The sequence below is a fragment of the Streptomyces sp. NPDC018610 genome, assembly GCF_044391765.1.
Classification (GTDB): Bacteria; Actinomycetota; Actinomycetes; order Streptomycetales; family Streptomycetaceae; genus Streptomyces.
The window spans coordinates 78,773-170,997 of sequence record NZ_JBISAL010000015.1 but is presented as its reverse complement, the minus strand read 5'-3'; the positions used below and the strand labels follow the sequence as shown (position 1 = coordinate 170,997).

Annotated in this window: 74 protein-coding genes and 5 pseudogenes; 40 read left to right on the top strand and 39 right to left on the bottom strand. The window is 73.5% G+C overall.

Annotation, left to right across the window (positions count from 1 at the left end; all coding sequences use genetic code 11):
* The 5 genes from ACH5A8_RS32240 to ACH5A8_RS32220 form a co-directional block, all read right to left on the bottom strand.
* Positions 1 to 1,796: MDR family MFS transporter (locus ACH5A8_RS32240; RefSeq protein WP_399007540.1), on the bottom strand; the 1,796-nt coding region annotated here is incomplete at its 3' end.
* A 73-nt stretch (positions 1,797 to 1,869) separates the two neighbouring features.
* On the bottom strand, positions 1,870 to 2,379 hold the full coding sequence (locus ACH5A8_RS32235; RefSeq protein ID WP_399007539.1) for a MarR family winged helix-turn-helix transcriptional regulator: 510 nt from the start codon (positions 2,377 to 2,379) through the stop codon (positions 1,870 to 1,872).
* 403 nt (positions 2,380 to 2,782) lie between these two features.
* A complete protein-coding gene (locus ACH5A8_RS32230; RefSeq protein WP_399007538.1) occupies positions 2,783 to 3,019 on the bottom strand; it encodes a non-oxidative hydroxyarylic acid decarboxylases subunit D in 237 nt (78 codons plus the stop codon).
* Positions 3,020 to 3,123: 104 nt separating this feature from the next.
* Positions 3,124 to 4,554, bottom strand: coding sequence for a non-oxidative hydroxyarylic acid decarboxylases subunit C (locus tag ACH5A8_RS32225; RefSeq protein WP_399007537.1), 1,431 nt, complete (start codon positions 4,552 to 4,554; stop codon positions 3,124 to 3,126).
* Positions 4,555 to 4,680: 126 nt separating this feature from the next.
* The gene (locus ACH5A8_RS32220) at positions 4,681 to 5,271 is read right to left on the bottom strand and encodes a non-oxidative hydroxyarylic acid decarboxylases subunit B (RefSeq protein ID WP_399007536.1); all 591 of its coding nucleotides are present in this window, start codon (positions 5,269 to 5,271) and stop codon (positions 4,681 to 4,683) included.
* 98 nt (positions 5,272 to 5,369) lie between these two features.
* Between ACH5A8_RS32220 and ACH5A8_RS32215 the strand changes: the two genes are divergently transcribed.
* The 5 genes from ACH5A8_RS32215 (at position 5,370) to ACH5A8_RS32195 (ending at position 10,220) form a co-directional block, all read left to right on the top strand.
* Positions 5,370 to 6,269 carry a helix-turn-helix domain-containing protein gene (locus ACH5A8_RS32215; RefSeq protein ID WP_399007535.1) on the top strand — a complete coding sequence of 300 codons (900 nt, stop codon included), beginning with the start codon at positions 5,370 to 5,372 and terminating at the stop codon, positions 6,267 to 6,269.
* Between the two features lie 537 nt (positions 6,270 to 6,806).
* Positions 6,807 to 7,325 (top strand): hypothetical protein, encoded by a 519-nt coding sequence (locus tag ACH5A8_RS32210; RefSeq protein WP_399007534.1) that lies wholly within the window; start codon positions 6,807 to 6,809, stop codon positions 7,323 to 7,325.
* 201 nt (positions 7,326 to 7,526) lie between these two features.
* Positions 7,527 to 8,369 (top strand): DUF4097 family beta strand repeat-containing protein, encoded by an 843-nt coding sequence (locus ACH5A8_RS32205; protein WP_399007533.1) that lies wholly within the window; start codon positions 7,527 to 7,529, stop codon positions 8,367 to 8,369.
* Between the two features lie 64 nt (positions 8,370 to 8,433).
* The gene (locus ACH5A8_RS32200) at positions 8,434 to 9,432 is read left to right on the top strand and encodes an ATP-binding cassette domain-containing protein (RefSeq protein WP_399007532.1); all 999 of its coding nucleotides are present in this window, start codon (positions 8,434 to 8,436) and stop codon (positions 9,430 to 9,432) included.
* On the top strand, positions 9,429 to 10,220 hold the full coding sequence (locus ACH5A8_RS32195; protein ID WP_399007531.1) for an ABC transporter permease: 792 nt from the start codon (positions 9,429 to 9,431) through the stop codon (positions 10,218 to 10,220). Before ACH5A8_RS32200 ends, ACH5A8_RS32195 begins: the two co-directional genes overlap by 4 nt.
* Positions 10,221 to 10,373: 153 nt before the next feature.
* Here ACH5A8_RS32195 and ACH5A8_RS32190 read toward each other — a convergent pair whose 3' ends face one another.
* Positions 10,374 to 11,111, bottom strand: coding sequence for a polyprenol monophosphomannose synthase (locus tag ACH5A8_RS32190; RefSeq protein WP_399007530.1), 738 nt, complete (start codon positions 11,109 to 11,111; stop codon positions 10,374 to 10,376).
* 442 nt (positions 11,112 to 11,553) lie between these two features.
* On the opposite strand from ACH5A8_RS32190, the gene ACH5A8_RS32185 reads away from it, so the two are divergent.
* Together ACH5A8_RS32185 and ACH5A8_RS32180 are read left to right on the top strand one after the other, a co-directional pair.
* Entirely contained in the window at positions 11,554 to 12,615 is a 1,062-nt protein-coding gene (locus ACH5A8_RS32185) for a PP2C family protein-serine/threonine phosphatase (RefSeq protein ID WP_399007529.1), read from the top strand.
* A gap of 52 nt (positions 12,616 to 12,667) precedes the next feature.
* Positions 12,668 to 12,929, top strand: a pseudogene (locus ACH5A8_RS32180) (hydrolase); the annotation flags it as partial.
* A 133-nt stretch (positions 12,930 to 13,062) separates the two neighbouring features.
* Here ACH5A8_RS32180 and ACH5A8_RS32175 read toward each other — a convergent pair.
* Both ACH5A8_RS32175 and ACH5A8_RS32170 read right to left on the bottom strand, forming a co-directional pair.
* Positions 13,063 to 13,845: pseudogene (locus ACH5A8_RS32175) on the bottom strand (NmrA/HSCARG family protein).
* A 382-nt stretch (positions 13,846 to 14,227) separates the two neighbouring features.
* The gene (locus ACH5A8_RS32170) at positions 14,228 to 15,217 is read right to left on the bottom strand and encodes an Ig-like domain-containing protein (protein WP_399007528.1); all 990 of its coding nucleotides are present in this window, start codon (positions 15,215 to 15,217) and stop codon (positions 14,228 to 14,230) included.
* A gap of 293 nt (positions 15,218 to 15,510) precedes the next feature.
* Here ACH5A8_RS32170 and ACH5A8_RS32165 point away from each other — a divergent pair, with 293 nt between their 5' ends.
* From ACH5A8_RS32165 to ACH5A8_RS32150, 4 genes are all read left to right on the top strand, one after another.
* A complete protein-coding gene (locus tag ACH5A8_RS32165; RefSeq protein WP_399007527.1) occupies positions 15,511 to 18,792 on the top strand; it encodes a TIM-barrel domain-containing protein in 3,282 nt (1,093 codons plus the stop codon).
* Between the two features lie 183 nt (positions 18,793 to 18,975).
* Positions 18,976 to 20,316: an MFS transporter gene (locus ACH5A8_RS32160; RefSeq protein ID WP_399007526.1), complete on the top strand. Its 1,341-nt coding sequence runs from the start codon at positions 18,976 to 18,978 to the stop codon at positions 20,314 to 20,316.
* Between the two features lie 52 nt (positions 20,317 to 20,368).
* A complete protein-coding gene (locus ACH5A8_RS32155) occupies positions 20,369 to 21,166 on the top strand; it encodes a MerR family transcriptional regulator (protein WP_399007525.1) in 798 nt (265 codons plus the stop codon).
* The gene (locus ACH5A8_RS32150; protein WP_399007524.1) at positions 21,166 to 22,383 is read left to right on the top strand and encodes a glycosyltransferase; all 1,218 of its coding nucleotides are present in this window, start codon (positions 21,166 to 21,168) and stop codon (positions 22,381 to 22,383) included. The genes ACH5A8_RS32155 and ACH5A8_RS32150 overlap by 1 nt, the downstream gene beginning before the upstream one ends.
* A gap of 124 nt (positions 22,384 to 22,507) precedes the next feature.
* Here the strand turns inward: ACH5A8_RS32150 and ACH5A8_RS32145 are convergent, their stop codons facing one another.
* Positions 22,508 to 23,644 carry an FAD-dependent oxidoreductase gene (locus ACH5A8_RS32145; protein ID WP_399007523.1) on the bottom strand — a complete coding sequence of 379 codons (1,137 nt, stop codon included), beginning with the start codon at positions 23,642 to 23,644 and terminating at the stop codon, positions 22,508 to 22,510.
* A gap of 140 nt (positions 23,645 to 23,784) precedes the next feature.
* Here ACH5A8_RS32145 and ACH5A8_RS32140 point away from each other — a divergent pair, with 140 nt between their 5' ends.
* Positions 23,785 to 24,456 (top strand): TetR/AcrR family transcriptional regulator, encoded by a 672-nt coding sequence (locus ACH5A8_RS32140; RefSeq protein WP_399007522.1) that lies wholly within the window; start codon positions 23,785 to 23,787, stop codon positions 24,454 to 24,456.
* A gap of 144 nt (positions 24,457 to 24,600) precedes the next feature.
* On the opposite strand, the gene ACH5A8_RS32135 is transcribed toward ACH5A8_RS32140, so the two are convergent.
* Positions 24,601 to 25,449: a LysR family transcriptional regulator gene (locus ACH5A8_RS32135; protein WP_399007521.1), complete on the bottom strand. Its 849-nt coding sequence runs from the start codon at positions 25,447 to 25,449 to the stop codon at positions 24,601 to 24,603.
* Between the two features lie 104 nt (positions 25,450 to 25,553).
* On the opposite strand from ACH5A8_RS32135, the gene ACH5A8_RS32130 reads away from it, so the two are divergent.
* Positions 25,554 to 26,297: an SDR family oxidoreductase gene (locus tag ACH5A8_RS32130; protein ID WP_399007520.1), complete on the top strand. Its 744-nt coding sequence runs from the start codon at positions 25,554 to 25,556 to the stop codon at positions 26,295 to 26,297.
* A gap of 168 nt (positions 26,298 to 26,465) precedes the next feature.
* On the opposite strand, the gene ACH5A8_RS32125 is transcribed toward ACH5A8_RS32130, so the two are convergent.
* A complete protein-coding gene (locus ACH5A8_RS32125) occupies positions 26,466 to 26,858 on the bottom strand; it encodes a VOC family protein (protein WP_399007519.1) in 393 nt (130 codons plus the stop codon).
* A gap of 268 nt (positions 26,859 to 27,126) precedes the next feature.
* On the opposite strand from ACH5A8_RS32125, the gene ACH5A8_RS32120 reads away from it, so the two are divergent.
* A complete protein-coding gene (locus tag ACH5A8_RS32120) occupies positions 27,127 to 27,624 on the top strand; it encodes a hypothetical protein (protein WP_399007518.1) in 498 nt (165 codons plus the stop codon).
* A 40-nt stretch (positions 27,625 to 27,664) separates the two neighbouring features.
* On the opposite strand, the gene ACH5A8_RS32115 is transcribed toward ACH5A8_RS32120, so the two are convergent.
* From ACH5A8_RS32115 to ACH5A8_RS32105, 3 genes are all read right to left on the bottom strand, one after another.
* Positions 27,665 to 28,849 carry an MFS transporter gene (locus ACH5A8_RS32115; protein WP_399007517.1) on the bottom strand — a complete coding sequence of 395 codons (1,185 nt, stop codon included), beginning with the start codon at positions 28,847 to 28,849 and terminating at the stop codon, positions 27,665 to 27,667.
* 51 nt (positions 28,850 to 28,900) lie between these two features.
* A complete protein-coding gene (locus tag ACH5A8_RS32110; protein WP_399007516.1) occupies positions 28,901 to 29,431 on the bottom strand; it encodes a hypothetical protein in 531 nt (176 codons plus the stop codon).
* A gap of 718 nt (positions 29,432 to 30,149) precedes the next feature.
* On the bottom strand, positions 30,150 to 31,190 hold the full coding sequence (locus tag ACH5A8_RS32105; protein ID WP_399007515.1) for a vWA domain-containing protein: 1,041 nt from the start codon (positions 31,188 to 31,190) through the stop codon (positions 30,150 to 30,152).
* Between the two features lie 465 nt (positions 31,191 to 31,655).
* On the opposite strand from ACH5A8_RS32105, the gene ACH5A8_RS32100 reads away from it, so the two are divergent.
* Positions 31,656 to 32,195 (top strand): flavin reductase family protein, encoded by a 540-nt coding sequence (locus ACH5A8_RS32100; protein WP_399007514.1) that lies wholly within the window; start codon positions 31,656 to 31,658, stop codon positions 32,193 to 32,195.
* Between the two features lie 283 nt (positions 32,196 to 32,478).
* Here ACH5A8_RS32100 and infA read toward each other — a convergent pair whose 3' ends face one another.
* The 3 genes from infA to ACH5A8_RS32085 form a co-directional block, all read right to left on the bottom strand.
* On the bottom strand, positions 32,479 to 32,712 hold the full coding sequence (infA, locus tag ACH5A8_RS32095; protein WP_399007513.1) for a translation initiation factor IF-1: 234 nt from the start codon (positions 32,710 to 32,712) through the stop codon (positions 32,479 to 32,481).
* 53 nt (positions 32,713 to 32,765) lie between these two features.
* A complete protein-coding gene (locus ACH5A8_RS32090; protein WP_399007512.1) occupies positions 32,766 to 33,563 on the bottom strand; it encodes a GNAT family N-acetyltransferase in 798 nt (265 codons plus the stop codon).
* A 227-nt stretch (positions 33,564 to 33,790) separates the two neighbouring features.
* The gene (locus tag ACH5A8_RS32085) at positions 33,791 to 34,657 is read right to left on the bottom strand and encodes an alpha/beta fold hydrolase (protein WP_399007511.1); all 867 of its coding nucleotides are present in this window, start codon (positions 34,655 to 34,657) and stop codon (positions 33,791 to 33,793) included.
* A gap of 98 nt (positions 34,658 to 34,755) precedes the next feature.
* Between ACH5A8_RS32085 and ACH5A8_RS32080 the strand changes: the two genes are divergently transcribed.
* Both ACH5A8_RS32080 and ACH5A8_RS32075 read left to right on the top strand, forming a co-directional pair.
* On the top strand, positions 34,756 to 35,628 hold the full coding sequence (locus ACH5A8_RS32080; RefSeq protein WP_399007510.1) for a helix-turn-helix domain-containing protein: 873 nt from the start codon (positions 34,756 to 34,758) through the stop codon (positions 35,626 to 35,628).
* 319 nt (positions 35,629 to 35,947) lie between these two features.
* Positions 35,948 to 37,162 carry a cation:proton antiporter gene (locus ACH5A8_RS32075; RefSeq protein ID WP_399007509.1) on the top strand — a complete coding sequence of 405 codons (1,215 nt, stop codon included), beginning with the start codon at positions 35,948 to 35,950 and terminating at the stop codon, positions 37,160 to 37,162.
* A 141-nt stretch (positions 37,163 to 37,303) separates the two neighbouring features.
* Here the strand turns inward: ACH5A8_RS32075 and ACH5A8_RS32070 are convergent, their stop codons facing one another.
* The 4 genes from ACH5A8_RS32070 to ACH5A8_RS32055 all read right to left on the bottom strand — a co-directional run bounded on the left by ACH5A8_RS32070 (position 37,304) and on the right by ACH5A8_RS32055 (position 42,250).
* Complete coding sequence (locus ACH5A8_RS32070; RefSeq protein WP_399007508.1) at positions 37,304 to 37,498, bottom strand: hypothetical protein; 195 nt, start codon at positions 37,496 to 37,498, stop codon at positions 37,304 to 37,306.
* A 918-nt stretch (positions 37,499 to 38,416) separates the two neighbouring features.
* The gene (locus ACH5A8_RS32065) at positions 38,417 to 38,968 is read right to left on the bottom strand and encodes a GNAT family N-acetyltransferase (RefSeq protein WP_399007507.1); all 552 of its coding nucleotides are present in this window, start codon (positions 38,966 to 38,968) and stop codon (positions 38,417 to 38,419) included.
* Positions 38,969 to 39,150: 182 nt separating this feature from the next.
* Positions 39,151 to 40,659: a hypothetical protein gene (locus tag ACH5A8_RS32060; protein WP_399007506.1), complete on the bottom strand. Its 1,509-nt coding sequence runs from the start codon at positions 40,657 to 40,659 to the stop codon at positions 39,151 to 39,153.
* A gap of 124 nt (positions 40,660 to 40,783) precedes the next feature.
* Positions 40,784 to 42,250: a cellulase family glycosylhydrolase gene (locus ACH5A8_RS32055; protein ID WP_399007505.1), complete on the bottom strand. Its 1,467-nt coding sequence runs from the start codon at positions 42,248 to 42,250 to the stop codon at positions 40,784 to 40,786.
* A 171-nt stretch (positions 42,251 to 42,421) separates the two neighbouring features.
* Here ACH5A8_RS32055 and ACH5A8_RS32050 point away from each other — a divergent pair, with 171 nt between their 5' ends.
* The gene (locus tag ACH5A8_RS32050; RefSeq protein WP_399007504.1) at positions 42,422 to 43,957 is read left to right on the top strand and encodes a ricin-type beta-trefoil lectin domain protein; all 1,536 of its coding nucleotides are present in this window, start codon (positions 42,422 to 42,424) and stop codon (positions 43,955 to 43,957) included.
* A 148-nt stretch (positions 43,958 to 44,105) separates the two neighbouring features.
* On the opposite strand, the gene ACH5A8_RS32045 is transcribed toward ACH5A8_RS32050, so the two are convergent.
* Positions 44,106 to 46,505, bottom strand: coding sequence for an SCO7613 C-terminal domain-containing membrane protein (locus tag ACH5A8_RS32045; RefSeq protein ID WP_399007503.1), 2,400 nt, complete (start codon positions 46,503 to 46,505; stop codon positions 44,106 to 44,108).
* A gap of 389 nt (positions 46,506 to 46,894) precedes the next feature.
* Here ACH5A8_RS32045 and ACH5A8_RS32040 point away from each other — a divergent pair, with 389 nt between their 5' ends.
* Entirely contained in the window at positions 46,895 to 47,299 is a 405-nt protein-coding gene (locus ACH5A8_RS32040) for a hypothetical protein (protein ID WP_399007502.1), read from the top strand.
* A 124-nt stretch (positions 47,300 to 47,423) separates the two neighbouring features.
* Here the strand turns inward: ACH5A8_RS32040 and ACH5A8_RS32035 are convergent, their stop codons facing one another.
* The gene (locus tag ACH5A8_RS32035) at positions 47,424 to 48,683 is read right to left on the bottom strand and encodes an MFS transporter (RefSeq protein WP_399007501.1); all 1,260 of its coding nucleotides are present in this window, start codon (positions 48,681 to 48,683) and stop codon (positions 47,424 to 47,426) included.
* Positions 48,684 to 48,745: 62 nt separating this feature from the next.
* On the opposite strand from ACH5A8_RS32035, the gene ACH5A8_RS32030 reads away from it, so the two are divergent.
* From ACH5A8_RS32030 to ACH5A8_RS32020, 3 genes are all read left to right on the top strand, one after another.
* Positions 48,746 to 49,645: a winged helix-turn-helix transcriptional regulator gene (locus ACH5A8_RS32030; protein WP_399007500.1), complete on the top strand. Its 900-nt coding sequence runs from the start codon at positions 48,746 to 48,748 to the stop codon at positions 49,643 to 49,645.
* A gap of 396 nt (positions 49,646 to 50,041) precedes the next feature.
* On the top strand, positions 50,042 to 50,692 hold the full coding sequence (locus ACH5A8_RS32025; RefSeq protein WP_399007499.1) for a class I SAM-dependent methyltransferase: 651 nt from the start codon (positions 50,042 to 50,044) through the stop codon (positions 50,690 to 50,692).
* Positions 50,693 to 50,851: 159 nt separating this feature from the next.
* On the top strand, positions 50,852 to 51,370 hold the full coding sequence (locus ACH5A8_RS32020) for a DUF1203 domain-containing protein (RefSeq protein WP_399007498.1): 519 nt from the start codon (positions 50,852 to 50,854) through the stop codon (positions 51,368 to 51,370).
* A gap of 5 nt (positions 51,371 to 51,375) precedes the next feature.
* Here ACH5A8_RS32020 and ACH5A8_RS32015 read toward each other — a convergent pair.
* The 4 genes and pseudogenes from ACH5A8_RS32015 to ACH5A8_RS32000 form a co-directional block, all read right to left on the bottom strand.
* Positions 51,376 to 51,735 (bottom strand): annotated as a pseudogene (locus tag ACH5A8_RS32015) (NUDIX domain-containing protein); the annotation flags it as partial.
* Between the two features lie 202 nt (positions 51,736 to 51,937).
* Positions 51,938 to 52,402 carry a hypothetical protein gene (locus tag ACH5A8_RS32010; protein WP_399007497.1) on the bottom strand — a complete coding sequence of 155 codons (465 nt, stop codon included), beginning with the start codon at positions 52,400 to 52,402 and terminating at the stop codon, positions 51,938 to 51,940.
* 207 nt (positions 52,403 to 52,609) lie between these two features.
* A complete protein-coding gene (locus tag ACH5A8_RS32005) occupies positions 52,610 to 53,350 on the bottom strand; it encodes a class I SAM-dependent methyltransferase (protein ID WP_399007496.1) in 741 nt (246 codons plus the stop codon).
* 406 nt (positions 53,351 to 53,756) lie between these two features.
* Positions 53,757 to 54,692, bottom strand: a complete 936-nt coding sequence (locus ACH5A8_RS32000) for a LysR family transcriptional regulator (RefSeq protein ID WP_399007495.1) — start codon at positions 54,690 to 54,692, stop codon at positions 53,757 to 53,759.
* Between the two features lie 176 nt (positions 54,693 to 54,868).
* On the opposite strand from ACH5A8_RS32000, the gene ACH5A8_RS31995 reads away from it, so the two are divergent.
* Positions 54,869 to 56,155, top strand: coding sequence for an MFS transporter (locus ACH5A8_RS31995; protein WP_399007546.1), 1,287 nt, complete (start codon positions 54,869 to 54,871; stop codon positions 56,153 to 56,155).
* A gap of 79 nt (positions 56,156 to 56,234) precedes the next feature.
* On the opposite strand, the pseudogene ACH5A8_RS31990 reads toward ACH5A8_RS31995, so the two are convergent.
* The 3 genes and pseudogenes from ACH5A8_RS31990 to ACH5A8_RS31980 form a co-directional block, all read right to left on the bottom strand.
* Positions 56,235 to 56,476, bottom strand: a pseudogene (locus ACH5A8_RS31990) (flavodoxin family protein); the annotation flags it as partial.
* Positions 56,477 to 56,607: 131 nt separating this feature from the next.
* Positions 56,608 to 57,624: a HEAT repeat domain-containing protein gene (locus ACH5A8_RS31985; RefSeq protein ID WP_399007494.1), complete on the bottom strand. Its 1,017-nt coding sequence runs from the start codon at positions 57,622 to 57,624 to the stop codon at positions 56,608 to 56,610.
* Positions 57,625 to 57,627: 3 nt separating this feature from the next.
* Positions 57,628 to 58,299 carry a HEAT repeat domain-containing protein gene (locus tag ACH5A8_RS31980; RefSeq protein WP_399007493.1) on the bottom strand — a complete coding sequence of 224 codons (672 nt, stop codon included), beginning with the start codon at positions 58,297 to 58,299 and terminating at the stop codon, positions 57,628 to 57,630.
* 265 nt (positions 58,300 to 58,564) lie between these two features.
* On the opposite strand from ACH5A8_RS31980, the gene ACH5A8_RS31975 reads away from it, so the two are divergent.
* A complete protein-coding gene (locus ACH5A8_RS31975) occupies positions 58,565 to 59,599 on the top strand; it encodes a hypothetical protein (protein ID WP_399007492.1) in 1,035 nt (344 codons plus the stop codon).
* A 180-nt stretch (positions 59,600 to 59,779) separates the two neighbouring features.
* Here ACH5A8_RS31975 and ACH5A8_RS31970 read toward each other — a convergent pair whose 3' ends face one another.
* Positions 59,780 to 60,739, bottom strand: coding sequence for an NADP-dependent oxidoreductase (locus ACH5A8_RS31970; RefSeq protein WP_399007491.1), 960 nt, complete (start codon positions 60,737 to 60,739; stop codon positions 59,780 to 59,782).
* 95 nt (positions 60,740 to 60,834) lie between these two features.
* On the opposite strand from ACH5A8_RS31970, the gene ACH5A8_RS31965 reads away from it, so the two are divergent.
* The 5 genes from ACH5A8_RS31965 (at position 60,835) to ACH5A8_RS31945 (ending at position 66,797) form a co-directional block, all read left to right on the top strand.
* Positions 60,835 to 61,149: a GyrI-like domain-containing protein gene (locus ACH5A8_RS31965; protein WP_399007490.1), complete on the top strand. Its 315-nt coding sequence runs from the start codon at positions 60,835 to 60,837 to the stop codon at positions 61,147 to 61,149.
* Positions 61,150 to 61,597: 448 nt separating this feature from the next.
* On the top strand, positions 61,598 to 62,899 hold the full coding sequence (locus ACH5A8_RS31960) for a glycoside hydrolase family 6 protein (RefSeq protein WP_399007489.1): 1,302 nt from the start codon (positions 61,598 to 61,600) through the stop codon (positions 62,897 to 62,899).
* A gap of 786 nt (positions 62,900 to 63,685) precedes the next feature.
* The gene (locus ACH5A8_RS31955) at positions 63,686 to 64,996 is read left to right on the top strand and encodes an extracellular solute-binding protein (protein WP_399007488.1); all 1,311 of its coding nucleotides are present in this window, start codon (positions 63,686 to 63,688) and stop codon (positions 64,994 to 64,996) included.
* Positions 64,993 to 65,955, top strand: coding sequence for a carbohydrate ABC transporter permease (locus ACH5A8_RS31950; RefSeq protein ID WP_399007487.1), 963 nt, complete (start codon positions 64,993 to 64,995; stop codon positions 65,953 to 65,955). Before ACH5A8_RS31955 ends, ACH5A8_RS31950 begins: the two co-directional genes overlap by 4 nt.
* Complete coding sequence (locus ACH5A8_RS31945; RefSeq protein WP_399007486.1) at positions 65,952 to 66,797, top strand: carbohydrate ABC transporter permease; 846 nt, start codon at positions 65,952 to 65,954, stop codon at positions 66,795 to 66,797. The genes ACH5A8_RS31950 and ACH5A8_RS31945 overlap by 4 nt, the downstream gene beginning before the upstream one ends.
* Before the next feature lie 383 nt (positions 66,798 to 67,180).
* Here ACH5A8_RS31945 and ACH5A8_RS31940 read toward each other — a convergent pair whose 3' ends face one another.
* The 4 genes and pseudogenes from ACH5A8_RS31940 to ACH5A8_RS31925 all read right to left on the bottom strand — a co-directional run bounded on the left by ACH5A8_RS31940 (position 67,181) and on the right by ACH5A8_RS31925 (position 71,178).
* Positions 67,181 to 67,708, bottom strand: coding sequence for a hypothetical protein (locus tag ACH5A8_RS31940; RefSeq protein WP_399007485.1), 528 nt, complete (start codon positions 67,706 to 67,708; stop codon positions 67,181 to 67,183).
* Between the two features lie 130 nt (positions 67,709 to 67,838).
* Complete coding sequence (locus ACH5A8_RS31935) at positions 67,839 to 68,600, bottom strand: hypothetical protein (protein ID WP_399007484.1); 762 nt, start codon at positions 68,598 to 68,600, stop codon at positions 67,839 to 67,841.
* A 136-nt stretch (positions 68,601 to 68,736) separates the two neighbouring features.
* Positions 68,737 to 69,203 (bottom strand): annotated as a pseudogene (locus tag ACH5A8_RS31930) (aminoglycoside phosphotransferase family protein); the annotation flags it as partial.
* A 142-nt stretch (positions 69,204 to 69,345) separates the two neighbouring features.
* Positions 69,346 to 71,178 carry a cholesterol oxidase substrate-binding domain-containing protein gene (locus ACH5A8_RS31925; protein ID WP_399007483.1) on the bottom strand — a complete coding sequence of 611 codons (1,833 nt, stop codon included), beginning with the start codon at positions 71,176 to 71,178 and terminating at the stop codon, positions 69,346 to 69,348.
* Between the two features lie 430 nt (positions 71,179 to 71,608).
* On the opposite strand from ACH5A8_RS31925, the gene ACH5A8_RS31920 reads away from it, so the two are divergent.
* Positions 71,609 to 73,333 (top strand): DUF4157 domain-containing protein, encoded by a 1,725-nt coding sequence (locus tag ACH5A8_RS31920; RefSeq protein ID WP_399007482.1) that lies wholly within the window; start codon positions 71,609 to 71,611, stop codon positions 73,331 to 73,333.
* Positions 73,334 to 73,523: 190 nt separating this feature from the next.
* On the opposite strand, the gene ACH5A8_RS31915 is transcribed toward ACH5A8_RS31920, so the two are convergent.
* Complete coding sequence (locus tag ACH5A8_RS31915) at positions 73,524 to 74,885, bottom strand: hypothetical protein (RefSeq protein WP_399007481.1); 1,362 nt, start codon at positions 74,883 to 74,885, stop codon at positions 73,524 to 73,526.
* 276 nt (positions 74,886 to 75,161) lie between these two features.
* Between ACH5A8_RS31915 and ACH5A8_RS31910 the strand changes: the two genes are divergently transcribed.
* From ACH5A8_RS31910 to ACH5A8_RS31885, 6 genes are all read left to right on the top strand, one after another.
* Complete coding sequence (locus ACH5A8_RS31910) at positions 75,162 to 76,265, top strand: FHA domain-containing protein (RefSeq protein WP_399007545.1); 1,104 nt, start codon at positions 75,162 to 75,164, stop codon at positions 76,263 to 76,265.
* 310 nt (positions 76,266 to 76,575) lie between these two features.
* Positions 76,576 to 78,024, top strand: a complete 1,449-nt coding sequence (locus ACH5A8_RS31905; RefSeq protein WP_399007480.1) for a hypothetical protein — start codon at positions 76,576 to 76,578, stop codon at positions 78,022 to 78,024.
* Positions 78,021 to 79,322, top strand: a complete 1,302-nt coding sequence (locus ACH5A8_RS31900; RefSeq protein ID WP_399007479.1) for a hypothetical protein — start codon at positions 78,021 to 78,023, stop codon at positions 79,320 to 79,322. Before ACH5A8_RS31905 ends, ACH5A8_RS31900 begins: the two co-directional genes overlap by 4 nt.
* Positions 79,319 to 81,676, top strand: coding sequence for a hypothetical protein (locus ACH5A8_RS31895; protein WP_399007478.1), 2,358 nt, complete (start codon positions 79,319 to 79,321; stop codon positions 81,674 to 81,676). The genes ACH5A8_RS31900 and ACH5A8_RS31895 overlap by 4 nt, the downstream gene beginning before the upstream one ends.
* 2 nt (positions 81,677 to 81,678) lie before the next feature.
* Positions 81,679 to 83,529, top strand: a complete 1,851-nt coding sequence (locus ACH5A8_RS31890; protein WP_399007477.1) for a hypothetical protein — start codon at positions 81,679 to 81,681, stop codon at positions 83,527 to 83,529.
* 73 nt (positions 83,530 to 83,602) lie between these two features.
* On the top strand, positions 83,603 to 84,088 hold the full coding sequence (locus ACH5A8_RS31885) for an SMI1/KNR4 family protein (protein WP_399007476.1): 486 nt from the start codon (positions 83,603 to 83,605) through the stop codon (positions 84,086 to 84,088).
* Positions 84,089 to 84,270: 182 nt separating this feature from the next.
* Here the strand turns inward: ACH5A8_RS31885 and ACH5A8_RS31880 are convergent, their stop codons facing one another.
* Positions 84,271 to 84,750, bottom strand: coding sequence for a carboxymuconolactone decarboxylase family protein (locus ACH5A8_RS31880; RefSeq protein WP_399007475.1), 480 nt, complete (start codon positions 84,748 to 84,750; stop codon positions 84,271 to 84,273).
* A 181-nt stretch (positions 84,751 to 84,931) separates the two neighbouring features.
* Between ACH5A8_RS31880 and ACH5A8_RS31875 the strand changes: the two genes are divergently transcribed.
* Positions 84,932 to 85,864, top strand: coding sequence for an RNA polymerase sigma-70 factor (locus ACH5A8_RS31875; RefSeq protein ID WP_399007474.1), 933 nt, complete (start codon positions 84,932 to 84,934; stop codon positions 85,862 to 85,864).
* Between the two features lie 183 nt (positions 85,865 to 86,047).
* Here the strand turns inward: ACH5A8_RS31875 and ACH5A8_RS31870 are convergent, their stop codons facing one another.
* On the bottom strand, positions 86,048 to 86,998 hold the full coding sequence (locus ACH5A8_RS31870) for a LysR family transcriptional regulator (RefSeq protein WP_399007473.1): 951 nt from the start codon (positions 86,996 to 86,998) through the stop codon (positions 86,048 to 86,050).
* A gap of 98 nt (positions 86,999 to 87,096) precedes the next feature.
* On the opposite strand from ACH5A8_RS31870, the gene ACH5A8_RS31865 reads away from it, so the two are divergent.
* On the top strand, positions 87,097 to 88,014 hold the full coding sequence (locus ACH5A8_RS31865; protein ID WP_399007472.1) for an EamA family transporter: 918 nt from the start codon (positions 87,097 to 87,099) through the stop codon (positions 88,012 to 88,014).
* A gap of 286 nt (positions 88,015 to 88,300) precedes the next feature.
* On the opposite strand, the gene ACH5A8_RS31860 is transcribed toward ACH5A8_RS31865, so the two are convergent.
* Positions 88,301 to 89,860, bottom strand: coding sequence for a hypothetical protein (locus ACH5A8_RS31860; protein ID WP_399007471.1), 1,560 nt, complete (start codon positions 89,858 to 89,860; stop codon positions 88,301 to 88,303).
* A 175-nt stretch (positions 89,861 to 90,035) separates the two neighbouring features.
* Between ACH5A8_RS31860 and ACH5A8_RS31855 the strand changes: the two genes are divergently transcribed.
* Positions 90,036 to 90,866, top strand: a complete 831-nt coding sequence (locus ACH5A8_RS31855) for a DUF4097 family beta strand repeat-containing protein (RefSeq protein ID WP_399007470.1) — start codon at positions 90,036 to 90,038, stop codon at positions 90,864 to 90,866.
* Between the two features lie 210 nt (positions 90,867 to 91,076).
* Entirely contained in the window at positions 91,077 to 92,015 is a 939-nt protein-coding gene (locus ACH5A8_RS31850; protein WP_399007469.1) for a virginiamycin B lyase, read from the top strand.
* Positions 92,016 to 92,225 lie beyond the last annotated feature (210 nt).

Genomic DNA, 92,225 nt, shown 5'->3' with positions numbered 1-92,225 from the left:
ACCGGGATCCCGCCACCCGAGCCGGCCACCGGAGCGTCGGACGCGACGGTCGCCACCGCGGCGAGCCGCTGCGTGCCCTCCGGACCCGCCTCGGCGTCGGAGGCGGCCCAGCTGGGCGTCCGCTTCTGGTCCGGGGTGAACGTGTCGGGCGCGGTCTCGGCGACCGGGGCCTGCGCCTCGGCGGTCGTGGGACTCTGCTGCTGGGCCGCCTGGGCCAGAGCGCCGGTGGTACGCAACGGAACCTCCTTGATGAACAGCACGACGAGGAAGGCGACGAACGCGCACGGCGCGGCGTAGAGGAAGGCGTCGGCGATGCCGTGGCCGTAGGCGCCCTCCAGCCAGGTGCGCACCGCGCGGGGGAGCGCGTCCATGTCGGGCAGCTCGCCGCCGGCGCCCATCGCCTTGGCGGCCGCGGCCCGCGCGTGCGGCGACAGGGAGGTGATGGTGTCCTTGGCGTGGTCGCTGATCCGGGTCGACATCACCGAGCCGAGCACGCCGACGCCGACCGCGCCGCCGAGGGTCCGGAAGAAGCTGACCGTCGAGGACGCCGCACCGAGGTCCTGCGGGGCGACCTGGTTCTGGGTGGACAGCACCAGGTTCTGCATCGTCATGCCGACGCCGACGCCGAGCAGCGCCATGTACAGCGACAGATGCCAGTACGGGGTGTCGTAGCGCATGCTGCCGAGCAGGCCCAGGCCCGCGGTCAGGCACGCGCCGCCCGCCACCAGCCACGCCTTCCAGCGGCCGGTGCGGGTGATGATCTGGCCGGAGACCATGGAGGCGACGAACAGGCCGCCGATCATCGGGATGGTCATGACGCCCGACATCGTCGGGGACTTGTCGCGGGCCAGCTGGAAGTACTGCGAGAAGAACACGGTGCCCGAGTACATGCCGACACCGACGAAGAGCGAGGCGAGGGACGCCAGCGCGATGGTGCGGTTGCGGAACAGCCGCAGCGGGATGATCGGCGCGCTCGCCTTCGTCTCCATGAGCACGAACAGCAGCGCCAGCACGATCACGCCGCCGACCATCGTGAACGTCTGCCACGACACCCAGTCGTACTTGTCGTTCGCGAAGGTGACCCAGAGCAGCAGCAGGGACGCCGCGGCGGTGATGAGGAAGGCGCCCGCCCAGTCGACCTTGACCTGCCGCTTGGCGACGGGCAGGTGCAGGGTCTTCTGCAGCACCAGCAGGGCGATCAGCGCGAAGGGGATGCCGACGAACAGGCAGTAGCGCCAGCCCAGCCAGGAGGTGTCGGTGATGACACCGCCGAGCAGCGGGCCGCCGACGGTGGCGACGGCGAACGTGGCGCCGGTGTAGCCGGAGTAGCGTCCGCGCTCACGCGGGGAGATCATCGCGGCCATGATGACCTGCACCAGCGCGGACAGACCGCCCGCGCCGAGGCCCTGGACCACGCGTGCGGTGATCAGCATGGCGGGGTTCTGCGCCAGACCCGCTATGACCGAGCCCGCGACGTAGATGATCAGGGCTATCTGGACGAGCGCCTTCTTGCTGAGCAGGTCGGCGAGCTTGCCCCACAGGGGCACCGAGGCCGTCATGGCGAGCAGCGCCGCGGTGACGACCCAGGTGTAGGCGGACTGGCCGCCGCCGAGATCCTTGATGATCGTCGGCAGGGCGTTGGTGACGATCGTGGACGACAGGATGGCGGCGAACAGGCCGAGCAGCAGCCCGGAGAGCGCCTCCATGATCTGGCGATGCGTCATCGGCGCGTCGCCCGGGGTCTCTCCCCCTCGCTTGGCGTGAGCCCGCACACCGGCTGGTGTGGTCGTTGCCATGGGCTTCCTTTGCATACGTGCTTATGTACTTGCGGGTGTACGGGTGTACAGGTGGTCTCTTCGACTACGGGGCCTACGCCGGCAGTCGGGCCGCCATGGGCGCCGCGGTCGCGGGCTGCTCGGCCAGGGGGGCGGGGAGCCGGACCGGGGTGGACCGGCAGTCGCCGAAGCTGTCGCGCAGCCGGCCCATCAGCCGGATGAGCTGGCCGACCTCGTCGTCGGTCCAGTCGCTCAGCCGCTCCGTCAGCAGGTGCGTGGTGCGCCGGGACAGCTCGTCGATCTGCTCCAGCCCGGCGGGCGTCAGGCGCAGGATGCGCGAGCGCTTGTCCGCGGGGTCCGGCAGCCGTTCGATCCAGCCGCGCGCGGCGACGTGCGCGACATGCCGGCTGGTGACCGACATGTCCACGGCGAGGAGCTCGCCGAGCTTGCTCATGCGCATGTCGCCATGGCGGCCGAGCAGGGTCAGCACGGCGGCGGAGCCGGCCGGGCAGTCGGGCGGCAGGATCCGCCCCATGTCCCGTTTCACGGCGCCGACGGCACTGAGCTGACGCGCCAGTTCTTCGTACTGCGCCCGCTCGGCCATCACACCTCCCAGTAATCGTTGCTTGTAGCAACCATAAAGGTGGTTGGTTGCCCCGGGCGTCCAAATCAGGGGGAGGTGCCGCAAAACCTTGGCAAAGGCAAGCATTGCGAACGTAAACTCTGCTCGGGGTGAGTGCTCGCGCGGGGTGCCGTATCGGGACTGCCGCACGACGGTGAGGGGCACCCCTGCCGCGACCACCCGCGCCGAGACGCGCGTCGGCCCGCAACCAGCCGGACCCCATGACGGCCCGCACCACCCGGCATGCGAGCCGGGCGGTGCGGAGGGAAGGGCGGTCCGGGGGGTAGGACGGCCGGTCGCCGCACCGGCGCGGAGAGTGCGGTCGGGCGGAGGCGCCGAGGAGCGCGGCCGGTGCGGCGGCGCCGAGGACGAGTGCCGGGGCCGTTCAGTGCGACGCGCGCAGCGGCGGGACCGCCGGGACCTCCAGGGCGTTCTCGATGTCCTGCGGGGTCATCCGGAACTGCTCCGGGTACGCCTCGCGCAGGGTGCGGCGGGCCGGTTCGGTGGTGCGCCAGGTGTACAGGCAGCGGCGGCACTGCAGCACGTCCCAGACGCCGGGGACGGGTGAGGTGTGCAGGGTCTCGACGGTCTCGAAGGCGCAGCGGGGGCAGCAGTCGTTCATGGGGTCTCCATTTCGGGCGCGTGGGTCGAGGTCGGTCCGGTCACCGGGGCCGGTCCGGTCGCGTGGGCCGGGGGCGGCCGGCGTGCGGAGGATGTCCGGGGAGTTCAGCGGCGGCCGTCGGCGATCATGCGCTGGAGCCTCGCCGCCCACTCCTTCGCCTCGGGGAGGTCCTTGGTGGGCGTGGAGAAGTTGCCGCGCTCGTCGGGGTGCACGGGCGTGGTGGCGTCGATGATCATCTTGCTGGTGACGCCGGCGGGCTGGGCCGCGGGAGCCAGTTCGACGACCGAGAGGTTGGGCAGGATCATGACGTCGCCGGACGGATTGACCTTCGACGACATCGCCCACATGACCTGCGGGAGGTCGAACGGGTCCACGTCCTCGTCGACCATGACGACCGTGGTGATGTACCCGAGTCCGTGCGGTGTCGTCATGGCGCGCATGGCCACCGCCTTGGCGAAGCCGCCGTAGCGCTTCTTCGTGGAGATCACCGCCAGCAGCCCGTGTGTGTACATGGCGTTGACGGCCTGGACCTCGGGGAACTCGGCGCGCAGCTGCTTGAGCAGCGGGACACACGTGTTGGGTCCGACGAGGTAGTCGCACTCGGTCCAGGGCATGCCGAGGTAGAGGGACTCGAAGACGGGCCTCGTGCGGTGGGAGACGCGCTCGACGCGGATCACGGGCATCCGCCGGCCGCCGGAGTAGTGCCCGGTGAACTCGCCGAAGGGCCCCTCGATCTGCCGCTTGCGGCTCTCGATGACGCCCTCGATGACGACCTCCGAGCCCCACGGCACGTCGAAGCCGGTGAAGGGCGCGGTGGCGATCGGGGCGGGTGCGCCGCGCAGCGCACCCGCCATCTCGTACTCGCTCTGGTCGTAGCCCATCGGCATGCCGGCCACGATCGCCATCACCGGGTCGTTGCCCAGGGTGATGGCGATGGGCAGGTCCTCGCCCCTCTCCTCGGCCTTGCGCAGGTGGAGCGCGACGTCGTGCACGGGGACGGGCTGCATCGCCAGCCGGTCGCGGCCGATGACCTGGAGGCGGTAGGTGCCGACGTTCTGCTTGCCGAAGTGGCCGGGGTCCTCGGGGTCGCGGGAGACCACGGCGGCCTTGTCGAGGTAGAAGCCGCCGTCGCCGTCGTTGAGGCGGAACAGCGGCAGCACCGAGAAGAGGTCGACGTCCTCGCCCTCCTGGGTGTTCTCCCGCCACGGGGCGTCCTCGCGCCGCTCGGGGGCGATGGGGAAGGCGTCCCAGCGCCGGGCGAACTCCTCCACCTGCTCCTTGACCGGGGTGTGCTTGGGCAGGCCGAGGGCGAGCGCGTGGTTGGCCCAGGATCCGTGCACGTTCAGGGCGACGCGGGCGTCGGTGAATCCCTTGACGTTGTCGAACCACAGCGCCGGGGCGCCCTCGCCGATCCGGCCGGCCGCGTTGGCCGCCGCCGCGAGGTCGGGCTCGGGCAGGACCTCCTCGTGCACACGCAGCAGCTGGCCCTCCTCTTCGAGCTTGTCGAGGAAACCGCGCAGGTCGTCGTAAGGCATGGGTGGGTGCTCCATGGGTGTGAAAGGGGCGGAGAGAGGGGCAGGGGGAGGGGGCGACGGAGGGGTGTCCCCGGGCCGGGCCGGGCGGCGCAGGGCGGGCCGGACCGGCCCGGGCGCCGCGGGTCCTCAGGAGGCGGGGCGCAGGGAACGGGCGGCGCGCATGCCCTCCCACCTCTTGGCGGCGGGGGCGGGCAGGTCGAACTGGTCGAGGAGGCGGGCCACGATGTGGTCGACGATGTCGTCCACCGACCGAGGGTGGTTGTAGAAGGCCGGCATGGGCGGCACCATCCGCACGCCCAGCCGGGACAGCGCGAGCATGTTCTCCAGGTGGATCTCGCTCAGCGGGGTCTCGCGGGGCACGAGGACCAGCGGACGGCGCTCCTTGAGGATCACGTCCGCCGCCCTCCCGACGAGGCCGTCGGCGTAGCCGGCGCGGATCCCGGCGAGGGTCTTCATCGAGCAGGGGACGATCACCATGCCGTCGGTGCGGAAGGACCCGGAGGCGATGGTGGCGCCCTGGTCCTCTGGCCGGTGCACCGTGTGGGCCAGGGCGCCGACCTCGTCGACGGACAGGCCCGTCTCCAGCTCGATCGTCGTACGCGCCCACCGGCTGAGGACCAGGTGCGTCTCGACGTCCGGCAGTTCGGCCAGCGTCTGGAGGAAGCGGACACCGAGGACGGCGCCGGTGGCTCCCGTCATTCCCACGACCAGTCTCATGCAGAGGGTTCCTTCCCGCGTCCACCGCGCTGACCTGCGCCTACGCCTTCACGCTAGGAGCCGGATGACGGCGTGCGGCGGTACACTCGGGACTTGTCATGGGGAAAAACGGACAGGCTTCGCCACGGTCGGCCATCCGCGAGCTGACCTTGCGCCGCACGGCCGGCTCCCCGCCGGGGCTGGAGCTGATGGACCTGGCGGGCCTGGCCGACCGAGCCCGCCGGCACGGCAACGACCCGTACGCCTCCCTGCGCCCAGCCTTCCACCAGCTCGTCACCGTGCACCCCGGCAGCCGCCTGTCCGTCTCGGTCGACTTCGCCGCGTACGAGCTGACCGGTGGCGACTGGCTGTGGATCCGCCCCGGGCAGGTGCAGCGCTGGGGCCGGGACCTGCCGACGGCCGAGGGACTGGTGATGGCCTTCCCCGCGGGCTTCCCGGACACGGAGCCCGCGGCCGCCTCGGTCGCCGACGCGCCGTTCGCGCGGGCCGCGCTCAGCCCCGGCGGCCAGGACGCGGAGGGACTGCGCCGGGCACTGGACCATCTGCGCTACGAGTACGACGCGATGGCCGAGCTGCCCCTGGAGTCCCATGTCCGGGTGCTGCGGCATCTGTTGGCCGTACTCACGGTCCGCCTGGCGAAGGCCTACCGCGCCGAGCCCGGCAGCCCGGTCCCCAACGAGGCGTTCCGCCGGTTCCACGCCGCCGTCGAACGCGACTTCACGGTCACCCGCCGGGTGGAGGATTATGCGGTGGCCCTGGGCTACAGCCGCCGCACCCTCACCCGCGCCACCCAGGCGGCCAGCGGTATGTCGGCGAAGCGCTACATCGACGAACGCGTGGTGCTGGAGGCCAAGCGCGAACTCGCCCACGGCACGTCGAGCGCGGGGGCCGTCGCCGCACGGCTCGGCTTCGCCGACTCCAGCGACTTCACCAAGTTCTTCAGACAGCGCACGGGTACGACCCCGACCGCCTTCCGCGCAACGGCCCGGGGCACCTGACCCGACCCCGGCCGAGCGGCGAGGACGGCACTCCGCTGCCGGGGGCCGGGGGCCGGGGGCCGGGGGCCGGGGGCCGGGGGCCGGGAGCCGGGGGCTGGGGGCCGGGGGCCGGGAGCCGGGAGCCGGGGGCTGGCAGCTGGGAGCCGGGAGCCGGGGGCCGGCAGCTGGGAGGCGGCTTCGGGAGCTCGCGCGCGGCGGCACTTGTCGTCAGACGTCCGGAAGCGTGTGCGTGGGGCCCACCCCGTCTCCCCGCATCGGCGCTCTCGCAGAGCGATGCGTTGGAGCGCCGCGTTATCGCATGCCAAGGCGAAAGGATGTGCGGACGTCTCCGCACCGAGTTGGCGCTAGGTGGTGCCAGCCGAGGCGCCAGGTGGTGCCATCGCGTGCGTGTGGGTGTGGGTGAGTCCTCCCGTCCGTGCGATCTTCCGTTCGGATCCCCGTGTGTTTCCCCAGCTCAGAGGCGTATCGGTCGGATCGGTCCCGTCAGCGGCGCCATACAGGGTTGCGTTGGCACTCTTTTGGCACCATGATGGCGTCATGGATCTCACCCCGTACGTCGAAACCCTCCGCCGCGAACTCGCGGTGGCCGCCGAGGCCGGCGGCGACGAAGCCCGCGAGCTGGCCGAGAGGCTCACCGCCCCCCTGGAGTCGGCGACCCGGCTGACGATGCTCCATGTGCTCTCCGCCGCGATGGACGAGATCACCCGTGAACTCGCCCCGGGCTCGGTCGACGTGCGGCTGCGCGGGCTCGACCCCGACTTCGTGGTGACACCGCCGCCCGCCGACCGCGGCCCCGTGGACGCTGCCGCCGCGCCCGCGGAGCCGCTCAGGGCCCCGGCGCCCGCAGAAGGCGACGAGGGCGGCACCGCCCGCGTCAACCTGCGTCTGCCGGCCCACCTCAAGGCCCGCGCGGAGGAGGCCGCGAGCCGCGAGGGCCTGTCGGTCAACGCGTGGCTGGTGCGGGCCGTGTCGGCCGCGGTCGAGGGCGGCGCCCGGCCGCGTGCGGCCGAGAGGACCACGACCATCGGACAGAGCTTCACGGGCTGGGTGCGCTAGTCCACTCGCTCCGCACATCTCCGCACCTCAGCCCCACCGGCACCACGTCCCACAGGCACCGAGCCCCAGCACGACGCCCACCCGCACGACGCCCCACCCGCACCACGTCCCACCCGCACCACGTCCCACCGGCACCACTTCCCACCCACACCACGTCCCACCAGCGGGGACGCTCCCAGGACTCACGAGGACGGTACAGCCATGCCTTCTTTCGACACTCCCGGACCGATCGCGGTGACCGCCCATGTGGGCGCGGGCTCCGTCCGGTTCACCGCCGGCGACCGCTCCGACACGGTCGTCGAGGTGCGGCCCGGCGACCCGGAGCGCGACAAGGACGTGCGGGCCGCCGAACAGACGGAGGTCACGTACGCGAACGGGGTCCTGACCCTCAGGACGAAGGAGCGCCTCTTCATCGGCCCCACCGGCGTCGTCGCCGTGACGGTGGACCTGCCCGCGGGCTCGCAGGTGGACATGACCGGCTCCTGGACCCAGGTGCTCGGCGAGGGCCGGCTCGGCGAGGTGCGGGTGAAGACCTCGGGCGGCGACGTCCGCCTCGACACGACCGGGCCGCTCCAGCTGACCGCCTCCCACGGCTCGATCACCGTCGACCGCGTCGAGGGCTCGGCCGAGATCACCACCAGCTCGGGCAGCGTGCGCGTCGGCGCCGTCGACGGGCCCGCCGTCCTGAAGAACTCGCACGGCACCACCGTCGTCGGCGCGGCCACCGGCGAGCTGAGGGTGAGCGGTGCCAACGGTGACATCGACATCCGGCGCGCCGAGGACTCGGTCACCGCCACCACCGCCAACGGCACCCTGCGGGTGGGCGAAGTGGTCCGTGGCAGCGTCCAGTTGAAGACCTCCTACGGCGCCATCGAGGTCGGCATCCGGGAGGGCACGGCCGCCTGGCTCGACGCCCACTCGGACTCCGGGCAGGTGCGCAACACCCTCACCGCCTCCAAGGCCCCGGTGGAGACCGAGGAGACCGTCAAGATCCACGCCCGCACCCGCTACGGCACCATCGACGTGCGCCGCGCCCGGCCCTGAGCGACCGCTCCGCGAACTCGTCCAGCCACCCAGTCACTTCAGCTTCCCGAGGGGGGAGGGCGCCATGCCTTCATCTGTCATGCCCACGTCCATGCAGAGCGGTCCGCGGCCGCCCGCCGCGATCCACGCCGCCGGCCTGCGCAAGTCCTACGGCGGCAGGACCGTGCTCGACGGCGTCGATCTGGACATCCCGGCCGGATCCGTGTTCGCTCTGCTCGGGCCCAACGGCGCCGGCAAGACCACCACCGTCAAGATCCTCTCCACGCTCATCGCCGCCGACGGCGGGCAGGCCCGGGTCGCGGGCCACGACCTCGTCGGCGACCCGCGGGCCGTGCGCTCCGCGATCGGTGTCACCGGGCAGTTCTCCGCCGTGGACGGCCTGATCACCGGCGAGGAGAACATGCTCCTCATGGCGGACCTGCACCACCTTCCCAAGCGCGAGGGACGGCGGGTCACCGCCGGACTGCTGGAGCGCTTCGGCCTGACCGAGGCCGCGAAGAAACCCGCCTCCACCTATTCCGGCGGCATGAAGCGCCGCCTCGACATCGCCATGACCCTGGTCGGCGACCCGCGGATCATCTTCCTCGACGAGCCGACCACCGGGCTCGACCCGCGCTCCCGGCACACCATGTGGCAGATCGTCCGCGAACTCGTCACCGGCGGCGTCACCGTCTTCCTCACCACCCAGTACCTGGAGGAGGCCGACGAACTCGCCGACCGCATCGCGGTCCTGCACGACGGCAGGATCGCCGCCCAGGGCACCGCCGGAGAGCTCAAGCGGCTCGTCTCCGGCGGACACGTCCGCCTCCGCTTCACCGACCCGGCCGCCTACCGCGAGGCCGCCTCCGAGCTGCGCGAGGCCGTCCGCGACGACGAGGCCCTCGCGCTGCGGATCCCCGGCGACGGCAGCCAGCGCGCGCTGCGCGCCCTCCTCGGCCGGCTGGACTCGGCCGGCGTGGAGGCCGACGAACTGACCGTGCACACCCCCGACCTCGACGACGTGTTCTTCGCCCTGACCGGCGGCGCGGACGTCCCCCACCAGCCCGAGGAGACCGTCCGATGAGCTCCCTCTCCCTCGCCGTCCGCGACGCCTCCACGATGCTGCGCCGCAACCTCCTGCACGCCCGGCGCTATCCCTCCCTCACCCTCAACCTGCTGCTCACACCGGTCATGCTGCTGCTCCTCTTCGTCTACGTCTTCGGCGACGTGATGAGCGCCGGCATCGCGGGCGGCGGGGCGGACCGGTCCCGGTACCTCGCCTACCTCGTCCCGGGCATCCTGATGCTGACCATCGGCGGCACCACGATCGGCAGCGCGGTGTCCGTCTCCACGGACATGAACGAGGGCATCGTCGCCCGCTTCCGGACCATGGCGATCCACCGCGGGTCGGTGCTCATCGGGCACGTGGTCGGCAGCGTGCTGCAGTGCGTGATGAGCGTGGTCCTCGTCGGGGCGGTCGCGGTGGCCATCGGGTTCCGCTCCGTGGACGCCACCGCCCTCGACTGGGTCCTGGCACTGGGACTGCTGACACTCGTCTCCCTGGCCCTCACCTGGATCGCGGTCGGCATGGGCCTGTCCAGCCCGAACGCGGAGGCGGCGAGCAACAGCGCCATGCCGTTGATGATCCTGCCGCTCCTGTCCAGCGCCTTCGTGCCCGTCGACGCGATGCCGGGCTGGTTCCGGCCGGTGGCCCAGTACCAGCCGTTCACCCCGGCCATCGAGACGCTGCGCGGGCTGCTGCTCGGCACCCGGATCGGCGACAACGCGTGGGTGGCCGTCATCTGGTGCCTGGCACTGGCCGTGCTCGGCTACTTCTGGTCCAGATCGCTCTTCGACCGCGAGCCGAAGTAACGCCCGCGAGGGCCGCGGCCCGAGGACCGCGGCCCGATGACCGCGCCGTACGGGCACGGGACGCCGTACGGCCCGGGCCGGCCGCCGAAGCGGACGGGTCCGGGGTGTGCACCGCCGGCAGCGCGGCACACCCCGGGCCCGTCCGCTTCCGGCTCACTCCACCCGTCGGCCCATGAGCAGCTTCCACGGCGTCAGCGCCGACTCCGTCTGCACGGCGAAGCTCATCTTGGAAGCGCCCTTCACCCGGTCCTCGAACCGGATGGGCACCTCGACGATCCTCATCCCGGCCTTGACGGCGCGGAAGTTCATCTCCACCTGGAAGGAGTATCCGTTGCTGTGGACGGAGCCCGGGTCGATCGCGCGCAGCGCCTCGGCGCGCCACGCCTTGAAACCGGCGGTGGCGTCCTTGACGCCCAGCCGCAGCAGCGTGTTCACGTAGACGTTCGCCCACAGGGACAGGGCCTTGCGGTGCCACGGCCAGTCCGCCGCCGTCGCACCGCCCGCGACATAACGGGAGCCGAGCACCACGGCGGCGTCGGTGTTCAGCAGCGTGTCCACCATCGTGGGAATGACCGAAGCGGGGTGCGACAGATCGGCGTCCATCTGGATCACCACATCCGCGCCCTCGGCCAGCGCCCGTGTCATCCCGGCGACATAGGCGCGCCCCAGCCCGTCCTTCTCGGCGCGGTGCAGCACGCCGACGCGGCCCGGGTTCTCCGCCGCCAGCTTGTCCGCGACGTCACCCGTGCCGTCCGGTGAGTCGTCGTCCACGACCAGCAGGTGCAGGTCGGGAAGCCGCAGTTCCGCCAGCAGTCCGGCCAGGACGGGCAGGTTCTCCCGTTCGTCGTAGGTGGGGACGACGACCACGATCTTGGGGTTCAGGTCGGCCATGACGGACACCTCGGGTCTCCGGGGAGGCGGCGGACGGACGGCACGCTCACGTGACACCGCGCAGGCGTTCTGGGCATAGCGGCACTGTAGTTGACCGAAAGGACCCGTTCCTCCCGTCGCTTCGCCCCAGGGACGTGGAGGCCGGAGCCTCGGCGGGCCGCGCGGGCGTCTTCGAAGCCGTCCCCCGAAAGACACCGGCCGACGGGCCGACGGCCGTCCTCCCCCGGATGGCGCGGGTCAGCTCGTAGCCTGGCGAGATGCCCGCTCCAGCACCGGTCACCCTCATGTCCCGCCGTATCCCGTCGCGTGGCCCTGCCGCGGGCGCCGACGACGTGCCCACGGTCGGCCGAGGCGCCGTGACGGGCGGCGGCCGCCCCCGGCCCGCACCGCCCGGGCAGCCGCACCTGTCCGCTTGGGGGGAACGACGACCAGGGGGCCCCGCGTGAAGTCCACCGGCTTTCCCGGTCTCGCCGCCGCCCTGCTCCTCCTCGGCGGCGCGGCGGCCGACCTCTTCGGGCCCCAGCCGTACATGGGACTGCCGCTGCTGACCGCGGCCCCGCTGGTCGCCTGCGCCCTGATGTCCTTCCGCGCGGGACTGCTCGTCGCGGTGCTGGCGTGTCTGCTCTCGGTCGCGCTGGACCTGCACGTCGGCCGTCCCATGACCGCGCTCTCCGTCGACCTGGCCGACGTCGTCTTCACCGGGGTGCTGGCCCTGGCCGTCAACAGGGTCCTGGCCCGCCAGGAACACCGCCTGGCGCAGGCCCGTGACGTGGCCGAGGTCGCCCAGCGCGCGGTACTGCCCGACCCGCCGCGCCGCGCGGGGCCGGTGACGGTGGCCGCCCGGTACGTGGCCGCGCACGCCGAGGCCCGCATCGGCGGCGACCTGTTCGCGGTGCGCCCCACTCCGTTCGGGGTGCGCGCCATCATCGGCGACGTCCGGGGCAAGGGCCTGGGGGCCGTCTCCACCGTGTCCCTGCTGGTCGGCGCCTTCTGCCACGACGCCGAGCACGCCACGACCCTGGGCGAGCTCGCGGACCGGCTGGACGACGCCCTGGCCCGGCGCGACGCGGGCGACACGCTCGAGGACTTCACCACCGGCCTGCTGCTCCAGATCCCCCCGGACGGCAGGACGGCCCATGTGCTCAACCGCGGGCACCCGCCGCCGTACCTGGTCGACGAGCGGGCCGTGTCCGTACTGGAGCCCACGACGCACGCCCTGCCGCTGGGGCTACGGCTCCCGGGGGACGCGGCCGGCGGCCGGCCGGCGGAGGACGTCTTCCCGCTGCGCCCCGGGGCCTCGCTGCTCCTGGTGACCGACGGGGTGACCGAGGCGCGTGACGCCCACGGGACGTTCTACGACCCGTGCGTCCGCCTGGCCCCGGGCCCGTACGCGAGCCCGCAGCGGCTCGTGGACACGCTCGTGCGCGACGTGTTCCGCTGGACCGGGGGCCGCAACCAGGACGACATGGCGGTCCTCGCCCTGACCCGGTCACCCGGCTCCTGACCGGGACCGGTACCGGGGCGGGGCCGATGACGGCGGCGGCCGGGCGCCGTCGCTCTCCGGGCAGCTGTTCGGCACCCACGACGCCGCCTACCTGCCCGAACGCCCGATGTCGGTCGACTTCAACCAGTGGCTGATCGACCTGGACGGCCAGACCTCCACCACACCGCGCGCCTACCGGGAGCAGGTCGACTACTTCCTGCACGTACTTCCTGCACGTCAAGGACCAGGTGCTCACCCCCGCGCAGGTCGGGGCCAAGGTCGCCGCGTACCGGTCGGCCGGCACCGCCTTCGAGGACACGGTGCCCGCGAGCTGAGCGGACCGCGGCGCGCGACGAACGGGTTCAGACGGACGGAGCCGGCCGGTCGAGGACCGGCCGGCTCCCCGGACCGCCCCCGACCGGCCGTGCGACGTCCCTCGCGCACACCCGCGCGCTCCCGGGGAGAGGTTCAGCCGGCGGTCGGCCAGGTGTGGTGTGCCGCCCAGTCGGCGAAGCGGGTCCAGCCGATCTCCGGGTGCGCGGCGATGTCGGGGTTGCCGATCGAGGCGAGCGGAACTTGCTCGTGGCGGACCTCCCGGCCCAGGACCGAGCCGAGCGCCGCCGCCATCCCGGCGGGAGTGGGCGCGTCACTGGCCAGCTCGATACGCTGCCCGACGTAGGGCGCGGGGTCGAGCAGCACCTGCGCCGCGAACGCGCCGAGATCGGCGCGGGCGAGCTGCTGCAGCGGCCGGTCGGGTGGCAGCGGCAGATCGAGAACGCCGCCGAGGACGCGCTCCGTTCCGCCCAGCGCGTTGTCGAAGAAGTAGGTCGGTCCCAGGATCGTGTACGGCACGTCGCCGTCGGCCAGTTCCGTCTCGATGCGTGCCTTGCTCTCGAAGTGCGGCACCCCGCTGTCCTGGTCGGCACCGGCCACGGAACTGAAGACCAGGTGTGCGACGCGCTCCCCGGCCGCGGCGGACAGGATCGCCCGTCCTTGGCCCACTTCGGCCTACACACCGGCCTCGAACGGAGTGGTGAACGCGAAGACACCCGCCACCCCGCGCATCGCCGCGGCGAGCGAGTCGGCGTCGCCGAGGGAGCCCGCCACCACCTCGACGCCCCGGTCGGCCAGTTCCCGGGCGGCGCCGCGCCCGGGGTCGCGGACCCGGGCCCCGCGGTCCAGCAGGGCGGCGGTCACGGCCCCGCCCTGACCGCCGGTCGCGGCGAGCACCAGGATCGGCTCATCGGCCATGCGCGGAACTCCTCCTCCAGCAGGCGGGGGCGGGCCGTCGTGGCCGCCCCCGGGACCGGCCGCCGGGCGCGACGGGCGGGCCGTGCGGCGCGCCGTTCGTCCGGTGACGATCCCTCGTCCGGTGAGACGATCCAAGGAGCCGGGCGGCGGCTTGTCCAGCACCGCCGCGCGGCACACCCCGGCGTGTCCGCCGGCGTCGCCCGAGGCGCGGCCGACTAAGGCTCCGCACGCGATCGAGCGCCGGACCGGACGCATGGCCCCGGCAGCCCGTGGGGATCCCCAGGCCCCTCGCCCGCCGGTCCTGAGGTCGTCTCCCGGGAGGAGGGGAGTGGCGGCAGGGCCGCGGCCGGCGCGGGGTCGGCCGCGAGCCTGCCGCGGCGCGTCACAGCGTGGCGGTCGTCCCCTCCCCGGAGGCGCTGCCCGCGAGCCACTCGCTCCAGCTCAGGTTGAAGGCGGCGTAGCCGTTGTCGGCCGGGGCCTTGGCGCGGGGCGAGCCGGTGATGGTGACGGGGTCGCCCTGCTTGACCTGGTCGTAGAACCACTTGGCGTCCGACAGGGACAGGTGGACGCAGCCGTGCGAGCCGCGGGCGCTGCCGGAGCCGGGGGAGGGGTCGCCGGTCGAGTAGTGCACGTAGGTGCCGGACCACGTGAGGTGGACGTCCCAGGGCAGCGTCAGGTCGTAGTAGTTGGGGCTGCCCTTGTCGCAGCTGATGCCGACGCTGCAGGAGGTCATGTGGACCTTGTCCTGCTTGTCGATGACGGCCATCGTGCCGTTCCACGTCGGGAACTGGTCGCTGCCCGCGTTGATGGACAGGGTGCGCAGCATCCGGCCGTTCCGGGTCACCTTCATGGTGTGACCGCCCACCGAGACGTCCGCGCGCACATCGTCGCCGATCTTGAACGTGTGCGTGTAGTCGTGCACGCCGTAGCGCCCGTTGCCGTTGTCGACGCCCTTCACATCGACATCGATCTTCACCCGCGTGCCGGAGGGCCAGTACGTCTTGGGCCGCCAGTCGGCGCGCTTGTCGCCGAACCAGTGCCAGGCGCCGGCCACCGGCTGGGAGGCGCTCACCTTCATGTGCTTCTCCACCGTGGCCCGCGCCTTCGCCGCCACCGGGTCGCTGAACACCACCGAGATCGGCATCGCCACGCCGACGGTGGTTCCCGTCTGCGGGGTGATCGTGTCCAGCAGCATCGGTGGGCCCAGGGGCTTCGTCGGTGACGGAGAGGCACTCGCACTCGGCTTGCCCGGCGCCTTGGGGGAGTCGTCCCCGCCCGCCTTGTCGTTCCCGCCCCCGCCACAGGCACTCGCGCCCACCAGCACCACACCCGTGACGAGTGCGATCCCTATACCGCTCCTGCGCCGTCCCACGACCTGACCCCGCTCTCTCGCTCCTCGGCCCTGACCGGACCCGACTCCCTGTGAGACGACCGGTGGGCGCACCGGAGTTGCGGGTGCCACGTAAAACGTGTCTCAAGACTCGGCGGAGCCGGCGAGCCGCCCCGGGCGGTGTTTTCCGGCCGCCGCGGCCAACTCGTCGCGCTCTCCTCATGTACATGGCGCTGTGGGCGTGCTGTGATGCCTGGTGCGCGATTTACAACGCTGGAAAGCCGTCAGGAGGAGTGCCCCGCATCCGTGCGGTCGACCTGAGAACGGAGTTGTCCATGAGACCCCTTCACCCGAGACGACGGCCGGGCCGCCCGCGGTGGTGGTCGTGCACCGCCGCACTGGCCACCGCCGCTGCCGCCACACTGTCCGGCGCGGCGCCCGCGTCGGCGCACGGGACGCACACCGCCCGCATACCGGTCGTGTCGTCCGGGAACGCCCGCTTCGAAGTCCTCTCACCGACGCTCGTCCGCACCGAGTACGCGGGCGACCACGCGTTCGTCGACGCGCCCACCTTCAACGCGATCGGCCGTGACGGCTTCGCCCCGACCGCCTACACGGCCCGGACCTCGGGCGGTTGGCTGACCATCACGACGAGCGCCATGACCCTGCGCTACCGGGTCGGCTCCGGGCCGTTCGACGCCCGGAACCTCTCGGTGCGTCTGACCGCGGGCGACGCGCCGGTGACCGCCGCCCCCTGGCAGCGGCTGACCTGCTCGCCGGGCGAGCTGTGCGAGGCGGAGAACCTCCGGCTCGACGGGGTGTCCGTGGCCTCCGACCACGCCGGTCGCACGGGCGCCGGCTTCGCCGCGGGATTCACCGGCACCGGCGGCTCGGCGTCCGCTGACATCGATGTCACCAGCGCCGGCACGTACCGGTTCGAGCTGCGCTACGCCAACTCCACCGGCGGCGACGGCAAAAACGAGACCCGGACGCTGACCCTGTCCGTCGACGGCGGCGCACCGCGGACGGTGAGCCTGCCGACCACGGCGGACTGGGACACCTGGAAGCTCGCCTTCGCCGACGTCACGCTCGGCGCGGGCCACCACACGATCGCGCTGACCCGCACCGCCTCGGACAGCGGCAACGTCAACGTCGACAGCGTCGCGTTGGTGCGCCCCGGCGACCCGTACCCGCCGGTCTCCACCACGGCGATCACCGACTGCGCGCTCGGCACGAGCTGCGAGGCGGAGGCGGGGCGGACGGCCGGCACCGCGACCGTCGCCACCGACCACCCGGGCTCCGCGGGAGGCGGCTTCGTCGCCGAGCTGAACCAGGGATCGAGCCTGACCACCCACCTGGTGGGAGTGCCCGCCGACGGCGCCTACACCCTGCGGGTGCGCTACGCCAACGGCACCGGCGGCGACGGACACCACGAGACCCGCACCGCGTCGGTGACCGCGGGCGGCACGGCTCAGACGCTGACGCTGCCCGCGACGGACGGATGGGACGACTGGCGGACCGCATCGGTGCCGGTGACCCTCGGGGCGGGCGAGACCGACCTCACCCTCGGCTGCCCGGACCCGGCGAGCTGCCACGTCAACGTGGACACCGTCTCCGTCACCGCGACCGGCGCCGCCGCCCCGCAGCCGCACATCGCCCTCGGCGGCTACCGCCGCGGCCTGGACGGCGTGACCGGCCAGGGAGCCGCCCCGGCGACCACCCCCGGCCTGCTCGACAAGGACGGCTGGTACCTGCTGGACGACACCCCGTCGGCCCTCTACGACACCGCGGCGCGGAAGGTCACGCCCCGCCCCTCGCACGGCGGCGCGCCCTACCAGGACGGCTACGTCTTCGGATACGGGCACGACTACAAGCAGGCCCTCACCGACCTCGCCACCCTCACCGGCCCGCCCGCGCTCCTGCCGCGGTGGGCCTACGGCGTCTGGTACTCGGAGTACATCGACCGCACCGCGGCCGACTACGAGAACACCGTCCTGCCCGCCTTCCGGTCCGAAGGCGTCCCGCTGGACGTGCTGGTGACCGACACCGACTACAAGGCCGTGAACGACTGGAGCGGCTGGGAGATCGACCCGGGCAGATTCCCGGACCCGAAGGGGTTCTTCGACTGGTCGGCCGCGCAGGGACTGCACAACACGCTCAACGTGCACCCGAGCATCCTCGCCTCCGACCCGCAGTTCGCCCGGGCACAGGCCACCGCCAAGGGCAAGCTGACGAAGGGCGGTTGCGCCTCGGCGGCCTCGGTCGAGAACAACTGCTACACCTTCGACTTCGGCGACCCCGACCAGCTCGCGGCCTATCTCGACCTGCACCGGACCATGGACGAGCAGGGCAACGACTTCTGGTGGCTGGACTGGTGCTGCGACTCCTCGCAGTCCTCGCTGCCGGGTGTGACGCCGGACGCGTGGATCAACCAGCAGTACGCCGCCCTGACCGGCGAGACCCTCGGCCGCGGCTTCGTCCTGTCCCGCGCCTACGGCTCCCTCCAGGCCGGCGGCTACAGCGGCCAGCAGGCGCTGCCGACCGGACCGTGGGCGGACAAGCGCACCACCGTGCACTTCACCGGCGACACCTCCTCCACCTGGGGCACCCTGAAGCTCGAGGTCGGCTACACCCCGGGCGAGTCCGCGGCGACCGGGATGGCCGCCGTCACCCACGACATCGGCGGCCACAACGACACGACGGGGCTGACCGGCTCGGAGACCTACACCGACGGCGGGCAGACCCGCACCACCCATAAGCTGCCCGACGACCTCTACGCCCGCTGGGTGCAGTTCGGCGCCTTCCAGCCGATCGACCGCCTGCACAGCAACCACAGCGACCGGCTGCCCTGGCAGTACGGCGCCCAGGCGCGGAAGTCCGCCGACACGTTCCTCAACCTCCGCGAGAACCTGGTGCCCTACACGTACTCGCTGGCCGAGGAGGCGAACCGCACCGGCGTGCCGATCGTGCGCCCCGCCTACCTGGAGTACCCGGACGAACCGCAGGCATACGCCACCGCGGGCAGCGAGTACTTCTACGGCTCCGACGTCCTGGTCGCCCCGGTGACGACGCCGGGGACGACCGCCACCACCTCGGTGTGGTTCCCGCCGGGCCGGTGGACCGACTACTTCACCGGCAAGACCTACCAGGGCGGCACCACCCAGGACATCACCACCGGCCTGGACACGATGCCGGTGTTCCTGAGGGCCGGAGGCATCCTGCCCACCCGCACCCATGACGTCGCCGCCGACGACAAGGCCCCGCTGACCGACGTCACCCTGACCGTCGCCGCCGGCGCCTCCGGGACCACCAGCCTCTACGAGGACGACGGGACCACGGCCGGCAAGGCGCGGAGCGCCACCACACGGATCCGGTACAAGGAGGCCGGCGGACGTCACACCGTGTCGATCAGCCCGGCGAAGGGCTCCTTCGCAGGCCAGGTCGAGGACCGCCGCTGGACCCTGGACATCGTCGGAGCCAAGGCGCCGACCCGCGTCACGGCCGCAGGCGTGCGTCTGCCGTCCCACGCCTACCACTTCGACGGCGCCACCGGAGTCCTGACCGTCACCCTCCCCCGGCACCCCGTCGACGCCCCGCTCACCGTCACCTTCCAGTAGGAGGACCTGCCAGTAGAAGGACCCTGCAGTAGGAGGGGGGGACACACGGCCGGGGCCGGTCGGCAGGTTCGACAGCCCCGGCCCGTCCGTACGGCCGGTCATCCCGGGTGTGTCGATTGGGCCAGTGAAACTGGTGACGAGTGGACCTGATCACCGGCCCACCGGCCCCCTACCGTCGTCGGTATGACCCCTCGACCGGGACGCCTCCTGGCCCTCGCCCAGCTCGCCAACTCCATCGGCGACGGCGCCTATTACGTGACCTCGGCGCTGTACTTCACCCGCGTCGCCGGAATCGCTCCCGCGCGCGTGGGGCTCGGACTGACCCTGGCCTGGGGAGTCGGCTCGCTGGTCGGGGTGCCGTTCGGGCGGCTCGCGGACCGGCGGGGGCCACGCGGCACCTCCGTACTGCTGGCCCTGGGGACCTCCGCGGCCGTCGCCTCGTTCCTCCTGGTCCGCGGATTCGTGCCGTTCGTCCTCACGGCCTGTTGCTACGCCGCCGCCCAGTCGGGACTCGCCGCGACCCGCCAGGCCCTGCTGGCCCGACTGGTGCCGCCCGAGGAACGGACGGGACTGCTGGCGCGCCTGCAGTCGACGCTGAACGGCGGACTGGGGGTGGGCGCGGCGCTCGGCGGACTCGCCCTGAGCGCGGGGACGCCGACGGCGTACCGGGGTGTCCTGGTACTGGACGCGCTCTGCTTCCTGGCCTCGGCGCTGGTCCTGCTGCGACTGCCGAGGGGGAAGGCCGTGACCGCCCCCGCCGAGGACACCGACGGGAGGGGCGGGGCCCGCGAGGACGGCACGGTCGGCGGCGGGCGGCTCACGGTGCTCCGCGACCGGCCCTACGCCCTGCTCGCGCTCCTCAACGCCGTACTGCTGCTGCGGCTGCCCCTGCTCAGCGTCGCGCTGCCGCTGTGGATCACCGAGCGGACCGGTGCTCCGGCCTGGCTGGCGGCCGGGCTGTTCGTGCTCAACACCCTCGCGGTGACGCTGTTCCAGGTGCGCACGGCCCGGTCCGTGACCGGACTCGACAGCGCCCTGCGGGCGTTGCGCGGGTCCGGACTGGTGATGTCCGCCTCCTGCGTGGTGTTCGCGGTGTCGGCGGGGCGGCCGGCCTGGCCCGCGACCGTGATCATGGTGGCCGGTGCGGGGCTCCAGGTCGTGGCCGAGATGCAGCACTCGGCGGGATCGTGGCAGCTCTCCTTCGATCTGGCGCCGGCCGACCGGATCGGCGAGTACCAGGGCTTCTTCGGCACCGGTGCGACCGTCGCCCGCACCGCGGGCCCGCTGGCGGTGACCTGGCTGCTGCTGGACTGGGGGAGCCCCGGCTGGCTGTTGCTGGGCGCGCTGATGCCGGCGGCGGCCCACGCGATGGGCCCGGTCGCCCGCCGCGCCGCCGGCCGCACACCCCGGCGGGCCGCGCACCCGGCTCCGGAACGGGCCGCGTACATGACCCCGGAACCGGCCGCGCAACCGGGCCCGGAACCAGCCGCGCAACCGGCCCCGGAACGGGCGAGCGTGATTTGACCCTCCCCCTACGTCAGGCTTGAAGCTGTGGGCCGGACGAAAGGGCAGGTGGATGAGCTACTCCGTGGGGCAGGTCTCGGCCTTCGCCGGGGTGACGGTGCGTACGCTGCACCACTACGACAAGGCGGGGCTGCTCTCGCCCAGTGACCGCAGCCACGCCGGCTACCGGGTCTACAGCGACGCCGACCTGATCCGGCTCCAGCAGATCCTCTTCTACCGCGAACTCGGCTTCCCCCTCGACGAGATCGCCTCGATCCTCGAGGACCCCCAGGCCAACGCCCTGGAACATCTCCGTGCCCGGCAGAGGCAGTTGGGCGAGGAGATCAGCCGGCTGCAACGGCTCGCCGAGGTGGCGGAACGAGCGATCGAGGTCCAGCAGACCGGGGTCGCCCTGACCCCTCAGGAACGCTTCGAGGTCTTCGGCGAGATCACCTTCGACCTGAGCTACGCCACCGAGGCCGAGCTGAAGTGGACGCACTCGCCGGGACAGCGCGAGGCGATGGCGCGCGCCGCCGCCCACACCAAGGAGGACTGGCGGCGGCTCATGCGCGAGGCGGGCGCCTGGCGTGCGGAGCTGCTCGCGGCGTTCGACGAGGGGGAGCCGAGCGACGGCGAGCGCGCCATGGACCTCGCCGAGGAACACCGCCTGCACATCTCGCGCTGGTTCACCTCCTGCCCGCCCGCCATGCACCGGCGCATCGCGGACGACTTCGCCGCCGACCCGCGCGCCTTCGCCCTGGTCGTGCCGCCGTCGCAGCAACGCCCGGGCCTGGCCGCCTATCTGTGCAAGGCGGTCCACGCCAACGCCGCCCGCCGCGCGAGCGGCCGTACCGACTTCGAGGAGGAGTGATGAGGATCCTGATCGCCGCGGCCGGATCGCGCGGCGACGTCGCGCCCTACACCGGCCTGGGCGCCGCACTGCGCCGGGCCGGACACGAGGTCGCCCTCGCCACCACGGACCCCTTCGCCCCTCTCGTTCGCGAGGCGGGACTGGAGTTCCGCGGCCTGCCGGCCGACCCGCTGGGGCCCGGCGGCGTCACGGACCGGCGTGAACTGATGCGCACCGCCGCCGCGTTCGTCACCGACCTGGGTCAGGGCTTCGCCGACGCGATGGCCGACGGCACGGAGCTGCTCCTGCTGTCGACGACCACGGCCCCGCTCGGCTGGCACCTCATCGAGGCCACGGGCACACCCGGTCTCGGCGTGTATCTCCAGCCCACCGCGCCGACCGGGGACTTCCCGCCCGTCGTCACGGGCTCCCGCTCCCTGGGCCGCGCCGCCAACCGCATGGCGGGCCGCTTCGCCCTCCGCATGGCCGACCGCGTCTACACACGGGCGGTGGCAGAGCTGCGCCACCGCCTCCAGTTGCCCCCGGCCTCCCCGTCCGGGACGAGACGACGGCAGGAACGGGCGAACTGGCCCGTCCTGCACGGTTTCAGCACCGCCCTGGTGCCACGCCCCGCCGACTGGCGGCCGGGCCTGGACGTGGTGGGCAACTGGTGGCCCCATCACGACGTGGCGGGCCGACTGCCCACGGATGTGGAGGACTTCCTCCGCGCCGGCCCCCGGCCGGTGCTGATCACCTTCGGGAGCATGGCCGCGGGAGACGGCGAACGGCTCGGCGGGATCGCCGTACGGGCCCTGCGCCGCGCCGGACTGCGCGGCATCCTCCAAGCCGGCAGCGCCGGTCTCGCGGCCGACGGCGGCGACGACGTGCTCACCGTGGGGGACATGCCGCACGCCCTGCTGTTCCCCCGGCTGGCGGCGGTGGTCCACCACGCCGGAGCCGGCACCTCGGCCGCGGCGCTGCGGGCCGCGGTGCCCGCGGTCACCGTGCCGGTGAGCGCCGACCAGCCGTTCTGGGCGCGGCGACTGGCCGCCGTCGGCGCCGCCACCGACCCGATCCCGTTCGGCTCCCTTACCGCCGAACGACTCGCCGACGCACTCGACCGAGTGGTGAGGCAGCAGACGTACGCACGGGCCGCCGCGGGGTGTGCCCGGCACATGGGGACCGAGGACGCGACGGGCCGGACCCTCGAGGCCGTCCGGCGACTGGCGGGCGGCTGACGCCGATCCCTTGCGGGAGCCTCGCGCTCCTCGCCGCCGGCGCGCATCGTGACCGGGCGGTCAGCCGGGCCGGGTGTCTGCCGGTCCGGGTGTCCGCCGGTCCGGGTGTCCGCCGACCCGGTCGTCAGTCGGTCAGGTCGTGGTCGGTGAAGAAGCTGACGAGGCTGTGCGGGGCGCCGTCGCCGAGGCAGGCGTCGAGGACGTGGGCGGCGTCTATGGCCTCGGCGGCGCTGCGGGGGAAGAGCGCCTCCTCGTACGCGGTGAGCGCGGCCTCGAGGTCGTCGGGGTGTGCGGCGATGGCCTTGCCGAGCTCGGCGCCGTCGTACATGGCGAGATTGGCGCCTTCGCCGGACGGGGGCATGAGGTGGGCGGCGTCGCCGACGAGGGTGGCGCCGGGGACGCGGTCCCAGCGGTGGTCGGCGGGCAGGGTGTGGAGGGGCCGGAGGACCGGCGCGGTCTCGCCGTCGGTGATGAGCGCGGTGAGCGCCGGGTTCCAGCCCGGGAACTCGGCGGCCACCCGGGACCTGGCCGCGCCGGCGTCGGCGAAGTCGATGCCGGCGATCCATTCCTTGGGCCTGACGAGCTGGACGTAGGTGTGGAGGACCCCGCCCGGCTCCCGGTGGACGGCGATGCCCTTGCCGGGCGAGAGCGCGAACATGGCTCCGTCGCCGACCAGTCGGGCGCTCGCGGGGTGGCGCTCGTCGCTGTCGAGCAGATACGTCTCGACGAACACGGTGCCGACGTACTCGGGCTTCGCCCCGGACAGCAGCGGACGCACACGTGACCACGCTCCGTCCGCGCCGACCAGCAGACCGGTCGTCGTGGTCGTGCCGTCGGCGAACGTCACCTCGTGCCGGCCGTCCCCGAGGGCGCGCACCCCGGTGCTCTTGTGTCCCCACCGCACCGTGCCGGCGGGCAGCGAGTCGAGCAGGATCTGCCGGAGGGCGCCGCGGGGCACCTCCGGGCGCCTGCCGGTGCCGTCGTCAGGCACGTCCAGCAGGACCTCGCCGTCCTGGTCGAGGATCCGCGAGGCCTCCGCGCCCTCGTGGATGATGCCGAGGAACTCCTCGTACAGCCCGGCGGCCCTGAGGGCGGGCTGCCCGTTGTGCTCGTGGATGTCGAGCATGCCGCCCTGGGAGCGGGCGGTCGGCGAGGACTCGGCCTCGTAGACCGTGGCCGGGATGCCGTGGACGTGGAGGACGCGGGCGAGCGTCAGCCCGCCGAGCCCCGCGCCGATGATCGTGACCGAAGTGGTGGTCATGGTGGTTCTCTCCTGGTCGCGGACCGCCGGGCGGACACCCGGCGAGGACTGGAACGCCGTTCCAGCGCGGTTCAGAGTGGAACGACGTTCCATAGGCTGTCAAGGTGGAACGTTGTTCCATGGCGCTCTAGGATGGGAGCATGGGAACCAAGGCGCGGGGCACGGAGCGACGGCAGGAACCGCTCTCCAGGGAGCGCATCGTCGGCGCCGCCGTCGACCTCCTCGACACGGTGGGCGAGAGCGGTCTCACGTTCCGTGCGCTGGCCGAGCGCCTCTCGACCGGGCCCGGGGCGATCTACTGGCACCTCAAGGGCAAGGCGGAGCTGCTGGCCGCCGCCACCGACGCGGTCGTCACCGCCGCGATCGCCGTCGAGGACTCGGGCGCGACACCGCCGGAGGCGCTCCGCGCCCTCGCGCTCGGCGTGTTCGACGCGATCGACTTCCACCCATGGGTGGGCGCGTATCTCGCCCGCACCCCCGGCGAGTCGTCGATGCTGCGGGTCTTCGAGCGCATCGGACGCCAGGTCCAGGCGCTCGGTGTGCCCGAGGCCGCCCGGTTCACCGCGGCCTCCGCGCTGATGAACTACATCCTCGGAGTGGCGGGCCAGAACGCCGCCAACACCCGGGCGGTCGCGCCGGGCACGGACCGCGCCGAGTACCTCGACGCCGTGGCCCGCGAGTGGTCGCGGCTCGACCCCGAGGCGTACGCGTTCACCCGGAGCGTCGCCGGCCGACTGCGCGAGCACGACGACCGGGCGGAGTTCGTCGCAGGCATCGACCTCATCCTCGCCGGAATCACCGCCCGCCCGTGACCGGCCGGCCCCGTACGGGACGGATTCCGCGCGCCCGCCCGTGGCCGCCCGGATGCGTCCCGGCCGACGGCCCGGCGCGCCGGACCCGAGGGAGCCGGCCCGCTCCCGGCCGGGTGACGGAACCCGGCCCCGCACGGCCGTCGGTCACAGCGCGGTGGCGGCGCGGACCAGTCCCGCGACCGCCGTCGAGCGGCTGTGCGGGGGCCAGGCGATGACCGTGGTCACCTGGGGGGCGTCGAGGACCGGTACGGCGGTGAGGTCTTCGCGCAAGCCCGTGCGGCTCGACTCCGGGGCGACCACGCAGGCCCGGCCGAGGGCGATGAGCTGGGTGAGCTGGGTGTGGTCGCGCACCTGCGGGCCGGGGCCGTCCGGGAAGGTGCCGTCGGCACACGGCCAGCGGGGCAGGGGCAGGCCGGGAAGGCCGGTGACCTCGGCCAGCCGCAGATGGGGGCGGGCGCCGAGGGGGTGGCCCGCCGGAAGGATCGCGACCTGCCCCTCGGTGTGCAGGTCCTCGGTGTCGAAACCGGCCGTGTCGTCGAACGGCCGGTGCAGCAGGGCCACATCGGCCCGGCCGTCCCGCAGCACCCGCGCCTGTTCGCCCGGCCCGCACAGCAGGACGTCCACGAGGACCGCGCCCGGCTCGGCGGCGTAGGCGTCGAGGAGCTTCGCCAGCAGTTCGCCGGAGGCGCCCGCCTTCGCGGCGAGGACCACGGTGGGGCTGCTGGTCGCGGCGAGGGCGGCCCGGCGGGTGCGCCGCTCGGCCGCCTCCACGGCGTCCAGCACCGCCCGCGCCTCCCGCAGCAGCACCGCCCCCGCCTCGGTCAGAACGGTGCCCCGCTTGCCGCGCTCCAGGAGGGCGGCGCCCAGTCGCCGCTCGAGCCCGGCGATCGCCCGCGACAGCGGGGGCTGGGCGATCCCGAGCCGCCGCGCGGCCCGGCCGAAGTGCAACTCCTCGGCCACCGCGACGAAGTACCGCAGCTCACGCGTCTCCATGGCGCCAGCGTAACCCGCCCGGCCAGGAACGATACCCGAGCGGTATCACAGGCCACCCGATCGGTCTTGGACGCCCCACGGGGCGGGGGAGAAGCATCGGTGCCATGAGCGAGACGAACAACGTGAACCGACAGAAGATCGCCCTGGTGACCGGTGCCAACAAGGGCATCGGATACGAGATCGCCGCCGGGCTCGGCGCACTCGGCTGGTCCGTCGGAGTCGGCGCCCGGGACGAGGAGCGGCGGAAGGCCGCGGTGGAGAAGCTGCGCGCGGCGGGGGCCGACGCGTTCGGCGTGCCGCTGGACGTGACCGACGACGCGAGCGTGACGGCGGCGGCCCGGCTGATCGAGGAGCGGGCGGGGCGGCTCGACGCGCTCGTCAACAACGCCGGCATCACCGGCGGCGGACCGCAGGAGCCCACCACGGTCGACCTGGACCGGGTGCGGGCGGCCGTGGAGACCAACGTGATCGGCGTCATCCGCGTCACCAACGCCCTGCTGCCCCTGCTGCGCCGCTCGCCCTCGCCCCGGATCGTGAACGTCTCCAGCGGCGTCGGCTCCCTCACGCTGCAGACCACGCCCGGCGCGGAGACCGGCCCGATCTCCGTCGCCTACGCGCCGTCGAAGACGTTCCTCAACGCCGTCACCGTGCAGTACGCCAAGGAACTGGCCGGCACCGACATCCTGATCAACGCCGTCTGCCCCGGCTTCACGGCGACCGACCTCAACGAATTCCGCGGGGTGCGCACCCCGCAGCAGGGCGCCGTCTCCGCGATCCGGCTGGCGACCGTACCGGACGACGGACCGACGGGCCGCTTCTTCAACGACGAGGGCGAGCTGCCCTGGTGACGGGCACGAGGTCGCCGAGCGCCCGCCCCGGCGTCCGCCCCGACGCACCCCCGAGGCGGCGGGCGTCAGGGCGGCGCGCCACGGCACCCTCGGCGACCTCGAGCCCCGCACCCGACAGTGCCGGGAGCCGTCGGCTTCACCGCCTCGCGCACGCGGGTGACGGCGGGCTCACCGGCCATCGCCGGCCGAGGCGCCCCGGATGACGCAGAAGGGATGACCGACCGGATCGAGGAGAACCCGCGCCTTGTCCCCGTGTGGCTGGTGCTCGGGCGTGCTCGCGCCGAGAGCCGACAGCCGGGCCTCGGCGTCGTCCAGGTCCTCGTCGACCTCGAAGCAGATGTGCAGTTGCTGCGGAACGACCTGGCCGGGCCAGCTCGGCGCCCGGTAGTCGTCGACCCGCTGAAAGCCGATCAGGAGCCCGTGCTCACCGTTGAGGCCCGCGAACTCGGCGTTCGACTTCGGATGCGGCGCGAGTCCGGTGGCCTGCTGGTAGAACGCCGCCAGAGCCGGCGGATCGGGGCAGTCGAGCGTGATCGCGACCAACTTCATCTGCGGGGACATGGCATCTCCGGTCCGTTCGGGGGTCTTCGGCCGTGAGCAGCCTAAGAGCTGCGAACAGAAGTGGGCCCCGGCGGGCGGCGCCCGCTGATCGGAACCCACTTCTGTCCGCAGCTCTGATGGCGGGCCGGGAACCGTCCCCCGCTCGGCCGGTGCGGCGACGGCCCCGTCCCGCCGCCGACGCGGCCCCCAAAGTCGCCGTACGACGGCCGTCGCGGGCAGGACGTCCCCCGTGGCGGGCGCCGCCGGCGCACCAGGGAGACTGACTCGTATGGCTGACTGCTATCCGTACCGCGTAACGGCCGGCGGAGGGGACCTGACGCTGGTCTGGCGGTCCGGAGAGGGCGACGCACCCGACGAGTTCGCCGTCGACGAACACGGCGGACTCCTCGCCTTCCCCGACCTCAGGACGCTGCGCGACCACTGTGGCTGGGACCTCGTCGAGGAGGGCGGAGCCGCTCTCGATCTCGACGCCGTACGGCGGTGGGTCGAGCGTCCCGGCCTCGGGTCCGTCCCGGCGGGACTCCTGCTGGACGCCTGGAACTTCTTCGAGGATCTCTGCCACAGTCTCGGCCCGAGCGGGCCGTCCCTCCCCGCCCAGGGGCCCGTCCACGACAGCGCCTACGAGAAGATCTTCGGTGGCGCGGCTCTCGGACCGGCGGCCGGCGAGGGAGCCTGGACGGACGACGAGACCACCGCCGTGCGCGAACTGCTCCGCGCCGGGCTGAGCCTGTGGGAGCGGGCCGTCCCCGCGCCCGGCGCCGACTGAACACGCCAGGCGGGGGCGGCCGTCGGGGTCGCGGCGGCAGTCACTGTCGGCCCTCCTCCGCCGCCACCGCCCGATCCGCCTGGCCCCCCGTGCCTTCGCTGCGTGCCGCCGTCCGGTCCCACCAGGCCGGGACAAGGGCCGTCAGCGTCAGGAGCGCGGTCAGGACGAACGCCCAGGGGTAGCCGGTCAGGCCGGCCACCGCGCCGAAGCCGACCGCGCCGATCCCCATGCCCGCGTCGTAGGCGACGTTCCACAGGGCGCTCACCGTCCCGTACCCGGAGGCCGGGACGCGGGAGTACATCAGCGTGATGGTCGCGCTCTGGACGACGCCGAAACCGGCCCCGAACACGGCCGAACCCGCGACGACCGCGACGGGGACGTCCGTGAGGGCGACGGCGAGGATGCCGGCGGCCGAGGCGGCCAGCCCCGGCACGATCAGCCCGGAGGCCCCGGTCCGGTCGGCGCGCCGGCCGGCGAACCAGCGGGACGCGGTCGCGGCGGCGGGTTGCACGAACAGAGCCGCGGCGACCGCGCCGGAACGCGCCGGGGTCACGGCCAGCGGCAGGAAGGTGACGACGACCCCCGCGCCCACCGCCGTCACCGCGAACACGGCCGTGGGGCGGCCGAGCCCGCCGGAACGGGCCCCGGCGAAGATCCCCAGGTGCGGCCCCGGCGCCGCCTCCCGGCCGGGCAGGCCCGGAACGGCGGCGACGGAGACCAGGGCGATCAGCGCCGCCGCCGTGCAGACGGGCGGGTACCCGGCGTGCGACGCCAGCCAGGCTCCGAGCGGCAGACCCACCAGCGACGGCACACCGGCCATGACGCCGATCAGCGCCAGCCCCTCGCCGCGGCGCTCGGGAGGGATCAACGACGCCGTCAGCGCCCCGCCCGCCACCAGGGTGAACGCGAAGCCGAGCCCCCGGACGAGACACACCGTCAGGATGGACGCCATGCTCCGCGACAGGGTCAGGGCCAGTGCCGGAGCGCCCAGCAACAACAGTCCCGCCCCCAGCAGCACGCGATAGCCGCAGCGCGCGGCCAGCCACGGCGCGACCAGCTCACCAGCCACCGTGGCCAGCATCAGCGTCCCGGTGACCAGGCCCGCGTTGCCGCTGCCTCCGCCCGGCGCCCCCTGCGCGTACGCCGGGACGACCGACAGCAGCAGGTAGAAGCTCGCCGACGAGCCGACGACCGTCACGAAACGCAGCAGGAGCGGGCGGGTCACCAGGCGCGGTCGTTCCTCGGCGCCTGCCGACTGCACGGATCAGAAAACCCGTCAGTGGTAGACGTCGATCACAACGCGGCTCGGCGAGGTCAGCGTGGAGATCTTGACACTGCTGAAGGTGCCGAGAGCCAGGCCGAAAGTGATCTCGTTCTCGAAATTGCCCATAAAGGCGCAGCCCTTCACCGAGGGAAGGCCGACGGCGTTGTCCAGGGTGGGCGAGACGTAGGTCCCCGCGCCCTTGGTGTCCACGATACTGACGCCCGGAATGGTGACGCTCATGTAGGAGGATCCGGTGATGTGCACTTCATTGCCGGAGGCCGGATAGGTCAGCGGCGAGGAATCGGGTCCGTTCTGCACGATGGTGTTCAACGGCGGAACCGGGCCGCTGAAGTCGAGGACGACCCGGTCGTAGTCGGTGTGCGCACCGGTGCGGTAGTCCAGCAGACAGGTCGGGTCGCAGACGGGGGTGGTCGTGGCGGCCTGGGCCGCCGGGGCCAGACCGGCGGACACGGAGGTCAGCGCGGCCGTCGCGGCCAGCAGAAGGGCGGCGGACCGTCCACCGACGCGGGCTGTCAGTTTCAACGAAGTCTCCTGTGGGCTCGGCGCCGAGGGCGGCGACCGTGAGTCGCCCGCACCATACGCATCGGCAGTTACGGAATATCCTGATCCGGAAAATCCACCGCTCCCACCGCATTGCTCGAGAGCGGAGTCTGATGATCGACACTAACGAGGAGGAGATCCGCGCGGCAATGCAATTTCGGCCAGCCCCGGGCCGTGAAACGCCGCGACAAAACCACCCATGGGCATCTTCATGCCGCCGAACGCGTCGGGAACGTCGCGTCAGGTCGCCGGGTGGGCGAGAGCGGCCGGCCCGAGAGCCTCGCCTCGCCCGGACTCGCGCCGTCCCCGAGACCGACACCGACACCGACACGATGTGCCCGGTGCCCGGTGCCCGGTGCCCGGTGCCCGGTGCCCGGTGCCCGGTGCCCGGTGCCCGGTGCCCGGTGGCGAGTGGCGAGGACGGCCGGCGCGGCGCCGGGCCGGCATCGGAGCGAGCGCCCTGGCCGCGGCCTCACCCGCCTCGGTCAACGGAACGTCGGTGCGGCCCGCGTGCTGACCCGAGAGGCTTCACGCGGTCTGGCCGTGGCGGATCGATATCGGCTCCCCCATGGGGGCACGCCGGCCGGCCGAGCGACGGCAGCGGACCGGATTCCGAACCCGCTTCCGCGTCTTCCGCTCCCGCTGCGGAACCGGCCACAGGAGCACGGGACCGGCGCCTGCCGCGCGGCCCTTCGGGGCGTCAGACCATCAACAGCAGACGCGTGTTCGACACGAGCTTCCGATTCACGCTGGTGCTCTGCACGAAGATCGTGAAGTCGTCGTTGTGGTCCGGCTTGACGCGGACCTCCACGTCCGGCAGGCCGAGCAGGGCCCGTGCCTCGGGCCCGGTGTACACCCGGTCCGTCTTCTTCTCCAGCACCGCGATCTGCTTCCGCGCCTGGATCTTCTCGGTCTTGCTCAGCTGGTAGAACGCACCGCCGGTGCGGTAGGTGTGACCGCTCTCGACGACCCAGTCCCGGATCGCCGCGTCACGGCTGACCGGGAGCAGCTTGTACTGCGACGGCTTCACCGGCGTGAGGCCGGCCGCCTTGATGGTGTCCTTGTTGACCGTCTCCGCACCCATGGAGAACACCGCCCGCGACCCCCGGATGCCCCGGGTGCGGCCCACCATGAACTTCTCGGTGGCCTGCTGGATGACCTGCCCGGCCTCCTCCAGCCCCTGGGTGCTGGTGGCGTCCCAGATGGCTATGTTGTCCTTCGGGAAACCGCACTGCATGGCCTCGCGCTTGCCCATCTGGTCCGGCACGAGGACGGCCAGCGTCCAGTTGCCCTCCTGGGTCTCGATCATGTCGGCCACGGCCTCGACCAGGGCGCGCGGGTCCCTGGCGGGGGCGTCCGGGCAGCGGTGGCTCGCGTTCTCCTGCCCGTCGGTGAGCACGAACGTCAGGAAGCTGTGGTCGCCGTACAGTTGAGCCGTCTGCGCCAGCTCGCGCTGTGACTTCAGCGTGGCGGCCAGCAGAGCCGTCATGCCGCCGACCCGGTACATCTGCTTCAGCGACGGCATCCGCAGCACGTCCTTGTCGTAGATGACGCACTTCACCTCGTCCGCGAAGACGTACACCGTGACGCGGGTCTCCTGGTCAAGCTCCCTCGACCGGCGGGCGAGATAGGCGATCTGCTCGTCGGCGACCTGGACGACCTTGCCGCTCAGGTGGGACATGGACGTACTGGCGTCCAGCACGAGAGCGACGTGATTGATGTAGTTCTGGTTCCCGGACATGGGACCGCCCCCTCTTTCCGTTCGACGTCCGTACTGTCTCACCCACCACTGACAATCGACCTCGGCTCCGGCGCCGGCCGAAGAGGATGCCCCGGCGGGGAGTCGCAGGGTGCCGTCGGCGAGGAGAGAGACCCGCTGCCGCCGCCGTGCGATCGTCCGACCGGCCGTTCCGGCCGGCCGTGATGCGCGAGTATCAGGTGTCACCCGCAGACATCAGCCCCTTCCCGAGGGAGAGAGTGCGGTCACACGCCGCCCGCGTCGTCGTCATCGGCGACGGCATCTCAGGAATGCCGGCCGCGGCCGCCGTCAGGCCCCTTCACGAGGGGTCGCGCGGGCCCGCGGGGCAGGTCACCGGCCACCCGGCCACCGGCCGGAGTCCGGCGGCCGAGGCAGCTTCCGTACGGCCGACGGCCCTGGTCGGCGACGGCGGTACGTGCACCGGATCGAACGCGCGGAGCGTACGGCGTGAGTGCGGCGGTCACCGATCAGCTCACCGACCAGGTCACCGACCAGGTCCGCGGCGACGGCGCGGCCCGCGTGGTGACACCCGACGCCTCCCGGGCGGTGATGCGCCACCACGCCAAGGGCGTCGCCGTCATCACCGCTCACCCGGACCCGCCCGTCGGCTTCTGCGCCACCTCCGTCACCTCTCTCTCGACGGACCCGCCCCTCGTCTCCTTCGCGGCCGGGCTGCACTCGTCCTCCTGGTCTGCCATGCGGAACTCGCCATATTTTCTCGTGCAGTTGCTCGCCGACGGACAGGAGGAACTGGCACGGGGATTCGCCCGCTCGGGCGGGGACAAGTGCGCGCCGCCGCTGGCCTGGAGCCGCGGCCCGTTCGGTCTGCCGCTGCTCGACGGCGTACTGGCCTGGCTGGTCCTCGCGCCCCTCACCACCCAGCCCGTCGCGGACCATGCGCTGGTCATCGGCCGGGTGGTCGACGCCGGTCAGACCGGCGGGGCACCGCTGGTCCACCACGACGGCCGGTACCGCCGGCTCCCGTGAGCCGGCCCGCACCGCGTCCGGCCCGCCCGGCCACGCGACCCGCGGGAGGCAGGAGCAACCTCGCCCCCCGCGGGGCCCGGGCGGGCCGGCCCGCTCCGAACGGGGCCGTGGCGGGCCGCCCGCCGCGGCCCGCCGCGGCGAACCGCGCGCGGCCGAAAAGTCACACCGGACGCCGATCCGTCGCTACTCTGGCTCCAGGGTGCGGCGCTCCCCCCGTGGCGCCGCACCCGCACGCCCCCGCGCGCTCCTCCGCCTCACCCGGCCGGGGCGCGCGAGAGCGCGATCATGCGCGGTACCGGTAGAGGATCCGGCCCCGGGTGAGGTCGTAGGGACTCAGCTCCACGAGCACCCGGTCGTAGGGGAGGATCCTGATGTAGTTCTTCCGGATCTTCCCGCTGATGTGCGCGAGCACCTTGTGCCCGTTGCGCAGTTCCACCGTGAAGGTGGCGTTGCGCAGGCATTCGACGACGGTCCCCTCCATTTCGAGGCCGCCCGATGTCTTCGGCAATTCACTCATTCCCATGGTCGACGACGGTGAGAGACGTGGGGCGCGCCGAGACGGGGTGGCGCTCAAAGGCGTGTCAGTTCCAGGTTCGCGCCCGTGCGCCGTGCGCCGACGCCCTCGAAGAGCGCCGTGGCCGCGGTGTTCGTCTCGTCCACCTCGGCCCACGCCGATCCGGCCCCGGAGCGGTGCAGCGCACCCAGCGAGTGGGCCAGCAGCGCCCGCGCGACGCCCCGGCGCCGCTCCTCGGCCAGGACCGCGATCAGCCCGATCCGCGGCCTGCGGGGGACCAGCGCCATCCGGACCAGCCCCACGTACCGGCCGGACCGTTCCGCGACCGCGTACTTCGACGGGTCCACGACCGTCACGCCCGCGGGGCGGGGCAGCACCTCGGCCGGCATCGTCCGCCAGCCGACCGTCGCCTCGACCTCGTCGCGGACCGCCCGGTCCAGCACGCGCAGCAGATCGTCCCGGGCCTCGCCCGCGGGCACGATGGTCACGGCCGACGGCGGCCGCACCGCGTGGAGCCCGGTGACCGACGGGTCGGTGGGCACGGCGTACTCCCGCTCACGGCGTCCGGTCGTGAAACCGGCCCGCTCCCAGGCGGCCGCCACCGCGCGGTCGCTCTCGCCGACCACCACGTGCAGCGGCGTCGGCAGGTCCGCCACCATCGCGGCGGCGAGCCGGTCGAAGACCGGGCCCCGCCACGCGTCGACGCTGACGAACATCCGGCCGTCGGGCCTGCGCACAGCGTCGCCGCGCCCGACCTCCCGGTCGTCCTCGACGGCGAGCCACCGCGTCTCGGCGACCCGTGTGATCGTCACCGGGCGCTCCTCGGCGCCCGGAGAGGAATGCGATGTGTTCATGGAGATGTCCTTGAAGGAGTGCCTTGTCGGTCGAGGCACTCCCGAGGACACCTACGTCACTCGCGCACCGTGCGGGAAAGAGGGAGCACCCACTGGAGAACTGCGTTCACGGGTCTCACCTCCTGGCGGTCTGTCACGGCGTTCCGCACGCTACCAAGCGGTCCGCGCCCCGGCCAACCGGTTTTTCCCCCACGTCTCCCGCAGTCGGTCCGCGCCGGGTGCGATCGTCAACGGGCCTGGGGCGGCCGGGCGTCGTGGATCTGGGCGAACGACAGGACGAGCGCGGCGGTGCGCGGCGGATCCTCCAGGATGGGCGTGTGTCCGGCACCGGGCAGCATCTCGACCTCCGCTCCCGGGACGACGCGGTAGTCGGCCGCGGACGAGGGACGCCATCTGCGGTCCTCCGCACCGAAGATCACGCGCAGGGGCTTGCGGACGTCCACCAGCCGGTCCGGCAGCGCACGCAGACCCAGGTACTCCGTGGACGCCCGCATCGCCTCGGTGACCGCGCGGTGGCTCATGCCGCGCAGGTCGTCGACGAGCGCCTGGGGGACCGGGAAGCCCTCGTGGAAGGCGGTGCTCGCGAACCGGCGGATCTGCTCGTCGGCCGGCGGCCAGCGCGCGGGGTCGAACGCGGCGGCGGACGGCGGCGCGAGGAAGGCGTCGAGGCTGGGACCCGTGTTGACCAGCGTGAGCGCCGTCACGAGGTCGGGCCGTTCCTCGGCGAGGGCGGTGGCCGCGTAGCCGCCGCTGGAGTGGCCGACGGCGACGGCGTGTTCGACGCCGAGGCGGTCCAGTGCCGTGCCGAGCCTGCGCCCCAGCTCGGGGAGCGCGTAGTCGCCGTCGGCGGGTTCGGCCGAGCGGCCGTGCCCGGGCAGGTCGACCCGGATGACGCGATGGCGGGAGGCCAGCAGCGGGACCAGCGCGTCCCACGAACGGCTCGTGGCGGCGGAGCCGTGGACGAGCAGGAGCGCCGGGGCGTCGCGCGGGCCGTCCTGGGGGACGTGGAGGTCGCCGTGCTCCAGGTGGAGGACCGAGTCCTCGGTGGCGCCGGCGCCGTCGTCCCCATGAGTGTGCCTGTCGGGAGAAGTCATGGGCCCACCGTCGCCGCCGGTCCGCACCGGTGGCTTGGACGAATGTTCCCTTCACCGCCGTCCCACGGTCCGCGTAGCATGCGTGGAGGGGGTTCACCATGAGTGAACGTGACGGTTCCGCCGTGTGGGACGTCGCACGTCCGCGGCGGCCCAGCACGGTGGCGGGCGTCGACATGGCGGGGTTCCGGGTCCCTGGTTCGCTCGTCGGCGGGCTGCGGGTGGTTCCGCACCCCGCCGTGACGCTGGTCCTGGACTTCGGGGCGAACCGGGCCACCGTGGAGGACGCCGCCGGGCGGCGGCATCGGGGAAGCCTGGTCGCCGGGCCCGGGTTCGGTTCCGGCGGCGGGGTCCGGGCGTGGGGCGAACACGTCGCGTGCGTCCAGGTGCGGCTGTCCCCGCTGGTCGCCGGCCCGGTCCTGGGCGCGAGCCCCGCCGATCTGGCCGGCTGCCCGGTGTCGCTCGACGACCTGTGGGGCGGCCGGGCGGCCCGGATCCGCGAGCGGCTGGGCGAACTCCCCACCTGGGAGCAGCGCTTCGCGTTCACGGACGCGTTGCTCGCCCGGCGGTGCGCGGCGCGGGCGCCGGCGGATCCGGCGGTGGCCTGGGCCTGGGACCGGATCGTCGCCGGCCGGGGCCTCGTCCGCGTCGACCGCCTCGCGGCCGAGCTCGGCTGGAGCCGCAAACGTCTGTGGTCCCGGTTCCACGCGCACATCGGCATCCCGCCGAAGAGCGCCGCCAAGCTGGTGCGCTTCGACCACGCCGTGCACCGGCTGGTCGCGGGTGTGGGCGCGGCACGGGTCGCGGCGGACGGCGGCTACTGCGACCAGTCCCATCTGCACCGGGACGTCATGGAGTTCACCGGAACCACCCCGGTCGCCGTGCAGGGCGAGCCGTTCCTGACGGTGGACGACCGCGCGTGGCCCGTCCAACTGCCGCCGACAGCAGATGTGTTGACGACCGACCGGCCATGACGCCACGGTCGCCGCGCAGCGGTGTCCTCGCCGTCACCGGCGCCGGGCCGCCGCGGGAGGTCCGGAGGCGCAACCCTCCTCGCCGGGGCGGCCCACGGGTGATCCCGCCCCGGACACCGTGCGCCCTGCCGCCCTGCCGCCCTGCCGCCCTGCCGCCCTGCCGCCCGGCTGACCTCCGGGTCCGCCGGCCCGTGAGGCCGTCGAGGTCACCGGTGACCCCGGCGCCGCCACCCGACGGCTGGGCCGGCTGGGCGACCCCGGACCCGACTCCGCGACCGTCACCCCGTGACCACCCGGCCCGGTCCTTGTTGAGCAGTTCATGTCCTCCCCCGGAACCCTCGTCCTCATCATGGCGGCGGCCGTCCTCGCACCGGTTCTCGCGGAGGCGGCCGCGCGCCGGATCCGCGTTCCGCTGGTCATCTTCGAGATCGGCCTCGGCATCGCCATCGGGCCCGTGGCCCTCGGCTGGGCTCACTCCGACCGGGTCATCGACACACTGTCCGACCTCGGACTCGCCATGCTGATCTTCATGGCCGGCTACGAGATCGACTTCGGGTCGGTCCGCGGTGCCACCCTGCGCCGCTCGGCGTCGGCCTGGCTGATCTCGCTCGTCGTCGGCATCGGGCTGGGCTTCCTGGTCGGCGGCGGCGAGACCTACCGGGCGTTCGTCATCGGCACCGCGCTGACCAGCACGGCACTGGGCACGGTGCTGCCGATCCTGCGGGACGGCGGTGAGCTGCACAGCCGCTTCGGCACGGTGATGGCCGCCTTCGGCGCGGTCGGAGAGTTCGGGCCGGTCGTGGCGACGGCGCTCCTGCTCAGCGGACGCGGACCGGGCCTGTCGACGATCCTGCTCGTCGTCTTCGCGGCGATCACCGCGGGCGCCGTGCTGTGGGCGCTGCGGCCGCGCCGCCCCTGGTTCTCCCGGCTCATCGACAAGACCCTGCACAGCAGCGGACAGTTCGCGGTCCGCTTCGTCGTGCTGCTCCTGGCGGCCATGCTGGCCCTCGCGCAGGCGTTCGGCCTGGACATCCTGCTCGGCGCGTTCGCCGCCGGCGTCCTGACCCGGCTGGTGCTGCGCGGGGCGTCGCCCGCGCACGGCGACGAGGTCTTCGGCAAGGTCGAGGCGCTGGGCTTCGGCTTCCTCGTACCGCTGTTCTACGTGGTCACCGGCATCGAGTTCGACCTGCGCGCGCTGCTGCACGACTGGCGAGCACTCATCCTGGTACCGGTGTTCCTGCTGCTGTTCCTGCTGGTCAGGGGCGGTCCGGTGTACCTGCTCGCGCCGCGCGGACTCGGGCCCGGCGACCGCACGGCGCTCACCCTCTTCGCGTCGACCTGTCTGCCGCTCGTCGTGGCGATCACGACCATCGGCGTGGACCAGAAGGTCCTCGGCCGCGATCAGGCCGCCGCACTGGTCGGCGCCGCGATGATCTCCGTCCTCGTCCTGCCGCTCACGGCGACGCGACTGCGGGCGGGCGGCGGGCACGGGAAGCGGGCGGCACTGTCCTCGGCGGAGTCGGAGGCCTGGTGAGCGGCGGAGCGAGCGCCGGAGGACGGCCGGCCCCTGTCCGGCCCGTGGCGGGTGGGAGGAGACCGTACGCCGGTCCCGGGAAGACCTCGCGCGGATGCGCCGACCAACGCGGTCTTCGCCGGGCCGCCGGCCGGTGAGCGGTCAGCGGGTGGAGTTGCGCAGCCGCTCGATCGCCCGTCGGAGTTCGTCGAATACGCGCTCCTCCTCCCGGGGGGAGACCCGGCCGGCCGGCAGCAGGCTGTCGCGCGCCCTTCGGGCACGGGCATAGGCGTCGAAGCAGGCGAGGACCTGCTGAATCGATTCCTGAGGACTGGGCGAGGGCTTCTGCGGAGGCACGGTTGGACTCTCGTCTGGTCGGGAACTGCTGGTCGGGAGGGGGAGGGGAGCGGCGAGGCGCGAGGGCGCACCGCACACCCGGTGAGGCGGGCGCGGCGGTCGGCGGCACGACAGGCGGGGGCGGTCGCAGCACGGCACCGGGGTCCGGCCGGGGGCGAGCCGGGGGAGCACCCCGCTCAGGTCGCCTCCCGCGCGTCCGGGCCGCGAGCGAGCGTTCGCGAGAGCCTGTTCCTGGGGACGCCGGCCCCGCGGTGAACCGGCTCGCCACCCGCCCGTACGACGGCACGGGCACACGGACGAGGACGGGACGAGAAAGACACGGCAAGCCTTCCGGGCACGACGACAACACCGCCGACCAGACTTCCCGGCACACCACCCGCCCCGACGAGCGCCGGGCGGGCCGACGCCCATGCTAGTGCCGCAACAGGCGACGTTCGCCCCGTCGCGACGCCCGGCACGCCTCCCCCAAGCTCTTCGAGCAGGGGGGACCCCCACTCGCCGCACCGGCCGAAAGCCCGAGTACGTCCAGTACCAGGGCTTCCGGCCGGCACGGCGAGAGCACGCACCGGACGCCGCTCCTCGACCGGCAAACGTCACCTGCCGCGCCACTAGGGCCTGTCGGGCGGAGCGTGCCGCAGCCGGGGGCCCCGGCCCGCCTTCTCCACCGCCCCAGGCTCCACGTCGGCGACTGCCCGAAGCTCCGTGTCGGCGACTGCCCGAAGCTCCACGTCCGCGACCGCGTGAAGCTCCGCGTCGGCGGCCGGCAACGCCGGGCCGCACCAAGGGCCGCAGCCGGGCCGCACCAAGGGCCGCAGCACGGCGGCGGCCGAGATCGCCGCCCAGTAGCCGTGCGCGAGTCCCGGCGAACCACCTCCCGTCCGCCCCGCCCGACCGTCCGCCTCGCTCGACCGGGCATCTTCAGCGCGGGGACGACACCAGCACGTCATAAGCGGGGGAGCCGTCCCCGTACCGGGCCCGGCCGACCTTTCGGTAGCCCCAGGCGGCGTACGCCGCCCGTGCGGGCGCCGCCTCCGGCTCCGGCCGCACGGTGAGCGTGACGCGCTCGGCCTCCAGACCCGAGATCAGACGCCGGTGCAGCTCCGCGGCGATGCCCCGCCGTCGCCATGCCTTGCGGACCGCGAGTTCGGCCACATTGAAGGTCCTCCTGCCGCTCTCCTGCACGAAAGCCCCCGGGAGCGGCTCCTGAACGGCACGCCACCAGCCCGTGTCCGCGGGCAGCCAGTAGCCGGCCGAAAACCCGACCAGCTCATCGTCGTCCCGTGCCACGACGAGCCGGAAGCCGCTGCGCGTGGCCTGCCGCCGGGCCCGCAGGAGGAAGCCGGCCGCATCCCGCGGGCCTTCGCGGTACGGCGGCTCCGCATAGACCTCCCGGTAGACGGGAACGACCGCCTCCAATCGCTTCACGGCCTCTTCGGAACGCTCCAGCCGCTCGAACACCACACCCGTCATCCCGCCTCCCACACGCTGAACACGCACTTGCCCGGCAACTCCCGGATTCCCTAAGCAAGTTCGCCTAGAAGAACCTGCGGGCCTCCCTCGGTCCTCTCCCCGAGCCGGAGCGAGCTCGGATCGGTCGCTGCCGGTCCATGATCCGGAACGGTGACGACAGCGGCGGGCGGCTGCCCGGCGGTTCAGGCGGAGTCGGCGGAGGTGTCCTGGTGGAGGACCGCTTCCCGTACGGCTCGGGCGAGGTCCGCCGCGGCCTGGGGGCCCCGGTCCGACGCGGGCGACAGAACGGTGCCGACGCTGCCCTTGTCGCCCCAGGTGCACACGTCGACCCACTGGCCGTCCACCGCCCGGTACGACAGGCACCGCAGGGTGCCGCCGAGCCGGCCGGGATCGGCGGACCAGGTCTTCTCCGTGGTCACACCCGTGGCGCTCAGACCCGTGCGGAAGCTGTCCTGGACGGACCCGAGCGTGTCGGGGGTTATCTCGTGGAAGTCGCCGACCCAGCCGAACACCGTGAACACGGGGCGCCCGGGCTGCTGTTCGGTCTCCCTGCCGTACACGAAGCTGAAGGACGTGGTGCCGGTGCCCGCCAAGTCCTCGCCCATGGTGTCGTCCACGAACTGCTGGACCGTCGTGTCCCGCAGCCGTTCGTAGCCCTGGATGCTGTCCGGCGCCGCGACGGTGTACCGCGGGTAGGCGGTGTACTGCTGGTAGCGCCAGATTCCCGAAGCCGTCAGCGCCGCGAGGACCGCGGCGAGCGCGAGAGCCGCGACCGCCGCTTCGCGGCGGGAGAACGCCGGGACCGGCGGCAGCACGGGAAGGTCCGGGACACCGGCGGTCTCGGCGGCGACGGCGAGAGCCGGGCGGCTGCCGGCACGGTCGCGTGCCCGGCGCAGCAGCGTCCGCAGCAGGGCCGCCGGGACGGAGGTGACGACGACCGACAGGAACACCCAGCTGTTCCACCGGAACGCGGGGACGGCCAGCACCAGCGCGACGCACAGGGCCGCACGGATCACCAGCACGAGCAGGGGATGGCGCACCATCCAGCGCAGGGGCGCGCGGCCGGGGCCGGTGAGCGCGGTGAGCGTCTCGGCGAGCGTGGCCAGGCGGTCGTCGTCGGGCCGCCCCTGAGCGTGGGCGCGGGCTCGCGCGGCGGCCGAGACCGGATCGCCCACGGCCGCGAGCACCAGGCGCGCGTCGTACGTCTGGGCCCGCACCGGCGACGCCGGCTTGGCCCCGGCCGTCATCGTCGTGCCCGCCGCGATCCGCTCGACGCGCACCGTCTGCCGGGAACCGGGCGCCAGCTCCCGCAGCCGTTCGGTGAGTTCGGGGCCGCGCCGGTGTCTGGCCGGCCGGTCCATGTAGTCGCTGCCCAGGCACAGTTCGGCGTAGGCCGCGAGCAGGTCGAGGTCGTCGGGGAACGCCTCCAGACCGTCCCGGTAGGCGGCTTCGGCCCGGTCGTCGTGATCGTCGTCGTCCTCGGCCGCGTGGGCCTGTCCCAGTACCAGGAAGAGGCCGGCGTCGGGGCCGTCCGCCTTCAGCGCGTCCGTGGCGGTGCGGCGCGCCTCGGCGTACCGGCCCGCCGCCAACTCGGCACACGCCGAGGCGTACGCGGATCGGACTTCTTGCTCCTCGGCCTGCACGTTCCCCCCGATGCACACGCCGAACACCCAGTTTCGTTCGGCACGCAACTATCACTTTCGCCTGGGATTTCGTCAACCGCGTTCGCCCACTTCAGCGCGGGGGTGGAGGGGCCCGCCACCGGCGGCGCGAGGGGACACCCCGCACGGCGCCCTGCCGCGCGGGGCGCCACGGTCACGACGGGCCGGGAACGACGACGGACAGGCCGGCCGCGCCGGAGGACGAGCCGGACGCGTCGCGCGCCGACACGGTCGCGCCGCGCACACCGGGGGACGGGTCGCGCACGACGGTGACGGTGATCCGGCCGCCCGCGGTGGCCAGGACCCGCGCCCGGCCCGCCGCGCCGCGCCGTACGGTCGCCCTCCCGCCGACCGTGATCCGCCACCGCCCGGGCGGCAGCGACAGCTCGGTCACCTGCCATCCGCGCGGCGCCGCGGTGTACGCCAGCCGGTACACGCCGCTCGTGGCGTCGTAGGAGGCGGAGCGGACGGAACCCGCCACCGCCTCCGCGTACGGTTCGGCGGTCAGCTCCTTGTTGGGGCGGAAGGCGCCCGCGTCGTCGAGGGCGCAGTAGCCGCCGCCCCGGCACCACACGTAGCCCGCCCAGCCCGAGCTGTAGCGTCCCAGGGAGGCCATCGCGTCGCGGTAGAAGCGGTTCATGTTCGGCAGGTCGCTGTCGAGCGGCCCCCACTCGCCGACCACGACCGGCACCTCGTACTCCTCGGGGTAGCGGGTGACGGCGTCCTCGTACGCCGGGATCCAGCCGGCCGCCGGATCGTAGTCGGCGCCCGCCTCCATGGCCGTGTTGTAGAAGTGCGGCGCGTACACCACCTTGGGATCGTCGACGCGCCCGAGGCCGGTCGGCACGCCCTCGCCCACGATCGGGGTGGGTTCCACGAAGAGCCAGGCGTCCGGGTCGGCCGAACGGACCGCGTCGGCGAGACGGTCGTACATCGGGGTGAGCTGGTCGTGCTCGATCCGGCGGGCGGCCGTCGGCAGGTCCTCGCCCGGACGCGGTTCCCCCATCGGCTCGTTGATCAGGTCGTAGCCGAGGACGGCCGGGTGGCGGGCGAAGCGGGCGGCGAGCACGTGCCAGGCGCGGGCCTGGGCACGGCGCAGGTCCGCGTCCTCGTAGAGGTGGGTGAAGGCGCGCTGGACGGCCGGCTCGAAGTACTCGGCGAACCAGTCGTCCGGATGCGCGGTGAACGGCAGCGCGTCGGTCCTGGTCGCCCACTCGGGGATGCCGCGGTGGCCGAACGCCGGTCCGAACACGTCCTGGTGGAGGTCGATGACGACCTTCACGTCGTAGCGCGCGGCCCAGTCGAGGACGCGCCCGACGCGCCGCAGGTAGTCTTCGCCGTACCGGCCGGGCCGTGGCTCCAGGTCGTCCCAGAAGACCAGCAGCCGGGCGAAGTCGAAGCCCTTGGCCCGCAGGTCGCGGAAGTCGCGCTCGGTGATGGCCGTCAGGGCCTTGTCACCGCGGTGTTCCTTGTCCTCGACGTTCCAGCCGCGCAGCGTCAGGACCCGCCCGTACCGGTCGGTGAGAGGGGGGACGTCCCGCCCGGACGGGGCGGCGTCCGCGGTCGTGGGAGCGAGCAGCGCGGCGACGACCGCGCCTGTCGCCAAGGTGGTTCGCAGCACAGGGAGACCTCCGGCTCGTCGGTGCGCACGGTGCCGCGCATCACATCAGCCGCCGGGGCGTGTCTTCAAGACGTCGTGCCGGACATCTGGCGGAAGTTGTCGCGGGGAGTATTCCCAAAGCGCCTACCGGCCAGTAAGAACCGTGGGTGACCCCACGACCAGGAGGTGCCCATGAGACGACACTCCCGGTACAGACTCCGGTGGACGCTCGCCACCGTCGCCGCGACCGCCGGCCTGCTCGGGACGGCGTCCACGGCCGTCCCCGCGGCGGCCGCCGGAACGGACGGCACACGGACCGCGTCCGTCACCGCGCTCCCGCCCGATCTGGAGGCCGTCCGCGCGGCGGAGGCCACCGCGCTCTACGGCGACGCGGCCGTGCGCCCCCTCGCCGAACGAAGGACCGCGCTGATCTCGCTGGGCGACAGCGAGATCTCCGGCGAGGGCGTCGGCACCTACGAAACGCCGACCAACGGCCCCTCCAACTGGTGCCACCGCTCGCCCGACGCCGCCATCCACCGCACCGGCATCCCCGCGGACCTCACCTACAACGTGGCCTGCTCCGGCGCCTACACCGGCAACATCCGCATCGGGGGCACGAAGCAGTACGCCGACGAACTGGTCCAGAGCGACAGCCTGGCCGTCAAGGCCCGCAACACCCGTATCAAGATGGTGCTGTTGGTGGCGGGCGCCAACGACGACCTCCAGTTCGGTCCCGTCATGACCGACTGCGTCGAGCGCTACCTGCTCTCCCAGGGCCCCTGCGAGAGCAAGTACGCACCGGGCTGGCAGGCCCGCGTCGACGCCCTGGTCCCCAAGGTCGAGCAGACCGTGCGCGACCTCAAGTCCGTGATGCGCGACGCCGGTTACGCCGACGACGACTACAAACTCGTCGTCATGAGCTACCCGAGCCCCATCGGCCCCGACTTCCGCGACAACCCGGACTTCCCCGGCAAGCTCGCCTGCGGCGGCCTCGGCTACGACTCGGACACCGCCTGGGGCCGCAACGTGGCCGTCCCCGCCTTCGAACGCGGCATCCGCGAGGCCGCCGCCGACACCGGTGCGTTCTACCTCGACGACTCGCGCCTGTTCAACGGCCACGAGGTGTGCACGGAGAACACCTGGGCCCGCGGCCTCTACATCGACCTGTCCAAGCCCGGTCTGCCGGACGAGAACTCCGTACGGCAGTCCTTCCACCCCAACGCGCGCGGCCACGCCGCCTTCGCGTCCTGCCTCACCCAGTTCTACGACTCCGGGCTGCGCGAGGGCGCGTGCGCCGACGTCGACTCCTCCGGCGCCCCCACGCTCTTCCCGCAGGCATGGGACGACGTGTACCGGCCGGTGCGCAACCAGGCGACCGGCGACTGCGTCGACGTGGACTCCTCGCAGAGCGCCGACGGGACCGCGGTGCTCGGCTGGGACTGCGGCGGCACACGCAACCAGGACTGGTGGTACGACTCCGCCCGGCACACCTTCCACACCGCTCTGACCCAGGACCGCTGCCTGGACGTGCCGGGCGCCCGGTACCAGGCGGGCGCCGCGCTGATCATCTGGAACTGCTCCGGCGCGGCGAACCAGAAGTTCGTCCGTGACGGCGGCACGATCCGGCCGTCGGCCGCGACCGGGCTGTGCCTGACCCAGACCGCCGACCGGCAGCCCCTGCGCCTGCGGAACTGCGACGGCTCGGCCGGCCAGCGCTTCACCCCGTGACCGGGGCGGGGCCGGCGCTTCGCCCTCCGACCGGGTCGGGGCCGGCGCCTCACCTCGTGACCGGGGGCGGGGCCGGTGACCTGACCGAGCCCCGCCGAGGCCGCACCGCCCGCCGCTCCCGTGACGGGCAAGTGCCGCGGCAGGCACCCTAGTTCATCCGGCCCAGCACCTCCCGCACCCGCCGTACGTCCCGGAGCCGCCGCTCGTACGTCGCGCCGACGGCGAGCAGCAGCAGCCCGGCGAGTGCGGGAGGCACCCAGCGGGGCAGGGCGTCGGCGACCTGCGCCAGCCAGGGGGCCAGCTCGTGCAGCGCGTCCAGCACGAGCACCCCGCCGCCCAGCAGCAGCGGCGCCCGAAGCCGGTGCCGGGCGCCCAGCAGGGTGACCAGCAGCGCCGCCGCGCCCAGCAGCCACGGGCGGGTGGTGTGCCCGTCCGCCCAGGCGGCCACGAGGCTCGGCACGAGCGTGACGGCGAGACCAGGGCCGTACGCCACCCACGACGACGCCCGCGGATCGCGCCGCCGGCGCAACGCGCCCACCACGAGCGCCGGGACGGTCACCGGCAGCGTGTACGCCTCCGGCGCCGTGACGCCCCAGCCCACGAGGCGCACCCAGGCGGCCAGCGCGAACAGCGCGGTGGCGGCGTGGGCGACGGGGCGGCGGTCGGCGCGCACGGCCGTCCCGGCGGCGATCACCGCGGACAGGGACAGCACCAGGGAGAGCGTCGCCGCGTCGGTGACCGCCAGTCCGACCGCGAGGAGACCGGCGACCGCGCCCGTCGCCTCGACGGCCACGGTCGTCCGGGCGTCGGCGGCCCGTGCGGCGAGCAGCGCCGCGACGGCGGGGACGACGAGCACGAGCAGCGCGGTGTGCCCCGGTGCCCAGCCCGCCGCCGCGCCCACCGCGGAGGCCAGTGCGGTGCCGTGGCCGAGCGCGGCCGGGGCCGCGACCGTCGCTAGGCGCCGCCTGAACGCCGCCGCCGCGAAGAGCGCCGTCAGCGCGATGAGCATCCCCAGCGTCGCGGACCGGATCGGCAACGCGAGGAACGCGAGCGAGACGGACGTGACGAGGGCGAGCACCGATGCCGGGAGCATGCCGGTCCCCTCCGTCGCCCGGGACCACGTCGCCACCGCCAGCAGCCCCGCCGTCACCGCCGCCTCCAGCACGAGCGCCGCCGGGTAGGGCACGTCCAGCACCTCCGGCAGGACCATCAGCGCGGCCCACCCGAGCACCAGCGCGTCCACCAGGGCCCAGGACCGCCACGCCGGGGCGCGGACCGCGAGGACGAGGACGGCGGCGACTGCGGCCAGGACCAACGGCGCCGCCTCAGACTGCGGCAGCCACGGCGCACCGACCGTCACGGCCTCCCGGGCGCCGTCCGGCGCCCCCGACCAGAGCCGTGGAGCCCAGCCGGCCGGCCCCACCAGCACCAGTACCAGCAGCGGCAGCGCCGACAGCACCGCCAGGCCCTGCACGGTCGCGGAGGCGAGGACGAGGCCGCGCCGCACCGCCTTCGGTGTCCACTCGCCCTTGAGCGCCGCCATCAGCGCGATGCCGAAGGCGAGGTGGACGGGCACCAGCCAGACGGCCGGCAGCATCGGGCGGACGACGCCGCCGAACGCGACCACGGCGAGCAGACCCACCGCGACGCACAGCCCGACGGCATGCCCCTCGGACCGGTCCCCCCGGGCCGCCGCCAGCGCGATGCCGGCCGCGAACAGCAGCAGCCCGCCCGCACAGGCGCCGGTCCCCGGACCGCCGGCCGTCCAGGACAGCCAGGCCGCACCCAGCATGCCCCAGGCCCCCAGGCCGTACGCGCCGACGACGGCGGCGATCCGCACCGGCACGGCCGCCGCGCGCAGCGCCACCGCCGTGTCGCACGCGGCCGTCACGAGCAGCGCGGCGGTGATCCCGATCCGCCCCGCGTCGGCCGCCACCGCCCACAGCAGCAACGGCAGTTGGGCCGCGGCGAGCGCGGCCGGGAGCGGCAGCCGCAGCGCCGACGCGCGGGGCCACAGCCCGTACCCCGTCCACACGGCGGCCAGCACCGCCGACGCCCCGGCCGCGTACGCCGTGCCGTCCACGCCGGCGAGGGCGACCGCGTGCAGCGCGTAGGCGTCGAGCACCGTGAGCGCCAGCGCGAGTCCCGCCACCGCCTCGGCCGTCGAGCGCAGACCGCGTCCCAGCAGCGGCAGCGGAGCGGCCAGGGCGGCCACCGTGACCGCGCCCAGCACCAGCGAGCGCCCGGCGATCCCCAGGTGTCCCCAGCTGACCAGCGTGAACGCGATCGCCGCGACGGTCAGCAGCAGGCCGCCCAGGAGCAGCAGCATGTTCTGCACGCGCGGCGCGGCGGCCTCGGTGCGGGGCCGCGAGGGCGTGGCCGCGTGCGGCACCGGGCCGGGCCGCGGCGGGTGCCCCGGCAGCGGCGGGGGGAGATGGGCGATCAACCAGGCCCGGCGCGCGAGCAGTTGGGCGCGGCGGGCGTCCAGCCGCCACAGTTCGGTGTCGATGAGCCGCAGCTCGTCGGCCGGTGACGGAACGTGTGTCATGGTCCGGAGTGTGGGCCGCGGCCCCGCCGCACGGCATGAGCGTGGGTACTCAGAAGGTACTCAGGCCCGGGGGGAGGGGCCCCGGGGAGGGGGTCCAGGTACTCAGATCGCCGGGAGAGAGGCCCATGGGGCGGCGGATGCGCTCGTCGTGCCAGTCGCGCCGGACGTGACGAGCGTGCGGGTTGTGCCTCAAGTATCGACTCCGGAGCGGGCGCCGCCTCTCTGGTGCTGCCCCGGCACGACGGAGACCGCAGGCTCGTCACGGCCTCGACCGTGCCGCCGAGGAAGGCCCGGCTGGACGTTCTCGGCCTCTGGAGTGCTACGGCGGACCCCGGGGCCTGCTCGACTTCGAGGCCATGCGGGAACGAGCGTCCCGCCAACACGACGCTGTGCTCGCCGCTTGGAACGAGCTGACCGCGGCGCATCCCCCGGCCCGCCCGCTCGTCGACTTCGTCGCTCGCCACGAGGCCGATCCGGAGGGGTATTCCCTGGCCGACGCGAAGCGGGAGCACCTGGCCCAGCCGCTGGTCCAGGACGTGGCGCGGCGGGCCGTCGCGGGGGACCCGCACTTCGGGACGTCGTTCCTGCTCAACGACCCGGTCGCGTATTTCGCGCGACAGCACGAGGAGAACCGCCTGCGGGCCATCCAGGGCACCGTGCCCGGCTTCGCCCTGATCACCCTCGACGGCTCGTGGACGGACGCGGACACCGACGGCTACTGGGACCGGGGCAACCGCCACCTCGACGACCTCGACCCCGAGGCCGTCGTCGTCGACGTGCTCTGTCACTGCTGAGCCGTGCGCCCGGGCCGTTCCGGCCGCCCAGGCCGTCCCACGGCACCGGCCCCGCGCGTTCGCGCAGGTCGGCGGATTGTCAGTGGGGGGCCGGCGGGCGAAGTCCTTGCTGCCGCCCGTCCGTTCAGGCGAGTTCGCGCATGCGGCGGACAGGGCTCGCGAGCAGGATCGCGGGGCTGACCAGGGAGAGCACGGCCATGAGGGCGAACGAGGCGCGCTCGCCCCACAGGGCGGCGGCGCCTCCCGCGGCGAGCGCGCCGAACGGGATCGCGCCCCAGGAGATGAAGCGGACCGTCGCCATCACGCGCGGCAGCAGTTCCGGGGGTGTGGCGGTCTGCCGGTAGGTGCGGGTCACGATGCTCGTGATCACCACACTGGCGGCGAAACCGCCGTTCCCCACGGCGAACAGGAGGAGCGCCGCGGAGTGGCCGGCCAGCGGCATCAGCGCCGCGAAGCCCGGGGAGGCGACCGCGGCCCAGCGCAGCGCACGGCCACTGCCCAGACGGGCCACGATCCAGGGCGTCAGCGCCGCACCGGCCAGGGTGCCGAGACCCTCGGTCGCGATGAGCACGCCCACCAGGGCGGGCGGCGCGTCGAGCGTGCGGACCAGGAACACCGGGGTGAGCGCCATCAGCCCGCCGCAGACGAAGTTGACGGCGGTCGCGTCCGCCGCGCAGGGCCCGATGACGGGGTGACGGGTGACGTACCGCCAGCCCTCGCGGATCATCTCGCCCATGCCGCGCCGCGGGCCCTCCTGAGCGGGGTGCGCGACCCTCGGCAGGCTGCCCATGAGCGCGGCCGAGACGAGGTAGCTCACCGCGTCGACCGCGATCGACGTCGCCGCGCCGAGCAGCTGGACCAGCACGCCGCCGAGGGACGGGCCACCGAGCTGGGTCGCCGCCCTGGTCCCCGAGGTGAGGCTGTTGCGGGCGGTGAGTTCCTCCTTGCTGACGATGGAGGGCAGGAAGGTCGAGTTGCCGATGTCGAAGACGACGGACGCCAGCCCGACCACCAGCGCGACGACGATCAGCTGCGCCAGGCTCAGCACACCGAGCGCGGCGGTCACCGGCACCGAGGCCACCGCGACGGCCCGGGCCAGGTCCATCGCCACCTGGGTCCCGCGGAGCGGCAGACGATGCACGAGGACCCCGGCCGGCAGGCCGATGAGGAGCCACGAGGCGAAGGAGGCGGCCGTGATCAGACTGACCTCGAACGCCGAGGCGTGCAGCACCAGAACCGCGAGCAGCGGCAGGGCCACCGCCGTCACGGCGTCGCCGATCCCGCTCGCCGTGGACGCGCCCCAGTACCGCCAGAAGGCCGCCGCGCGCGCCGCGCCGCCCGGCTGCCCGTCCTTCTCCGCGCGTCCCCGCACCGCCGTCGTCATGCCCGCCCCCGTCAACGCCCGTCGAGTGAGTCTCTTTAGGGAACTCACTATACTCATGGATCATGCGATACACAGAGCTCGGTGACCCGGACTGCGCGATCGCGCAGGCGCTGGCCGTGGTCGGTGACCCGTGGACGCTGCTCCTGCTGCGCGACATCGCGGGCGGGACGCACCAGTTCGACGCGCTCAGGGACGGACTCGGCATCAGCCGCAAGGTGCTGACGGCGCGTCTGGGGACCCTCACCGCGGACGGGGTGCTGGAGAAGCGCCTCTACAGTCCGCGCCCTCCGCGGTACGAGTACCACCTCACGCCGGCCGGACGAGGCCTGCTGCCGGTCCTCGTCGCCCTCCAGGACTGGGGCGCCCGTCATGTCATGGGCGACGGCGTCCTCTCGGCCACCAGCACGGCCGACTCCGCCGAGACCCGGCGCGTGCGCGCCCTGGTGGGGCGCCGGCTTCCCGAGCTCCGACTCGCCGGCCCGGCGGGCGAGCAGGTGGACCCGGTCTCCGCCGACCGGGCCTGGACGGTCCTGTACTGCTTCCCCGGGGCCTACGCCCCCGGCGGCCAGGACTACCCGCCGGGCTGGGAACGGATCCCGGGCGCCCGCGGCTGCACACTGGAGTCGTGCACCTACCGCGACCGGATGGCGGCCTTCGCGGACCGTGACGTGAGCGTGCGCGGAGTCAGCACCCAGCGCCCCGACCAGCTCGCCGCCTTCGCGGAACACGCGCGGATCGCGTTCCCGCTCCTGTCCGACGCCGAGCTGCGGCTCGCCGCGGCGCTGCGGCTGCCGACCTTCCGCGCGGCGGGTGTGGACCGGCTCAAACGCCTCACCCTCGTCCTCGACTCCTCCCGCACGGTGCGCGGTGTGCTGTACCCCCTCGACGACCCCGCGGGTTCGGTCGAGGACGCCCTGGCACTCGTCGACTCGCTGGCGGGACAAGGCAGTTCGGATGTGTGAGACGGGAGCGGTCCGGACCTGCGGAGGCGCTCCCCCCGCCTCCCGTGAAAGCCCCCGCCCTCCACGAGACCGACTGCTCCCGGTCGTCCGTGCCGTCCAGCAGTTCCACCGGCACCAGGTCCGGGCCATGTTCCTCGGCCGAGAACCGGTCGTAGGCACACTCCCACAGCGGGGCCGGCTGACACAGCGGGGGAGCCGATAGCGGCAGACGAACGCGGGCCGGCCGGGCTGCGGAACGAAGACGCGCCGGCTCCACGGACCGGGCCGGTGGTGGATCTCGTCCGGTCGGTCACCCCGGTCGACCAGGCCTCGATCCGCAGGACGCGCTGACCCTCCACTTCCCGAACCTCCGCGGGGAAACGGCTGATCCCGGCGTCAGGAACTATTGTCACCGGCATGGTCGAACACGATGATGCCTTCAGCGCCACCCGGGAGGCCTACGACACCGTCGCTCCCACCTATGCGCGCATGTTCCGCGACACGTTGCGCGACAGTCCCCTGGACCGCGCGATCCTGGGAGCCTTCGCCGAGGTCGCCGGCGCGAGCGGGGACGGACGGGTCGCGGACCTGGGCTGCGGGCCCGGCCATGTCACCGCCCATCTGCACGAGTCGGGGACGGCCGCGTTCGGCGTCGACGCCTCTCCCACGATGATCGAGCTGGCTCGACAGGCCTATCCGGGCCTGCGGTTCGACGTGGGCTCGATGGCCGCGTTGGACATCGAGGACGGCACGCTGGGCGGCGTACTCTCCCGCTGGTCCGTCATCCACACGCCGCCGCACGAACTCCCCGCGATCCTGAAGGAGTTCCACCGCGTGTTGGCCCCCGGCGGCCACCTCCTGATCGGCTTCTCGGCCGGCGACGACCCTTCTCGTCCCACCCAGGTCTTCGATCACACGGTCGCGCCGGCCTATCGGTGGTGGCCGGATCACCTCTCCGCGACACTGCGCGAGAACGGGCTCGCCGAGGTGGCCCGAATGGTGCGCGAACCTCAGCCCACCGACCGACGGCAGTTCCAGGAGATCCACCTGCTCGCCCGCAAGGCCTAGGGCACACGGGAGGGCGGCACGCTGGGAGGGCGGGGTGCGGGGAAGGCGGGGCACGTGGGCACGGGACGGGCGGGGGCAGCACGGGACGGGCGGGTCACACGCCAACGCGACGTCCGTTTACCGCCAGCGCCCACGGGCAGTTCGAGCCAGCATGGGCACATGACCAGGTACACCGTTTCGCCCATCGACACGACCGCACTCGAGGAACTGCGGGTCGCCGACGACGCGGGCCGCCCCTGCGCCCCGTACACCGCGACCCACGACGACGCGGGCTCCCCGCTGCGCTGTTGCCTGCGTCCCATCACACCCGGTGAACGGATCGCCCTCGTCTCGTACGCCCCGTTGCGGCGTTGGGCCGCCGAGAGGGGCGTCCTTCCGGGCGCGTACGACGAACAGGGTCCCGTCTTCATCCACGTCGACGAGTGCGGCGGGTTCACCCCCGGCGAGAACTACCCCTTCGATCGGCCGGGCGCCCTGCGCACCGTGCGTCGCTACGACGCCCGGGGCCGCATCGCCGGTGGACGCCTCCTGGAGATTCCGGCCGACGCCACGGCCGGCTTCGACGCGGCCTTCGACGACGCGTTCAGCGACCCGGACGTGGCGCTCGTGCACGTCAGGGCGCTGGAATACGGATGCCTCCACTTCGAGGTGCGACGCCCCACCGCCGAGGAGCGGTAGCCGGCGTCCGGCGGCCACCACCGCCAGTCGCCGACCCTCTCGCCGGGCTGGTCGGTCGGTTCTCCGCGCCGGCGGGTGACATGTGCGCCGAAGGTGATGCGGACGACGTCGCCGACCTGGTCGAGGAGCATGCCGGCAGGCGGACGTCGTCCGGGTCGGCGTGCGGGCCGGTTTCCTCGGCGAGTTCGCGAACGACGGTCTCCTGCAACGACTCGCCCGGCTCCACGGTCCCGCCGGGCAGCTCCCGCGTGCCCGGCCGGTGTCGGCCCAGCAGCAGGCCGCGGGGCCCGAGCGACACGGCGCCGACGCCGACGGCCGCCTGGGCGACCGGGGGGTTTCACGGTGCGGGGACGGGCGGCGATCCGGGACATCGGGACAGCGGGCGCGGGCCCGCTGGATCCGGGCGGCGGGCGCGTCGACGCCGTCCACGCGCGCACAGGAGGCGCGGGCCAGGTGAGCGGCGTGCGGGCGGTCCCTCAGCCGACGTGGAGCACGCGCCGGAGCCCGGCGGCACCAGGTCTCATGCCATCGGCTCGGCTGCGCACATGTCCCGTTGCCGCCCGTCCCTCAGCCGAGTCGGGCGTCGAACGACGCCGCGTCCCCGTACCACTTCCGGTGCACCCAGAGCCGTTCCCCGGCGAGCGTCGTCCGCGTCCATGTCCCGGCGAACGGGCCGATCGCCGTGCTCCGGGGCAACCGCGTGATCACGCGCGTCGGCTTCACGCCGCCGAACCGCCCGTACTTGAGCACGACGACGTTCCGGTCGGTCTCGGCGAGGACGCGCCGAGTGGTCAGGCAGACGACGACCACTCCGCTCACCATCATGCCCACGAAGCCACCGAGCGGTCCCTGCCCACCGCCGCCGGCCGCGAGAGCCAGCCCCTGCCCCGCCGCCAACCCGGCCACCACGATCCAGAGCGCCGCCCGGGGACTGATCCCGCCCTGGGCGACGATGACCCGCCCGATCCGCTCACCGGGCTGCAGCAGCCGCTGCGTACGCTCCGCGACCGCGTGTGACGACTGCGACGTCATGGCCGGCTCTCTCCGATCACTTCCAAACCTGAGCGGATCTTGAACGCCGTGAGGTGTAACTGTCAACCATCCTCCGCTTCGGACGCTGGTCCGTTCCGCGTGGGCACGCAAGCTGCGCAAGCCACAGAAGCCGGGGCTACGCGGGGCCGGGCCGCGTCCGACCGCTGTCCTCCGCGCACGCGTCGGTCCCCGGAGCCTGCCCGGCGATCACCGGAGGACCAGCAGGTCCATCCAACTGATCGCCGGAGTCCCGGGATCGGCGGCTGCGGCCTGGCGGATCCGGGCGATTCCGCGGGCGTAGGCGTCGTCGCTGAGGGCGCGGAGCTTGGTGTCGGAGTCGCGGCGTAGACGGTCGGCGTAGGCGGCGAGGGTGGGCGCCGACTCCTGCGGGAGCGAGCGCAGAGCGGACCGCCGGAAGCCGGCCGTGGCGAAGGCCGCCTCGACCTCCTCGACGGTCGGGTAGCCTGCGACACCGTCCGCGGTCTCGGGGAAGAAGCGGACGCGCAGGTCGCGTTCGCCGCGGCCGGGGAACGTGTTGCGGATGAGGACCGGCGCTCCGGGGCGCAGCGTACGGCGCAGCTCGCGGGCGGCGGCCTCCAGATCGCCGATGTGGTGCATCACGGAGCCGAGCCACGCGGCGTCCGCGCAGGCGTCGGGCACGGGCAGCGCCTCCGCGCGTCCCTCCAGTGCCCGGACGCCGGCGCTCTCGGGGATCAACGCGCGCATCGCCGCGGCCGGTTCGACGGCGAGCACCTTCACGCCGAACCAGTCGTGGAACGCGCCGGCGAAACCGCCGGTGCCCGCGCCGACGTCCAGGACGGTCGCCCCGGGCGCGAGCCGCGCCTCGGCGGCGACGGCCTGCCGCCACGCTTCCAGGCCCTCGCGCGGGATCTCCCGCGCCTCCCGGTACTCGGCGGCCGTCGCGGCGTCGTAGCTGGTTCCTGGCATCGGCTGTTCTCCTCGACGGTGTCGGGCCGCGCCGTCGCGGAGCCGGTGGACGGATTTCCGGACGGCTCGCCGGATCCGGGTCCTCGGGGTGCCGCCCGTACCGGGATCACCGGTCGGCGGCTGCGTGCGGAGAGCGGGGCGGACGCCTCGACGCTGAGTGCGGCCCCGGGCCTCAAGGCCCCTGGAGACTGTGCGGCCGACGGTGGGACATGGCGGTGTCGGCGGACCGGCGACGCGGTACGCGGTTCACCGCACGCCACCCCCGTGCGGCGCGGAGGAGGAGACGGGACGGCGGCCGGCTTCGTGGTGCGCCCGGCGACGTTCCGATCAGGACGGTAGCCGCCCGATTCGACAGATGTCCAGACCAGACGCCGCGGCTTGTGCCGCCGTCCTGGCGCGGCGGTGGTCAGCGTGGCTCCGCCCAGTCCGGCCGCCAGGTCCCGGCCATGTCGTGGCCGCCCGTGGTGGTGGCGAGGTGTGAGCGGAGGACGGCCAGCGCCGGGTGGGGATTGTCGCGATGCCAAAGGAGCGAGTGCGGGTAGACGGGTGTCGGGTCGGTGACCGGGATGCGGCGCAGGCCGTGGCCGGCGGGCCAGACGAGGCGGGTGTCCTCGCCCATGAAGGTGGCCAGGGCCGGGGTGTCGGCGATGGTGTCGAGGAGCGCGTCCGAGCCGAAGTTGGGGCCGGTCGCCTCGATGGTGAGGCCGAACTCGGCGACGAGGTCGTCGTAGTAGGCGGCCCACTCGGTGCCGGGGACGATTCCGGGCATCCAGATCCGGTGCCCGGCGAGCTCGGCGACGCTCACCGACCGGACGCCCGCCAGCGCGTGGCGGGGACCGGTGAGCAGCTGGAGCGGCTCGTCGAGCACCCGGACGGATTCGATGTCCTCGGGAAGAGGCCGGCCCGGCGCTCCGACGGCGCGGAAGGACGCGTCGATCTCACCGGACCGGATGGCGGCGACGGCCGCGTCGATGCTGAACAGCATCACCACGTCGAGGTCGACCTCGGGGTGCGCGCGGTGGAAGCCGCGCATCAGGACCGACGACGCGGCCCGCGAGGCGATCACGTCGACGCGCAGCGCACGGCGGCCGGTGCGCACGGACGCGACCGCGCGCTCGGCGACGCGCAGCAGCTCACGCGCGTGCGGCCAGAACGCCTGCCCGTCGATCGTGAGCTCGGCGCCGCGCGGCGTGCGGGTGAACAGCCGCACGCCGAGGTCGCGCTCCAGCCCGGCGATGCGCTTGGAGACGGCCTGCTGGGTGATCGCCAACTGGGCGGCGGCCTCCTGGAACTGCCCCGCCTCGGCGGCCGCGACGAAGGTCCGGACGGTGTCGAGGTCCATGCCGACACCCTATGGCCACAACCATTGGTTGTGGGATCGGGCCCTCGCGGTTGTTTGCCCCCCGGAGGTGCCGCCCGCTTTGATGCTTCCGGTCGCGCAACGGTTGTACGACCAGTGGCGGAGTGGCGGGCGCCACGCGCTGAGGGCGAGGACGAACGGGGTCGGGCATGTCGGGCATGAGGAGCGGGCGGCGTCCGGGGCGTGCGCTCGGACATCGGCTCGGTCGGCGGTTCGGGTGGCTCTGGGCAGCGTACGGGACCAGCGCGCTCGGCACGTGGCTCGCCTTCGGCGCGTTCCCGCTGATCGCCGTCCGGGTGCTGCACGCCGGACCGGCCGAGGTCGCCGCGCTCTCCTCGGCGGGGGCCGCCGTCGGTGCGGCCGTGGCGGTGCCGCTCGGTCCGTGGGTGGAGTTCCGCCGCAAGCGGCCCGTGCTGATCACGATGGACCTGGCGCGGTGCGCGGCGCTGCTGACGATTCCCGTCGCGTTCGCGCTCGGCGTGCTCACCTTCGTCCAGCTCCTGCTGGTCTCGGTCGTCGTCGCGGCGGCCGACATCACCTTCCGGGCCGCCTCCGGGGCGTATCTGAAGACACTGCTGCCCGCCGGGGACCTGCTCGTCGCCAACGCCCGCTTCGAGTCCACGGCCTGGACGACCACGATCATCGGACCGCCGCTCGGCGGCGCGGCGATCGGCTTCCTCGGTCCGGTGGCGACGGTGGTGGCCGACGCCGTCAGCTACCTGCTCTCGACCTTGGGCATCCGCGCGATGGGCGGGGACGAGGCGCGGCCCGAGCGCGGAGCGGCCCCTCGCATGCGGGCCGGGGACCTGCTCGACGGCTGGCGGTACATCCTCGCCGACGCGTCGCTGCGTCCGCTGTTCTTCAACACCGCCCTGTTCAACGGCCTGGTGATGGCCGCCGAGCCGCTGCTGGCCGTCCTGATGCTCGGCCGGCTCGGGTTCGCGCCGTGGCAGTACGGTCTCGCCTTCGCCGCGCCCTCGATCGGCGGACTGATCGGTTCCCGGCTGGCCCGGCCGCTGGTCACCCGGTACGGGCAGCACCGGGTTCTGGCCGCGACCGGGACGCTGCGCGCGCTCTGGCCTGTCGGCCTCGCGTTCCTGGGACCGGGCGCCGGCGGGCTGCTGCTGGTGATGGGCGTCGAGCTCGGGCTCATCTTCTGCTGCGGGGTCTTCAACCCCGTCTACGCCACCTACCGCCTCGAACGCACCGCGCCCGACCGCGCCGCCCGGACGCTGTCCGCCTGGGCGGTGACGACCAAGGCCTCGACCGCCCTCCTGACGGCCCTGTGGGGCGTACTGGGAGCGCTGCTCGGCCCGCGTACGGCCATCGGTCTGGCCGGCGTGCTCATCCTCGCGACCCCCTTGCTGCTTCCCCGCCGCCCGGCGGCACCCCTCGCTGAGCCGGAACCGGAACCGGAACCGGAACCGGAGCCGGACCACGCCTGATGGCGATCTCGCCGAACAGGTGCCCGGAAGAGGCGACGGCCGTCACCGACTCCGCACGAGCGCCGACTCGCCCGAAGGCTCAGGACGGCGGAGCCGGGAGCGGTTCTCGGCCAGCGCCCGTGCGGCGTGGACGAGGTTGGAGGCCATGGCCCGTCCGGTCGACGCCGCCCAGTCGTGACCGCGGTCGTCGTCGAGGTAGTCGGGACCGGGGCCGGGGCCCGGGTGCCAGTACGTCCACGCCTGGCCGGGGATCGTGGAGCCGATGTCCGCGAGGGCGTCGCTGACACCTTCCCCGCGCTCGACGATCACATGAGCGGACCCCGCGACCGGTTCACTCCACCGCACCGAGCAGCGGCGTGCACGCACGGGGACGACTCCCGCCGGTGGGTCGGCGACGCCCGCCGGTGGGCCGGCCGCGCGGCGAGGACGGCGCCCGGCGACCGGGCCCGGGTTCACTCCCGCGCGTCGCCGCCCCGTAGCCGGAGCACGTACGCCGCGGTGAGCGCGACGGCGCGGTCCTCGTCGTGGGAGAGGTCCGCGAGGGCGCATGACGCCGTGGCGCCGGGGATGTCCGCGAGTGCCTGTGTCAGCCGTCGACGCGCGGGCGTGCCGACGGCGCCGTGGGCGAGGCGGTCGACGAGACCGGCGGCGATCCGGTCCGCCGACGCGGGATCGGCCGCCAGCGCGCTCAGCGCGTCCGCCGCGTCGACGTCGTTCCCCTCCTCGGAGATCATGTCGATCAGCGTCGGGACCGCGTCGGCCACGCCCCGTGCCCCGAGCGCCAGAGCCGCGTGGCCGCGGACCACGGCATCGGCGTGCGTCAGGGCTCCCCGCAGCAGGGTGGTCGCGCCGTCGTCGGTCATCTCGGCGAGGGACCGGACAGCACGCTCGCGCACCTCGGCGGAGGGTGAGCCGAGGCCGTCCGCCAGCAGGGCCGGCCCGTCCACGTCCCCGGATCGCGCCAGAGCCCACCGGAGGGCCCCGGCGACATTCGGGTCCGGCTCGCTCAGCACGGCCTCGACCAGCGCCTCCACCGGCACGGGGACTCCCTCGCCCGAGGACAGGGCCGCGCGCTGCCGCACCCCCGCGCTCTTCGAGCCCAACGCCTGGAGGAGCGCGACGACCTGGAGGACGTCCTCCCAGTGAGAGGGCTCCGCGGCATCGATCCGGCGGAGCCGTGTGAGCAGCTCCGTCTCCGCCGCGATGCGCTCGCGCGTCCCACGGATGAGGTCGTCGACGAGTTCCGCGGGCGCGAAGCCGGGATCCTCCAGCGCGCGCCCGACCTCGCGCAGCGACAGCCCCAGCGACCGCAGGCTCTCGATGTGGAAGACCCGCCGGATGTCCTCGCCGGAGTACTCGCGGTAGCCGGAGCCGGTGCGGCCCGTCGGCCGCACCAGGCCGAGCGATTCGTAGTGCCTGAGCATGCGGGCGCTGACCCCGGACCGCCGTGCGACGTCACCGATCAGCACCGCCTACCGCCCCTCCCGGCCCGCCCCGCCGAGGGCCACGAGGCGCTTGGCCTCCTCGATCGCGAACTCGAATCCGGCATCCGGGTCACGCCACAGCCGTTCCGTGGCCCGCGCGTGCGCGCGCACCCGGGGGTCGGGATCGGTCGTCGCGGCGGTCAGCGCCGGCGCCGTCGCCTCCCCGAGCGCGATCAGTGCCCGGCTCAGACTCAGCTGCGTCTCGCGTCCACCGCGTCCCAGCTGTGACGCCAGCACCACGGCCAACTCCTGTTCCTCCCCCTCGGGCACGAGCACGACGGCGGTCCGCCAGGCGCTCCGGGCCACCTCGTCGTCGGCGTCGCACAGCAGCGCCGGTGTGATCGCCGGCCACGCCTGCCGGTCCCCGACCTTCGACAGCGTGTGCAGCGCCTGGCTCCGTGCCTGTGCGCGTTCCGATCGGAGTTCGCCGACCAGCACCGGGACCGTCACCGCCGCCGGGTGACGGGTGAGCGCCCACGTCAGCATGTCACGCACGGAGAACTCGGGCTCGACCGCGCACCGTTCGACGAGCGCGCCGATGGCTCCCGGGTCCGGCGTCGTGCCGGCCGCCAGCGCCGCCCGCAGCCGGACCGACGGGTCGTCGCTCTCCAGTTCCCGAACGGTCCGCGCCGTACGGGTGTCCGCTTCCGGCATCGTCATCAGGACCACCTCCTCGGCCACAGTGAAGACCTTGTCACGGTGTCAGGGTCAAGCGGTCCGGGCCGGGGAACGGCCGGTCACCGCGGCGGTCGCACGGTCGGCATCGCGCGGACGACCTGCGACGGACGACAGGACATACGGCCCAGGCGTACAACCATTCGAGTGACTCATCGGTCTCCTCGCTGACCAGCATCTTGGTCGTGCCTCAGAGGAGACCGTCATTTCCGCCATACGCAACACCCTGGCCGCCGCCGCCGTCACCACCGTGGTCCTCGCCGGGACCGCCGCCTGCGGGACCGTGGAGAACCTGACCGCGGGCCAGAAGCTCGACCGTGCCTTCGACGAACTCGGCGAGCGGCACTCGCTCACCCTCGAGCTGGGCCTGGACACCGACCCGGCGACCCTCGAGGCCCTGGACGCCGAGGCGAAGCCCGAGGACAGGATGCCCGACGAGGCCGCCGAGCTGCTCAGCGGCGCCCGGATCTCCGTCTCCGTGGAGTCGAAGAAGCCCCTCCAGGACTCCGGCGACAAGGACTTGAGCGGCATGGCCCTGAAGTTCAGCGGCCCGAAGGGGGACTTGTTCGAGTACCGGCTGATCGGCAAGACCGCCTACGTCCGCGCCGACGTGGCCGCGTTCACGAAGATGTCGGGCGTCCCGGTCCCCGGTGCCGACGAAGTGCCCGCCGGGGCGGGGGCGTTCAAGAAGGTACTCGCCGGCGAGTGGATCAAGATCTCCGCCGAGGACCTGCGGAAGACCGGCGAGGAGATGGCTCAGGGGGAGGCCGCCGGGGACGGGAAGCCCACCGCGAGCCCCACCCTCGACGCCCGGACGCAGAAGAAGCTGATGGACGACCTGCGCCGGGTGGTGCTCAAGGAGGTCGAGTTCAAGACCGCCGGCGGCACGGACGGCACCGAGCACGTCAAGGCCACGGCTCCCTTCCGCACGCTGCTGGCCGAACTGCTGGACGAGATCCGCCCGCTGGCCCGGCAACTGCCCTCGGGAGGCGGGCTGCCCACGGACGACGACCTCAAGGACGCGCCGAACAAGAAGGTCACGGCCGACTTCACGCTGAAGAACGGCGCCCTGAGCGGCGTTTCCGTGGACCTCGCCCCGCTGACGGAGAAGGCGAAGGGCAAGAAGCTCGCCCTGGTGCTGCGCACCGTGAAGGGGGCGCGGCCCACGGCCCCGGCGGGGGCCACCGAGGTCCGGATGGATCAGCTCATGGAGGGCTTCTTCGGCGGCGTCATGGGCGGGACCCTCGGCGAGGGAACGCTGTCGGAGGACGGCACCGACGGCTGAGCCGCACGCCGCGACCCACCTCCGCCGCACCGACGAAGGCCCCCTTCGCACCCACGAAGGACCCCTCTTCGCATCCACCAAGGCCTCCCCTGCGCACCCGCGAAGGGGAGGCCTTCGGCGCGCCGAAGGCCGAGCGGCCGGAACCGGAAGCAGGCCGACGCCGGTCCGGCGCGGCGGTCCTCAGTCCATCACGAGGACCAGCTTGCCCGTGGTGCGTCCGGTCTCCCCGATCTCGTGCGCCTTGGCGGCCTCGGCCAGGGGGAACGTACCGGCGACGGCGGGGCGCAGCTTCCCCGCCTCGACGAGCTCGGCGATCGCCCGCATCCCGTGGTGGTCGGCGTCCACCAGCATCCTGACCGCCCGCACACCGAGCTGGTCCGCCTCCGCGTGGAAGTCGTCGGAGCCGACCGGCAGGATCGACACCACGATCCCGCCCGGGCGCAGCATCCGCAGCGAGCGGACGGAGGTGTCGCCGCCGAGGGTGTCCAGGACGACGTCGACGTCCCGTACGGCCTCGGTGACGTCGGTCGTACGGTAGTCGATGGGCTCGTCCACGCCGATCTCGCGCAGGAAGTCGTGCTTGCCCGCGCTCGCGGTGCCGATGACGTACGCGCCGTGGGCCTTCGCGATCTGCACCGCCACGTGGCCGACCCCGCCGGCCGCCGCGTGGATCAGCACCCGCTGCCCGGCGCGCAGCCGGGCCCGCTCCACCAGGGCCTGCCACGCGGTCAGTGAGACCAGCGGCAGCGCACCGGCCCGGACGTGGTCGACGCCGGCCGGCTTGGCGGCGAAGGCACGGGCCGGGGCGGTCACGTACTCGGCGTGCGAGCCGTGTCCGAAGGGATAGGGGAGCATGCCGAAGACCTCGTCCCCGGGCCGGAAGAGGGCCACGCCGACGCCGGTCGCCTCGACGACGCCGGAGACGTCCCAGCCGAGCACGTACGGCGGCTCGCCGAGGAAGACCCGCTGGGCGCGGTGCTTCCAGTCGGTGGGGTTGACCCCGGAGGCCTTCACCCGCACCAGCACCTCGTTGGGGCGCGGCACCGGCCGCTCCAGTTCGATCTGCTTCAGGACCTCGGGGCCGCCGAGGACGTCCTGGCCGATGGCGCGCATCGTGTTCGCGGTGTTCACCTCACTCATGGTGAACCAGCCTGCCCCGGCCCGCCCGCCGGGGAAACGGCGGGACGGCCGCCGGCCTCTCGGACCAGGACTCGCGGGGCGTGGTGACGGCGAGCGTGCGACAGTCGGACCGCTTCGACGAGGGCAGCGAACGCGACTACCACCACGCCGTGTTGATTTCGGCCACCGAGGTGCCCGAGGGTCTCGACGTGCTGGACTGCCCGGCGGGCGCCTGGGCCGTGTTCGAGAACGCCGGGCCGTTCCCGCAGGCGCTGCGGCAGATGCGGGGCGAGGTGGCCGCCCAGTGGATGCCCTCCCATCCGTACGAGTACCGTCCGGGGCCGGAAATCCTTCGCAGCCGCCCGACGCAGGACGCCCCGACGTGGTCCGACGCGCACCTGTGGATCCCGGTGACCCGCACCTCGGTCTGAGCCGGGCGCCGGGTGGCGGGGCGGGGAGGGGAGGACGGCCCCGGAACGAAGCCGCCCGCTCCTCGCGCCGCCCCCGGCTCTTCGCGCCGCAGTGTCCCTCGCGCCGCCCCCGGCTCTTCGCGCCGCAGTGTCCCTCGCGCCGCCCCCGGCTTCTCGCGCCGCAGTGTCCCTCGCGCCGCCCCCGGCTTCTCGCGCCGCAGTGTCCCTCGCGCCGCGCCCGGCTCTTCGCGCCGCAGTGCCCCTTGCGCCGCAGTGGCCATCGCGTCGGCGACGCTCCGGCGCGCAGGGGTCTCAACAGGCTCCCGAATCTTCATGACTTGAAGCCCGTCGAAGGGATTGACGCCGCTCTCGTATGAGGGGTTAATTCCTTGGTGCCGTGCATGGGAGCGCTCCCAGACATGTTGTGGACGCGCACGGCCACCCCTACGCATCCGAGGAGTCCATCCGCATGACCGCACGCGACCATGCCGGAAGCACGGAAACACCCGGCGGAACCAGCGCAGCCGACGAGACCGGAAGAAGCAGTGGAGCCGACGCGGCCGGCGGAGTCGGCAGGGCCTTCGGATTCGGCGGCCGAGCCCTTCGTCCGCTCACCGTCACCGCGGCCGCCGCCGCGCTGGCCGCCACCGCGTTCGCCGCCGCTCCCGCGACGGTCGCGGCGCCGGCGCACGGCGGGCGGCCCACCGCCCTGTACACCCCGCCCGCGAACGCGGACGCCAACCGGCAGATCCTGGATCTGGCACGGCACGGAAAGATCGAGGACGCGGCCGGCGTGCTGGCGATGACGCTGACCCCGCAGGCCGTGTGGTACGGCGACGGCACGCCCGACGAGGTGCGGGCGTCGGTGCACAGAACGGTCGTGGACGCGGCTCGCCGCCACGCGCTGCCGGTCCTGGCGCTCTACAACATCCCGGGCCGGGACTGCGCCCAGTACTCGGCCGGCGGCGCCGCCGACACCCCGCAGTACGAGGCGTGGATCGACGCCGTGCGCGCGGGCATCGGCGACCTGCCCGCCACCGTGGTGCTGGAACCGGACTCGCTGGCGCTGCTGCCCTCGGACTGCGGCCAGGACGACGCGCAGGGCAGCAGGACCACCGAGCGTTACACGGAGATCCACTACGCGGTGGACGCCCTGGAACCGCTCGCCGGGACCAAGGTCTACCTGGACGCCGGGCACAGCGGCTGGCACAGCGTCAACGACATCGTGCCCCGCCTGGTCGCCGGCGGCGTCGACGACGCCACCGGCTTCTTCCTGAACATCTCCAACTACCGCTCCGACAGCGAACTGGCCCGGTACGGCAAGCTGATCTCGTCCTGCCTGAGCTACGTGTCGGACGGCGGCCCGGTGGCCGACTGCCCGAACCAGTGGTGGCCGGTGAACGACGCCCAGGCATGGATCGACGCACACGTGCACGCGGCGCCGTCCGCCATGAAGCACTTCGTCACCGACACCAGCCGCAACGGCCAGGGCCCGTGGACCCCGCCGGCCGGTGTCTACTCCGACCCGCAGGACTGGTGCAACCCGCCCGGCCGAGGCGTCGGCGCCCGGCCGACCCTCAAGACGGGCGACCCGTTGGCCGACGCCAAGCTGTGGGTGAAGATCCCCGGCGAGTCGGACGGGCAGTGCACCCGCGGCACGGCGGGCCCCGACGACCCCGAGCGTGGTTACCAGGACCCGGCGGCCGGCAAGTGGTTCCCGCAGCAGGCCCTGGAACTGGTGCACAACGCCAGCCCCCGACTGCTGCCCTGACCGGCGCGCGCCGACGGGGAAGGACCCCGGGAGCCGGCCTCGGCGTCACCGCCGAGGCCGGCGGGCGCACGCCCGCATCGCCCGCCCACGGCGCCGGCGCGGCCGGGAGGCGGGCACGTCGTGGTCGCCGGTGAGGTCCCCGCGGCGGCCGAACAGCCGATAGGCCTCGCGCAGCGCCGTCGGCAGCCGGACGCCCAGCCGCTCCTCGGCGGCGCCGAGATCGGCTTCGGGCCAGCCGTCGTCGTCCCCCAGGGGGGCCGACCCAGTGGGCGCAGAAATCTCGGACGAAGGTCCAGGCTCCGCTGCGGCCCTCGACACCTCCGGCGAGCGGGGCGGCAAGATCGAACTCTGGTGTCATGGCCGGGACGATAGCCGCCCCGGTCATCAGCGACTTCGTGGAACCGGCGGTCATGGACCGCGCAGGCCGCGATTCCGGCAACCGGTCAGCGATCGAGGAGAGCGCACGTGCCGGGTCGGGCGCGGACGCCGCTGAACGGTGCCTCGCGCCGCCCGCGAATGCCGCTCCTGGGGTTCCGAAGGGGCTCCCGGGGGACGCGCCGGGCGAAACGGGGCCTTGAGGGACACGGCGGGCCGGAACGGGCCCGAAGCGATTTGCGTGCTTCAAGTGCCTTTGCGTCGTACGGCGTTGCACAGGGTGCGTCCGGCGGTCACAGAGTGGTTGAGACCTCTTGTGGGGGCGTTCATCGAGTACCTAGCCTCCGTGGTGTTGTGCAGAGCAAAACAGCCATTGCGTATGTTGCAACACTCTGACCGGAGGATCGCTCCATGAAGCTCTCCGCAAGACTCCCCGGCCGACTGGCCCTGCTCCTGGCCGCGGCCGCCGTCACCGCCACCGCCTGCGCCCCGCAGACCTCCGGCAACTCCTCCTCCGGCAAGGACGAGAAGACCGGCACCCTGCGCGTCTGGCTGTTCCAGGAGGTCGACAACGAGCCGAAGGAACACGTGGTCGACCAGGTCCTCGCCGGCTTCCGCGAGGCCCACCAGGACACCGAGGTCAGCGTCGAGTACATCCCCGTGGAGACCCGGGCCCAGCGGATCAAGGCCGCCTTCAACGACCCCAAGAGCGCCCCCGACGTCATCGAGTACGGCAACACGGACACCGCCGGCTACGTCAAGGACGGCGGACTCGCCGACGTCACCGACGAGTTCGGCGCCTGGCCCGAGGCCAAGGACACCGACCCGACCGCCCGCACCTCGGTCACCGTGGACGGCAAGGTCTACGGCGCCCCCTACTTCGTCGGCGTCCGCGCGCTGTACTACCGCACGGACGTCTTCCAAAAGCTGCGCATCGAGCCGCCGAGGACCATGGCCGAACTGGCCACCACCGCACGGAAGATCAGGGCCGCCGAGCTCGGCCTGTACGGTCTCGCCGTCGGCGGCGCCTACACCTACGGCGCCATGCCCTTCATCTGGGCCGACGGCGGTGCGCTCGCCACCGGCAAGGACGGCGCCTACACCTCGGCGATCGACAGCCCCGCGGCCCGCAAGGGCGTCGAGGCGTACACGTCCCTGTTCGGCGACGACAACTGCCCCGCCGCCAAGTGCGCCGGGATGACCGGCAACGACACCGTCACCGCCTTCGCCTCCGGCAAGGCGGCCATGGCGATCGGCGGCGACTTCAGCCACCAGGCCGTGGAGGCCGGCAGCGTCAAGGGCAAGTACGCGGTGGTCCCGCTGCCCGGCGTCACCCCCGGTTCCGTCGCGCCGGCCTTCGCGGGCGGCAACAACATCGGCGTCCTCAGGAGCACCGCGCACCGCACCCTCGCCGTGGACCTGATGAAGCGGCTCACGTCGAAGCAGACCCAGGGCGAGATGTTCCAGGCGATGGGCTTCCTGCCGACCTTCAAGGACGTACGCGCCCAGGCCGCCGCGAAGGAACCGTTCGTGAAGCCCTTCGTCGACACCCTCGCCGCGGGCACCGAGTTCGTGCCGGCCACGCCCGCGTGGGCCCAGATCGACTCCTCGCAGGTGCTGCCGACCATGTTCCAGGAGATCGTCAGCGGCAAGAAGGACGTCAACGCGGCCACCGGGGACGCGGCGAAGAAGATGAACGACGCGTTCGGCGCAGCCGGATGACCGCTTCGCCCACCAGCGAGCGGGGCCCGGTGCGCACTCGGCCGCGGGCGGCCCGCGGCCGGCCGCACACCTCCCCGCGCCCCTTCGGGCGCGCCGCGACCCCCTGGCTCTACCTCGCCCCCGCCCTCGTCGTCCTCGGCGGCCTGCTCGTCTACCCCGTCTACCAACTCGGCCTGATCTCCTTCCTGCAGTACACCCAGGCCCAGGTCAGCGGCGGCGAGCCGACGACCTTCCAGGGGCTCGGCAACTACGCCGAACTGTTCGGGGACGACCAGTTCTGGCAAGTCCTGCTGGCCACCGTCGTGTTCGCGGCGGCCTGCGTGCTGTGCACACTCGCCGTCGGCTGCGCGCTCGCCCTGCTCCTCACCCGGGTGCGCGCCGTGCCGCGCCTCGCGCTGATGCTCGCCGCCCTCGGCGCCTGGGCCACCCCGGCGGTCACCGGCTCCACGGTCTGGCTGCTGCTGTTCGACGCCGACTTCGGGCCCGTCAACCGGATCCTCGGACTCGGCGACCACTCCTGGACGTACGGGCGCTACAGCGCCTTCCTCCTCGTCCTGCTCGAAGTGGTGTGGTGCTCCTTCCCGTTCGTCATGGTCACCGTCTACGCCGGCATCCGCGCCGTGCCCGCGGAGGTGCTGGAGGCCGCCGCGCTGGACGGCGCCTCCCAGTGGCGGATCTGGCGCTCGGTGCTGGCCCCGATGCTGCGGCCGATCCTGGTCGTCGTCACCATCCAGTCCGTCATCTGGGACTTCAAGGTCTTCACCCAGATCTACGTCATGACGAACGGCGGCGGCATCGCCGGCCAGAACCTCGTCCTGAACGTCTACGCCTACCAGAAGGCGTTCGCGTCCTCGCAGTACGGCCTCGGCTCCGCGATCGGCGTCGTGATGCTGCTGATCCTGCTCGCCGTGACACTGGTCTACCTGCGGCTGCTGCGCCGCCAGGGGGAGGAGCTGTGAACCTCGCACGCGCACGGGTGCGCCGTCCCGGACGGCTCGCGGCCGAGGCCACGGCGCTGACCGTCGCCGTCCTGGTGGCCTTCCCGCTCTACTGGATGGTGCTGAGCGCCTTCCGACCGGCCGGGGAGATCGAGTCGGCCGAGCCTCGGCCCTGGACGACGTCCCCCTCGCTGGACTCCTTCCGACGGGTCTTCGGACAGCAGGAGTTCGGCCGCTACTTCCTCAACAGCCTCGTCGTCGCGGTCACCGTCGTGATCGCCTCCGCGCTGATCGCGTTCCTGGCGGCGACCGCCGTCACCCGGTTCCGGTTCCGCTTCCGCACCACCTTGCTGATCATGTTCCTGGTGGCCCAGATGGTGCCCGTGGAGGCGCTCACCATCCCGCTGTTCTTCCTGATGCGGGACCTCGGCCGGCTGAACACGCTGGGCTCGCTGATCCTGCCCCACATCGCCTTCTCGCTGCCCTTCGCGATCTGGATGCTGCGGGGCTTCGTCAAGGCCGTACCGGACGCCCTGGAGGAGGCGGCCCGCATCGACGGGGCGAGCAGGGGACGCTTCCTGTGGCAGATCCTCTTCCCGCTGGTCCTCCCGGGACTCGTGGCGACCAGTGTGTTCTCCTTCATCTCGACCTGGAACGACTTCCTGTTCGCGAAGTCGTTCATCATCAGCGACACCTCCCGGTCGACCCTGCCGATGGCGCTGCTGGTCTTCTACAAGCCGGACGACCCCGACTGGGGCGGCGTGATGGCCGCGTCCACGGTGATGACCATTCCGGTGCTGGTGTTCTTCGTGCTCGTGCAACGACGACTCGTCTCCGGCCTCGGCGGAGCGGTCAAGGACTGACGCGACGGACGCCGTCGTCCCCCGGCCGGGGCGGGCGAGGACCGACGAGGAACACCGGCCACCGCGCCGCCCGGGCCGCCCCGGGATCAATCACCGGGCACGCCCCGATGCTGCGGCCGGAAAGGTTCACCGGCTCGCGAACCCTTCCGGCCGCGGCCCTGGGGTCTTTCGTTTGGATCACGCCGGGCTCGCGGTCCTTGGCACCGCGCTCCCCCGAGCTCTTCGAGCAGGGGGTACCCCCACGCCGCGTTGTCGTCGGTTGCCATGGCTCCGCCGTGCCGCCCTCCTCCGCCGTGCGATGCTCCCCCACTGCCTGAACGGCGTGGGAGGGGCCCCACCACCAGACCCCGCTCCCTGACCCGGCCTGATCCGAACCAGAGCCCCTAGCCGATGACCTTCACGGTCCACTCGCACTCACTGACGATCTGCAGCCGGCGTGTGCCCGGCGTGTGCTGCCGCGCGCTGCCCTTGCCGGTCTTGTCCATCTCGTTGACCAGCCTGTCGTCCTTGTCGAAGACGATGAAGTTGCCCTCGCCGCCGACGGCGCCCATGGCCTTGGTGCAGTCGAACGTGTAGGACAGCGTCCACTCGTCGCCGGCCTTGAACGCGCTGGTGCTCTTGCTGCCGGACCCCGTGAGGGTGAGCAGCGTGGTCGGCTCGGCCTTGTGCGTGGGGGCGGGAGCCGCCTCGTGAGACGCCGGAGCCGAAGCGGACGCCGAAGTCGGCGCGCCCGCGGTCGACTTGTCCGTGTCGCTCTTGTCGTCGCTCCCACAGCCGGAGACCGCGGCGACCAACAGCAGGGCGGCGAGCGAGCCGCCGATCCCCCGCTCGAAACGGGCGTTCTTCCCCTCGGCCGGCTGCTGCCGGCCCGCCTTCGGGCCATCCTGCGGACGGAAGTCGGACACCGTCATCCCCCTGTTCCTCATCACTGCGAAACCCCCCTGGCTCCGCATGGCGCCCACCGTGACCTCGAAGTCCGTCCCGCACCTTCCGGGCGGTGGGCCGGCGTCCTGCCTCGGCGATCGAGCCGGCAGGACGTCCCTACCGGCCGATCCGCCTCAACGACAGGTTCCGGAGGGGGAGGCAGGCCGTACCCGCGACGACCGCCCCGCAGACCGTGGGCACGAGCCACCACGGCAGGCCCGTCCACCCGGTGATCAGGCCCACGACGGCGCAGACGACTCCCGCGACCACGAGCAGCCGCCTGCCGTACGGACGCCAGGTGAAGGGGCCGGGCTCACGCGGCCTGAGCAGGCGCATCGTACCGAAGACCAGCGCCCACACGGCCAGCAGCCCCGCGAACGTGCCGAGGGCGGCTGTCGGCTGGGGCTCGTCGCGAGGCGCGTCGCTGGATTCCTGCCGGACGCCCCCCTGGGCGATCATCACGACGACGCCGCGCCATACGGTGCCGGTGACGCGGTCCCCCCGCTGAAGCCCGCTGAGCACCGGCTCCGAATGGCCGAACCACACGCGCGCCCTCGGAAAGGGTCGCGGGCCGAGCAGCGTCGCCGTGATCTCCTTGGCGCCGAGCGAGGTGTCCTCGACGGTGAAGGGGATCTCCCGCAGGCAGTCCTCCACCCTCGGCACCGGCCGGCGGGCGGGGCACACCTCGGCCGCCCGGTACTCCTGATACCGGGTGCGGTCGCCGGGCAGCCAGTCGGCGAAGACGGCGTAGGAGGCCAGTGCGGAGGCCAGGGACACGACGATCAGCACCGCGCCCACCAGCGGGTTCCGGCCGATCCTCGGCCGGCGCGGCACGAGTCGGTCCGCTCCCCGGACGGTGCCGCTCCTCGTCGTGCTCATCGCTCGTCTCCCGCCGTCTCCCGCCGAACGCCACCAGTCTCGTAAGACCGTGATCAAGCGACAAGGAGATCGACCGGCAACCGGAGGACACGGATCCCTGCCGTGTCCCGGCAATGTCGTCCGACGCCGTCACGCCCTACGAGCGTTCGGCGAGCACCTGCGCCGGTCGGTCGGCGCATCGGGTGAGCCCGTCCAGCCGGGGACCGCCGCGGGCGAGGCGGAAGCCGTGGCGGCGGCCCCAGAACGCGGCCTGGACCGCCTGCGACCGGGCCCACCGCCGGACGCGTTCACGGTGGAGTTCCGCGGCCTCGGCGAAGACGTCCAGGATGCGGTGGACGGCCCTGCGCGGGTCGTCCGCTTCGAGGAGCGTCAGCGCGCGACTTCAGCAGTGTCCCGCCGTCGTAGGCGGGATCCGCCACGTCCCTCGGGATCGACGGCCGGCCACGGCTGCGCGTCGTCACGCTCGTGCAGCGGAACGGCGCCCCGCCCACCCCACGCGGCGAACGCGTCCGGCTCATGGACGTTGCAGGGATGCGGAAACGACACCTTCATCGCGGCGCTCCCCTCGGCTCCCCGACGCACCGGGCCGATGACGCCGCCGCCCCGGCCTCCCCTTCGCGGTCGACGGGGCTCCGTGCGAACTCCCCTGGAATCGTGAACATCCCGGCACCCTGCGCGCCCGCCCGCCGCGGCCACCGGGCCCGCTCGGGCCGCTGTCGCCCCGGCGGGCCGCGCACCTCGGGGATCAGCGCAGCAGCGCGTCGAGGAACGGACTGGACAGCACCCGGTGGGGGTCGAGCCGGTCGAGAGTCGCGACCGCCTCGTCCCAGCCCGGGCCGCCCCCGGCGCGCTGACTGGCGGGAACGGCGCGGGTGAGGACGTCCGGGTCGGACCACGCGGCGGTGTCGCTGTAGGCCCACCCCTTGGACCACTCCACGCGGACCGTCGCCCGGTCCCCGTCGAGGGTCAGGAGGAACTGCTCGATGTCCCGGTAGAAGCGGTGCAGAGCGGGGGTCGTCGGCAGGGAGAGGACGTCGATCCACACGGCGGTGTCGACGTCCGGCCGGTCCGGACGCGGCCGCAGGGCGGACAGCAGCGGGGGCCGCGCGCCGGGGACACCGCACACGGACGGGTCCTCCAGACCGGTCACCCGGATCTCCACCTGGCCGTTGACCGGGTACTCGCCGCGCGCCGCGTACTGCGCGAGCAGCGTGCGGTAGAAGTCGGCGAACCGGCTGACCACCCACTGCAGATCGGCGCGGCGGGTGAGGACGGCGTAGCCGTTGGCGGTCTCGCGCAGCGTGGTGGGGCGCACGTACTGCAGCAGGGTGCGGGAGGCGCCCCACAGGTCCGAGCGCAGGCCGCCCGCCAGCAGGTGGGTGAGCACGTCGCCGGTCAGCACGTCCCGCACGAGGGTCCCCGAGAGCAGGACGTCGGTGATGTCGCCGGTCAGCGCGACCTTGGCCAGCAGGTACTGGACCTGCCCGAAGAGCGGCGCGCTCGCCCACGCCCCGGCGACCAGGTCCCCGGCCAGCCGGGCCACCGGCTCGGGGAGGGAGTCGGAGAAGGGGTAGTTGTACGGCTCGTCGACCGCGCGGGCGGTGAGCGGCCGCTTCGGGGCGTCACTCCACACCTTCAGCCAGGGGCGGTCGGTGAAGGCGAACCAGATCGCCTCCACCCGGCCGGTGCGGTCCACGAAACCGGCCAGGGTCCGCGTGCCGGCCGGAGCGCCGGGCGCGGCGAACAGCTCCGTGGCGGGGATGTCCAGCAGGGACTGGCAGCGCAGGGTGCGGTCGGCGCCCACCCGCAGCACGGCCTCGGTGACGAGGGAGCGGCCGAGGTGGGTGAGGAGCGCGTCGCAGTCGGGCTCGGCCCGGCCGACGGTCCGCAGGACGTAGCGGCCGGCGCCGTCGTCCCAGACCACCGCGGTCAGCTCGGTGACCAGGTTGCTCAGCGAGCCGTAGCCGTGGCCGGGCGACGGGCTCTCGCCGACGGCGGGGACGGCCGTGCCGTGCGCGCCGACGGCGAGCGCGCCGCCGACCGAGAGATCGCCGGGCGCCGGCGCGGAGGCGACCCCGTGTCCGCCCGCGCCGGCGAACGCGAGCAGCGCCTCCAGCGAGGCGCCGGCCTGGACCCGGACTCCGGCCGGCCCGTCGGCGGCCGGCCGCTCCAGCGACATCGCGGTCAGGTGCGCGGTGGTGTCCAGCAGGACGACGCGGGAGGCGGCGGGTGTGCCGTCGGCCACCGTGAGGGGCGCCCAGCCGTGCCGCCGCCCTTGCGCGCGTACTCTCCAGCCGGCGCGGTGGGCCCAGTTGACGACGTCGAGCGCCTCCTGGGGGCTGCGCGGCGCGCACGTCCAGAGCTGGTCGGTACGGATCTCACCGGCCCAGTTCTCATAGGCGCGCTGGTACACGTCGATCCCGGGCGGGAAGCCCGGCGGCGCTGCCGAGGCCGCGTAGGCGCTGCCCGGCCGGACCAGCCCGCGCAGCAGCCAGAGCGCGCCGCCCGCGGCTGCCGACGACGCGAACAGTCCGCGCCGCGACAGCCCGCCGCCCTGGTTCGAAGGGCTGTCCGTCATTTCCCGCACCCCCATGACCCGCCGCGAACCGGTCCTGCTGGGCCGGTCGAACACGCACGCTACCCAGCAGGGACGGCCTCGCGGTCATACGATCGGCCGATTCACGTAAACGAGTGAATGTCCTGCGCATCGACCCCTTCCGTGGACTCCCGTCGCATAGGAGACCCGATCGGCACGCCCTAGGACGGCCGACCCCTGAGCGGGCACGGTCCGTCACGGGCCACCCGTGCGGCGTGCGCGGTCCGGGCGGTCGTGTGCGGTCCGGGCCGTGCGGGTGCTGCCCGCCCGACCGTGCGGCCGGGCCTCGCGGGCACCTGGTTCTGCCCGCGAGCGTGGCCGCGCGGTCCTTGCGGCGCCTTTCCCGGTTGTCGAAGGTCTCCGTGAGGACTGCGTCGATTCAGGGCGTCCGGCATGAGACCGAGGAGATCCTTTGACACGCGACCACTTGGCGAAGGACACGTCCGCGCAGCGGGAGCCGCAGGTCAAGCCGGCGCCCCGGGCGCTCGGCGCCCAGGGCTGGACGCCCGGCGCGCCGGTGGACCGAGCCGATGTGACCGCGCTTCAGCGGGCCGCGGGCAACGCCGTGGTCGCCCGGCTGGTCGAGGAGCAGCGGCACGCTCACGGCCCCGGCCGCGGGCATGCGGACCGGACCGTGCAGCGGTCGGCCGTGCACGATGTGCTGCGCGGCGCGGGTCAGCCGATGGGCGGTGAGCTGCGGCAGGAGATGGAGGCCCGGTTCGGCGGCGCGGACTTCTCCGACGTACGGCTGCACACCGGGGCCCAGGCGCGTCGCTCGGCGGAGGAGGTCGGGGCGCGCGCCTACACGTCGGGCAGCAGCATCGTGATCGGCGACGGCGGCGCCGACAAGCACACCCTCGCCCACGAGCTCGGGCATGTCCTCCAGCAGCGGCAGGGGCCGGTGGGCGGTGAGGCCGACCCGCGGGGCCTGCGCATCTCCAGGCCCACCGATCCCCTGGAGGTGGCTGCCGAGCGGCAGGCCCACGAGGTGATGCGGGGACAGGTGCCGGTGCTGCGCAAGGCCGACAGCGACACTCCGGTCCCGCCGGAGGCCGCGGCCTCCCCGGGGAGCGTGCCGGCCGTCCAACGCGTCCCGCTCCATGTCACGCACGAAGGGGACCGGAGCACGGGCCCGCAGGCCGTGGACTCCGACAACGAGCGGGACGTCCGCCAGTTCGTCTTCGATGCGATGCTCAAGGGCGACCACGAGGCGGTCACGCTCGTCATGAACCGTCTCGAAGCCCTCGATCCCCAGCCGGCCTATCTCGCCGGCCTCCGCGAGGTGGTGTCCCAGGCCCCTGCCCAGGACCGCCCCCGCATTCCCGCCCTGGTCCACTTCATCTGGATCGGCGGCGGCATCAGCAAGGACGCGCTCGACAACGTCCTCGCGTGGGCGGACAAGGCCCAGAACTCCGACTGGCGCATCAACCTCTGGACGGACAAGCGCAGTACCTGGTCGTGGGCCGACTCGCTCCGGGTGAAGGTGGCCAAGGCGATCGAGTTCAAGTACGTCGAGGACGCCCTCGACGAGCGGGTCGCGGCCACGTACGAGAAGGCGACCGGGGGCCCGGTGAAGGCGTACCCCCTGGCCTCCGACATCGCCCGGTACAGCATCCTGAAGAAGTTCGGCGGCGTGTACGCCGACGTGGACCTGGGGTCCGGGACGATCGACCTCAAGCAGACCCGGCCGGCGCTCCGCGAGAACGACGTCCCGGTCCTCGGACCCCTCATCCGGGACAAGGGCAGTCTCAACGCCTCCCTCTCGGCCGCCGGCGCGCCGCCCGCCACGGGGGTGGCGACCGCGGAGCAGGTCAGGACCGCGGCACGCTACCTCCTCGGCACGGGGGGCTACGGCAACCACTTCATCGGCGCGCAGGGGAACTCCGCCGTCATGGACAAGATGATCGACAAGATCGCCCGTTCCATCGGGGGCATGGACGCCGAGGAACTCCACATGGCCGGCCCCGTGGCGACCGGGCCCTTCGCCCTCATCCAGGTGGTCGACCAGCACCTCAGCTCGGAGTTCGGCGTCCAGAGCCTCCAGGCCGGAGAGCACCAGCTGTTCCAGCAGGCGGGGCGGCAGTTCCACGATCACATGCAGTGGCTGACCGCGGAGAGCGAGAACCAGAACTACTGACACCGTGACCCGCCGGACAGCCGGGCCGCGCGGTGAGCGGCGCCCGGTCTGCGCGGTGAGCGGCGCCCGGTCTGCGCGGCGGGGCGTCGAGCCGGGCGAAGGCGCGCGCCGGACTCCCGCATGACGCCGTCGAGCCCGGAGGCGACGCCCCGCACGCCGGGTCGTCAGCCGGTGGCGGTCGGCCGTTCCATCAGGGCGACCGTTCCGTCTCAGGGTGACCCGTCGGGGTCGCTCTGCCGACGGTGTGAAGGGGACAGGTGTGTCCGAAGGGGCGGCCGGCGGCCTCCAGGAGGGACGCCGGGTCGGTGAGGTCCCCATCGCCGAGCATCAGCTGCCCGCACCGGGGGCAGGCCGCGCAGACGCGGAGGTTCCTGCCGCACACCGCGACCACGGTGATGACCTTGCCCGAGCTGTCCGTGATCTCCGCCGTGGGATGCGGCCCGTCGGGCAGGCCGGTGCCGGTGCCCGTGAAGAGCCCACGCACGGAGAAGTCCTGCACGAACTCCCGTACGGCGCCATCGAGATCGTCCGCCGAGCCGGGCAGCGCCTCGTACCAGGGGGCCTCCTTCCACCGCCCGACCGACCCCCACGCGGTGTGGCCGGACAGCTGTGCGGCGAACCTGTCGAGAGGGATCCTGCCGCGCTCCCGGCGTTCCTCGGCGACACGTTCCCGCGTGCGCTCCAGCAGCGCCGCCCGCTCGGCGGCGGTCGCCCGGCGCTTCTCCAGCACGCCGACACGGACGGCCTCCAGCGCTTCGTGCCCGGCGGGCGTCAGACCGGCACGCTGGGCGACCTCGTCGCGCAGCGCGGCCAACCCCACGGACTCCGGCTCGCGCCCGACCGGGAAGCTCCTGTTGCGCGACTGCCTCATGGTCTGATGGCGGGCCTCGACCTGTTGGTGATCCGTGGCGCGCCGGCCGAACGGCTGCTCCACCGCCACCCTGCGCAGGCCGAGGCCGCCGATCAGGGCCCCGTACCAGACCGCGGTGAGGACGAGGTCCATCCGCTCGGCGGAACCGTGGCCGGCCATGCCGGTCATCGCCATGAGCAGGATCACCACGGTGGTCGCCGCGCCGATCGCCGGTATCTGCAGCAGCGACCACAGCACCGCACGGGCCGCGCCCGTCAACTGCCGTCGCTGGCCGGGCAGATCGGGCAGGCGGGGGCCCGAACGCGCGCTGCTCGCCCGGTACAGCAGCAACGCCGTTCCGCCCACGAGCCCCGCGGCCAGCCCCGGCGCCGTCACCGCGTCGGTGAGCAGCAGGTGCAGGGTCAGCGCCGTCGCGATCAGTCGCCACAGGAGGTTCCACCGCAACGACCGGGTGACCTCGGCCCGGACCTCGGAGGCCGCCGCCTCCCTTTCCAGGCGCTCGGTCTCCGCGGCCTCGGCCAGGTGCGCGGAGACCGTTTCAAACTGCCGCACCGTGCGTTCCCACTCGGCCTGTGCCCGGTTCTCCCGCTGCTCCTCGGCGGCCTTCTTGCGAAGCGCCCCTTCACATGCCGGACATGATTCCCCCTCATCGTGCTCACAGAAGATGTCGATCGTGCTCATTCCGCCCCTCCCCGCTCTCTGCCGGTCGGAGCATCATGAGCCTTCCGGGTGTGGCGATCAAGTGCCGGTCGTGTGACGGACTAGCAGGTCAGCGATGTGGATCGCCGGTGGGAAAGGCTCTTGCGTGCACTTGATCAACGGCATTAATGTGCCCTACACCTTGAGTGGGTCCTGTGGAGATTTCGTGGTTTCACCCGCTCATGGCCGTGCCCGTGTGTCCGGGCGGTCCGCCCCGACGTGAGCGCGGTGGGCCCGACAAGAGGGGGAGGTGCGGTGATGAAGGTCGCCGGCGGGGTGATGGACGTGTCCAACGTCTGCTGGTCGGACCGGCTGACACCGGTCGGCCGGCATTTCCCGCTGCTGAAGCGGCTGTTCCTGGTGCGCGACGCCTGGCACCGGGAGTACGGCGCCGACACCCCCTTGGCGCTGGTGGCCGACAACTCGCTGTGGCGGCTGCTTCGTTCCGACGAGCGGGCCACCTTGGAGCGGATGCGACGCGCCGGTGAGATCCGGATGGCCCCGACCGCCGACCCGGTCCTGCTGAGCCTGGCCCAGCGCAACGGCTGGCATGTCGTCAGCATGGACCAGTTCGTCGACCTGCGCCGAGACCATCCGTGGATCGAGCACAGCCCGCAGCGTTTCCTGGCCTGGGAGACCCACAACGGCCGGGTCGACTTCCGGCTTAGTGGCATACGCCCGCGCGCCCCCCAGGCGGTCACCCGGGCGATGGAGGACAAGACCCTCAAGTTCGAGCAGAAGCTCGACCCCCGAGACTCCACGCACCAGGCCGTGCTGGACAGCCACTGGCGATGCGTCAACCCGCAGTGTTTCAAGGCGCGTTACTGGCCGGACCGGCTGCACGACTGGCCCGTCCTGAGCCGGGCAGGGACCCCGATGTGCGGCGGCTGCCGGACCCGGGTGGAGAAGGTCGGCCCCCGCACCCGTCCCCGCTCGTTCGTGGCGCTGGACGCGGCGACCGGCCGCGAGTTCCTCCGTTTCCCGGTGGCCGAGGACGACGCCCTCGAGGCGGGCCGCGGGGCGCTGCGGCACGGCATCAACCTGGCCGCCGGGGAACTGGATCCCCCCGAGCGCATCACCCGGCTCAGCCGCCGGCACCTCCTGCTGGCCGTGGAGAGGACCCCGAACGGCTCCCGCGTCACCGCCGCCGACCTGGGGTCCGGCAACGGCACCGTACTGCGGCGCAACGGCGCCGACCGGCCTTTGGAGCCCGGGGAGTTCGTCAGTCTGCGCGAACAGGACCGTCTCGTCCTGGCCGACGTCGTCACCCTGCGCCTGTCCGGCAAGCGGTACTTCACCGACGAGCAGCAGGCGCGGCCCCGTCTGAGCGGCGCGGGGGGCGGCCTCACCGTGCTCGGCTGACACGACCGGCCTGGGCCACCGCCGGTACACCCGCCGAGCCCCCAGCCGGTCACCGCCCGAGGTCCCGCCGGACTCCCAGCCGGTCACCGTCCGAGGATCCGCAGAACTCTCAGCCGGTCGTCACCAGAAGCCCTGTCGGACTCTCAGCCGAGCCCCGTCTGAGCGCGGCCGGGTCCCGGCGGAGGCGGACCCGGTCTCCCCGGGCTCGAGCCCGCGAGACCCGGACGGTGCCGCGCGGGGCCTCCGACCGAGACCGCACCCGCCCCTCCTCCTCTCCACGACTCTCCACGACGTTGGGATGTCCGATCACATGCTGGTAAGTCTGACCCGGGTGGGACCGACCCGGCACTCACTCCTCACCTCGGCCGTGGTGGCCGGAGTGGACGCCGGAGCCGTCGTACGCTCGGTCCGGCTGCCCCCGGCACCGGCGTTCGCACCGACGGCCGAGGTCCGACCGCACGACACGGTCCCCGGCCTGCTGACGCTACGGCTGGACGGCGCCTGGCTGGGCACGCCCGCCTCCCGGGCACAGGTCTTCGGCCACCTCGCCGAGGTGAACGCCGGCCTGGCCCGCGTCGCCCGCGCGTACGGCGGAGTCCTGCTGCCCGCGGGCGTCCAGCGGGATGCCGCCGGTCCGCACGCGCCCCTGGCCGGCGACCGGCACGGGCTGCACATCCTCGACGACGTCGAACAGGCCGTCCTGGTCAACCTGCTGCGCCGGCACAGCCCCACACTGATCGCGCTGACCGGCCGGGCCCGGGTCGGCGGCGCCGCGGACCGGGCCGGCTCACGGCGCCTGATCGAGTCACGAGAACACCTGACGACCCGTTTCCTGCCCTCCGCCGACGCCCGGTACCTGCACCGCTTCCAGGCCGAACTGCGCCGGACCGACGGCATATCCGACCTGTCCCGGATGGACGTCGTACCCGTCCCACGGACGGTGGACGGACCGGCGCAGGTGCTGGTCCGCTGCGTCGACGCGCAGGCCGCGCTCGCCGACACCCGGGCGCAGGCCCTGCTGCTGGACGCCCTCGTCCTCAGGGCCCGGCGCATGGCCGCCGATGGCCGGCGCGAACGGCACGTCCCCCAGGACGTCATCGACGTCAACCGCACCCGCGCCGTGGTGCACGGCCTGCGGGCCCGCTTCCTGCCGACCGGGCCACGGGAAGGGAAGAGGCCCGCGAAGGAGACCGGCACACGAGGACCGGCCGCCACCGCGGCCGCGGAGGTGTCCGCCCGCCAGGCGGGTCGGCGTCTGCTCAGGGACCTGCTGCCCGAACTCTCCCTCCTGGACGCCACGGCCCTCGAGCTCCTCCCGTTGCTTGCCCCCTTGGACCTGCCCGACCTGGGCCTGCGCGACCTGCGGACCCAGGACCTGCTGCGTCGCGCGGCACGCGACCGCACCGGCCTGGCCGCCCGCGCCGAGCAGGGCCTGTGCGACCCACGACCCGGCGCCGCGGTGCACGACGAGTTGGAGCGCACCTCGCCGGGCCGACTGCGGCTGCTGCTGGACGACTGGGGCCGGATGCTCGCCGCCGGAGCCGCCCCCGCGGACATCACCGAGGACACCCGAGGCGCCGACGCCCCCGACAGCGCGGACCGGCGGGCCGCGGCGCCCCGCCGGTCCGGCGCCCGCCCCGGCCGCGACGAAGGGCGGCCCCGGCAGCGCCCGACGCGTGGCGGCGGGCGACGCGACCGCGACCCCAAGCACCCCGGCGGCAACCCGGGCGAACGTGCCGGACGGAAGGACCCCCAGTGACCCAGGCACCGACGGCGCAGATCGAGGCCGTCCTCGACCTGACCGCGTGGACCGTGCCGATGCAGGGCCCCGAAGACTTCGGGGCCCTGTGGAACGCGCTCGAACCCAGCCTCCACGGCCGCGACCTCAGCCGGACCCCGGTCCACACCTGGGACGCCCCGCAGGGAACGGTCCGGCTGGAGATCGTCCGGCTCGACCCGGCCGCCGCCGTGGCCGGCCCGCGCACCACCGTCAGCCTCGTCGCCGTACGCGAGGCGCCCGCACCCGCCGACCGGTGCGAGGTCTGCGCACGCGCGCGGCGGCCCGCCCCCCGCGCCGGCCTGCGCTGCGACGCCTGCGCGGCCGACGGCGGGTCCGGGCGGATCTGCGGCGATCACGCCGTACTGCTGGAGGGCGCGCTCACCGCCACCTGCGCCGACCACCGCCCGCGCTGCCAGGAGTGCGGCGACCTCGCGTCGTTCTGGTGCGCCGGCGCCTCGTGCCGCTCCCGCACCGCCTGGTGCGCCCGGCACCGCGCGACACCACCTCAGGGCTCCGGCGCCCCCTACTGCCCCGGTTGCCACCGGATCGCCTTCCCCGGCTGCGAGGAACCCGGCTGCGCGGCCGCCGGCACGATCGCCTGCGACTGGCACGGACCCGACCGACGCCCGTGTGGGCTCAAGGCGTGCACTCGGCATGCCCGGCGGTGGCAGGTCTTCGGCCCGGAGGCGATCGGCCTCGGACTGTGCCGCGCCCACGGCGGCGTCCGCGATGTGCCCGCCGAGGAACTCCTGCGTCAGATCTGTGCCGGAGCGGTCCGCAGGCGGCGTCCCGTCCTGCCCTCCCTCCAGGCGTTCGGACACACCCTGCGCAACTGCGGCCACCGGGAGCTGGCCGTCGACTACACGCGCGTCCGCTCTCTGCTGGCCGCCCTACGCTCCCGCGCGGACGCCGACGGCATGCGGGACCTCGGCAGGGGCATGGACCGTGCGGCCACCAGATGGGACCGCGAACTCGGCAAGCTGCGCGGCAGCGCGGGCACGGGCGAGCAACTGGTCGAGAGGCTGCGGCAACTGGTCGTCGCGCAGGATCCCCGGTACGGCGCCGAGCTCGCACGCGGCCTGCGGCTGGAGGAGTACAAACCCGCCATCACCTCCCAGGACCGCAGCCGTGAGGCGACGCTGTGGGTGCTGGTCCCCGGGCACCTCCGCGAGGTCGCCGACCGGGGAGCCTCCCGTCTCACGGCCTACTCGGGACAGCTGGGAGTGACGATCAGGCTCGCGGGCGACAGGAACGGTCAGCGCAGGGGAAACCGATGAACGCGATGCTGCCGAACGGGGACAGCCACCGGCTGTTCCAGGTGTCCGACGGCGGCGCCGTCCAGGGACAGCGCCTGGGCGTCTGCCCGGCCGACCTGCCTAGCGACACCCCGACCGCCGGGCTGCCGGCGCTGCTGACCCTGGACGCGGCGGGCGGGGAACTCCGGCTCGCCGTGCGCCTGGTCCCGGTCGCGGCGGTGCCCTCGGGCGTCGTCGCCCTGGGGGGTGAACTCGCCGCCGAGACCGGACTCGACGACCTCGCGGACGTCTCGCGGTGGAGTCTCGGGCAGGTCCCGGTGGTGCCCTTGCGCCGGGTACGTCTGGAATCCGCCTCGGAGGCGACCGCGGACGAGGCAGCGGCCGCGCTGACGGACGCCCGGCTGCCCGGCCGTCTGCTGTGGGTGCCCGCCGCCGAGGACGAGACGTGGCTGACCGTCGGCGAGCTCCCCTACCGGGTGAGCGTCCTGGACAGCGGGGAACGGCGGGACGTGCTGGCCGAGTTCGGTCGCGACACGGACGTCGAGCTCTTCGTCTCCGGAGCCCGCCGCGGCGTGGACATGGTGGTGCTGGCCGACTGCAGCGGCTCCATGCTGGTTCCCGACATCCCCGCCGACGACCTCCTCGGCGAGGCCGGACCGGACGAACCCGCCGGCTGGACGCCCCCTCCGCCGCCGGGCCGTCGCCCGCCGAAGAAGGAACGGGCGCAGGCGCTGCGTGAATCCCTGCGGTACCTGCTGGAGGAGCGGCGGCGGCTGCGGGGCAGGACCTCGCGGATCGCCCTGATGGAGTTCACCGACAGCGCCTGGCAGGTGTTTCCGCGCGGCGGCGGCATGAGCGACTTCGACGCGGACTCCCCCGCCTCCCTGGTCGCGGAGTTCGAGGCCGCCGTCGCCGACATCAGGCCCATCCGCCTGGCGCGCACCGACATCGGCAACGCCCTGCACGAGGCGGCGAACGTACTGCACCGGTACGGCGCGCCGGGCAACGAGAAGCGGATCGTGCTCATCAGCGACGGAGGCGACTGGCGGCCGAAGGGGGACCAGGGGCTCGGGGAGGTCGTCCAGGCGATCCAGGAACCGGTCAGCCTGATGGAGCACCTGCACCGCGACAGCGGCATCCGGGTGCACGCGGTGGGCATCAGCACCGAGGGGCTGTACCGGGCCTGGCTGGCCGAGGGGAACCACGACGGCAAGGGCCTGTCCCCGGACCATCTGCTGCTGCGCGAGCTGAGCCGGGTCGGCGGTGGCGACGCGGCGGCGATCGGCGGTCTCGGGGTCCTCGTCCGCGAGTTCTCCGAGCTGGGCGCGGGCACCTCCCGCCGGGTCGTCCTCTCGGAGGGCCCCGCGGTGGGCGGCACGGTCTCCCCGGCGGCCGCCGAGGCGCTGCGCGCGCTGGGAGACCGGCAGCGGGACGTCACGAGCACGCGTCCGCGGGCCGGTACGAGCGTTCCCGCGCCGTTCGGAGCGACCGGACCGGGAGCGGAGGCGGGACGGATCGTCGAGGCGAGCATGAAGGCCGACGAGGAGGCCCGGCGGGTGCTCGGCGGCGGCCTCTTCGATCAGGCCGATCTCGCGCGGGCGATCGCCCGCGCGATCCGTAAGGGGGACACTTCGACCGGGCAGCTCAACTTCATCCGGGATCTCCAGGCGTTCCGGCCCCGGACCGGGCGTGACGTGCCGCGGGACATCGAGCCCGCCCTCGTGGCTCTGGGCCGGTGTCTGGACGGTGTGGCCGACGGCACCCCGGAACAGGCGGGTGACGCCGACTGGCGAAGGCAACAGGTGTCGAGGCTCACCGCGTGTCTCGAGGAGCTGGCCGCACGGCTGACGGCCGCCCCGGTGCGGCACCGGTCGGCCCACCCGGACGCACCGCCGGCCCACCCGGACGCACCGCCGGCCCACGCGGACGCCCCCGCCGCCGCGTTCGTACGGCCCCCGGCCGTGCCCGTGCCCGACGCGGCGGCGCACGCGGCGCGCACCCCGACCGTGCCGGATCCCAGGGGTCAGGTGCGGACGCCCACAGTGCCCGAACAAGGGCCGCCCGTGGACGCGCCCGTGGACGAGTGGGGCACCCCTGCCACGGACACAGGCGGGAACCCGCGGCCGGCGGACGGGTGGGACGCTCCTGCCGCGGACGTCGGCGGCGACCTGCAGCCCGTGGACGGGTGGGGCACCCCCGCCGCGGACACCGGCGGCGACCCCCAGCCGGCGGACGGTTGGGGCACACCCGCGACGGACACCGGCGAGGACCCGCGGCCTCCGGCGCCGCCCGTCGGGCCGCGGCCTCCGGCGCCGCCCGCCGGTGCGTCCGCCCCCGCAGCAGTTCCCGACTTCGGCTTCGTCTACAGGGCGTGAAGATGAGCGAGACATCGATCTGGAGGCGCGGCCACACCTTCGGCCCCGCGTCGAATCCCGACGAGTACGAGCTGCGGGAGCTCTTCCACCGCGGCGGCGAGGGGGAGTTGTGGCGGGCCCGCCGCACCTGGCGGGACGGGACCCGGACCTCCCATGCCGTCAAGATCCTCCCCACCGAGGCCCTGGAGTCACCGGAGAAACTGGGCGTCTGGCGCGGTCGTTGGAACGACAGCGTGCACGCGGCCAACGGGATCACCATCGCCGGGCTGATCCGCTCCACCTGCATCGACGGCGTGCAGCCGCACGTCAGGGGCGAGCCGACCGAGCCCGGCGGGGTGTACCTGATCGGCCCGTGGCAGGAAGGCACCCGCCGTGTCGACCAGTGGGCCCGTGAGAGCACGGACCCGCCGGCCGAGAGACTGCGGGTGCTGGTCCGCCTCAGCCGGATCATCGACGAGCTGCACGACGCCGGCTGGACGCACCGCGACATCTCGGGCGGGAACGTCCTGGTCGACGGCGCGGGCACCCCCTTCCTGATCGACCTGACCTTCCTCACCCGGCTGGACCAGGCCATCAGCGTGGTGGTGAGCACCCCCGGCTACGCCACACCGGACGAGGAGACACACGGCCAACTGCCTGGCCGTTCCAAGGACTGTCTCGGTGTAGGGGTCCTGGCGCGGGTCCTGCTGCTGCCCCATCTGCCCCTTTACGAGCGGGTCCAGGACCTCGCGGCGGCGGTGCCGGAGGAACTCGCCGCGGTCGGCTACTCCGACGGCGTCGCCGCATGTCTCCTGCGGGCCCTCGACACGGATCCGTCGAAGCGGCCCGGACGGCTGCTGCCCTGGGTGGAGGAGCTGCGGCGACTCGTCGCGGCGGATCCGGACCCCGGGCAGCTGTGCATGGCGCTCACCACCGATGCCCTGGACCGCCCGGTGGTGGCCGTCGGTGGTGACCGCGGTCCGCGCTGGTTCACCGCCGTCGCCCCCGATGGCGGTCCGGGCGGCAGCCCACTCCTGCCGCACGACGGCCGGCCGCTGGACGTCCGCGAACTGGCGACGGTCCGGGACGCGCGGGGGGACGTCGTCGTCGCGGCCGTCGACGGCGGCGGCCTGCTGTGGACCGGCGACCGCGACAGCGGCTGGACGGTGCGGACCGGGCACGCCCGGGGCCTGGCGGTCCTGGGCTCCGCCCGGGGTGAGGTCCTGGTGTGGACGGCCCAGCCCGAGGGCGTCCTGTGCCTGCGGCTGTCGTCTGACGGCTCCCCACCGCGGCAGGAGGAGTTCGCGGCCGCACCCGGCTCCCGTGTCCTCGCGGCGGCCTGGGACGCGGCCGGCCGCGCCGCCGTCCTGGTCGCCGAACCCGACCGGGTCGTCCACTGCACCTGGCCAGCGCACCCCGGCCACCTGCCGGAATGGGCGACGGTCCGCGCCGTGGCGGCGGTCCGGGGGACGATCGCGCTGCATCGTGGCTGGGGCGAACTGGAGGCCGCGCTCGTCACGGCGGACGGCACCCGGTTCAGCCTGAGCAGACATCACTCGGGGGCGCCGTGGCAGAGCGTCGAATCCTCCCGGGAGGCGAGTTCGCGCGTCGAACTGCGCGGCATCCGGCAGGGCATCGCCCGCGCCACGGCGGGGCCGGAAGGACTCACCGTCGTGACGGAGACGAACGTCGGGAGGGAGGCGTCGGAGCCGACCAGGACGCATCTCCTGCACGCCGGACCGGCCCGGCTCGTCGGCCTGCACGTCGGGCGCGACGGGAACCTGCATGTGGCCGCCCTGGTCGACGGGAACGTCCGGTGCTGGTCGGAGACCTGGGCGGAGGAATGGGCACCCGTCGCCCTCCGGCGGGCGTGACGGCACCGGCCGGACGCCGGGGCGATCGCCCCGGCGGACCTGCTTCGTCAGCCCCCTCCGGCAGCATGCCGCTGTGACAGACGTGACAGACACACCTGATCAGCGTCCCGCCGAAGCTGTTCTCGCCTTCCTGCGCGCGGCGTTCCCACCGGAGTGGCGCGAGCCCGCGCTCGGCCACGAAGCCGTCGCGGCGTGGGAGGCCGAGAATCGGGTGCGGCTTCCGGAGCCGTACCGGACGTTCGTCGCGGAGATCGGTGACGGGTCCGGCCTCGGACCCGCCGAGGACGGCGGTCTGCAACCACTCGGCCGGCTGCCCGCGAGCTGGCCCGACCTCGGACCGCGCCGACCCGGGGAACCGCTTCCTCCAGAGGAAGCCTGGTCCTGGGAGGACGACGAGACGGTCGTCCCCGAGGACCCGCGGATCGACGCCACGTACAGCCACGGGTCCGTCGTCCTCGGGTCCGACGACGGGTACTCCTTCTGGCTCCTGCTGACCACGGGCCGGCACCGCGGCGAGGTCTGGATGGTCGGGGACGTCGGCGCGCCCCGGTGCCCGTGAACCACCGCGCCCCCACCCGCCCCGTCCGGGCCGTCCCCCACCCCGTCCCGGCCGACCTGACGGGGCGCCGACGACGCTTCGCGCGGCGAGGGACGGTGCCGACCCTCGCCGCCTGTGGCGTGCGCGGGCCCGGACGGTCATGGCACGGACCTCGCTTCGCCTCCCCGTCGGCTCGGCGTACGTCAGCTCGACGTGTCGGCGAACATGCCGGGCTCGTAGGAGCCGCCCGGGTTGTGCACGATCACGTTCATCCGGGTGGCCGCGTTGATCAGGGAGACCAGGCAGACCAGGGCGCCGACCTGGTCGTCGTCGTAGTGCTCGCGCACCTCGGCCCAGGTCTCGTCGGACACGCCGTGGTCGCCGAGCCGCGTGCCTTCCTCGGTGAGCGCCAGCGCGGCCCGTTCGGCCTCGGTGAACACGGTGCTGTGCCGCCAGGCGGCGACCAGGTTGAGCCGCAGCGCGCTCTCACCGGCGGCTGCGGCCTCCTTGGTGTGGACGTCGACGCAGAATCCGCAGCCGTTGATCTGGCCGACCCGCAGCGCCACCAGTTCCCGCAGGGCCTTGGGCAGCGTCGCCCCTTCCAGGGCCGACGAGGTGTTGTAGAACCGCTTGGCGACCTTCGCGGCGGTCGGGCTGTCGAACAGGTTGAAACGGGGTTCCATGACGTCGTCCTCACTCGTGGTGTCGCGCACTGCCGTACCGGACGAACACGAGATGCCGACGGCCCGGTCCTTGTGACGACGCGGGGATGTGGCGTGCGTCACCGACCGCGGGCGTCACAGAGCGGTGGGGGCCGGCGTCTGGTGTACGGCGTAGTCGACAGCGAACGGACAGGAGCCGGCGATGAACGACCGAACCACGAGCGACGGGACGAGCGGCCCCTCCGAGCCGGTCGCGCGCGGCGACCGCACGGACGGCGTCACCCGGGCGTTCGTCGCCCACCGCAACCTGCTGTTCACCGTCGCCTACGAGATGCTCGGCTCCGCCGCCGACGCCGAGGACGTCCTCCAGGAGACCTGGTTGCGGTGGGCGGGCGTCGATCCCGACACCGTGCGGGACCAGCGGGCGTACCTGGTCCGGATCACCACCCGGCAGGCGCTGAGCCATCTGCGCACGCTCGGCCGGCGCAAGGAGTCCTACGTCGGCCCCTGGCTGCCCGAGCCGTTGCTCACCTCACCCGACGTGGCCGAGGACGTCGAGCTGGCCGACAGCGTCTCGATGGCGATGCTGCTGGTACTGGAGACGCTCGCCCCGACCGAGCGGGCGGTGTTCGTGCTGCGCGAGGTGTTCGACCTCGGGTACGGCGAGATCGCCGAGGCCGTCGGCAAGAGTCCGGCCGCGGTCCGCCAGATCGCCCACCGGGCACGGGCCCATGTCGCCGCGCGCCGACCGCGCGGGGCCGCCACCGCCGCCGAGACCCGCCGCACCGTCGAGGCGTTCCAGCGGGCCGTCGAGACGGGCGATCTGCGACGCCTGCTCGACATCCTCGCGCCGGACGTCGTCCTGCTGACCGACGGCGGCGGAGTCGTGCGGGCCGCGTCGGCGCCCGTCGTGGGGGCCGACCAGGTGGCCCGGGTGCTGGGCAGGATCGCCCCTGCGCTGTCACTGCGGCCGACACACGTCAACGGCGACCCGGCGCTGATCGTCCGGCTGGACGGCGCGATCGACACCGTCATCGCGATGCGCGTCGACGACGGCCTCGTCACCGGGCTCTACGCCGTGCGCAACCCCGAGAAGCTGTCGCACCTGGAGCGGGAGACCACCTTGCGCCGCTGAGGACGCGGCCCCGAACCCTCGCGGAGCCGTGGACCACCGGCGGGACGCCAGGACCAGTACTCGCCGTCGCCGCTGTCCCCTTGTTCCTCGAGGCTGCTGTACGGATCTGCCGGATCCAGCGGTCCACCGGCAGCGGGTCGGGTTCGCCCGTGACCCGTCAGGCGACGGAGGGCGCGGCTACGGCTACCGCTCCGGCCAGGACTGTGCGGCGGCGGAGAGCGCGTCCGTGTGCGGCGAGACCCGCGGCCAGTGCGCGCGCAGCGTGCGGACCGTCTCGGCGATGGCCGGGCGGCGGGCCGCGCCGGTGCGCCACAGGGCGTACAGGCGGCGTACCGGCATCGGGTCGAGCGGTACCTCCACCACCCCGGGCGGCAACGGGCCGCGGCCCAGGCGGGGGATCAGGGAGATGCCGAGCCCGGCGGCGACCAGGGCGACCAGCGTCGGGTTCTCCTCGGCCTGGTGGACGATCTCCGGTTCGTGCCCGGCGGAACGCAGGGTGCGGACCAGCCAGTCGTGGCAGACCCGCCCCGGCGGCTGGCAGACCCACCGCTGCCCGCCCAGCTCCTCCCGCCGCACGGCCGTCCGCCCCGCGAAGGGATGCCCCTCGGGGACGACCAGAGCGCACGGGTCGTCGCCGATCACCGCCTGCTCCACACCCGCCGGCGCGGGCAGCGGGGCGATGTCCCAGTCGTGCGCGACGACCAGGTCGACGGCGCCCTTGGCCACCAGAGCCACCGACAGGTGCGGGTCGACCTCGCTGAGCCGGGTGTCCAGGGCGGGGTGCCGCACCGCGAGATCGGCCAGGACGGGGGGCATGAGGCCGCGCGCCGCCGACGCGAAGGCGGCGACGGTCAGCCGGCCCGCCGGAACCCCGCGCCGCTCCTCCAGACGGGTTTCCGCCCGCTCCACGAGAGCCAGCAACTCGGCCGCCGTCTCCACCAGTTGGTGCGCCTCGTCGGTCAGCCGCACTCCGCGCCCCTCCCGCTCCAGCAGCACGGTGCGCGTCTCCCGCTCCAGCTTGGCGATCTGCTGGGACACGGCGGAGGGCGTGAAGCCGAGCGCTGCGGCGGCCGCGGCGACGGTGCCGTGCACGGAGACGGCGTGCAGGGCGCGCAGGCGCTGCAGATCGAGCACGGTGGACTCCTCGCCGGGTCGACGGTTAGCGATGCTTCATCCAACCATGCAGCAATCATCGCTGGTGCTACATGGTCGTGGGAGACGATCCTCGACCCATGCGACCTTCCCACCTTCTCCTCGCGGTGCTCGTCGCGGCCGTCTGGGGCGTGAACTTCACCGTCATCGAGATCGGCCTCGACCACTTCCCGCCGCTGCTCTTCTCCGCCCTGCGCTTCCTGGTGGCCGCGCTGCCCGCCGTGTTCTTCGTGGGCCGCCCCAAGGTGGCGTGGAAGTGGATCGTGGCGGTGGGACTGGCGCTGGGCGTGGCCAAGTTCGGCCTGCTCTTCATCGGCATGGACGCGGGCATGCCAGCCGGGCTGTCCTCGCTGGTGCTGCAGATCCAGGCCGTCTTCACGGCCCTGTTCGCCGCCGTCGCCCTGGGCGAACGCCCCACCGGCGTACGGCTCCTGGGCATGCTGATCGCCCTCGCGGGCATCGGCGCCGCGGCCGTCGACGAGGGGACGTCCGGCCCGTTGGGCGCCTTCCTGATCGTCATCGCCGCGGCGGCCTGCTGGGGCGTGTCCAACGTCCTGACCCGCAAGGCGGCCCCGCCCGACGCCCTGAACTGGATGGTCTGGGTGTCGACGGTGCCGGTGCTGCCTCTGCTGCTCCTCTCCCTCCTCACCGAGGGCCCCTCCGCCGACCTCGCCGCGCTGCGCGGCTTCGACTGGGCGGGCGCGGGCACGCTCCTCTACGTCGCCTGGGGCGCGACCGTGTTCGGCTTCGGCGCCTGGGGGTGGCTGCTGCGCCGCCACCCGGCGTCCACGGTCGCGCCGTTCTCGCTGCTCGTCCCCGTCTTCGGGATGTCCGCGGCGGCCCTGTTCCTCGACGAGTCGGTCAGTCCGCTGCGCTGGTGCGCGGCCGCGCTGCTGGTGAGCGGGGTGGCACTGACCACGCTCACCCCGGGACGCCGGACAGCCGCCACCGGGAACGAGACCCGCGCCGCCCCCCGGCGCACCCTCACGGACGCCTGATCCCGACCACGCCCCCGCCGAGCCCGTGCCGAGGCAGACGATCCAGGGCGCGGCGCGGGCACCCCGGCCACGAGCCCACCGGTGACCGGCTTCGCCGACTAGCGTGACCACCCCGGCGGATCGAGACGGCGGGACCGGGCACCTGGAGCGGACGGGTGCCTTACTCGGTGCCTTGCTCGCGTTGGCTTCCGCGGTCTGCTACGGCTTCGTGGACTTCGCCGGCGGACCGCTGTCCCGTCGGGTCCACTTCGCCGTGGTCACCTTCCTGGGGCAGGCCGGAGGGCTGTCACCGGAGTGGCCCTGTCCGTGGTGTGCGGGGTGCTCTTCCCGGGGAGGAGCCGCCAGGAGTTCTGGCGCCGTAGCGTTTCCTGTACAGAGTCACCTGCTCGGCGCTCATCGATGACGAGACGGCGTACACGTCGCCGACACGCCGGCCGCCGTACCGGCGGCGTTCGCCCCTCTCGGGCACTTCGCACGTCATGACGGACACCTGGGAGTCGGGTTGCCAGTGCAGGGCGCAGGCCGGGGCGTTCGGGTCCGGGACGGCCTCCATGCGCACGCCACGCCTGGCCAGCAGCCGCTCCAGTCTGTCGAAGCGGAGACGGCGGTCGAAGCGGCCGTACCGTGCGCGAACGGCGCCGTTGACGGTGCTGCCGCCCAAGGACGAGAGCCGATGCACCTGGAGGGTGAAGTGGTGCCCCACCCAGGCGTGTTCGCGCGATTCCCGACTCCAGAAGAACTCGACCATCCCGTAGTCGCGCCACATGCTCAGGTCGTCGAAGGAGTTCTCGGCGAAGTCGGGACCCAGGATCGCGGTGACCTGGTCGGGACTGTCCGTCGGCTTGGCGCCGAGCACCGTCCCGGACGTGATCACATCCGTGTAGAAGGCGAGGGAATGCGGAGTCAACTGGTCCTTCCTCAGTTCTCGGGTCGCCGGGCGCCGTAGTAGCTGTGACGCATACGGAACCTCATGGGCCCGGTGCCGTCCGCCTCGATGTGCCCGATCAGCATCGCACTCAGCGGCTCGGGCAGCTCCTTGCCATGTGCTGCGGTCCATTCCGAAGAGGCGAAGAGTCCTCGCACCGTCGAGTCGGGCCGGACCCGGCGGGCGGCTGACGAGCGCGGAGAGCACGAGCTCGGGGTCTTCGGCGAGCAGCATCCGCTGGATCGCCAGGTCGTACCACTTCAGGCCGCCGGTGGACTCCCTGGCGGCGATCCCCGCCCAGGCGAGCAGGACGCGGATCCGCTCGATCCCGTCGGGACAGTGCTGATGGACGAGTGCGGCGAGCCGGGCCGTGGCGTCGCGGAGCCGATCCGACGAGGCTCCCAGGTCGCTTCCCGGCGGGGCGCAGACATCCATGGCCGCGTCGCGCAGCCCGGCGGGCGCGGCCCGGAGCCAACGCAGCCGACGCCGCTCCACCTCGGCCTCCCGCGCGGCCAGTTCCGCCTGGACCTCGCGGGATCGGGTCAGGCCCCGCTCCGCCAGCCACTCGGTGAGTGCCGGACCGTCGCGCAGGTCGGCATCGCAGTCCCCGACCCCCCGGATGCCGGACTGGTGGTGCAGCGTCCAGCAGGCGATCGGCCCGCCCCTCTCGTCGTGAACCATGATCGTCGGCCAGCCGTCGCACAGGCACCGGTCGCCGGTGCCGCCGTCCACAAGGGCCAGCAGCCGGCCCAAGCCGGCGATGTCGGCACCGGTCACCACGGTCCGCGCCACGTCGGCGGAGTCCGCCTCGGCAGGCGGCCCCTCGATGATCACGACGTGCCCGGCGCGGTTCAGTACTTCGCGCAGGCGAGCTGTCGTCGGAGCGCCCTGGGCCATGTCCGCCCTTCCCTCATGGATCACGTCCGCGACGATACCGGCGCCCTTCCGTTGACGCCCCGGTGCGTGAGAGCGTCACCGCGACGGGCATCGGCGGCGGACTGAGTCCCCCAGGTGGCCGCCCCCTCGGTGAACTCGGTCTCCGCGGGCGGGCGGCCGCCCCCTCGGTGAAGTCCGTCCTGCCGGGCATACGCATGCCATGACGTCACAGTGGAACAGTCCGGGCCGTCCGAACACCGGGCGGGAGTCTCGTCATGCCGGCCGCGCGGCCTGGGCCGGGTGCGCGCTGGTTCCGCTCCTCGCGCTGACCGCCTGCGACCACGGCGGTGGCGACCGGCCGCTGCCCGGCGCCGTCCACGGCGAACACGGCGGGGAGTTCGAGAAGGCCGCTCTCTCGGACGGCAGCCGTCTCCTCATCACCACCCAGGGCGGCGTACGGGTCGTCGGGACGGACGACGACAGTGTCACGGTGGACGACGCGACCCTCGCCCATTGGGACGGGGACGGCAGCACGCACACCCTCGACCTGCCCTGCGACGAGGGCGACGAGCGGGCCAGGGACAACTGCGGCGGGATGCCGCTCGTCCACGTGCCCACCGGTGTCTCGCTCACCGTGCGGGCCCGCGACGCCGGGATCGACGTGAGCGGTGTGCGGGGCCAGTTGAGCCTGAGCACCGTCAACGGCGACGTCACCGTGCAGGACTCGGGCACGAGAGGGGCCCGCCAGCACCTGGTGACCCGTAACGGCTCCGTCCGCGCGACCGGCCTCGAGGCGCGCGGCGTGGGCGCGGAGACGGTCAACGGCGACGTCGACCTGCTGTGCGCGACCTCGCCCGACACGCTCGACGGCGTCACCCGCAACGGCTCCGTGCGCGTGACCCTCCCGGCGGACGCCCCGCCGTACGCGGCCGACGCGAGAACCGTCAACGGCCGTTCCTCCGTGGACGTCCCGGCCGCCGGCCCCGCGGACCACCGGCACCGCCTGACCCTGCGCACCGTCAACGGCGACACCGAGGCCCATCGGGGATAGCGAGGCGCGGCGTGGTGGCCCGCGGTCCGGGGAGGACCCCCGGCGTGCTGGGGCGGCGACGACCGGAAGGGCGACCAGCGGCCCTTGGCCGGGGGCCGCGGGATCCCTCTGCCTCCCTCGGTACGGGCGCGGCCCGGACGTCACCCGTCGGGGCTCAGTAGCATCCGCAGTCGTGCACCACTGCCGTCCGCCCGTCGAAGGAAGCCGACCATGACGCATCACCCGACCGTCTCCCTCACGGAGTTCCCCGTCTCCGACCGTGAGGCCGGGCCGTACGGGATCACCGCCGGACCGGACGGTGCGATGTGGTTCACCATGGTCCGTCACGGACGGATCGGCAGGGTCGCACCAGCCGGCGAGATCACCTCCCACCAGCTCGAACCGGCCTCCGGCGGACCGTCGATCATCACGGCGGGACCGGATGACGCGCTGTGGTTCACCGAGTTCCGCGGCCATCGCATCAGCCGCATGACCACCGCCGGAGACGTCACCTCGTTCCCCCTGCCGACTCCGGAGGCCGGGCCCTTCGGGATCGCGGCGGGACCCGATGACGCGTTGTGGTTCACCGAAGCGGGCGCCGACCGCATCGGCCGCATCACGACCGACGGGCGCATCACCGAGTTCCCCCTGCCGGTGTCGGGGGCCTTCCCGTCGGCCATCACGGCCGGCCCGGACGACCGGCTGTGGTTCACGATGAACCAGGCGAACGCGGTGGGCGCCATCGCGCGCGACGGGGCCGTCACCGTCCATCCCCTGCCGACGCCCGGCGGGGCCCCGGTCGGCATCACGGCGGGCGCCGACGGGGCTCTGTGGTTCGTCGAGATCGGGGCCGGCCGGATCGGACGGATCACGCCGGACGGGAAGATCGACGAGTTCCCCCTGCCCGACCCCGCGTCACGCCCGCACGCCATCGCCGCCGGCGCCGACGGGAACTGCTGGTTCACCGAGTGGGGGGCCAACCGCGTCGGACGGATCACCCCTGACGGCCGCATCGACGAACACGATCTCCCCAGCCCGTCCTCGGAACCCCACGGCATCGCCCAGGGCCCGGACGGCGCGATGTGGACCGCTCTCGAGATCGGGGCGATCGCCCGCCTCACCACGCACCGGGACGGACCGCACCGACACGGCGCGGTGGGGGAGCGGTGACGATCCCCGGGTGTGCCGCGTCCGGGTGGCCGGCCCGGAGGGGGACGCCCGTGGGACGGCCGGATCCGGGGAGAGGCGCCCGTCGGCGTCGACAAGAAGCGGGCCCGGGCCGCACCCCCCCCCGGGGGGCGGGGGTGCGGGCCCGGCCCCCGTGGCGGGCGGTGGCGTTCAGCGCGCCGGGGCGGCGTAGACCCGGGGCGTCGGTCCGCG

Bases quoted from the DNA above. Each gene is read 5' to 3' on its own strand.
- ACH5A8_RS32030 (WP_399007500.1), top strand. From the start codon at position 48,746: ATGCGATACACAGAGCTCGGTGACCCGGACTGCGCGATCGCGCAGGCG.
- ACH5A8_RS32195 (WP_399007531.1), top strand. From the start codon at position 9,429: ATGAGCTCCCTCTCCCTCGCCGTCCGCGACGCCTCCACGATGCTGCGC.
- ACH5A8_RS31955 (WP_399007488.1), top strand. From the start codon at position 63,686: ATGAAGCTCTCCGCAAGACTCCCCGGCCGACTGGCCCTGCTCCTGGCC.
- ACH5A8_RS32010 (WP_399007497.1), bottom strand. From the start codon at position 52,402: ATGACGTCGCAGTCGTCACACGCGGTCGCGGAGCGTACGCAGCGGCTG.
- ACH5A8_RS31950 (WP_399007487.1), top strand. From the start codon at position 64,993: ATGACCGCTTCGCCCACCAGCGAGCGGGGCCCGGTGCGCACTCGGCCG.
- ACH5A8_RS32230 (WP_399007538.1), bottom strand. From the start codon at position 3,019: ATGAACGACTGCTGCCCCCGCTGCGCCTTCGAGACCGTCGAGACCCTG.
- ACH5A8_RS32140 (WP_399007522.1), top strand. From the start codon at position 23,785: ATGGGAACCAAGGCGCGGGGCACGGAGCGACGGCAGGAACCGCTCTCC.
- ACH5A8_RS31880 (WP_399007475.1), bottom strand. From the start codon at position 84,750: ATGGAACCCCGTTTCAACCTGTTCGACAGCCCGACCGCCGCGAAGGTC.
- ACH5A8_RS32125 (WP_399007519.1), bottom strand. From the start codon at position 26,858: ATGTCCCCGCAGATGAAGTTGGTCGCGATCACGCTCGACTGCCCCGAT.
- ACH5A8_RS32105 (WP_399007515.1), bottom strand. From the start codon at position 31,190: ATGTCCGGGAACCAGAACTACATCAATCACGTCGCTCTCGTGCTGGAC.
- ACH5A8_RS32130 (WP_399007520.1), top strand. From the start codon at position 25,554: ATGAGCGAGACGAACAACGTGAACCGACAGAAGATCGCCCTGGTGACC.
- ACH5A8_RS32220 (WP_399007536.1), bottom strand. From the start codon at position 5,271: ATGAGACTGGTCGTGGGAATGACGGGAGCCACCGGCGCCGTCCTCGGT.
- ACH5A8_RS32205 (WP_399007533.1), top strand. From the start codon at position 7,527: ATGCCTTCTTTCGACACTCCCGGACCGATCGCGGTGACCGCCCATGTG.
- ACH5A8_RS32150 (WP_399007524.1), top strand. From the start codon at position 21,166: ATGAGGATCCTGATCGCCGCGGCCGGATCGCGCGGCGACGTCGCGCCC.
- ACH5A8_RS32200 (WP_399007532.1), top strand. From the start codon at position 8,434: ATGCCTTCATCTGTCATGCCCACGTCCATGCAGAGCGGTCCGCGGCCG.
- ACH5A8_RS32065 (WP_399007507.1), bottom strand. From the start codon at position 38,968: ATGACGGGTGTGGTGTTCGAGCGGCTGGAGCGTTCCGAAGAGGCCGTG.
- ACH5A8_RS31905 (WP_399007480.1), top strand. From the start codon at position 76,576: ATGCTGGTAAGTCTGACCCGGGTGGGACCGACCCGGCACTCACTCCTC.
- ACH5A8_RS31995 (WP_399007546.1), top strand. From the start codon at position 54,869: ATGAGGAGCGGGCGGCGTCCGGGGCGTGCGCTCGGACATCGGCTCGGT.
- ACH5A8_RS31865 (WP_399007472.1), top strand. From the start codon at position 87,097: ATGCGACCTTCCCACCTTCTCCTCGCGGTGCTCGTCGCGGCCGTCTGG.
- ACH5A8_RS32000 (WP_399007495.1), bottom strand. From the start codon at position 54,692: ATGGACCTCGACACCGTCCGGACCTTCGTCGCGGCCGCCGAGGCGGGG.
- ACH5A8_RS32075 (WP_399007509.1), top strand. From the start codon at position 35,948: ATGTCCTCCCCCGGAACCCTCGTCCTCATCATGGCGGCGGCCGTCCTC.
- ACH5A8_RS32005 (WP_399007496.1), bottom strand. From the start codon at position 53,350: ATGCCAGGAACCAGCTACGACGCCGCGACGGCCGCCGAGTACCGGGAG.
- ACH5A8_RS32145 (WP_399007523.1), bottom strand. From the start codon at position 23,644: ATGACCACCACTTCGGTCACGATCATCGGCGCGGGGCTCGGCGGGCTG.
- ACH5A8_RS31970 (WP_399007491.1), bottom strand. From the start codon at position 60,739: ATGAGTGAGGTGAACACCGCGAACACGATGCGCGCCATCGGCCAGGAC.
- infA (WP_399007513.1), bottom strand. From the start codon at position 32,712: ATGAGTGAATTGCCGAAGACATCGGGCGGCCTCGAAATGGAGGGGACC.
- ACH5A8_RS31855 (WP_399007470.1), top strand. From the start codon at position 90,036: ATGACGTCACAGTGGAACAGTCCGGGCCGTCCGAACACCGGGCGGGAG.
- ACH5A8_RS32225 (WP_399007537.1), bottom strand. From the start codon at position 4,554: ATGCCTTACGACGACCTGCGCGGTTTCCTCGACAAGCTCGAAGAGGAG.
- ACH5A8_RS31915 (WP_399007481.1), bottom strand. From the start codon at position 74,885: ATGAGCACGATCGACATCTTCTGTGAGCACGATGAGGGGGAATCATGT.
- ACH5A8_RS32215 (WP_399007535.1), top strand. From the start codon at position 5,370: ATGGGGAAAAACGGACAGGCTTCGCCACGGTCGGCCATCCGCGAGCTG.
- ACH5A8_RS31935 (WP_399007484.1), bottom strand. From the start codon at position 68,600: ATGAGCACGACGAGGAGCGGCACCGTCCGGGGAGCGGACCGACTCGTG.
- ACH5A8_RS31850 (WP_399007469.1), top strand. From the start codon at position 91,077: ATGACGCATCACCCGACCGTCTCCCTCACGGAGTTCCCCGTCTCCGAC.
- ACH5A8_RS32190 (WP_399007530.1), bottom strand. From the start codon at position 11,111: ATGGCCGACCTGAACCCCAAGATCGTGGTCGTCGTCCCCACCTACGAC.
- ACH5A8_RS31910 (WP_399007545.1), top strand. From the start codon at position 75,162: ATGAAGGTCGCCGGCGGGGTGATGGACGTGTCCAACGTCTGCTGGTCG.
- ACH5A8_RS31890 (WP_399007477.1), top strand. From the start codon at position 81,679: ATGAGCGAGACATCGATCTGGAGGCGCGGCCACACCTTCGGCCCCGCG.
- ACH5A8_RS32235 (WP_399007539.1), bottom strand. From the start codon at position 2,379: ATGGCCGAGCGGGCGCAGTACGAAGAACTGGCGCGTCAGCTCAGTGCC.
- ACH5A8_RS32045 (WP_399007503.1), bottom strand. From the start codon at position 46,505: ATGACACACGTTCCGTCACCGGCCGACGAGCTGCGGCTCATCGACACC.
- ACH5A8_RS31895 (WP_399007478.1), top strand. From the start codon at position 79,319: ATGAACGCGATGCTGCCGAACGGGGACAGCCACCGGCTGTTCCAGGTG.
- ACH5A8_RS32120 (WP_399007518.1), top strand. From the start codon at position 27,127: ATGGCTGACTGCTATCCGTACCGCGTAACGGCCGGCGGAGGGGACCTG.
- ACH5A8_RS32050 (WP_399007504.1), top strand. From the start codon at position 42,422: ATGAGACGACACTCCCGGTACAGACTCCGGTGGACGCTCGCCACCGTC.
- ACH5A8_RS32160 (WP_399007526.1), top strand. From the start codon at position 18,976: ATGACCCCTCGACCGGGACGCCTCCTGGCCCTCGCCCAGCTCGCCAAC.
- ACH5A8_RS31875 (WP_399007474.1), top strand. From the start codon at position 84,932: ATGAACGACCGAACCACGAGCGACGGGACGAGCGGCCCCTCCGAGCCG.
- ACH5A8_RS32020 (WP_399007498.1), top strand. From the start codon at position 50,852: ATGACCAGGTACACCGTTTCGCCCATCGACACGACCGCACTCGAGGAA.
- ACH5A8_RS32210 (WP_399007534.1), top strand. From the start codon at position 6,807: ATGGATCTCACCCCGTACGTCGAAACCCTCCGCCGCGAACTCGCGGTG.
- ACH5A8_RS32135 (WP_399007521.1), bottom strand. From the start codon at position 25,449: ATGGAGACGCGTGAGCTGCGGTACTTCGTCGCGGTGGCCGAGGAGTTG.
- ACH5A8_RS32025 (WP_399007499.1), top strand. From the start codon at position 50,042: ATGGTCGAACACGATGATGCCTTCAGCGCCACCCGGGAGGCCTACGAC.
- ACH5A8_RS32090 (WP_399007512.1), bottom strand. From the start codon at position 33,563: ATGAACACATCGCATTCCTCTCCGGGCGCCGAGGAGCGCCCGGTGACG.
- ACH5A8_RS32165 (WP_399007527.1), top strand. From the start codon at position 15,511: ATGAGACCCCTTCACCCGAGACGACGGCCGGGCCGCCCGCGGTGGTGG.
- ACH5A8_RS31925 (WP_399007483.1), bottom strand. From the start codon at position 71,178: ATGACGGACAGCCCTTCGAACCAGGGCGGCGGGCTGTCGCGGCGCGGA.
- ACH5A8_RS31940 (WP_399007485.1), bottom strand. From the start codon at position 67,708: ATGACGGTGTCCGACTTCCGTCCGCAGGATGGCCCGAAGGCGGGCCGG.
- ACH5A8_RS32085 (WP_399007511.1), bottom strand. From the start codon at position 34,657: ATGACTTCTCCCGACAGGCACACTCATGGGGACGACGGCGCCGGCGCC.
- ACH5A8_RS31980 (WP_399007493.1), bottom strand. From the start codon at position 58,299: ATGACGATGCCGGAAGCGGACACCCGTACGGCGCGGACCGTTCGGGAA.
- ACH5A8_RS31960 (WP_399007489.1), top strand. From the start codon at position 61,598: ATGACCGCACGCGACCATGCCGGAAGCACGGAAACACCCGGCGGAACC.
- ACH5A8_RS32035 (WP_399007501.1), bottom strand. From the start codon at position 48,683: ATGACGACGGCGGTGCGGGGACGCGCGGAGAAGGACGGGCAGCCGGGC.
- ACH5A8_RS32080 (WP_399007510.1), top strand. From the start codon at position 34,756: ATGAGTGAACGTGACGGTTCCGCCGTGTGGGACGTCGCACGTCCGCGG.
- ACH5A8_RS32155 (WP_399007525.1), top strand. From the start codon at position 20,369: ATGAGCTACTCCGTGGGGCAGGTCTCGGCCTTCGCCGGGGTGACGGTG.